Source organism: Tenericutes bacterium MZ-XQ (assembly GCA_002838205.1).
In the GTDB taxonomy this organism is placed as follows: domain Bacteria; phylum Bacillota_I; class Bacilli_A; order Acholeplasmatales; family Acholeplasmataceae; genus Mariniplasma.
In genome coordinates this window covers 1,326,440-1,441,782 of record CP017950.1, presented here as the reverse complement: position 1 = coordinate 1,441,782, position 115,343 = coordinate 1,326,440, and the positions used below count along the sequence as shown (strand labels likewise).

Here is a 115,343-nt window from a genome sequence, read left to right as displayed (position 1 = left end):
AAGCACAGTCAACAACTCCAGTTCGAATTCGTCAACAAGCAACACAAACAATATCACAATCAATACGACATCTTCGACATTCGATATAGACTCCATCAATAGAGCTTTAGGAGGTAATGTGATTTGATTAGGCAATTTTATATAGAAAACAAATATGGTGACACTTACTACTTTAACTATAAAAATCAAACACACATCTCTCAAGTAAGTGGATTAGGGTTTGCTCTCGATTCCAAGTATTTAGAATATCATAACCTTTTTTCAAGGTCAGAATATAAGATTCCACTTTCAGAAATAACGACAACACTTGTATTCTTAAAAGGTTATATAGGATATAAAGCCTTTGTTGATTTCATTAGTAAAAGTGGTGACGACCTAAAGTTATATTATCAAACAGATGCATTTAAGGCATATTGTTTTGTTGATGTAGCAAGCCTAACGAAAGCAGAACTCATTTCGGGCACATTACAAAGTACTATTGTTTTCAAAAAGTTATCACTATGGCTAAGAGAAAAGACTTATGAAATCATAGCAAATGGAACTGCAACCGGCAAAGTATATCCTTATATTTATCCATATCACTATTCAAGTTCATATGAGGGAAAAACATTTATCATTAATGATGGATTGGATGATGCACCTGTCGTCATAGAAATGCTTGGAGATGTAATTGATCCTGAAGTTATAGTCAAGAAGAGCGGAGAGATTGTGGCAACTCTAAGGTTATACATAACTGCTGATAATGCTTCTATTGTAGTAAACGCTATTCCAAGTAAACAGTTAATGACAAAAGAAGAATCAGGTATTGTTACAGACATATATGGATTACAAGATTTTGAAACGGATAATTTTATCTTTCTGGGTCATGGTAATTACGAGTTTGAGTTTAAACCAGGCGTTGCAACTGAAACGATATGTAAAGTAACTGTGCTTGAAGGATATTTAGGGATTTAATATGAAACTATTGTTCTTAGATCGAAGTACTTTGCAGTATAAAGATAATGCATATGTCAGTAAGCAATATGAGATCATTTTAGACATGGTTTTAATTAAGCGATCAACGTTTCAAGTGAACAAGACAGAGATTAACTGTGAAATCGGGGATATTGTCATCCTGAAACATGACACATTCTCATATATAGGTATTCTTGAAAGTATTGAACGATTAGATGATTATACAACGAGTATTAAATCTCTCGATTTTAGGGAGATTTTTAATTTGGATATCATTGCACCAAGTTTTAGTGGTGATTTAGCGGATTATTTATATCAAATCATTTCGAGCTATTTCAAGAATAATTCAGACACAAGACAAAATTTGTCATATTTAAATATCAGTAAAGAAACAAGTGCATCCGGAAGTTTGAATTTTGAAACAGACAACATCATTAATATGTCAAAGATATTTGAACTCGTATCTAAGGGATATGGTATTAGTTTTAAAACAGAAGTCATCTACATTAGAGGAAGAATTACGGGTATTAAATTTAGAATTGTTGGTGTCAATCAAGGGACGACCATCAAAAGTGATTTTTCATCAATCATGCAGATAGAAACCAATGATTCAACAAGTCAACTCGTTAATAAGGTCATTTTCTATCCGAGAAGTGAAAACCAAACCTATCTAAATGTTAGAACGTTTTATCTACTAACAACTGGAGATATCACAGAAGATAGCTCGTCTGATCTAAGATATACAAGTGTGATGTCAAAGAGCTATTTTTATACAGATAACGAATACTTATCTCTTGAAACAAAAGCAAGAAGTGAAATGGTCACGTCAAAACTAGATCACAACATTACTTTTATGATTGATATGAACAATAACATTTTTGTACCGTTCAAAAACATTAATTTAGGTGATTATGTATCGTTTATTCATAAAGGTAAAACCTATGATTCAGTTATAACTGGAATTGAATTTAGAGATTCAATGAAACATGCAACGATAACGTTAGGAGAATATAGAGTGAAACTCACAGAAAAAATACAACTGCTCAGTAAAAATACTGGCAGTACTTCGACAAGTAATATCACAATTACAAATTCAAATATTGATGGAGGTGAGTTCTGATGGGACTGCAAAAAATCACCTTTGAAGGTGGCAATGTTACAGCTAAGATTGATTCAGATTTGTATCATTTTCTTTTTTCAAGCGATGTTGGCATTTTAAAAGGTTTAAAGAGCGAATGTAGTTTTACTTTAGCAAACAACACCATTACATTTAGTGATGGTTATGCATCAATATTTGGACGTTTGGTATACATCGAAAACCAAACAATGATCGGTGTTACACCAGACTCTAGTAAAAGTGGCTATGTAGTCTTGGGTGTAAACTCAGCAGATGATAGCGTAAGCTTATACTTAAAAGAGCAGGTTGGAGGGTATCCTTCATTAACAACAACCAATTTATTAACTACTGATGGTCTTTATGAGTTGGTACTATGTGCATATACAAAAACGACATCATCGGTGACTTTAACTAGTTATTCACGAAAGATGATTAGTAACGATAAAGGGCGAGTCGATACATTAGATGATGAAATATTTAACCACTACTTACCAATCAGGAAACAATTAACGCTAGTCTCAGCTGGAACTTATCGTTTCTCAGGAACTAATTCAACTGAACTAAGCCAAGCAATCTTATATGTTGTGATCAATGGATCTACAGTTGTTACGTTTCCAGGTGAGTTGCTATTCATTATCGTTGGGTCAAATACAGCAGTTTCATATCGATATGCTTCTAGTGATTACTCATTAAGTATCTCATATGAGAATGGGGTTGTGACATTAACTACAACAAACTCAACGCATAAAATCACAAGTTTATTTATGAAAAAATAGGAGGAATTTAAATGGCCACAATTCAAATTAAAAGAAGAACTACAGCAGGAACAGGTCCTCTTGTTGGGACAACAGGATCAGTAAAAGCTGGTGAACCACTAGTTGATTTTAGTGGTGAGCATCTATATATTGCAAAAGCAGATAAGGTTGCTAGTGTATCAGTTCCACTAGCAGAATCAGACTATTTAAAAATACCTGGAGTTGCTAAAGTAAACACTCAAATTGACACAAAAATTACTGCACTTGGATTAGGAACTGCAGCAACCAAAAATACTGGAACCGGAAATGGGAATGTACCTGTTCTCGATGCGAATGGCAAACTAGCAGACAGTGTTGTACCAAAGATTGCGATGACAAATACATTTGTAGTCGCAAGTCAAACTGCGATGCTTGGTTTGTCTACAGCTCAAGAAGGTGACGTTGCGGTTAGAACCGACTTAAACAAATCATTTATTCTTAAAGCATCACCTTATTCAACGCTAGCTAACTGGCAAGAGCTCTTAACACCAACAGATGCAGTCACAAGTGTTAATGGATCAACCGGAGCGGTATCAATTACCCTTGCAGGATTAGGTGGTGTAGCTGCATCAACATATAACACGCATGTCGCCAGTAATTTACATTTAACTGAAGATCAAAGAACAGTCTTAAGTAACGTTAAAAATGTATACATAAGTGATGCTGATGGAATTGCAGTTGCTGGAACAGAGGCTGATTATACCAATGGAGTAATTATCGATGGACTCATTTATACAGCGGTTGTCGACTCAAATTACACACCAACTAGAGTTTCCTATAAATTAGGTATTGATAAAACTAAGGTCCTTATGCCGACCTCAATCATAGATGGTGGGACTTATTAATGGCTATCATCAGAGTTAAAAGAGGTACTGCAAAACCAACAACTGCACAATTAAACTATTTAGGTGAACTTGCATTTGATTATAACGAGAATGCTTTATACGCTAGAACGCCTTCATCGGTTGTCAAAATTGGTGGAGAGATGGAACTTGTTTATAGTTATGAAGGCTATGCGTATACACATACTCTGAATTATTCATTTGATTCAAATTTCATCTATAAAATCCATATTGTTTCATCAACTTATGGTACATCAACAGATGTCTCAGATACTTATTTTTATTATCGAACTGCCGCATCATCAACTCTAACGGGTAGTTACTTAAATTATTATGCAAGTACAGAAAGTAGCGTCTATCAAACAAGAAGTTCAAAAAACACAACGGTTCAATATATCGAAGATAGTTATGAAACAGGACCAACTATCACAAGTGGTATATCGAAAATCATCTCTTTTGAATTATCCCCAATGTTTAGGTCATCACTCAGCGATATCGTGCAATGGGTTGCATACGGTAAAAGTGTAACAACTTTATCTGGTCAAGGTGACTCAACTATTAAGTCATGTGATTTTGTGCATACAGTAAATGGTAATCTTGGACAACTTTATATCAATACTGGATTAAATCTCGGTTCACCAGATACTTTATCAATTACGATTTACCGTGTGAAAAGAAAGTGAGGACAATATGGCAATTATTAAGGCTTTAGATACGAAGTTTGGCGTTCAAGCTTCATACCATAGAATATCAGCGTTTAGCATTAACTATAAAGATAAAAGGATCATACTTTGTGTATCAACTTATCTATCAAAAGAAGCAAGAATAAATCAAAGTGATCCTATTGAGGAGATTGACATCGAAATACCTCAATTAGATTATCCAACATTTTTGAATACAAATCCGATTGAACATGGATATCTTTGGTTAAAACAAAATGTGATTGGTTTTGATGATTCATTGGATGATTTAGAAGTGGTTGATCCAATACCTGAACACGTTGAGGAATCTCAAGATGAATGAAATATATAACATGATAAAAGAAGTGTTTCCAAACACAAAAATATTACTCATTTATTATGGGGGTTCTAAGGCTTATGGTTTAGATGATGAAAATAGCGATATTGATTTAACTGTTGTATTAGACGGTTTTAAAGGGATACTGCATTTATTTATTGGAAATTATGATCTTTTTGTTTTCTCGAAAGAAGATTTTATAAAAAGACAGCAATTTGACGATTCGATCATTGCTTACCACAGACAAGCAGCCGATAATATCATGGGCATAGATTCAAATGAATATTATCTTAGTCCTGAATTTTCTAATGAACTAAATGAACTTATTAAATCTGTTGATCGAAGTTTCATCTACCATTTTATTGATGCTGTTTTAGTCTATGCCATAAGTAAATTTGAAATCAATCCAACCTCAAAGACACATTACCATTTGTTTCGACTTAGGGGTATGCTCGATCACTATGATGAGACTGGACAGTTTAATTTAAAGGTTTCGGAACCTTGGTATAGTCTAATGCTTGAGTATAAGGCAAATTACAAAACTCATGATGCAACAAAGTATGTTGATAAAATTATAGAACAAATTGATTACTTGAGTAATTACAGAAAAGAGATGAAAAATCATGGACTGGGATAATCTATTAAGTCTATTTAGAATGGAAAACTTAATCTATTGGATCGTGACAATGGTTGTAGTGATATTAACCACGATTAAACAATTCAATAGGCAAGAAAAAAACAATAAGTCAAAGAATGATGAAATCATGGTTAACCTACAAAAAATAGAAAAGCAAAATGTGAAAATGATTAACTTGCTTGAACTTCATTCTCAAGATATAAAATCGCTTAAAAAAGATGTGAATGTGTTAGAACATCGTGTGTCAAGATTAGAAGATTCACAAGTTAATATCTATAAACATTTAGGAGGAAAAGAAAATGACAACACTTGAAATTTTATTACTAATAATTTCGCTGTTACTACTAGCTCTGTATGTGACATCAAAAATGGGTAAAAATCAATCTCTTAATGAGATAATCAAAGAGGTCAAACAAGATCTTAAAGAAACAGCTGAAAATGTATATGACTTGGTCAGCAAAGCAAAAGATGTTATCTTCGATGAAAGCATCCAAAAAACGATCAAAGAATTTATTATGATTGTAGAAGAAAAAAATCAGTTAGCTAAAACTAAAGGCGAGACATATCTTAATGGCGATGATAAAAAGTTAGCTGTTATTTCTCGTTTAAGTGAATGGGTAAGTAACATTACGGGATCTACAGAGAAAGCAGTTGAATTTGTCGAAACAAATCAATCTAAGATTGAAGCGATCATTAATGACTACGTATCATTCAGCAACAAGATGCAAGGAAAAGAAACCTTATCTGAAGCAGAAAAAATTATCAAAGAACAATTAAATAAATAATCACAGACCTCATGAACAGGAAATTATCCTCAACATGAGGTTTTTTTTATTTTTTACCGGCAAAACGGACCTTACCTCGCCATTTAACTAGTGAAGGAGGTTGATCTTATGAGTGATGATGTAAAAAATAGGATAAACGAGTTGAAAGAAAAAGGATATGGATACAAAAGAATTGCGAAAGAGTTATCCATGACTGCGAGTGCAGTAAGGTATACACTTGCAAAAATATCAGAAGAAGATTTACTTCTCGGCACATGCAAATATTGCGGAATCACCATGAAATCTGTCAAGGGAAAGAAGAAAAAAGTATTCTGTTCTGATCATTGCAGGTATCAGTTTTGGAATCAACATCGAAAAGAGAAAAAACACCATGAAACGATCTAATCTTGAAAAGTATCTTTTATCCATAACTCCCTTAAAAACAATGTTTGAAAAAGGCATCATGACAAAGCAAGATTATCAAAAAGCAGAGTCACATTTAGCAGATAAGTATTGTATCAAAAAAGGTAATCTATACCGACTTATTGACTTGACTATACCTTTAAAAAGAGTGATATATAGTGTGTCGGAAGAGGAGGTAAATCATGACAAAGAAAACAGTAACAAAAGTAAACGCGTTACCCAAGTTAGCGAGTAAGATGAGGGTTGCAGCCTACGCTAGAGTTTCAAGTGGTAAAGATGCTATGCTTCACTCGCTTTCTGCTCAAGTTAACCATTATAAGAAACTGATCCATGATAATAGTGAGTGGTCATTTGCTGGTGTATATGCAGATGAAGCGTTAACTGGTACTAAAGATTCACGATTGGAGTTTCAAAATTTACTTGAGGATAGTAGAGCGGGGAAGATAGATATGATCATCACCAAATCGATATCAAGATTTGCTCGAAACACAGTCATTTTATTAGAAACCGTTAGAGAATTGAAGTCATTAGGTATTGATGTGTTCTTTGAGGAACAGAACGTGCATACCTTGAGCGGTGAAGGTGAAATGATTCTAACGTTCCTTGCGACATTTGCTCAAGAGGAATCCAGAAGCACATCGGAGAACATGAAATGGAGAATCAAGAAAGACTTTGAGCAAGGTATTCTATGGGGCGGCAAACCATGTTTAGGATATGCACTTGAAGACAAACGTTTCATCGTAATACCAGATGAAGCTAAGATCGTACAACAGATTTATCAATTATACATTGCTGGATATGGTGCCGATACAATCGGCAAAATCCTTGATGAACGAGGTATCATTCCGAAGAATTCAGCAAAATGGAATAGATCAAGCATCATGACCATATTATCCAACTATAACTACACAGGCGATCTGATACTTCAAAAGACATTTAGAGAGAATCACTTATCTAAAAGAAAAATCATCAATTCAGGTGAGCTTGACCAGTATGCAGTTAAAAAGAATCATGAGGCGATTATTAGCAAGGATCTATTTGATAAAGTTCAAGAAATAAGAAAACAACGAGCTGAAAGAATCAAACCAAGAATAAATAAAAAACCTCAAGCTTTCAAGGGCATGATAAAGTGTGGGATTTGTGGTAAAGCATATACTCATAAAACCACACCACATAACGAAATATGGAAATGTTCACTTTCAGTAACGAAAGGAATAGAAGCTTGCCCATCTAAACAAGTACCAGACAGAGAAATTAAAAAAGCTGCTAAAACAATATTGAAAATTAGATCCTTTGATGAAGAAGTATTAAAATCAAAAGTTAAGCAGGTACTCGTGATGCCCGAAAACAAACTTATTTTTCAATTTAAAGATGAAACAAGTGTTGAACAGTCTTGGAACAAAAGCTCAAGAAGTGAAGCTTGGACGCCTGAAATGAGGGAGAAGGCAAAACAAAGAGCATTGAAACAACATCAGGGAGGTGTTCATCATGGCTAAGGTTACTGTCATTCCATCTACGATTCACCCATTAACACAAATGCCACTTAATCAAATGGCAGTTAAGAAAGTCGCAGCCTATGCAAGAGTTTCTACCAACTCAGACGAACAATATACTAGCTATGAAGCTCAAGTCACCTATTACAAGAAGTTTATAGAAGATAAGCCAGATTGGGAGTATATAAACGTTTATGCAGATGAAGGTATCTCTGGGACTAATACAAAAAGACGTGTAGGCTTTAATAAAATGATCGCAGACGCATTAAATGGAAAGATAAATCTAATCATTACTAAGTCCATATCAAGATTCGCAAGAAATACATTAGACACCATATCTTATGTTAGAAAACTAAAAGATAACGGTGTTGAGGTGTTCTTCGAAAAAGAAAATCTCTGGACGCTAGATCCCAAAAGTGAACTCATATTAACGATCATGGCATCAATCGCTCAAGAAGAATCACGTTCAATCAGTCAAAACGTGACATGGGGTAAGAGAGTCGGCTTTCAACAGGGTAAAGTTTCATTTGCTTATAAATCGTTTCTAGGCTATAAGAAAGAAGATGAAAAGATTGTGATTGATGAAGATCAAGCAGAGATTGTCAAAATGATTTATAAGATGTTTTTGGTTGAAGGAAAGACTGCAACAGGCATAGCAAACTATTTGAAATCAAAGCAAGTAAAAACCCCCACTGGTAAAACGAATTGGACCAAAAATAATGTGAATTCAATTCTTACCAATGAGAAGTATAAAGGTGATGCACTCCTTCAAAAGACTTATACTGAAAACTATCTTGATCATAAAATGGTTAAGAATAACGGACAAATTCCTCAGTACTATGTTGAAAATAGTCATCCAGCGATCATTGACAGAGATATGTGGGAACAGGTTCAAATTGAACTTAAACGAAGAGAAAGAATTGGTGCTAAATACTCATCATCTGATGTATTTGCATCAAAACTGATATGTGAGGACTGTGGAGGATTCTATGGCAAAAAGAAATGGCATTCCAATAGCAAATACTCAAGATTTGTATATCAATGCAATAATAAGTTTCATAAACATAAAGAAAAGTGTCTAACACCTAATCTTAAAGAAGAGGATATTAAACTCAAGTTCCTCAAGGCTTATAATCTCGTTATGGAAGATAAGAGAAGGATCATTCAAGACTCAGAAGAAATCATCGAATTACTGACTGATATGACAAAGATTGATGATGAAATCAGAGATTTAGATGATGAACTATTCATAACTTCAGAGTTGGTAAGCAAGCTGGTAAATGAAAACTCTAAAACAAGTGATAGCATAGAAAATTACAACAAGAAGTATGAAGAGTTATCAAATCGTTACGATAAGTTGCAAGCCAAACGAGAAGAACTTCTTAAACAAAGAAATGACAGACAAGGACAAGCACTTAAAATGCAAGCTTTTATTGCAAGCCTATCTAAATCAGAAGATGAACTTAGCGACTGGAATGAGAGAATTTGGATGCTCTTAGTAGATGGGGCAACGGTACATAGAGATTCAAGTATCACTTTTATGTTTCACAACGGAGTTGAATCAAAAATAAGATAAAAAGAGAGCTAACATAGTATCTGGAGGTTTGATTTTATTTTTATGAAAAAAATCTTATTGTGAAAACTTGTATTTTCATGTTACAAACGTTAAAAGTGTTGCAAATGTAACATGTGAATGATATAATGCTAATAGAAACTTTACTTACTACAGTAGAGTTTCTGAAGATAAGATTATAATAGGAGAATTTAAAAATGATAGAAGTGAAAAATCTAACAAAAGATTTTGGATTTAATAGAGGTGTTTTTGATATATCATTTGAAGTTAAAAAAGGCGAAGTATATGGTTTTCTTGGACCAAATGGAGCTGGGAAGACAACCACTATAAGAATGCTCATGGGTTTTTCTCAACCCGGCAAGGGTATTGCAACAATCAATAATCACGATTGCTGGAAGAATTACTATGATATTTTAGATGAAGTTGGATATATTCCTGGAGAAGTTGCTTTGCCTGAGGGATTGAGTGGATTAGAGTTCATAGAAATGATGAAAAAAATGAAACATGCAGATGATTCTCGAATCAGTTATTTACTTGATATGTTTGAATTAAACCCGGATCAAAGTATGAGGAAAATGTCGATTGGCGACAAACGTAAATTAGCCATTGTTTCAGCGTTTATGTCAGATCCTAACATTTTAATCCTGGATGAGCCCACAAGTGGGTTGGATCCAATCATGCAGAATAAGTTTATAGAATTAATTAAGAGTGAAAAACAAAGAGGGAAAACAATTTTACTATCAACGCATATATTTGAAGAAGTTGACGCATGTTGTGATCGATTATCAATTATCAAAGATGGAAAAATCATTTCAACGATTGATACTGATACGATAAGAAATAACGAAAACAAGGTTTATAAAATTGAATTTTTGCAAGATGAAGATTTTAATCAATTTATGAAATCAAATAGGAATATAGTTTACAGTAATAAAACCAAAAGAAAAGTAAGGGTTGCAATTAATGACAAAGAAATAAATCGGTTAATCAAGACTATTTCGGCATATCAAATTAAATATTTCTCTGAATCACAATTTACCCTGGAAGACTATTTTCTAAAATACTATAAAGATAGAGAGGGTGAACAATCATTATGAGTATCATTGAAATTCAGAATTTGACGAAAGATTATGGATTATCGAGAGGTATTTTTAACATTAATCTTGAAGTAAAACAAGGTGAAATATTTGGCTTTGTTGGGACAAATGGGAGTGGAAAAACAACAACAATCAGAAACTTGATGGGTTTTATCAGGCCCAATGCTGGAAGTGTATATATTTTAGACCAAGAAGTGAACTACAACACAACACAAATTATGAAACATATAGGCTATGTTCCTGGAGAGATATCATTCCCTGATATTGGTGATGGTGATGCATTTATAAAAAGTCAGGCTGAAATGATTGGGTTAAAAAATTTGGATTATGCCAATTATTTGATCAAGAAATTCGGATTAGACACAACAGCAAACTTAAAGCATATGAGTAAGGGTATGAAACAAAAAACGGCCATTGTATCTGCGTTTATGGCTAAACCGGATATTTTAATTCTTGATGAACCGTCTACAGGGCTTGACCCTCTAATGAGAGATATATTTGTTGATGTGTTAATTGAGGCAAAACAAAGAGGAGCGACCATATTTATGAGTAGTCACGTATTCGAAGAGGTAGAAAAAACATGTGATCGTGTAGCACTTTTACAAAATGGTAGAATTGTTGATGTCGTTGACATGAAAAAGATCCGCCACAACGAGTTAAAGACATATAAAATAGGATTTGAAAATGAAATAGATTATCAAAAATACATGAATGAGAATATCTATTTGACTTCTAAAAATGATAAATATTTACAAACAACAGTTGACATTAAAGATGAACAAATTAACAAATTTATGGAAGAATTATCTCAATATAAAGTGAAATATATCAAAGAGGTCAAATACACGCTAAAAAAATATTTTTTGAAAAAAATAAGTGAGGATAACAAAAATGATTAGTATACCATTATTAAAACAAACAGTAAAATCAAATTGGGGTCTTTGGCTAGCCACAACGCTTACTTTAATCTTGCTTTACATTGTTATTAAATTTGCTATGGGAATGATAACCGTTTCAGGTGACACTGATCCAAATGTATTAATTCCATATATAATGGCTTTAGAATCTGCGGGGTTGACACTAGATGGACTTTTTGTTGCGATTGGAATCAATCCAGATATTTTAACTGGATTTGCATCAATGGATTCAAATGTTTTGATTAGTTTTATTTTTTATCCAGTTGTATCGGTGTTGATGCCTCTAGTATATACAGTTATTGTTGGAAATAAATTGTTTGCAAATCAAATTGATAGAGGATCTATGGCGTTTGTTTTATCCACTTCGATTAAAAGATCAAAGATAGCTTTGACACAAATGTTCTTTTTGGTTATGTCATTGGTACTAATGTTTTTCTTTACTGCAGTTGTTGATGTTATATTAGCATTAACCATTGAAAATTCTTTAGCCATTAATCAAGTTTTATTACTCAATGTGGGCTTATTATTATTCTCGGTTGCGATGGGGGCTATCACGTTTATGTTTTCTGCAATATTCAACTATACCAAACATTCCATATCTTTAGGAGGCGGAGTAGCTTTAATTTTCTTTATCTCAAAAATATTGGGGTTGTTTGGTTCTGATTTGTTCATGAATATGGGAATTGGAATTGAACCGATGGGGTATTTTAATAATATCACGATGATAACACTGTTTAACACGCAATCAATTCTTGATGGATCAACATCTTATTTGATACAATTTGCAATATTGCTAATTATTTCAATAACCTGTTTCACAGTTGGTTCTATTTGGTTCACAAAGAAAGATATTCCAGTTTAATTTTCTCTTGATTACTAGATTACATAAAAGAAGAAGGTAAAAAATGAAAAAAATAGTTATTTTTGATTTAGATGGAACATTGAGTAATAACGTAAATCAATCTGAAATTATATACCAACGAATTTCTGAACGCTATAATATGAAGAAACTATCAAAAGAAGAGATTCGCGAACTCAAAACAAACCCAGGATTAAAAAGATTGTTTGAGCTGGGAATTCCAATTCATAAGCTACCTAAAATGTACAAGGAATCACGTGAAATAGCTTCTGACTTTGTCGATGAATGCAGCCTAATTCCTGGCATGAAGGAACTTTTAATTAATCTAAATGATAAAAAAATCAAATTAGCAATCGTTTCTTCAAATAGCGTTTCAAATATCAATAAAATTCTGGCTAATAATGAGATCAGCATATTTTCCTTCATAGAGGGGAAAGCTAAAATGAAAGGTAAAAAACGCAAGATAAAGAAGTTGTTAAAGAAGAGTGGGTATAAAACAAATGACGCCATCTACATCGGTGATGAAGTCCGCGATGTGTTAGCTTGTCAATCCATCCCCTTAGAAGTAGCAGCAGTAACATGGGGATTCGAAACAAAAACGAAATTAGAAGAATCAAATCCAAATTATATTGTAGAATCTATAGATGAACTTTCTCAGTTGCTTTTGAATTAATGTCTAAAGTTGCAAAAATAAAATAAAGATGATATTAGAAAGGTTGATAAAGTATGGAAAAAAGAATCGTAATTGATACATCAACTGGAGGATTAGATTATTATCCAGTTGAACATGGAATTGAAATATTACGCATCAAAATTTATATTGATGGGGAAGAGTATGAAGATGGTTCGACACTTAAAGCTGATCAATTCTACGATATGTTAAAAAACGATAAAGATTTATTGCCTAAGACTAGTCAACCATCTGTTGGCGAAGTGATGGCATTATTTCAAAAATACTTAGATGAGGGTGTTGAAGAAATCTTTGTGGTTACGATTTCAGCAAAGATGAGCGGAACATACAATTCCTGCATCATGGCAGCTCAAGAATTTGAAGATAAGTTAAAAATTAAGGTGTTTGACACAAAGACAGTTTGTTTTTCAGAAGGTATTTTTGCTTTGGAAGCAAAAAGAATGATTGATGAGGGATTTTCACTTGAAGCAGTTGAAAACAGGCTCAATAATATGATACGCACCAACACAATCTATTTTGCTGTAAACTCTTTGAGCTATCTCGTTAAAAATGGTCGTTTGAGCAATGCGAAGGGATATATTGGCAAGCTCTTAGACATCAAGCCTGTTCTGCAAGTAAAAGAATCTGGAGAAATCGTTTCAATTGGAAATAGACGAACAATTAAGTCGGTTCTGTTATCAATAACAACATTGGTAAAGGAGTATGTGAATAATCAGCCTTATCAAGCCTATTTAATTTATACAGGAAATCCTAATTTGAAACAGTATTTTGTGAGCATTATTAAAGATAATCTAGGATTAGAAAATTTATATGAGTCACCATCTACTCCAGTTGTAGGTGCACATGTAGGTCCAGATGTAATTGGAATTGGTATTTTTCTTAATGACGATGAGAATTTAAATATAAATGGGAGAAACGTATGAAAGAAAATATTCAAGTCACTAGAAGCAAAGAATGGATATATAATGCATTGATATACTTGCTAAAAAAAAATACATTCAGAAAGATTTCAATCGAAGATATTACAAAAAGAGCTGGCGTCGCAAGACCAACATTTTATCGTAACTTCGGTTCAAAAGAAGATATTTTGATTGATCAAGGACGAAAGATATATGAGAGATTGATGACTGATCTAGAAACAGGCATGAATGAAGGTAACGTTACTTATAATTCAATTAATAAAATAGTCAGAGTTTTCGATGAGTACTCTGAGTTATTCGAAGTGCTCATAAAGAACAATTTGGAATTTCTTATCTTTCAATCTTTTGAAGTCGAGATTTCTCATTTGCTAAAAAAAGTATTTGGTATTGACAAAGAGGATAAATATAAAGCTAAATTTTTTGAAGGTGCACTTTTTTCCATCGTGGTTGAATGGATTAAAAACTCAAAGGCAGAATCAGTTGAGGTGATGACTGAAATCATATATAATCTCGTCACATTCAATAAATAGTTCATAGAATTAAATCATGTGATAAGTTTTGAAAATGTTATATGGGATTGAATCACTGAAAAAAAGCGCGATCTTGGCTTACCCAAATTATATCGTTCATACATGATCAACAATATCATCATTCTCGATTAGTGTAGCAAATACATTGTTACAACTACCAGTTTCATAGAGACATTGATGTGAATTTAGGAGTATTCTAATTTAACTACTTGTCATAATAATCTTATACATATTTAGAGTACTTCGTAGACATATAATAAAAAAATTCGTAGGATGGTAAATCCGAGGTTTCTGAAAGGATATTATTATGAAAAAAATTGGAATTTGTTTATCGGGAGGCGGCGCAAGAGGTGCATATCAAATTGGAGCTCTTAAAGCGCTAGAAGAATTAGGTATATTGCAAAAAGCGAGTGCATTTTCTGGAACTTCAATTGGAGCGGTCAATGTTATTTTTATTGCAACAGGTGCAATGGATGTTGCTAAAGAGATATGGTTTAATGTTCCAGAAAACCCTTTAGGTGATAATCCATCAATTGTTAAGACGCTAAGAGATCAAAAGCTAAAGGTAATTGACAGTGGATTGTTTTCAATTAAGAAATTGAATCAATTATTAGATGAAAATATTGATTTTGAATTGTTAAAAAATCAGGATGTTTTCATTGCAATAGCAGACACCGGAGACTCTGACAAAGGAATAATTGATTTATTAAAATCTACTTTTTCTCATTATATTCAAAAAGATTCTCAAGTCCAATATATTCCACTTAAAGAATTAAATAAGGATTTACAAATTGATACGGTGGTTGCGTCCTGTTCAATTCCGATTGTTTTCCCTCCGGTAGTAATAAATAGCAGAAAGTATCGTGATGGAGGGTATTTTGATAACACACCCATTAAACCATTAATTGATTTTGGTTGCGACGAGATTATATGTATTACAATTTCAATGCTGTCATCAATACGATCTATAAAACAGAAATACAAAAACGTTAAGATTCATGAAATTAAAGCTACTAGAAGATTAGGGAAAGTACTTGATTTTTCATCAGAGCATTCAAAAAGAATTTATGAGTATGGATATGATGATGTAATGCACTATTTTAGAGATGGAAAATCTTGAATTACATCTTAATATGTGGTTTTAATTTACTCTTAAAAACCATTCAAAATGACAACTTTAAACATGTAAAAGAAGGTGAATAAAGGTGAATATGGAAAAAAGATTAGTGATTGGTATTTTTACAGATGTGTTTTTCCGATGATTGATGGGGTCGTTAATGTGGTAGACAATTATGCAAGAAAAATGTCTACGACTGCTGAAGTTTATGTTTTTGCACCAGACTACGGGAAAATAGAAAATATTGATGAATTCCCATATAAAATTATAAGAACAAAGTCGATTAAAATTCCTAAATTAGATTATCGGATATCGTTTCCTGTTTTTGATGCGTTTTTCGAAAAGAATATTAAACGCATAAGATTTGATATCATTCATGTTCATAGTCCATTTGCTGTAGGTAATTATGGAATTCATTATGCTAAGAAGAATAATATTCCACTCATTGCAACATTGCATAGCCAATATAAAAAAGATTTCATAGAACATAGTAAAAACAAATTTATCAGTGACATTGCAATAAGTGAGTTGATGAGAAGATTAAACAAATGTGATCGACTCATAGCGGTAAATGAAGAAGTTGCAAAAGTGTTTCATGAATACGGTGCAAACAGAATGCCTGTTGTCATCCGTAATGCAACAGATTTATTACCTTTAGAAGACGAAACATTGACTAATAATTTGAGAGAAAAATATCAAATTCAATATGAACAAAAAGTTCTTTTATATGTTGGTCGTTTAGATAAAATCAAAAATATTGATTTCTTAATTGATTCTTTGATTATTCTTAAGAAAAAAGAGTTCAAATTCAAAATGATTTTTATTGGATCGGGACCATATGAAGTATTTATGAAGAAAAAAATTAGTGCAAACAATCTGCATGATGACACAATATTTACAGGACGAATTATAAATAGACTGGAATTGTCTGCATACTACAAATTGTCCGATCTTTTCTTATTTCCGTCACTATATGATACTTCATCTCTTGTTCAAGTTGAAGCTGCTAGCCAACATACACCCACTTTGTTTCTTGAAAAAGCGATCACAGCAAGTACGATTAATGATGGTGTCAACGGATATATTTCGAACGATTCACCTTTCACGTATGCTGAAACGATAATTGATATTTTTAATGATACAAATAGATATGAACAAATATGTGATAATGCATTTAAAGATCTATACTTGACTTGGGATTTAATAGTCTCTGAGCTGAAAGTGCACTATCAAGATTTGATTGAAAATAATCCAGAATAGGTTTTGAGTGGCAAAGTTAAAATGTTATGGTACAACTTCATCATTTTTACTACTGAAAGCATTTAATCTTACGCGTTTCATTCATCAAAGTAGTTCATTTTATGTACATGATTCATACTTAATAACACCTAATTCTAAACCCAATTTAATAAAAATATGCCATCAGAAAACCTTTATAGGAGTAGATTATATTAAGATATTATTAGACATAATGTGTTACATGTGTTTATTAACATCTATTTGTTTGCGTAAAGATTAAGCAAATTAATTTACCTAATCTTGATTTTCTATATCAACTGAAATAAATATTATCCATGCAAGGATGTTTAAGGGTATATATGAATAAAATCTCCGAGAAGTCCATACAACTCAAACAGAAAAACAAAACATTAATATATCACACACAGGAACTGGAAGAATTAATTCCATTTATATGCGTCCTATGAGTTTATATGAAAGTGGAGAATCTAAAGGTACTGTATCATTATTTGATTTATTTGAAGGCAAAAAAATTAATGTGACAAAATCTCAAACAAGTATCAACGATATAGCACACTACATTTGCCGAGGTGGATGGCCAGGTATTTTAGAATTGCCATTAAAAGAACAACTTGCTGTACCAAAAGATTTGCTTGAAAGTATTATATCAAAAGATGTAGATGAAGTAGATGGTACAAAGAAAGATAAAGAAAAAATAAGAAAGCTGATACGTAGTTATGCAAGAAATATTTCGACATTAGCGACCAGTAAAACGATTTATAAAGATCAAGAAAACGAAGGAATTTCCATTGATTACAAGACTTATGAATCTTATACTAATGCACTTCAAAGATTATATATTATAGAAAATATCAAAGCTTGGTCTCCGGCCATTAGAAGTGCTAGTACGATTAGAACATCAGATAAAAAGCAATTTGTCGATCCAAGTATTGCTGTAGCTGCTTTGGGTTTGTCAGTAGATAAATTAAAACAAGACTTTGAAACATTTGGATTCTTTTTTGAATCTATTTGTTCTAGAGATGTTAGAGTATATGCACAATCTTTGGATGGCGAAGTATATCATTACAATGATTCATCTGGATTAGAAGTGGATTTAGTTATTGAGTTGAGGGACGGCAGATGGGCTGGAATCGAAGTTAAATTAGGGGAAAACGAAGTTGAGAAAGCAGCATCAAATCTTCTAAAAATTGCCAACATCCATAAAACTAAGAAACCATCCTTTTTAATGATACTTACAAATACCGAACTTTGTTATCAAAGAACTGATGGTATTTATGTTATTCCTTTAGGGCTACTTAAACATTGATGTTTTTAAAATTTGATAGATGTTTGGATAATGTTTGTTTTGATTTCATATTAATGATTGTGAGGTTTAATTAAAATGAAGATTCAATACATTGATTTAGATGCAGATAATAAAACGAATTTTGATATACTCAAGAGTGATCAATCGATAAATCGATATATACATGTAGATGATATAAAAATATATGTTGATTACTTGCTTAAAACACCTAATGTTAAATACAAGTTTATTTTCCATAATGGTTTTTTAGTTGGAGCATTACATATCGAAACTGCTGATAATGTTGGAACTTTCTCTATAGAAATTTTAAGTAAATTTCAACAACAAGGTATTGGTTATCAAATACTAACTGATTTAAAACAAAATAAATTTGAACTAGATATAAATGCTTATATTGTGTATATAGAATCTGACAACGTAAATTCAATTAAATTATTTGAAAAGTCTGAATTTATTCTAGATGGTATTCAAGATAACTTGAGTAAATACGTATATATTATGAGATGATTGATATCAGACACGCTCAAAAATACTCAAATAAAGCCAACAACTTTTTTAATTTTTTTATAGGGGTGCGTAAATTTTGACAAGGGTGCGTAAAATCATAACAGGGGTGCGTAATTGTATTAAAATAGGTCATACAGCCCATTATACGAGCATTGGTCTGATACGATTATGTATCAGACTTTTTTTGTCTTAATAGAGCCATTTTGAAATTTTTTCATGTGCTAAAGTGTTTAACTAAATAGATATAGAATAATTGATTTTGATACAAAATAAGAATGCCTTTACACGATTATAATTTGAAATACACGATTTGAGTGATTATTACACGATTTCATAGTTTTTCTACATGATTAACAATTCAACATATTAATAGGGCATGTTTATTCATTTAGTGAAAGGATTTTTAATATGTCAGAAAAGCTCTTTATATAAACCTACAAGAATGCTATAATTATATAAATCAGCATTTTTAGAATGTGATAGCCTTTAGATTATAAATAGACTAAAACACATCCAGTATTTTAAGAAAAAAAGGCTTAGCCATTATACAGAATATACACAATGTTGGGAAAAAATGATTTCCACCGTAAAGTAGACAAAATCAACCACTTAAGGGGTTTGAAACATATCTCTTTAGGAATAGAATTTAAGTAAGAGGTGATATGCATGAATAACTCAAGCAATACAGGAGAGTTTTTAAAATCTTTAAGAATTTCAAAAGGATTAACACAAATGGAGTTAGCAGAATATTTGAATGTTTCCAACAAAACAGTTAGCAAATGGGAAAACGGTATAGGTATTCCTGAAGTTTCTACTTTGATCATATTAGCAGACTTTTATGAAGTTTCAGTTGATGATATTTTAAGGGGAACAAAAAGAACTTCGAAGAATATTGAAAAGGAAGCTAGTATTTCAAGTTATGTTGTTTCAAGAATCAAGAACAATTACATTAATTATCTAATCGTTTCTATCGGTCTCTGGCTTTTAAGCAACGTAGCAATAATTGTTTTAGGTGAGATCACAACTAACTCATCCTTAGGAATGGGTGTTGGTATAATAATTATAGTTATTAGCTTGGTAATACAAGGGATTAATATTAACTACTTAAGACTACAAGTCAAAGACATTGATATAAATGAAAAATATAAATTATTAAGTTTGGTTTTCCATAGCAGCTTTATATTTTTATATTTAAGCATCTCTACAGTTATATTTGCTGGATTTTATAATGTTGGATCAAGCAGGGTATTGAAATTAGATTTTGTCTTCTATAGATTTATCTATTCATATTCATTAACAGCAGTCAGAGCAATCTTCACGTATTATATTATAAGAATTTTTAAGATTTCTTTCTTGAATAAGCTCAATGTAAGATGGCATATCTTAAATGGCACCTTATTAATAGTTTTATTGACGCCATTTCTAATAATTACAATATCTGATTCATATGATTTGGCAATCAAAACAGATAATTCATATGTTTCTTATTCAACATATGATAAAGAAGAAGACACAGATAGATATTATCAGTTGAAGTATCTATCACTCTTAGGAAGTCTGCAAAATACAGATGATAATTTGGTATATGATGAAGATACTTATGAATTTATTTATACATTTGATGATGACTATGAACTGGTCATGTCAAATGAAACATATTCATTCATAACAACATTAGATTATGTTAAATTTGAGTTTGATGACAATCAAGCAATAGGATACAGAATTGATCTATCAAAAACAGAAATGGGTATTATCTTATATTCAAATTTTACCGCGCCTTTGTTTTCAATTTATGTTTTTGGATGTTTAGTGTATTACTTTGTTTGGAAGGGAAGAAAACATGGACACAATAAGTAGTGAATATAATTCTATTTATCTTAACTGCTATTTTGACAATATGAATTCTTTAAAGTAAAAAGGCATTAACAAAGCCATAATATTGGGGTGCGTAACTTTTAGCAGGGGTGCGTAAAAATCACTAGGGGTGCGTAAATTCTGCAAAGGGTGCGTAATTGTATTAAAATAGGTAGTCTCACACACAAAAATTTAGAGGTTTGATACAATTTGCACTTGTCAAGTATAAGTAGACATGTATCAGACCTTTTTTTCATGCAGAAAGGGAGATTTTTCCCTATAATACAAATTTTATGTGTTCTTTAGAGGTTTGAGGACTTTTACTGAGTATATTTGATTTCTTCATTCAACCTTTTAACGATTACTCAACAATTTACACAATTACGGAATTACGTACAATAAATATTGCATAAATATAGATAAGGTGATAAGATATAGTTAGAAATTAAGAAAATAGGAAAATAGGAAAGAGGTAGATTCGATGATTATAGAATTAAGAAAAAAATCACAGATTACGATACCCAAAGAAATCATTAATGAGTTAAATCTTCAAGAAAAAGATCAACTTGATATTTCTATAAAAAATGGAGTCATTGTGATAGAACCCGTCGCAATATATTCAAAATCATACATCCAAAAATTAGAGGAAACTGTGATGAGAATTAACGAAGACCCTTCAAAGTACAATGCTGGACCTTTTAAATCTGTAGAGGAAGCTATAAACTACTTGGAAGATTCTGATGAAGATGATGAGAAAGACTAAGAATCAAAATAATGACTTATGAAATATTGTTTTCGACAAGATTTAAGAAGTCTTTTTCTAAGTTGCAAAATCATGAAAAGAGATTATCGTGAAGACGATTTATATAGCCATGTAGAGAAATATTTTAGGCTTATACACTATTCAGAAAAGATCTTGAAACCACATCAATCAATTTCCGATGTTAACATCGCTCAAAATGTGAAAGATTTAATTATATAGATTAATCATTCATTAATCAATAAAAGAATTTCATTGAGTAAAGATGATATTGAGCTTTGGATATATCATCCGACTTTTGATGATTGGTTTGATACAATAAAGCGATTTATTCATCGCCCTAATATCAAACCTCTTTTTTGTTATTATATGAAAGATCTAATAAAGAGAGATAACTTTTCATTTGATCATAAATATCTTGGCCAAATTCTTCATTGACCAATTTAAGAAAATAATCTAGTTGGTCTTTCTTCTTAGTAGAATAGATATGAGCAAACATGTATGTTAACTCTTTTAAAGCACTTACTTGTTTGCCTAAATTGAATAAAGTATATGCTAACAAGTAATACAAACGTGGAAGTGCTTTATATTGATTATGTTTTAAACTGAAAGATATACCTTTTTCTGCAATCGCATATGATTCATGAAATAATTTTAATCTACTGTAAAAAATTGAGACATTTACATATAGATTTGAAATCACATGTTCATTGTTCTTAATAAGATATAGTTTTTTCGGATTCAATAGAAGTTCATTTAGGATATTTAAATGGGTAACTATATGATGATTAACCTCAATATCAGATATTTTTTCTAGTATGATAACATCATTAAAAGATGCTGTATTTAAACTTCCTGGAAGCAAATTAATTAAATTTTGTATATACTCATCTTCATATATCTTTTTTATTTGATATAGGTAAGTATTGCTTATAAAAGAATAAAGTGTTTTATTCGATGGATAAAAGAATGCTATATTCTGATTTTTATCGATGAAATCACTGATGATTTTCCATTCTTTTTTTTGCATTGCATAGTATAGATTATATATTTTTTTGTATTCAATAGATGTCTTTGACATTGTATTAGATAGAAATTCATCTAGGTCAAGCCCTAATTTATCACAAAACATTTTGATTTTATAAATGGGTATGTCTTTATTACCAGTTTTGTATCTTCTATAGGTACTATCATCGCAAATACCCTCGCATAATTCATGGACAGTGAGACCTTTACTTATTCTTAAATCATCGATATGCAAAGCGTAATGAGTTGTAGTATTCATAAATATCCTTTCAAAACGTGCTAAAAATGCACGCATATAATTTGCAATATTATGTTATCATATTATTAATTAGTATTCTATAGAAAATAAGTATACAAGATTAACAACATTACAAGGATGTGATGATCATTCAAAAGAAAAAGTTTGCAATTAGCAAATCCGCACTTATATTTGTCGCTGTGTTTTCCATTTTAGTAGGACTTATTTTTCCTGCAGAGCGAGGTGAATCTGGTGAGTTTTTTACACAAGATCTCATGATTAAGGCATTGATTATTTCAGTGGTTGGTGGAAGTATCGTTACTATAATCTCATATTGGCAATATAAGAAGAACGATAGCGAAAAGATAAGGTAGTACTATGAAAAAGAATATAACATTCAAAGATGTATTGGTGTGGCCAATCAAAATCATCTTATATCCGATTGCTTTTGTACTTATTTCAATTTACGAGTTTTTAAAATGGTTTTTTAAGTTACTTGAAAAAGGTATAAATTGGATTGCAGATCAATTAATAAGGATCATTAACAAAATTATTATAATTTTAGAAGTTATAGGCAGATTTCTAAAGCGCATATTTGGGAAATTATATACCTTTATTAAGAATATATTTACTAGACTTATGAGTATTTTAAAACCTATATTAAAACCTTTTTATCGAATCATAGAATTCATTGGTCGATGGATTTATAGAGTAATTAGCTGGATTTTTAAATACATAGGTATTTTTGTAAGATGGGTTGGTAATATTTTACATAAATTGTTCTCACCAGTTTATCGTTTTATAAAAAATATATTTATGCAGGTTAGAAAAATTATCCGCTTTATCTTAGATTATTTTTGGAAAGTCGTGATATGGATTTGGCGATTATTGAAAAAAATCTTTCATCCTGTTTACATAATTATTAAAACTATATTTTTATTATCTAGAAAAGTTGTTTTCAGGATAGGAAATTCGATCAAATACATCAGCATTTTTCTATATGAAAAAGTATTTAGATATCCATGGTCATTGATAAAAATGATAACTGTATCAATTTATTATTTTGGTAGAAGAATTCTTAGTCAAATCAGATCTATTTTTCATAAAAAAGAGTAATTGTTAGGGGTGTGATTAATGGTACTAAAAAGAGTTTTTATGCAAAACACATTATATTATTTACTGATATTGTTGTTATCATCTTGGTTAGTAAATGATGAAAATAATGCATCAGTTTTAGCGTTTTGGTTTTTACCAATGCTATATTTTATATATTTGACCACACAGCTTAATCACACAAGAAATGATTCCATGATATTAAAAATTATCCATCATCTTTTGTTTTTAGTCAAATTCGCATTAATATATGTAACTGCAGGTTTATTGCAATCAGTATCTTTGGAATTGGCACTAATTATTTTTTGGAGTGTCGTTTTGATAATAAGTGTCTTTGAGTATTTTTTATTAAAAGGAAAGACACAAGTCATTCGATACAAGGATTTATGGGTGAATAGCATGGAACAAGTGATGACTGATATTGATCAGGCTAAAGAGAAGACAAAATATAGAAACGAAACAGGCTTATCAATATTTACTCTAGGGTTTTTGATTGGAAGTATACATTATTTGGAAATACCTAAACTTGAGTTTCACGACATTTTTATAAACGGATTAGTTACAATTCTAGCTATATATCTCTATAAGAGATTTCAAATTTCAAATAAAAAGACCTTTAACAGGATCTTAGAACATCAATTGATGAGAGAAAAAAAACTCATTAAAATATATGTATTTGGACAAATACTTTTGCATCTCTCATTCCTAGCTACGATTGGCATCAAAGCAATTGAACCAGAAGATTCAATCACATTATTGATGCTTATACCTATATTAATGAATTATCCTTTGATATATTTAAATAGGGTTCTTGGTAAAGGATTATTGACAGAGGAAGAAAAAGAGATTTTGAATATTGATTGAAATCATAGTTTAAGAAAAAACCAAAAATGTCCAAACCCAATTTAACAAAAAATAATAAAAATGTCCAAACTAAGCCGCTTTTCTAGGGGTGCGTAAAAATTGGCTAGGGGTGCGTAGATTTTGACAAGGGTGCGTAAAATCACATCAGGGGTGCGTAATTGTATTAAAATAGGTTACACAACCCATTAAACGAGCATTGGTCTGATACGATTATGTATCAGGCTTTTTTTCTTAATAAAGCCATTTATATATTTTTGTATAGTACTATAAAAGGCAAGATGAAAGATATAGAATAACCGATTTTGATGCAAAATAAGAATGTCTTTACACGATTTGAGTGATTATTACACGATTTCATAGTTTTTCTACGCGATTAATAATTCAACATATTAATATGGTATGTTTATTTATTTAGTGAAAGGATTTTTAACGGTATTAATATCTAGTTTTGTTAATGACTTAGATTGAATTGATGATTTTTATTATTTCAGAAAAGCTCTTAATATAAACTTAGAAAAATGCTATAATTATATAAATTAACATTTTTTGAATGTGATAGCTTTTGGATTACAAATAGACTAAAACACATCCAGCATTTTAAGAAAAAAAGGCTTAGCCATAATACAGAATATAGACTATGTTGAGAAAAAGTAATTTCCACTTAAAAGTAGACAGAATCAACCACTTAAGGGGTTTGAAACATATCTCTTTAAGAATAGAATTTATGTAAGAGGTGATATGCATGAATAACTCAAGCAATACAGGAGAGTTTTTAAAATCTTTAAGAATTTCAAAAGGATTAACACAAATGGAGTTAGCAGAATATTTGAATGTTTCAAACAAAACTGTTAGCAAATGGGAAAACGGTATAGGCATACCCGAAGTTGCTACTTTGATCATATTAGCAGACTTTTATGAAGTTTCAGTTGATGATATTTTAAGGGGAACAAAAAGAACTTCAAAAAATATTGAAAAGGAAGCTGGTATTTCAAGTTATGTTGTTTCAAGAATCAAGAACAATTACATTAATTATCTGATTGTTTCCATAGGTCTTTGGCTTTTAAGTAATGCAGCAATAATTGTTTTAGGTGAGATAACAACTAACTCATCCTTAGGAATGGGTGTTGGTATAATAATTATAGTTATTGGCTTGGTAATACAAGGCATTAATGTTAACTACTTAAGACTACAAGTTAAAGACATTAATATAAATGAAAAAAACAAATTATTAAATTTAGGTTTCCATAGCAGCTTTTTTCTTTTATATTTAAACATCTCTACCATTATATTTGCTGGATTTTATAATGTTGGATCAAGCATGGTATTGAAATTAGATTTTGTCTTTTATAGATTTATCTATTCATATTCATTAACAGCGGTTAGAGCAATCTTGACGTATTATATTATAAGAATTTTTAAGATTTCTTTCTTGAATAAGTTAAATGTAAGATGGCAAATCTTCAATGGTACCTTATTAGTAGTTTTATTTATACCATTCCTAATAATCACAATATCCGATTCATATGATTTGGCAATCAAAACAGATAATTCTTTTGTTTCTTATTCAGTATACGATAAAGAAGAAGCCACAGATAGATATTACCAGTTGAAGTATCTATCACTATTAGAAAGTCAGCAAAATACAGATGATAATTTGGTATATAATGAAGATACTTATGAATTTATTTATACATTTGATGATGACTATGAACTGGTCATGTCAAATGAAACATATTCATTCATAACAAAATTAGATTATGTTAAATTTGAGTTTGATGACAATCAAGCAATAGGATACAGAATTGATCTATCAAAAACAGAAATGGGTATTATCTTATATTCAAATTTTACTGCGCCTTTGCTTTCACTTTATATTTTTGGATGTTTAGTGTATTACTTTGTTTGGAAGGGAAGAAAACATGAACACAATTAGTAATGAATATAATTCTATTTATCTTAGCTACTATTTTGACATTATGAATTCTTTTATGTAAAAAGGTTTTAACAAAGACATAATATTGAGGTGCGTAAAAAAGAGTGTAGGGTGCGTGAATTCTCACTTGGGGTGCGTAATTGTATTAAAATAGGTCATACAACCCATTAGACGAGAATTGGTCTGATACGATTTGTATCGGACTTTTTTTGTCTTTGTTAAGCCATTTATACTTCTAGACATGTGCTAAAGTGTTTAACCTAATAGATAGCGAATTACCCATTTTGATATAAAAATAAATTCCATGTATTATAAATATCTATACAATATTCATGTTGACATTAAGTAAACTGAATGGTAGAATAATTTTAAATTTAAAAACAAAATCATGGGGGCCTTATGAAAAGATCATTAGTTAGAACTTCAGCAGTCATTATTGTTGTCTTTTTAGTATTTATGGGTGTTTCTTTTATCAGAGGAAATAGTTTAAAACCTCTAGAAAGAGTTGTTGATGTTAATTTATTAGCCAATCAGCAATCAGGGAAAGAATATTTAGAATTTTTTGATAATTCTAAATTAAATAATGATGTAGATAAGATTACGTTTATTGGACATAGATATGTAAAGGACTTTTACTCGGTTGAGTATTTATCAGAAACCAACGATGATTTATCCGATTATCTAATATCTTTCGAAGTGCTTTATATAAAATCGCTTGATTTATTATATATAGATGTCCGTTTGATTGATACGCAGAATATTGTTGTAGATACAATGACACTCAATGGCTATGCATTCGAGGACATTGATGGAAATAGAAATATAAAATTTGATTTATATGGGTATTCGTTTTATTCAACTGATTTATTATCTAATGAGAACATTGATGAAGTTGCAATAAACAGTAACTTTTATTTAGCAATCATGATTGATGGCGGTGGGGGTAGTGGTGGTATTGTATATCCTATTGTCAATGTCAGTAATTCAATTGTAGGTATCGATGATGCCATAGACAATGCAGAAGAATATCTTAATCCACCTGACATTTGGTATGATGGACCCATGAAATATTTTATGTGGAAAGTAAAGTTAGAAATAGCTAGAGATGATTTCTTGCATAATTCTGCATTAGAAACAGAAGCTATAAACAACAATCAATTAGTTGGATTTAATGGTTATATTGGAAATCAAAATAATCCATTAGGGGACTCATGGAAGTATGGAGCATCAAATTTGGGTGATGCTGGATGCGGTATTTTTGCAATGTTTAACTTTTTAAAAAACACTGGATATAATCCGCATTTATCAACATTGATTGCATTAACACAATTAATGAATGCTGATGTTGCTTTTGGCCTGTTTGGAACAAACGCATATCCTGAAGACATGGTATTTATGGAGACAACAGTCTTTGATTCAATCATCCAAAACTATATTATCCCGATTGCAATAGATATTATTCCCGGGATTGCAGCTACCTTGATTAATGCACAGTTCGAAAATGCTAGTGACTGGTGGTTAAGATGGTTTGGGTGGACTTATGATGTCCAAGTTGTTGCTACAACTGCAATTGTTGAAACCGCATTTTTTGCACTTTTTGTAACTGCTGATGCTTTAGTAGAATGGTATTGGAGTTCGACTAGTAGCGTAACTGAAGTACTATCACTTTATGGAATTACTGATATGTCAAATACAACAAACCTAGATACCTTTATTACAAATTCTGAAGAATCACAGTATTTCATAATTACTTTTTGGCATGATATTGAATCTTCTACTAATACAATCGATTTTACTGGTGGAGCACATACAGTATTTGTTAGAAGACTCAGCACAGGAAAATTTAGAGCATATAACTTTAATCCCAAATCAGTATATAATAGCTCTTTGAATATATATGAAGACTCTAGAATGTATAAGGATTTTGATATTTTATGGGAAATTTTTGACGCAACAACACCAACTTTGGCTGAGGCAAGAATAAAAATCCTATCAGGAATTATGGCGGTGTAAGTATGAAGAGGTTATTATTATTTTATGTACTATTCTCAGTAGTTGTATTATCTTCCTGTGTTGGTAATAATTCAATATCTTTAAGAAAAAAATATGTTAAATGGACATCTCAAGACGATGTGCTCCAGTTTGATATTCAAGGACCTTTTAATGAGGAAAATGGATATGGAACATTAAGGATTAATGACGAGTATATAATTGTTAAAACCTATTTAAATTTAGGTGTAGGACCACTTATCTTGACAATATATGAATTTGAAGATCAAAATATGCTACTAGAGTTTGAAGTTGATTATGTGAATAAGACAACACTAAACTTAACGGTACAAATAAATGAAACTAATCTAGAAACCTTTGATAACTTACAACTTACAATCACTAGAACCGATATAAGTAAAGAGGACTTAGATGCCAAAAAATTCCTTTATGCTAATTTTTCTAATGAGGAATATGGATTAGATATAAATGGTGGATACTTAACTGCATTTTCTCGAAATGGAGAAATAGAATATGATAATCAAGAATTGAATATTAGAATTGACTATTTAAGTGATAGCAAGTTTGAGATTTACGATAACAGTAACAATGCATTGCTTTTTAGCGGACAATATATATCTACAAAAGAATATATAGAGCTAATACTGGATTCAAATGATTTTTATCCAAGTAGTTTGAGTTCAATTAAATTAGACATTCTCCAACCCGGTCTATGAAAAAAGCATTTTTAGGAACATTCACAGGAATAGCCATATTGACTGTATCACTTGTTACTCTAGTACTGGTTGATCACTTTAAGTCTCCCAAAGAAATTTTCAATAAAAATATTCAAAGCATTGTAGAAGTTATATCAACTACAAATGAATTTGAATCATTTGGGACAGCTGTCGTGATCAATAATCAAGGAGAACTCATCACTAATTATCATGTCGTTAGTTATACACAAAATAATGAGAAATACATCCATGAAGTCATACTAATTAGACTGTCAACACAAGAGACTTATATTGAAGTAGAAGTGACCAAATTTGATAAGTATAATGATTTAGCTATTATAAAGATTATAGATTCAGAACAGTATAGTGAATTTGAATCAATTGAACTTGGGAATTCTGATGATTTGTCAATTGGGGATATATGCTATGCAATTGGAAATGCAGGTAATCTAAGCATCAGCATGAGTCAAGGTATTATTGGGAGTCCTAGTATAAAACTAGTTGTTGATGGAGAAGAAAAAACATATATTCAATCTGATATAAGTATTACGAGTGGCTCAAGTGGTGGTGCTTTAGTTGATGAATGGGGTAGATTAATAGGTATCACGACGCTAAGATTAAAAGATAATACTGGTGCAGTTATCTATGGATATGGGTATTCGATACCCATTAATCAAATGAAGCAATTTTTAGAATCATAACATAAAAAAGGATTAATACTATCATATTCAAATTACTATTTAGAAAAGAATAATTTGTCTGATATAAACGAATTACTATTGGAGTGTATAGGGTAAATACAATAGTCATTTTCGAAAAACTAGGTTATCAAAATAAAGGTCTTTACTGAGATATAATTGAGGGGTGCGTAAAACTTTGCTAAGGGTGCGTAGATTTCTCTAAGGGCGCATAATTGTATCAAAATAGGTCAGGCAACACATATAGAAAACATAGGTTTGATACATAAGCGAATTAGTAGTTCGCCCTAGTATCAAGCCTTTTTTCATGCAGAAAGGGAGATTTTCTCCTATCTGCAAATGTCCAGGTCTGTATTTTGAACTGAAATTGGAGGTTTTACAGGTCAAAAATTTTGTCAATGTCTAACCTTTTAACAATTACCTAACAATTTACACGATCACTTAACGATTTAACGATTACAGAATTAAGTATAATTAATATTGCAAAAATATCGATAAAGTGATACAATATAGTTAGAAATTAAGAAAATAGGAAAATAGGAAAGAGGTAGATTCGATGATTATAGAACTGAGAAAAAAATCTCAAATTACGATACCCAAAGAAATCATTAATGAGTTAAATCTTCAAGAAAAAGACCAACTTGAGATTTCTATAAAAAAAGGAGTCATTGTGATTGAACCAGTCGCAATATATTCAAAATCATACATCCAAAAATTAGAAGAAACTGTGATGAGAATAAATGAAGACCCTTCAAAGTACAATGTTGGACCTTTTAAATCTGTAGAGGAAGCTATAAACTACTTAGAAGATTCAGATGAAGATGATGAGAAAGACAAAGAATCAAAAAAATGACATATGAAATATTATTTTCGACCAGATTTAAGAAGTCTTTTTCTAAGTTGCAAAATCAAGAAAGGAGATTATTCTACAATAAGTTATCCTTATTTATCGAGAATCACAGACACCCAAGTCTTAGAACAAAAAAGATCAAAGGTAGTGAGATTCTATTTGAGTCTAGCATCAATATGTCAATCAGAGTGATTTGGACATATCAAAATGAGAATTTGATATTGATGATAGACATTGGTCACCATGACATTTTAAACAAACTATAGTATTTATTTTCATATATAATTAAGAACCATGTAAGTTGATCTGAACAGTCGTTTTCATAGGATCATTTTTAAAAAGAACCATCTTTACACATGTCAATAATGCTGCAGGTGCAAATTTGTAATAAATTAGGTAGCATCATACGCTAATTTAGATAGCACAAATATGTAACTTAGTAAAAGTAACAACTAAAAATAGAAAGTAACAACAATATATTGTTTTATTAGGCTATAATGTTGTCAAAGAAGGGGATTTTATGATGAGATTTAAAGATAAAATTAAGGAACTTAGGGAGGAAAAAAGTCTCTCTCAACAAGCGGTAGCTGACAGTATTTATGTTAGTCGTAGTGCTGTTGCTAAATGGGAAAACGGATTAGGTCTTCCAAGCAAAGAGTCACTAAGACTTTTATCTGAATTTTATAATGTTGAAGAAAAAGATCTTCTCAAAGAACAAATTTATGAAAAAGAATTAGTTTCAAAAAATATTTAAATCAATAGAATGAAATTATCGATATTCTTAAGTTGTGGAATAATTGGGGTATTAGTTTTATCGATGGTTATATTAGGTTTTACCAATAAAGTAGCAGGAAATAATCATTTACTTTATAACAGTATTCCAGTTGTGACTATAAATAATGAAGAAATAACATATTCTGAAATTGGTTCTGAATATAAAATTGATAATAATGATGATTTAAGAAGATATGATTATGTAATGGATTTTCCTGGAATTGAAACATACGAAAATATGAACTTAATCGATGTGAATGATACGTATCAAATTAATGTGGAAAATACTTCGAATATTATCGGTGAATATTACTATTTAAATGAAGATTATAGTTTTGCAGAAGAAACAAGCGGATGGACATTGATTCAATTACATGATCTAGATATTGACAATGAGGGAGTATTTAATTTTGAAGATACAAGTTTCCCTTTTATAGTAATAGTGTTATATACTGAACTTCCTGATTTGAGTGTTAACTATTATTTCGTGATTGGCTTAAGATAGTACACAAATCTAATTTTGCAGAAGGGAATTCATTACAAATAATTATCCGATAACGATTTTAAATAACTATGTATGAAACGACTGAAAATCTTTGTGTCAGGATGCCCAAAATGTAAACTAGGCATAAATACATAGTAAAGCACTCTATTTAAGTAGTAAAAACATAATGAACTTAATAATGACAAGAAACAATATTCCAAGGGTGCGTAAATTTTACAAGGGTGCGTAGTTGTATTAAAATAGGTCATGCAACCCATATAATAATGAAATGACTCCAAAAAGTTGGAGAGAAGGTACAATAATCATACCCGATCTTAAACAAAGGAGTCTTTTTTATTTTGAAAGTGATATTCCCATAATTTTCAAAAAGCGAAAAGACAAATAAAGAAGTGTATATAATTATTCATTTTAATAATAATTACGTAAAAAGAGGAATGTGTTAAAATTTTCTTTGTAAATTGATACAAAAGTGTTATGATATTTCTATAAATATTGAGGTGGATTAAATGAAAACTAATATCATGGTGCACTGTGGAAACTCACCAAAAATAGATCGAGTTATTGATTTAACTGTTGCAATGGCAAGCAAGGATATTGATCAAATTAGAATGCATGTTCGAGATGACTTTAAATGGACCATCATTGGCGATGAAGAAGATATCTCAATAGAAAACATGGATAAAGCATTAAATGAACGACCTATGGTGGTTGAAATTGAAGTTAAAATTGCATTAAGCCATGGAATTAGTTCAATATGTGAAGGTATACTTATTTTAGATAATGGCAAAAAACTAAATTTTTGTAATGTTGTTAGATTTGCTAGTGTAAAAAAAGATGCATTAATCAAAGAAGCTCATACATATATTATTTAGTCGATGACTAAATATTACAGTAATAAACCACACTTTTACTATAAAGATGAGCAGATCATTGATATAGGTTGCAATTTTATTAAAAAGGAAATTTGTCCCATATAATAATCATTGGTTTGACACAAAAGTATTAAGATTATTTTTGATAAATAGCGTGCTTTTAAAATTATAAACTAAATTTTTGACTACATGTTTTATCAAAAATGTGATTGACAATTATTTATTTGTTTAGTAAAATGACTATAGATTCAAATTGTTAGGAGTGATGTATATGACAGAAAATCAAAGAAAAGTGAGAAAAACTTAATCAGATACATCTAATGCCAACAAATAAACCTTATATTTATTTCTGTTTTAAGGATCGATTTGGGTCCTTTTTGTTTGCTTCCGATGTATCTATCTTAAAAGAAAGGAGAAAGAACATTGGAAAATAAAACAACAGATTCAACATTATTCATTGGACAAATTATTGCTGTTTACAAAGAACGCTATTTAATAGCCCATGACGAGAAGAAAATCATGGCAGAAGTAAGTGGCAGATTTAAATTCACACATTATTTGAAAAGCGATTATCCACAAATTGGAGACTATGTCCATTTTAGAGTTGCAAACTATGATTTAGCTATAATAGAACGCATTGGAGAAAGAAAGAGCATTTTGGAAAGACAAGATGTTGGCACCATCATGGAAAGACATATTTTAGCTACTAACATAGATGTCACCTATATTTGTATGTCTTTAAACGAAGATTTCAACATAACAAAACTTAGAAATTTTTTAAGTCTTACCTATAATACTTCATTTGATACAGTCATTTTATTAACTAAATCAGATATATGCAATGATGTGGATGATTACATATCAAAGGTAAGAGTAGTGACTGACAATGAAGTCAAAGCAATTTCTGCTTATAACAAAAATGACATCCTTATGATCAAAAATGATTTAAAAAATAAAACAGCAGTTTTTATCGGTAGTAGTGGTGTTGGTAAATCGACATTGATTAATACATTGATTGGCGAGGAATATCTCAAGACTAAGGATATTAGAATATCTGATGCGCAAGGCAGACATACGACTGTTAATAGAGAATTAATCGAGCTTGACAATAACACAAAAGTCATTGATACACCAGGTATTAGAATCGTATCATCTTATTTTGTTTCAGAAAATGAGTTTGAGGATATTTTAGCGCTCAGTGAAGGATGCCGGTTTAAAAACTGTTCACATGAAAATGAACCAGGTTGCATGGTGCAACAAGCACTTGATACTGGTGTACTAAGCATAGATCGTTGGCAACAATATCAAAAAGTTTTACGTTTAAACAAATTCAATAAACGCAGAGAAAAAGAACGCGAGAGAATATTAACAAAACGCATTAAAAAAATGTATTAATTAAGTAATACATTAAATTCTTTACAACATGAGACTTTAAATGCACTTAGGTCGCTTATATCTTATAATCGTCTTTAACATTATTTGGGATGATGTATAAAATGAAAGTTACTTTTTCCTTAATATTCTAGCATAAGAAGGATTCTTACTCTTTGTGTCTACTAAACTATATTAGCAGCATCAATAAAAACTTTGATATAAGAGGTAAACGCTATGAACAATCTTGATAGAAGCATTAGGTATTATGAGATATTACTCAATATAGATGTATCAAATATCCTATCTATACCTCTGCCAACAGGTTATCATTTTGAGTTTTATAAAGATGGTGATCAAGACGCGTGGATAAAAATAGAGTTAAGTGCTAGAGAATTTCTAACTTTTGATGAAGGCATCAAAGCTTGGGATTATTACTTTAAAAGATATGAACATCTATTACCACATAGAATGGTTTTTTTAGTGGATTCAAAGACTAATGAGAAAATAGGAACTGCAAGCGCATTCTTTAATAATTGGAAGGATGACATAAGTGATGGATATTTGCATTGGGTAGCTATTAAAAAGACTTATCAAGGTAAGGGATTGGCAAAAGCTTTGATTTTACATACTTTGAATTTATCCAGAAGTCTTGGATATAAAAAAGTTAAAATTCCTACACAAACAACAAGTCCGGTAGCCTGCAAAATCTATTTTGATCTGGGTGCATATCCGGCAAACTTAAAAAAATCATATGTGGGGTATCAAATTTTAAAGACTCTATTTAACCAAATTCAACTCGATGTGCCACCTATCTCAATTTCATCAATCTATAACGATATATATGTACAAATTGAAAAAATATTAAAACAAAAGTTTCCTATGCTATATGATTTTGATATCAATGAAGAATATAGAGAAATACACATGGTAGTAAACGATGAGTTCAGCATAATCAACTATGATGTTGTAAATCATCAAGTAGTTATAGAGTTTCAAAAAAAGAAAGAAGTATAATAAATATCAGATAGGTTAATGCAAACGATAAAGATTCTTAGATGAAGTTAGATCATCATTTAAATGATAGCAAATTTATGAATTAAGTTAATTTGAAAACTGGTTACATTATTATTTTATCGGTAGCAAGCATATGAAGATTGTGGTTCATGATCATAGATATGATAAAGTATGCTCAACCAATGAAGTTGCTTTAGTTGAGAAAATATAAAATTAGTTTAAAGAAAAGAACAGAAAAAATAACGACAACAATTGAAACACTAAAAAACTATGAAGATAAGTTTTTTCAAGAAAAGTATCGACAGTATTATCAAGATTTAGGCATTTTCGATTTCAAGCACTGGATAAAATCTTTGTTGATATGGCAAAAGAAGAAAATTTTCAGTCTTATTTATTGTTGGAAAAGGAGAATATCATAGGATTTATCATGTGCAAAAAATAAAAACTTACACATTGATTTTTTAAGCAAAAATGTGGGTTTATACGTGAAATTTGGATTGTGAATATAAATGCTAATATAAGAATACCCAATAGTGTGCAGATAAGAATCCCGATTTCTAATCACTAAAAGGTATTCTTATCTGATACAATAATCCTTTAGCTTCATCAAAAAAAAGACATATTAGAATTAAATCTTGTATGTCTTTTTTGATTGATGAAAAAAGTATTTCTTCATTTATACATTTAAGTTTTTATCTGTTGATATGAAATTAATAAATTGATCTAAAGATTCAAAGCCTTTTAGTGATTTTCTTAGACTTACCCCTTTTTCAGCAGTTAATATATCCATATGAGGTAAGGCTAATAAATCAATAGCAGTCGCAGTATTTATATCGATTTTATAAACAGACATTTTATCATCCCATGGAACTGGCTTAATATATTGGTTAGTTGTTATCCAAATACTCTGATATAATCCATTTTTTAACATTTCGGGGTTTTCTATTATTTTTGAAAGTGTTTCCTTCCTAAAAGTTCTAACAGACATCAAAGCTTCTTTAAATGCGTCAGGGTTGCCTTGTTTACCAGTAAGATATAGGTTTTCAAACTTAGATATATACGCCTCATCGACTGTTGCAAAATGAGTGATCCTTAAAAAAAGTTCAAATATTTTTTCCTTTTCATTTGGAAAAGCATTTGCGTATGTCATGACGAAATCAACCATTAATGTCTCTTTTGTCAAATCTATTTTTGACAAAGCAAAAAGAATTTTTAGATAATGATTTGAGATTGCATCTAGAGCAGCTTTTTGTGTACCAAAAGGTTGATAGAATAGTTCATCTTGGTATTGATTTTTAAAAAATTCATCTTTATAAAAGTAATAGAAGAAACTCGCAATTACACCTTCTGATGCCATCATTTGCGAACCATTTTTGATGTGTTCAGGTGTAAAACAACTAGATGTTATATGTGCCATATGTAGCTCAGCATATGTTTTATAGGTATCAATTTTAGGATGTGCAGTAAGATAAATGAAACGATTGTTTTTAACTGCGTGCATCCTTAAAGCACTATCACGATAGCTTAACCAAGACTCAATATCAAATCCGGAATCAAAAGGTAAATTGTTTTCTTGATGATGGGATAAGTCGCTGGATACTATTTCTAAATGTTCAGCAAACCCTTCGCTAAATGCCATAAAAGGATCAGTGATAGCTGTAATGGTATGAAACTTATTTGATGGACTCAACTCAAAATCATACCCTAGATTATAAAGCCATAAATGAGAAAACTCATGTGAGAATATTTTTTCTATACCAGAGTTTTCAAGATCATTCCAATCAGTATAAAATGCAAGGAATCCTAGATCTGGGTATACTATATCATCTTTACCATCTTCAAGTAAAAGACCAACCATTTCTGTAGGATCAGTCCAATCAGTAACAAAAACTAAGGGTTTATCTTTATTGATATAATGATTTAACATGATACCCAACTCATAAAAAAAGGAAATTTCCTTCTTTTTAAATAAGTCTATGATTTTAATATATTTTTCATTAGATTGATCAAGTCTTCTTGCGTGTAAGAGTTGTTTTTCGTTGACTTCTTTGAAGCCTATAGCTTCAGCTATGATGATTTTCATGATGTACCCCTTTGTTTGTATGCTACTCTTATTTTACTTTATCTAAGTTCTTAATACAATAATTACTGTATATAATTTACAATATTTCTAAATAAATATCTATATTATAATCTTGAAATTGGAAGATAAATTATTTTTAATTATTGGTCGTTTTTTACATTGAGACTGTAATGACTTTATAAACGTCATTATTTTTAGTATAATGCAAGAAAAGAACACATTATTTTTAGTGGTAAATGCATGAGGCTCATGATGAAAAAAACAATCATTTTTACTATAATTATTTTATGGATACTCGCAGGATGTTCAAATGTATCTGAAGAAAATGATTTAAAGAAATCTATGGAGAATCAGATTTTGATACCAAGTATGATCAGTAATCAACTAGACTTGCCCCAATCGATTATGATGGGTAACGATTCATATGAGATTATTTGGGAATCATCAGATACTGATATAATAGATGCAACAGGGTTAGTAAAGCAGACTGATGAGGATATAAGCGTTACACTTAAAGCAACAGTTCATACACAAAATGCTACACATACAATGATATTTGAGGTGACCGTCATGAAAAAAGAAAAAGTAAATCATTTCATAAAACCACATCAAATTTTAGTGTATGCTGATAGGATAGATAAAGCAAAACTAAATGATTTGAAACTTGTTGATCATAAGCTAGAACTTGAAGATAATATGTTAGAGGCTACGTATGAATCAGATCCTATTGAAACCCCTAGTTTTACGAAAATGGTAGGGTCATGGTCAGCAATATCATCTTTGGATGCAACCGTTGAACTTCAAGTGAAAGTTATGGTTGACGGGATTTGGAGCAAATATTTATCTTATCGAGCATGGGGGTTGGGGCGAAACAACTTCAGTCTTGATGCATCCGATCATATCGCAAAGATATCTACAGATGAAATCATGATCTTAAACGATAAAAAGGCTCAACAAATTCAATATAAAATGATTTTAAAAAGAAAAGATATAAGTATATCAAGTCCTAAATTAGAACTGGTATCTTTTGCTTTAACGATACCCAACTATACATATACACCAAGCACAGATCATTTACCTAGTTTTCTAGATTATGAAGTGCCTATGCTTAACCAACAAGAAGTTATCGATATAGGAAGTAGTATATGCAGCCCTACATCAGCAGCGATGTTACTACTTTATAAAGGGCATGATTTATCTATAGAAGATGAACTTCCACATCGTTTTACAGCACGTCTTTTTAGAGATTATGGTGCAAATATCTATGGGAACTGGGTATTTAATACTGTTGGTATGTCAAGTTATAATGAAACGGCTTATGTAGGTGTGATGTATTCATTTGAAGAGCTCATGATACATTTGGCTCAAGTTGGACCGGTTGCTGCTAGTGTTAGTGGGGATATGGGGTTGTATCATACAAACGGTCATTTAATTGTTGTTAGAGGCTATAGGATTACTGATTTTGGTGATGTTTATGTCTTAGTCAATGATCCTAATATCAACGCTAGATTTGGAAATGACGCCAATGGAGATCCACTATATGTTTATTATGAATTTCCACTCGAAACTTTTATGAAAACTTGGAAAGGTATTGCTTATGTTATCGAATAAGCAATCCATGGTGATGATATGATGACAAGAAAAGAAATTATTGATATTGCATATAAACAACTTAGTATCGATTATCATAGCGATATCAATGATTTTTACAGTGAAAAAAATGTATTAACAAAAAGAAAAATGCACCCTAATCAAAGAAAAGACTTATGGCAATCATGTGTTTTTAATATGATGTCAATCCAGGGTAAATCAGTTGTATCTTCAAAGAAGGAGCTGTTTTCTTGGATAGAAAAAGAAATATTGCCTAAGCAAGCAAATTGGATTTTTGATTTTTATATGCTTAGAAAAATTGATCAAAAACTAAAATCCATAGATTATGAAATTGATCAAGTTCTGTTACATTACTTACCAGATCCAGAGCGTTTGAAACTTGATAGTACAAAACAAGTGACATGGTTTGATGAACAGGAAATTCAACAGTTTAAAGGTGATTCTCGATTTGATGAAGCGTTTTGTTTTGACCCTGATGCACCAGATGTGCTTGGTGTTGCATATCTTAATCAAAATGAAATTGTTGGTATGGCTGGAGTTAGTCGTGATTCTAATTATTTATATCAAATGGGGGTAAATATAGATGAAAAATATCGACATCAAGGGATTGGAACTATGCTGGTTTCACAACTAACGTCTAGACTTTTAAACATGGGCATCGTACCATTTTATAAAACTTCAATTTCTCATGTAAACTCTAGTAATGTTGCAATAAAATCAGGATTTTTTCTTGCGTGGGTTGAGGTAACATCTAAAAAAATAAAATAATTTTTTGGTTTTTTGTATGCTCATAGACTTTCTTAGTCATTTTATCTAACAGTTCCAACATGTTATAATAAAGATATAAAACATCTATTTTATGATTGGAGTAATCATATGAGCCATAAATTATATCACATGTCGTTTTCAAAGCTTTATCCACTTTATGTGGCAAAAGCAGAAAAGAAACAAAGAACACAAGAAGAAGTTAATCTAATTATTTGTTGGTTAACAGGGTATGCAAAAGAAAAACTAATGGAACTCATCAATAGTGATATTGATGTTGAATCTTTTTTTAATGAAGCACCGATGATACATCCAAATGCACAATCCATTAAAGGTAAAATATGTGGAGTGACTATTGAAGATATTGAAGACCCATTGATGAAAAAGATTAGATATCTTGATAAATTGATTGATGAACTTTCTAAAGGTAAAGCAATGGATAAAATACTTAGATAGGTCTTATCCTAAATCTACACTACATATTATACGAGGGAGTGAAAAGATGAATGAACAGAAAAAAAATAGTATCACATTAATTGGAGCTATCGGATTAGGGACAGGCGTCATGATTAGTGCAGGCATCTTTGCATTGCTTGGTCAAATTGCTGAGTTATCCAATCAATGGATTTTTTTGATTTTTTTAGTCGGAGCTGTCGTCACAGGATTTAGTGCATACTCATACATTAAGTTCAGCCAAAATTATCCAAGTGCTGGTGGTATTGGTATGTATTTAGTCAAAGCTTACGGAAAAGGTGTTTTTTCTAGTGTTGGGGCATTAATGATGATTTTATCTATGGTCATCAACCAAAGTTTGGTTGCAAAAACATTTGGATCGTATACTATGCAAATCTTTAACGGCTCATCTGATACCTGGGTTATATCTGTTCTAGGGGTAGGACTACTCATATTTGCATTAATTATCAATTTATTGAGAAACTCATTTATACAAACATTCACATCGATCATGTCAGTGATAAAGATATTAGGATTAGTTTTATTTGCTGCGGGAGGACTTTTTGCTGCACGCTTTGCACTCAAGCTTCCTGAAGTATCAGAAGCAGCTGAATCGCTTAGTTTCGCACATTATATTGCTGCTACAGCACTAGCTGTCATCGCATTTAAAGGTTTCACAACCATTACAAATAATGGAGATGAAATCATAAAACCTAAAGTTAATGTTGGAAGAGCGATTATGTTCTCAATCATTATCAGTTTAGTTGTCTATATTGTTGTTACTTTTGGTGTAACAGCAAATCTATCTGTCTCAGAAATTATTGCATCTAAAGACTATGCACTTGCTGAAGCTGCTAGACCTGTTTTTTCAGGTTTAGGATTATGGTTTACAGTCATTTTAGCAATACTTGCTACTATCACTGGGATTATTGCAAGTGTGTTTGCCGTCTCAAGACTTATTGCAATGCTAGCAAATATGCAAATGATTCCACATAAAAAAATATCAGAAAATATTAAAACACAGCAACAAACGATTTTCTATACGGTTGGGTTAGCAATCGTTTTAACGATATTGTTCGATTTAACAAGAATTGCATCTTTGGGGGTATTTTTATATTTAGTGATGGATATGATGATTCATTATGGGTTGGTTGTTAAAATGAAAGATGAGATAAAAGTGAATCGTTGGATTGTTTGGTCAGCTTTTATATTAGATTTTGTGATTCTTTTAGGATTCTTGTATATAAAAATTTCTACAGATTTACTTGTGGTGATCGTTGCAGCTGCAATCATCATTGCATTGTTTATCATCCAAAAACTGTTTTTCAAGCTTAAAGAAAAAACAGTAACATAATCATTATTAAATAAAACAAATCTTACTAAATAAAGCGAGGAAGAACATGAATAGAAAACGTGTTATTGTTGAAAACTATAATCCAGTATGGAGTGATGCTTTTTTAAGCATCAAAAAAGATCTAGAATCGGTATTAAAAGATGATGTATTAGCTATCGAACATGTAGGGAGTACATCTGTTGTTGGACTTAAAGCAAAACCAATTATAGATATCGATGTCATCATTGATGATCAATCTAAGTTTGATTTGGTCAAAGATAGACTAAAAACGATAGGCTATATTCATGAAGGAAACCAGGGCATTGAAGGTAGAGAAGCTTTCGGATATGAAAATAAGGCGCATTTAATGAGACATCATTTATATGTATGTCAGAAAGACAACTTTCATTTAAAAAGACATTTAGCTTTAAGAGATCATTTAAGAAAGCATCCTAAGGATGTAGAAGCTTATGGGCTGTTAAAAGAAGAGTTATCAAAAAAATATCCAAATGATATTGATCGATATATTGAAGGTAAGAGTGACCTTATTTTAAGTATTTATAAGATATACGGATTGGAGAAAGAAAATGATTGATCCTAGGAGTTATCTGATATGATTCTACTCATTCACGGACCAACACATACAGGTAAAACATATGTTGCCCAAAAAGTTTTAGAAACATTCAAATATCCTTATTTATCCATCGATCACTTAAAGATGGGACTCATAAGAAGTAAATATACTCACTTAAAACCTAGTGATAGCATTTATGATCTTACAAATGAAATTTGGCCAATTCTTAGAGAAATCATAAAAACAGCGATTGAAAATCAGCAAAACCTAGTCGTTGAAGGATGCTATTTACCTTTTGATTTTGCTAAGGATTTTGATGTTAAATACTTAAAACATATATCCTATTTATGCTTGTTGTTTCAGGATACTTATATCAAAAATCATTATCAAGACATCATTAACCATCAAAGCGTAGTTGAAAAAAGAATCAGTGAAGATTTGACCATGCAAAATCTGATCAAGGAAAATGATTATTTTACTAAGCAAGTAAACATACATGCATTAAATCATTTCATTATCAAAGATTTATATGATATTGACGAAATTCTTAAAAAAATAAAGAGCGATGTCGCTCTTTAAGATTTACAGTTAAAATAAATTTCATAACCATCATCAAATGATTTCATTAACCCATATATTTTTGAGAAATTAATCTTTAATCCCTGTTCCTTAAGATAGGATTCATAGGTTTTATTATATTTTCCTTCAAGTAAGTCATTATAATCTTCTTTCGGACAATAAACTTTTAAAAACAAATCACTATTTAGCTCAACCAATTGCACTTGTTTACTTATACTTACTTTTTCAGAAACAGCTGCATAAGCTACATGTAGTGATTTTTTCATACTCCCTTGAGTGATGACTAACTCAAAAGTGAATCTATCTAATGGAACCGTATGAGTTTCATCTAAATAGTCATCCATTAATATTATAGCTTGTTCCTTGCTTTCACCCATAACACTCAGCAAATACTTGAAACCTACATGCACTAACTCAAATTGATTTATCATAAAGAACCTCGTTTTAATTTTATATTAGCGCAATCTATATTGACTGTCAATATCTAAAAAGATTGCGTTTTACTTGTTCTATATCAAAAAAAAAATTATGATGTAGATAAAGGAGTATAACATGGACCAATCCATATATAAAAAAATGAGACTCAAAGTAAATACTGTTGGTAGATATATAGATGCACCAAGGGCATACAGAGATTTTGCAGACCAACAACACTACATCGATTTTAGTGGTCTAGAACCTAATTTTTATCATGTTTTTTTATACTCTGTTCAAGATTTCATGGATCATATAAAAGAATTATTACCTTTGATAAACGAAAACACGAAATTATGGATATCTTATCAAAAAAAGAAAAAATATGACAAAGAAGATCTAAATAGAGATAAAACGTTCGAGCTGGGAAAAGTTTTCAATTTAATACCATATGCAAATGTCTCATTGGATGAAACATGGAGTTGTGTTGCGCTTAAACTAATGAAAAAGGAGCATGAGCATGAGTGAAATAGTTAGTCAAATAAAAACAAGATTTCAAAAAAATATGCATCGCCATCAAGATGTAAATTGGGATGATGTAAAATCCAAATTAAATGATAGTACGATTAAAATCATCGAACACATGGAAACATATGGTGGTGAACCAGATGTGATATCGTATCATAACAAACTTTATATAGTTGATTTTTCAAAAGAAACACCAAAGCCTAGAACGAGTGTTTGTTATGACGAAGAAGCTCGATTATCAAGGAAAAAATTTCCACCAGAATCATCTGCATTAGCTTTATGTAAAATCATTGGCATAGAACTCATGGATGAAGCATTATATCGATACATTCAAAGCTTAGAACCTATTGATCTAAAAACGTCAAGTTGGTTAAAAACTCCAGATGACATCAGATCATTAGGTGGAGCAATATTTGGTGATAACAGGTATCAAAAAACGTTCATTTATCATAATGGAGCAGACTCGTATTACGGCTCTAGAGGATTTAGAGGATATATCATTTTAGACTGATCTTACCTATGTAAGGCCTTTTTTTAATTTCTAAAGCTAATATATGATATGATGAAATAAAAAGATGATAAAGGTATTTATGATGGAACAAATAAAGTATAAAACATTTTTAAAAGATGTCCTTATTTGCTCACTTGGAGCTTATGGTGGACCGGAAGCACATTATGGTGTTTTCACAGATCAGATGGTCGTAAAAAAACAGTATCTCTCAGAAGATGAGATGGTTGAATTGATTGCGTTAACAGGTATCTTACCAGGCCCAAGTAGTACACAAACAATCATATCTATTGGCTATAAGATTGGTGGTCCTGTCTTAGCCTTTTTAACCCTTTTAGTATGGGCTTTGCCAGCTATAGTCATTATGACTTTATTTTCATTCCTTTATTTTATACTTGCTAGAAATCAAATTGATTCGAATATTTTAAGATACATCGGTCCCATGGCAGTTGGGTTTATAGCTGTAGCTGCTTATAAACTAGGGCGTAAAGTCATTAAAAATCCGTTAACACTGGTTTTGTTTATATCATCTATGGTCATCACATATTTTTTTACACAAGCATATATATATCCTTTAGTACTTATTTTGGGAGGATTCATATATACGCTTTTTTCTAGAGAAAAAGGACTTTGGCATAAAATAGAAGTTAGCCCTCCGTGGCGATACTTTATCGTGTTTGCAAGTATAGCTATTGGCTTTATTCTATTAAACTTAGTATTTGATAATCGTATCCTTTTCTTATTTGAAAGGTTTTATCGATTTGGCTATTTGGTGATTGGTGGTGGACAGGTTGTCATTCCTTATATGGTGACTGAACTTGTAGAAGTGCATCAGTATATGACGATTGATGAGTTTTTAACAGGTTTTGGACTTGTCCAAGGCATCCCTGGGCCAATGTTTAGTTTCAGTGCATACGCTGGGGGTATGGCATCAAGGGATTTATCTACATTTGGTCAAATAACTTGTGCATTATTTTCAAGTCTAGGTATTTTTTTACCTGGTACCTTACTCATTTTCTTTGTATACCCTATTTGGGAACAATTAAAGGCGATGAAAGGCATCAAAGTTGCTTTAACAGGGATTGTTTCAGTTGCAGGTGGTTTGATTGCGATTGCAGCATTTAAACTGATGCAAGATAGCGGGTTCAGATGGGATAATTTTATTGTGATGATTGTTACTGTAGCTTTATTATTAACCAAAAAAATACCTGCTCCAATCATTGTTATTTTAGCAGTTTTATTTGGTGTACTATTGTAGGTACTTTAATGTTTTCTTGGTTTTACAGATTTTGTTTTCTTTTATATCAATGATATAATTTTTATAAAGAGAACGGAGAGCATATATGAAAAAACTAAATGAAATGACATTAGAAGAACTCTGGAAACTTTTTCCAATTGAATTAGTAGATCATGATCCATCATGGAAAGTTCAATATGAAAATGAAAAAAATAGGCTTATCAAATGTTTTAAAGAGCATAAACCGATTAGAATTGAGCATATAGGAAGTACAGCAATCCCCCATATCAAAGCTAAAGCGATTGTAGATATTTTAATTGAAACGAAAGTAGAAGATTTCCAAAGATTTAAAGAGATAATTAATGACTGCGGTTATATACTGATGAGTCAATCAGACGATCGAATATCTTTCAATAAAGGGTATACAGAACAAGGATATGCAGATCAAGTATTTCATCTGCATTTAAGAAAAGAAAATGATCATGAGAAACTGTTTGCTAAATATGGACAGTAATTAAAAAAGGCTAGGAAGAGTTGACATTCTCAATTGTAGAGGTGTCAACTCTTTTATTATTTTACTTTGTCTATCTTCATTGTAATATGTGATGTAAGAATCGACAAGTGTTTTCATTTGTTTTATTGTGATTTGATGATGAAGATGCATACATTCACTTTTAAATTGACTGAAGAAAGATTCTATTGGACAATTATCTACGCAGCTGCCTTTTGCTGATACACTATGTTTTATCCAATGTCTTTTCAACCACCTATGGTAAGTTTGTCCAACAAATGCGGTACCTTGATCAGAATGCAGTATTAATCCTTTGCGATAATTTCTGGGTACGGTTCTTGTTGCTTGTTTTAAAGTATCCATGACTAGTTTCAAATCATTTCTTTCGGAAACTTTGTAACTGACAATATATTTATCATAGAGATCTTTTATCGCACACAAATAGATGGTTCCTTGTGTTGTGGGCAAATAAGAAACATCTATACTCCACTTTTGATTTGACATTTTTGTGGTAAAATCTCTTTGAAGGAGATTAGGAATGCGATGATGGTTGACCTTGCTATATCTTTTTCTCTTTCGTCTGATAATAGACTGAATACCATTCAGTTTCATGTATCGATACACGGTGCTCTTCGTGGTAAAGACGCCGTGTATTTTCTTTAATTTCATTTGAATTGTTTCTATGCCCCATCTTTTATCTTTATGGTAGAGACTAACAATCTGATGGTTAAGCAATTCATTGAACGCTTTATATTTTGGCCTACCTAAGCGAATCCATTCATAGTAACCGCTTCTTGAACATGACATCCTCATGCAGAGATAGATGATAGAATAACGATCCTTTAATTGGTCTATGACTTGGTATTTTTCTCGCGCGTTCTTAGGTAGGCTACCGCTTTTTTTATGTCTTCACCACTTTTGATATATTTTAACAGTTCTTCTTTACTCATGATGTCCAAGTTAAGCTTCTTAGGTCTACCTTTGTTTGGTATATCTTTTTTCGTACCTTTTCCTCTACGATCTACACAAGTGCCATGCTTTCGATACTGTTTTACCCATAAATCTAATTGACTATGAACAATATCAAAACTTCTAAGTATTTGACGCTGTGTTTTCTCTTTGCTTAAATACAGTTCTACAATCTTGTTTTTCTCATCAATTGTATACGATGGATGCTTTCTTGTTTTTCTTTCATTCATTCTAACGACTCCTTTATATTCATTCTAACAAAAAAAGCTAGAACACTATACTATGTCCTAGCCTTTTTTTAAGTTGTCCGTTTTAATCAAATAGTTTCGATGAGATTTATTTTAAAAATCATTTGATTAAACATATTGAAGATGCAAAAACATATGAAATACTCAAAATAGAGTTATCTAAGCAATACAGAACCAATCGAGACGAATATACAAGACAAAAGACTGAATGTGTTAAGAGATTTACACAAAAAGGTAAACTTGAACATAAACTAGATATTTTAAAGCATATTGCTGAAAGATTAAATGAAAAAAACATCATATGGAATTTAGGTGCATCCGCTATGCTTTATCTAAGAGGCATTGTTGATGATTTTTCTGATATAGATTTATTTGTAAGACAAAAAGACATAAAAATAGCAAAAGAAATCTTAGAAACACTTGGGAAAATGAAACCTCAACATAGGCATAAAACATACAAAACTGAAGTCTTTTGTGAATATGTGATTGATGATGTCGATATTGATTTAATCTCAGGATTTAAGATTATAAAAGACCAAAAGTTATATGATCTATCTTTTGATGAAAATGAAGTATTTGATACACATGAGATAGATCATATAGTAGTATATATGGATTCTATTCATAATTGGCTTAAATATTATGAGATTATGGGAAGAGAAAGCAAAGTAAATATGTTAAAAAAATACATACATAGGAGTGTTGAATCATGCAACAAAAACTAAAAAAAGGACCGTTATTAAATCAGCAAGGTGAATTAATAGAGGCTGGTTATCACACATCATTAATTAAAACATATGATAAAAAATTGGTGAGAAACAGCAGAATGAGACTTAAAGAATGGGATTATTATTACGTAGGTAATGATGATTATGGTATTGCACTTACTGTTGCTGATAACGGATATATGTGGTTGTTAAGTGCTACACTTTTTGATTTTAATTTAAGAAAAGAAATATCAAAATCAAAAATGGGATGGATACCATTCAAGCGTTTTAATATGCCTGAAACAAGCGAGAAAGACAATGTTATGGTGCATAAAGGCCAGTGGAAAATAAACTATAAGATTGAAAAAGATAAGAGACACATTGAAGCTGAAATTCCTAATTTTAATAAAGGAGAAGCTTTAATTGTTGATCTATATCTCGATGCCATGATTGATGATTCCATGGTGATTGCAACGCCTTTTGCAAATCGGAAACGTTTTTATTATAATCAAAAAATAAATTTATTAAAATCTTCGGGAAGAGTTATTTTAGGAGATGAGATTTTTGATTTTAATGGGGCATATGGTGTGCTTGACTGGGGAAGAGGTGCATGGACATACCATAATATCTGGTATTGGTCTAGTTTGAGCGGTGAGCAAAACGGGCATAAGATAGGATTTAATCTCGGGTATGGATTTGGTGATACCTCAAAAGCAAGCGAAAATATGTTGTTTTATGATGATCAAACCTATAAACTTGACGATGTAGAGTTCATCATACCAAAAGATGGTATTCACTATGATTATTTGAGTACATGGATGTTTAAATCAAAAGATGGAAAGATAGATTTAACCTTTGAACCAATCATTGATAGAAACTCAAGTACAAATATCATTATTTTAAAATCCGTCCAACACCAGGTCTTCGGTAGATTCTCAGGAACATTCAAGGTTGAAAATAAAGAGATTATCATCAAAGATATGCTTGGGTTTGCTGAACGTGTTGAAAATAAATGGTAAATCTTTTGTTTTAGAAGTATAATCTAGGTATATGATAAAAAGGGAGTATAAACCATGAGATATTATATTAAGCAAAAGGTTTTTTCTATCAAAGATAGATTTAAAGTGACTGATGAAAGCCAAAATGAGCTTTATGAAGTTAAAGGTAGATTTATGAGTTTATCTAACAAACTTGAGTTAAAAGACATGAACGGAAATGTTTTGTATCATGCAAAGAAAAAAATCTTATCGCTTATGGCAAAGTATACTTTGTTTGATGATCATGGAAAAGAAGTGGCACACATTAAGAGGAAGTTTAGTTTAAGACCAAATTTCGATTTAGACATCTTAGGACAAAATTTATCAGTAGAAGGTAGTTTATACGGGCATGCTTTCGATATTATAGATCATGAAAATCATATCGCTTCCATTAACAAGAAGTATTTGTCTTGGGGCGATACTTATGAGATAGATATTCATGAATCAGACAACAAAGAGTTATATCTTTTTGTTGTGATCATTATTGATCAAGTGATTCATGAAAAAAAACATAGACAACATCATTAACGATGATGATGTCCATGTGATGCATCAAAAATCAGTTATAAAATCTCTTTTTTTCAATGTGATTATGTCTACGATATGGTTTGTTAAAAAATCTGAAATACACCTATATATAGCGCAACATTGTGAAATGAATATACCTCAAATACATAGTTCTGATATCTTAAGTACATTTCGCATAGAAATTATTTAAAAAAATGTTATAATAATAACAACATTTGAGGTGGTTTTATGAAACTATCAACCGGTATGCATGTACCAATTCACAGTTATAAGCATAACAAACGCCTTCATAGAATTTGGAAAAAAACAACCATATTATCTGAAGATCAGCATTGTTTAGTAACTGGCCATCATCGCACAAGAGTCATTGAGCATGATGGAAGAAGTTGGCATACAAAAGAACCAGCAATTTGTTATTTTTATAACGATTTATGGTTCAATATCATAGGTATGCTTAAGAAAGACGGGGTTTACTTTTATTGCAATTTATCAAGTCCATATTTATTTGATGGAGAAGCTGTTAAATACATCGATTATGATTTAGATGTTAAAGTTTTTCCAGATGGAAACTATATCATTTTAGATGAAAAAGAATATAATGTTCATTCAGATAAAATGTGTTATTCTGATGAAATTGATGAGATTGTCAAAGCTCAGCTTGATATCTTGCTTAAAAAAATCAAAAACAAAGAAAAACCTTTTGACTTGTCGGATATACATTTATATTACGATCAATATAAACGTATGCATAAAAGGTAAATTATATGAGAATTGTACATACGACAATTAAAATGACACTTGTCACGCTCGTTGCAGGACTTATTTCAAGATGGATTGGTTTAGAATACTGGCTGACTGGTGGAATACTCGCATTACTTTCTATACAACTTACAAAAAAAGACTCGATGATCATCGCAGCAAAACGCATCTTGGATGTATTTTATGCGATGTTTTTATCGATTTTTTTGTTTTGGCTATTTGGCTATGAGTTTTGGGTTTTTATCGTATTAGTCTTTATTCTAGTCTTATCTTCTTTCTATTTTAAAATCCAAGAAGGTATAGTCCCAGCTTTAGTTGTTGTAACACATTTTTTGGTAAAAGGAAGCTTTTCTTTTGAGTTTTTGATTGAGGAGTCATTGCTTGTCATTGTATCAATCGGGATTGCGATGATTTTTAATACTTTTTATCCAACTGGTGGTGAAAAAGTATTAATAAAATATATTGAAACCATTGATGGCTATATGAAAGATCATTTAATGATGTTATCATTTTTAGTTAAAGATCCTGAATATCATGAGACTTATTCAAGTTATTATAATCAGCTTGAACAAAAACTAAAGTCTATTATTCAACAAGTTGAAATCACAGATAAAAACATTCTTTTTCAAAATGATCAGAGTTACTTAGCTTATGTATATATGAGAAGCACACAAGCCAGATATTTAAACCATATGTTTGAGCAGGCTGTTAAAGTGAAATGTATACATCCTTATGCAGAAGAGATTGCTATTTTTATAAAAAAACTCTGCTTTGCTATTGGGCATTATGATGAAGGACAAAAACACTTAAATACCATTCATGAAATGCTATCAAAGTATAGATTATCTGATTTACCAAAAACAAGAGATGAGTTTGAATCAAGGGCAATTCTTTATCAAATTTTGTTAGAGCTTGAATCATTCATTCAAGTGAAATTAGAGTTCTATAAGACGTATCCAAAGTTTAATGTAAGCAAATAATTTAATATGTTAGTTGCTCCTTGTTATAATTGAATTATAAGAAAAAAAGGAGAATTACATATGAAGTTTATAAAAAGATTTTCATCGATATTTAATCAGCAAGTACGTACCATTATTTTAGTTGCTATATTAGCTTATGTCGTATTCCAAAGATTAGGAAACACAAGTGGATTTTTAAATGCATTAGAGGTTTATACACCTTTAGCATTTGTCGTTATTGGTCTTTTATATCTAGCAATTAAAGGAAAAGGATTTGCTGCTCATCTCGCTACATTAGCTGCCTTTTTCTTATCTACAGGTAGTAGTTTTGTTAACTCGCTTTTGTCATTTAGATTTGATCCGTTCGGATTTGCAAATCCTCTTGATTTTGGTTCGATTATTGATTTAGTAGCATTCTTATATTTATTACTTATGTCAATATCATTGTTCTTAAACAAAGATGCTAAAGCGAAAAATGAACGTAAAGATTTACTTTTAACTGCGATAATTGCTGGACTGTTTTTCTATTTTAGAGGTGGATTCGATCTTGTGATTGATAAGCTGATGTTACCTGTTATATCATTATTATTTGGTGCACCACTTTCAACAATTTTGTTCTTAGCTGCAGGTGTCATTGATGTTCCATTTAATTTTGTAGATACAATACTCAATACGCCTTTATTATCTATACCGATATCTTATTGGTTGTTCTCATTATTTGCATTTTATTTAATTTTTGGAGCGATTAAAGGTATACTAGGAGAACTTAAAAAATAAAGTCAAAAGCCTAATTCGAATGAATTAGGTTTTTTTATTGTTTTTTACGTGATAAAATAAAGAAGAAACCATTCATAAGGAGTTAAGTTATGTTATATATAAAATCATTTATGCATAAAATATCATTTAAAAAACAAACACTTTTTCTATTTCTATTTATCTTATTTAAACTTATGGATGTGATATTATCTACATATGATTTTTTTGATGGATTGATTTATATATTTCCAGTAGTGTTCATTGGTTTAGCTGTGATGTATTTACAGTTTGATCAAAAACCATTAGGAGCACATGTGCTGATGTTATTTGGTTTATTCGGTCAATATTTATATGCTTTTACATCTGATATATTTAGCTTTAATTTTGGAACGATGTCTTTTATGTCTACAATCAATCATATCGATGCGATTGGCTCAGTACTTAGTATATATCTTATAATATTTGTGATTTCTGCTTTAATGAATGAGAGATTTAGTGGATATAAAATGGCATATGATCCATTGGTTGTTTTATTTGCCATCTATTTGTATATTCGATTTGGGTTTGAATATGCAGTACTAAATGTTTCGATTGCGTGCTTCCTGATGTTCATTCGTTCAAAAGTAGCGTTTTATTTATGGGTCATTAGTTTTGTCATAAGTATGCCATTTTTCTTAATTGATCTGATTATAGAGCAAGCTGGATATGAAATTTTATCTTATTGGGTTTATGAAATTTTAGGGCTTATCTTGCTTGTTTTTGGTTTTATTAAATTGATTAAAGCCCTCAACGAAAAAGAAGCATAAAAAAAGCTATGCTTTTGCATAGCTTATTCAATGCTTATGGAGCGGGCGAGGGGAATCGGACCCCCATTTCATGCTTGGCAAGCACGTGTAATAACCATTATACGACGCCCACTTGTTCGTGCTATTTAATGATAGCAAAATTTTTATATACTGTCAAGCGTTTTTGATTGTTTTTTTGCATAATTTTTTAAAAAAATGACAAGGAGTTCATGATGAAAAAATATGGTATCTTATACTTTTTAATTGCTTCATTTTTCATTGGTGTTTTTTTTACGCTCCTTGTTTATGTAGGTATATGGAAACAACTTGTTTTAGGTTTATCGACTGTTCAATGGTGGTTATGGCCTGTTTATTTAGTGTTAGCGTTCTATGTTACATTGACATTACATGAGCTAGGTCATTTTATAGCGTTTGCAGTTCAAAAGGTGAAATTACGTGCAATCTATTTAACCATGTTTGTTTTTTATAAATCTAAAAAAGGGTGGCGATTTAAAATAATGCCCAAGTTATGGGTGTTGTTAGGTGGTTTGGTTGTACCTGATTTAGATTTAATTGGAGATGAAGAAACCTATAATGAAGTCACTAAAAAATTTGCAAATGCTTTAATTTCGGCACCGATTGTAACTATCAGTTTTATGGGATTAACAAATATCATCTTTATCATAAGTATGATTTGGTCAACACAATATGGTTGGATTGGATTTATATCTGTATTTAATTTGTTTACAACCATGCTTAGTGTTTTATATATTTATACGTTTAGACTGCATACCCAATCCATATACGGTGATTTTATAGCATATAAAAAACTAAAAGAAGATGCATTATTCAGATATATTCAAATAAGTCAATATGTTGGCTTTAGATTGAATCAAGATCAAACATTTTCTATGTTTTTATGGGAAAAATCAAAATCACTCATAAAAGAACATAAGATGAAGACAGATATATTTCACACCACATTGTTAATCAATTACATTGAAGGTATCATTTATGAATCTCAGCCCATAGATGAAGACATTGATCATATGATCCAAAAACTACCTGTCACAAATTATTTAAGAACTGAACATGGATTAATGATGGCATATGATATTGTCATTTATCATTATTTTAATCATCGTGTTGAAAAAGCTTATCAATTATTAGAAAAAATTGAAAAAAGACAAAATCATAAAATCAATGAAAAACAACGAATTTACTTAAATAAAAAAGCTAAGCATGTGACACATATAGCATATAATGATGCCTTTTTGGCAAACAAAGAAAACTTCCCAACAGAACAATCATGGATATTCGAACCTATTTTAGATTATTATAAAAATATGGAGATTTTACATAAAAAATTACCATTTCATATTTATGAATGTCCCGTAGATTTAGAAGAGAAAATATAAAAAAAACACCTTATGGTGTCATAATTAAATGGTGCACCTTTTAGGTATGAAATCGAACTTTTTAATTCATCCATACCTATGGTGACTTTGTTTTCTTTAAAAAAGTTAATAAATATCGTAACTGATTCATCATCATAGATGACATTTGTTAAAAAAGCATCTAAAACATATTCGTTAATCTCATTTATATCCATAGACTCTAAATGTTTATTAATCATATAGAATAACCTACGATCATCAATTCTTTGAGGTTTTAGAAGATTTTCTTTATATATTTCATCTTGTAATATTTCAACTTCATTCTCAAGTTTAGATAGTTCTTGCAAAAGTGTTTTAGAAGACAAGCCATCTTTTATTGACTCGATGATATTGGTGATTTGTTTTTTTGTACGTTTGAGATTTTGTTCTAAAGACTTGATTTTACTATCATCATCAATGTTTTTATTGTATGACTCAATGCTATCTTTAATTAATTCATTGAAATGCTTATCTGTAAAAATATTATTAATAATCTTATTGGCTATAAGAGTCTCTATTTGCATCTTAGATATTCTATTAGTGCTACATTTTTGTTGAATCGATCTATTTTTGTTACATGAATAATAATGATATATTTTGTCAGACTTATTAGTAGAGTCAGCAATCATTGGTCTTCCACATTTTGAACAAAACATTTTTCCTGTAAGGTGATAAGGTACTCGTGCCTTTTTAGCTGCAGGAGCTTTTTTATTTTTACTCATTAATGATTGTACTTTATAAAAAGATTTATCATCAACTATTCTCGGATATATATTTGAATAAACTACTCCGGAATGTTCATACACCCCTATGTATTTTGTGTTTTTTAACATTCTATAGACTCTATTCATATTTAGATTATGACCAAGCATGTTAATTTCAGATACAATTTCTTTAGCGGTTTTCCCATTAATATATAATTCGAATATTTTCCTTACAATAATAGCTTCAGATTCATTTACTATGTGTTTATGATTAGCAGTGGAGTAGCCATAAACCTTATGTCCACCTATAGATTTCCCATTAAGTAGATTTTCTTTAATTCCTCTACGAACTTTTTGCTCAAGTTCTAATGAGTAATATTCAGCCATACCTTCAAGTATAGACTCCATGAGAATTCCTTCAGGACCTTCAGTAATATTTTCCATAGCTGATAATCTTTTTATCCCATTTTTCTTTAAGGTATGATTGTGAACAGCTGAATCGTATTTATTTCTAGAAAATCTATCCAGTTTGTATATGATTATATAATCGAATAAATCTTTGCCTGAATCTCTCATCATCTTTGAGAACTCTATTCGATCATCATATTTACCAGATTGAGCACGATCTATATAGATTCCTACTACATTAAGTTTGTTCTTTTTAGCATAGTCTTTACATACTCTTAATTGACTTTCAATTGATTGTTCATTTTGTTTATCAGAACTATATCTTGCATAAATAACAGCTCTATTCAAATATCTCACCCTTTCCAAAAAGCATATTAATAAGATAGAATCCTATCTTATTTTTTTTTATCATCATCACTAGTGAACTTATAAGAAGTTAGTAAATCATTCAAATAGAGTTCCATTCTTTCTTTGCCTTCATCATTTAGGATATTGTACTTCATTACAAAATCATCACCAATTTGATTGATGTGATTCAATGTAACTATCTCTCCTTTTGCTAAAGCATTTATATCAATACTTAAGCAGTTGCAAATATTTTTTATAGTGTTAATTCCAGCTCTATCGATTCCTCTATTTATGACGCTAACAACAGTTGTATATGGAATATCGCATTTAATAGAGAAGTCTCTCAAACTCTTATAATTATTCAATATAAAATCTTTTAACTTATTTTCAGTGGTCATTTTGTACACCTCACTTTATTCACATTTTACCACTTATTTATGATAAAAACAATAAAAAATACGCTGTATCGTATAAAAAGCATATAAAAACACATAAAATTTACGCTATAAGGTTGACAATGGACGATACTGAGTTTATAATAGCATTAAAATACGCAGTTGCGTAAACATAAAGGAGGGAAATCATGCTTTATAGAAATCTAGAAGCTGAGTTGAAAAGAAAAGGCATTACACGAAGAAAACTCGCTAACTTACTTGGAATTAATATTATGACAGTTTCTTCTAAACTTAACGGCAAAACAGAGTTAAAGTTTGATGAAGCAAAAAAGATTGCAGCAGAGTTAGACAATCAAGATTTAAATTATTTATTCGAGAAGTAGAAATCAATTTCAAAGAGCAAAGGAGTATCCCATGAAGTTTCAATTAACAGAGTACCAAAAAATTAGATTAGTTGAACTGGGGTTAAAAGTAAGCAGTAGAGACCCAGAAGATTTCGCAGATTTTTGCGAAAAGTTTGAACAAGAGCAAAGGAGAAAAACTATGTTAAAAAACAAGAACAAAACCAATGAGGGGGACAACCAAAAAGCAGTGGATCTGATAGAAACTACTCAGAGACAATTAAAAGAGATCCATTTATTTTATGGAGTGCTAAGAGATACTGAACAAATAAAAAGTATAAAGAATACTGAAATCAATCAGTTAATCCAAAGTGTTGAAAAGACATTAAGAGATAAACACCATTATTCAGAAGAACAAATCAAAGGGATCAATTGGGACATAGATCCAAAAGAACATGAAAGATTTAGAGAATGGTGTGCACGTACCGGAAATGACTTCCATCGTTACGAAACACTAGACAAATATCTTAACTTATGAATTTAAAGATCCTAAGAAGAAAGAAAGGATATCGACAATCTGATTTAGCAATAGCATTAAACACAAGCACAATGATTCTAAGCTTACTTGAAAACTATGATGTCATACCAACACCTAAAATGATGGATGATATTGAAGAAGTTTTAGAATCAGATCGACTTGAGATTTATAACAAAAAAGATATCCAACTAATTAAACGAAAGAATACTAAGTTCAATGTCCCAGATGATTATGAGTACTATCATGTACACGTTAGACTTCCAAAAGCCTATAAAGAACTTCTTACAAAAGAAAACTTTAGAAAAGCTGGCTATGGAAGTCTGACTCATTGGTTGCATCACAAGATTAAGAATTTTCAAAGACAATTAAAACACATTGATGATTATTACCAAAAGAAAGCTAAAAAGAAAAGACACCTTAACAAATAGTTAAGATGTCAAGCAGTTAAGCCCGAGCAAAGGAAAACTGCAATATTATTATACTTTAAATCAACAGAAAGGACAATAACATATGGAAAACTATGCTGTTATTTATCCTATTAAACCTGAATATACAAGAAAAATAGAAGCATCACTAAAGACTAAAGAAGTACGTACTAGACTTCCTAAATTAAAAATGCCTTATACAGCCTTTGTTTATGAGACAAAAGCAAAGCCAGATGGACAAGGAAAAATAGTTGGATGGTTTCGTGTAAGTGAAACATCAACAATGAAATATGAACATTTTGAATCCTGTGATGATGAAACAATCCAGGAACTTTTAAATGATTTAGCAATAGATAAAGAAACCCTGGTTAAATATCTAAAAGGCAAAGATCTAAAGATGCTTCATATTAACAATTATTTCTCAATCAATCCAGTTAGCTTAAATGCAATTGGAATACATTATCATCCACAATCATACATTTATATTACTGCAGATCAAGCATCAAGTATTGTTCATTTTGGTAGTCTACCATTCTAATATGGATGTTAAGAAGATAAAAGAGTTTGCGAACACTCTTTATGATTTACTCAAAAAAGACAAACTACCTAGAAGAAACATCAAAAGAATACTTTATGATCGTGGAAACAAGTTAGGCATCAACGAAAACACACTTGATGTCATATGGAATGCGTTTATGGAAGATATGTATAATCCATATGGAAAGAATTTCACATTAAACAAAAAATCAAAGGAGAAATCTATCATGAAAGGTAAAAGAAGACCTATATTAGTTATTAATAAAACCACTGGGAAAATTAAAGAGTGTAAAACTCAAACTGAAGCTGCAAAGTATGTTAAAACAACACAAGCTACATTATGCAATATCTTAAAGGAACGTAAAGACTATAAAAACTTTAGTTTCCAATATGCAGATCCAAGTGGTATCACAACAATCAAGAAAGCAAAAGAAATCAAAGAAGATCCATTATCATCAAAAGCCATTATCAAAGAAGCTAAGAAAGTTGAAGATGATGTTAAAAAGAGAAGTTCATTTGAAAGAGCTGGAGATCCATCTAAAGATAATCCAATCATATCAGATATGAATCCAGCTGATGAACCACCTCAAATATTCAATAGAATAAATCATGTTTATGATGTTGATAAAGATAGACAAACTTACATCGAAGCATTATTAGATAAGGCACAAAAACTTATTCTTAAATATGGTATTGCTTTAGAAGAGCAAGAGAAGAAACTCTTTGAGGATATCTTAAAATGAAGTACGTTAGAGCGATGTTTTTTATCCTATTAGTCGCATTAATATCTGTAGGGGGATTCTTAACATATGTGTTTTTCAAAAGTGTTGAAATGGAGTTTATTCATCTAGTATTAATACTTGCATTTCTTTGCATCTTCTATGTTGAGTTGCTAATGATATCCATCATGATTGATGGCGATTGCAACAGTGAACTTAAACGAGTAGAAAGAAGACATGCAACAGCAGATGAAAGAAGAGTCGCAACAAAAGATGACTTTGCTAAGTTATAAGATGGTGTGTCATGGCTAAGACACTAAAGAATGACCATGATAGAAAACTCTTTATTGATAATCCTGGTAATTGGGAAATCATTAGAGATCATGGACTTATAAGAATACTGCAGCTTAATAAAACTAGAATTGCTAAAGTTCAAATTAAGACAGCAGATAGTGAAAGATTACATGTTGGTTATCAAGATATAGCATTTAGAGAAATCATTGGTATAGATAATGATGAAATTATGATTAGTCCATTTCCATTAGAAGAACGTGCTATCATTCTCTATTTAAAGCATATTAAGTTCTAATGTGCTTATGGCTATGTTATATCAAGAAAACTATTCAAATAGTTTTAAACTTAAATATTGAGGTGATACAGTGGCTAGAAGAATTAAGTTCTTTGATGGTCAAAAGGAAACAAAACCAATTAAAGATCCAAAAGACATTGAAAGATTGATGTATTACTTACTATCAGAACGTGAACACGCTAAGACAGAAGTAAAAAGATACCAAGCAGACCGCAACTGGATGATGTGTCTACTTGGTATCAATACAGCATTCAGAGCCGAAGATCTTTTACAGCTCAGAGTATTTGATGTTATTAAAGGTTATGTTCAAATCAAAGAAAACAAAACTGGGAAGATGCAAAACTTTAAAATGAATAAAAATCTTCACCAGGATATTAAAGAATATGTCGAAAGAAATGGTCTATCAGAATATGATTACATGTTCATGGGCCAAAAGAAGAAACAAGATGGAAAGAACTACTCTAATCCAATAACAAGACAAAGAGCACATGCAGTTATCACAAATTCTTGTGAAGCTGTAGGGATCTATTTCGTAGTTGGTATGCATGGATTAAGAAAAACCTTTGGATATCATTTCATGCTTAATGGTGGTAGACCAGAAACACTCATGAAGATGTATAATCATGATTCATATGATGTCACCAAGAGATATGTCATGTGGGGTATCGATGATGCTGAGAAGTCTAGAACTGATACATACATTGGTGGTGCACATAAAAAATAGTTAGTCATAATATGTTATAAAAGTTCATTAATAAAATCATCAACACCAAATAATAAATTGAGTTTAGCAACAAACAATTGAAACTCAACAACTATTTCATTAAATATATCATATAGATCCATTATAGCAAGAATATGAAAATTATATTTCTCTATGATCGGTTCTTCACTACTATTTATATCTCTATCTAAAACACTATTATTTACATAGTTTTTGAAAACTTGATTATACTTTTCTTCATTTAACTTCTTATATTCATCTATAAGATTACTACATTTTATCAAGAAATCATCGCATAAATTTCTAATTTTTGGTCTTATATATTGCTGGTTTAGCGTTATGAAATCATCGCTTTTTGTAATAGAAATTTCACATTTTTTGAGTTTGTTGTCTAATTGACTAAATTTATTAAGGTCTTTCAAATCATTCAAATGGTTAATATTATCATTAAAAATTTCTATTATTTTATCATTTATCAAAAATTGCTTTTCTATTATTATTTTACTAGCTTCAATTTTAACTGCTTGTGGATAACTATCTGAAGTTAGTTTCTTTTTGAGCCTAAGTTGAGCTGCAGCAATATAAACTGTTACAAATAAAGTTATAATCTGTAATACATTACTCAATAAAAAAGTTGAAACGACATCAAAAAAATAACTGATGTAATCACCTAAGGTAAATGATAAATATAAAAAGACATTTGATTCGTTTAAAAAAATGGTAAACATGTTATACCTCCTAAATTTTAATAAGTGGGAAATTAAGATATATAATCACGATTCATATAATGTCACCATGAGATATGTCATGTGTGGTATCGATGATGCAGAAAAGTCTAGAACTGATACATAAATTGGTGGGGCTCATAAGAAGTTATAATGTGTTGTCAGCAATAAATAGATTAATGTCTTCTGTGATATCAGATGTTAAATCATACATTGATCTTGATAGATATGAAAACTGATAAACATATTCAGGGTCATCCTCATCTTCATGATAATCAAAAGTTACTTCTATGATTTTGAGAATCTTTGGGTTAATGTTGTTACCGACATGAATGTACTTTTCCAACATTTCACTTATTTTCATTTTTTTATTATATTTATATTTAAAATGAATTGACTCAGTAAAAAAATTAATGATGGTCCTATACGCTAAACATTTCTCAATAAGTTCTTCAGGAAAATAGATTATATGATCCCAAATAAACGCATCTAACTCGTTTGATAGTTTGTTTATTTCTGATAATTTATCACTGACTAGCGTTGGAAGTTCTGAACTTTGTTGAATCTCAGTTTGATAAGAAATGACTAATGCTTGACAGTGTTCTATTTTTCTAATTATAGAAACAACACCTTCATATACAGTAAGTTTTTTACTAAATAATATTTTACTGTTTTCTGACTTCGTTTTGTTTATTGTTTCATAATCATTTACTTTTTTATAAAGAAAAAATTGAGAAACGGCAATACCCAAAGTAATCACTAAATTAATAATGCTTAAAGTTAAATCCATAGTATACCTCCTAAATTTGTTTGAAAGGACAGATAAATGAAAAAAATCATTATATTGATAATGCTATTAATAGTTGTATCTATCATATTCTATGTTATTAATTATGATCCAGGATTTGTTGTAGGAATTATTTGTGGATCAGTAATTGTATATATTCTAGAAATAATTTTGTTTATTCTACTTAAGAATAGATGGAAATAGTTTATTTTAAATAAGACCTAATTGATGTGTTTAATTTTTCTTGCTGTACTATTAAATCATCTGTATATTTAGAAAATCCTGACATTGATATTCTCTTATTTCCAATTTTAATGTTCTCATTTAAGTAAGTTACCAATTTTTCAGAAATAAGGTTTAACTCATAGATATCAGCTAATATGGTTTTGTTAGTAACTTTAATTTTTGCACTAGAACAAACTTTCATATAATCATCTAAAGCATTGCGTACCACACCTAGATACATGAGAGGTGAGTAAACAGTTCTTGAATCAATTCTTTCTTTATCTGGATAATTACCTTCAGATATTTCAGCACAATAGCAAGATTTTCTATAAAACTCATTTGAAAGAATGCATAGTTCCGATAAAACCTCTTCAGATCGTTCTCTTCTAAGTTTTTTCTTATTAGCAAAATAATCAAAGATTTTAGATGCATACAAACCTAAGTTAGTTAGCACACCACCAGCAATAGCAATAGCTGCACCAATTAAAGCAGCTTGCATGGTTTCAGTCATAAATCCACCCCTTGTTTTTGTTTTCATTATACACTAAAAAGTACGAGTTTTACGAGAAAATCTATTACGGTAAAATATTTTTATAAGTTTTTGCACATATCAGCACAACAAAGAGCAAATCACAAACATAAAAAAATTGACAGTTTCAGTGGTTATGTAACATTTTTCAAACCAAAAAAGAAAGGAGGAAATTTCAAGTTGAATAGAGAAAAAATGATAGCCTTCTTGATTGGATATGGCTACAAATCAGAAGAGGTACAAATACTATCTGATGACAAGTTGAAAAAAATAATAGAACAGCTTCACAAAAAATTAAAATAAAAAAATCCGAGCAAAGGAAGGAACGTTTTATGTATTTAGAAAAATTAAAGAGGCTTGCTAAAGGAGCAGCTTCAAGACCTATATTACAAGGTCTATGTTACAGAGATGATGAGATCCTATATACAAATTCATATGTTCTTATCATAGAAAAGAATTCAAGAAAAGTCGATGAAGAATTTGTTGTCAGTTTAATGAATGGAAAGATACTTTCAGGTAACTATCCAGATTTGAAATCAATCAAACCAAGTCAAGATAAACTTGAAAAGGTAACTGACATTAGATTTGAAATCAAACCGTTTAAAAACCCATATTATATTGCTAATGGCATTTATTTTAACAAGAAAGAAATGGAAACTGCATTCTCATGTATTGGATTAAAACCATTTGATCTTGAGGTTGTAGATAAGATTTATGTTGCAAAAGAAAAGCGAATGCTTGTTTATGATAACCAGGATAAAGGACAGTATGTTCTTGTCTTGGGTGTAAGAATAGAGTGAGGAAAAACAAATGGTAGAAAACATAAGCAGTAAAATGGTAAAAGCAAGAAAAAAATATCGTTGTATGTTTAGTGGGAAAACCATAAACATTGGTGACGAACATATTTGTCAAGTAAATAAAGATGGTGGTGAAATATACACATTTAGAATACATAAAGAAGCAGAATATTTAGCAGAGGAACTTGATTTATATGGTAAAGGAACTTACAATGATGGGTTTCAAGATGATGATTATGAGCAATTATTACAAGACTACATATATGATAATGACTTATTTGATGAATATGATAATTTTGATGGAAGCAGTCACGACTTTGTTTATAAGCACTATACGTCAAAAGCTAAAGAGGTAGAAAAATGAAAAAACCAAATAATCAAATATTAAAAGAAATCAACAATGAAATTGAAAGCGGAGTCACACTTGAGAGACTTAAGGAGTTAAGAAAAAAACTCAATAGAATCGATTTAAGTGATGAATTTGGATGGTCAGAAAATAAAAGCTTAAAAACTTGGTTGAAAGTTTGCATAGATGAAATGATTTTAGAAGCTGGAGATGATTTCGGTGGTCTAACGAAAGTTGAGGTTCAAAAATGAATAAGATAGAAAAAATTAAAGAACTAATTAATCAAACTAATATAATCTCTAAAGATACATTTGAACAATTAGATTTTATTATACCTAAAGTGATAATGACAAAAGAATTAAAAGATAAGATGAACGATACAACAGATCATACTGATGTTAGTAATTTCCTAGAAATAGTAGAAAAGATTTTAGGTAAAATCCATGTATACATGCTACTGAGTGATGACTACCATAGAAACGGAAAGCTATCACAACAAGATATGATTCAGTATGAAAAAACTGAAGAAGAGATTAACAATATTCTTGAGATGTTGCTAGCTGAAGAGCATGATTATATATTTGACCCACCAATTGATATCAGAACTTGTAAAGAATGTGGATGCACTGATATACATGCTTGTCCTGGTGGATGCCATTGGGTAACTGATGATCTTTGCAGCAATTGTGTATATAAAGTAATTGTCGAAAAGGGATTTAAGGCAAATGCTGGTACTTATTATCAAGAAGTTAAAACTGTCATTGCTGAAGAAGTAATATCATTAGAAGAAGTTGAAGCTATGATTTACGGATATGCTTCAGCATTGGGTTATGAGCATTGGTATGATGGAGAATGGAACGATGACATTGAAGACATAAATAAAGGCACAGAAGTTCTAAGATTTGACATCAATAAAGGAGAGGAAACTCAGCATGTTTATTTTTATAAAAAACAGTGATTTTACGAGAATTGACTGTACGGTAACATTTTTTAAAAGGTATTAAAAGATTAAGAGTTACAAAATAACGTTACATGGCTGTTAAGTAGGTTTTAAGCATTATTATAAAAAAATTGACAGTTTTTACGGTGTTATGTAACATTTTTCAAGAGAAAACGAAAGGATGGAAAAATCCATGAAAAAAGAGATTAAGTTAAAAAGATTTGTATTGCTAGATAACAATGAAATTATAGATACAAATAATAAGTATGAAGAGTGCCCTGAAAAATGGGAAATGCCTGATAATTATGTTTGTTATCTTGATTATCCTAAAGAAAATGCTTTGATTGGTGGTTTAATATGCACTCTATCAATTGATATGAATAGAGTGAAAAAAACCAGCGATAATATTTTAGACTTACTAGAAGTTGGAGATCTGGCTGGAACTTTATTCACAATTGGAAAAGAAACTGAATTAAGAGTTCAGCAAGTTATGAATCTAAATAAGCCAGATAGGATTCATTTTCACGGTGGAGAAGTATTTAAAAGAGACATTGTATGTATCTACAAACTTAAAAAAAATGGTGACTACACTAGATATGAGGTGATTGATGATGGAAAATAAAGAGAAAACTGTGATCGTTGCTAGCGGACCATCACAAGCTGATTATAAAAAAGCACTAGAAATAAACAAATCCATGAAACTAGACATCCAAAATGAAAATAACGAAAAATCTGAGAAAGCATTTCAAACAAGAAAAGTAGGAGTTCCAGTTATTAAAGACATATCAACACTAAAAGAAATGCCTGAATATAAACCACTTGACTTTCCTGGATTCAAGTATGCGACTTTAATTCATGGTGTACCTGTTGTTGTTCATGAAAATGGGCAAATGTTTATTATTCAAAACACTACTCATAAAAAACGTGATTTAGTCATGAAACATATTAATCAAGCAGTAAAAGAAGGTTATGTAGAAATCCGAGAACTTGACAAAGAGATCCATTTCATTGATAACCAAGTGGTTTGTGACATCAAGAAAATGCTAAAGGAGCAAAAATAATGGCTAGATCTATGTTTAACGATCAAATTACAGATAGTGATGCATTTCTTGATATGCCTCTATCAACACAAGCACTATATTTTCATTTTATAAGTTCTGCAGATAATGATGGATTTGTAAACAATTGGAGATCTATCATAAAGAAAACTGGTGCTGCAAATAATGACTTTACTTTACTAATTGACAAGAAGTTTTTATATCATTTTGAATCAGGTGTCATTGTAATAAAACATTGGAGAATTCACAATCTTCTTCGCTATGATCGATATAAACCTACTGTATATCAAGATGAATTAGCAATGCTTGATTTACAGGATAACAAGGCTTACACAATGAAATTAATAGAAACAGATGAAGCTAAAGATTTGTTTGATTATGGTGATGGTTTACCAAATGGCAACCAACGGTTGACACAAGTAAAGATAAGTAAAGTAAAGATAAGTAAAGTAAAGATAAGTAAAGATATAGAAGAGCCTAAACAAGAAATCATCATTAATAAAAATTTAGATTCTTCAAAAAAAGATAAAAAATTCATACCACCAAAACTTCAGGATGTCATTGATTACTGTACAGCAAGAAAAAATAAAGTAGATCCAAAAAAGTTCTACGATTTCTTCACTGAAGGTAAGTGGAAAGATAGTTTTGGTAAACCAGTATATAACTGGAAACAAAAGATTATTACATGGGAAGGTAGAAACAATAACAAGGAGGTATCTACTAATGCAAAATCTCAAGAAACAATTACACCATATGTCAGAAGAGAAGACCGATAGTTTTAAATCATTTGTTGAACGTGTATTATCTGATCCTGAAACAGCTGATATTGATGTTACAAACAAAAGTAATGTTATGCTCGCTATTAACTATCTAAATTTAAGAGATGAAGAGCATCCAGGGATTACAATAAAACTTCGTAAAGAACCATATCTTGAAATAGTTTATGTTGATACCAAAGAAAAGCAGCTTGAAATCCAAAGACAAAACTCTATTAAACTCTTTGGTGATGACTCCAGGGATTTAAAAGCATCTTTATCAGATTTTAAGTTAGATACACTAAATCGCAAAAAGGCTTATAAACTAGCAACTGGAATTGTCGATGGTAAGAGTGATAAAAATCGTGGGTTATACATTCACTCAAAACAATTTCAAGTTGGAAAAACATATCTTGCTAATGCAATCACAAATGAACTGATTGATAGAGGCATTAAAGGAGCATTCTTATTTGCTCCTAGCTTTGCAAGAGTAGCAAAGGACTTCGATAACCTAGAAACTAGAATACAAGTACTTAATAACTCTCATTTACTTGTCATAGATGATCTTGGAGCTGAGTATAACTCCGAGTGGTTCTTCACAGAAGTTTTAATGCCAATCTTGCAGTATCGATTAACTCATAGGCATCTAACGATAATCACATCAAACTATAGCATCATAGAACTTGGTGAGAAATATCAACAAAAGATATCTGATAAGAAATATGTTGAAAGATTACTCTCAAGGATCTATGAGCTCACTGATGAGGTGAATCTTGATGAATAAGAAGATAGAGCTTCATGAGCAAACTATAAGAATACAGTATGAAAATGGACTAACTCCTAAACAAATAGCTGAAAGACATTATGTGAGTATTCCAGCTATTTATGAAAAACTCAGAGAACTAAAAATCAAGATTGAACATCCATTTTTGAGACAAGGAAATTATACAAAACTAAAGAAAATGTATGTTGATAAAAAATACTCTATTCGTGAAATATCAAGAAAATGTAATGTATCCCAACAGTTAGTCAGTAAAGCATTAAAAAAGTTTGAAATAAAAAGATTAAATCCGAGCAAAGGAAAAGGTGTTAAACATGAATGAACAAGAAATGATGACAAATGCAATGATGAAGGAAAACTACATCGATGCAATTAAGAGCTATGTAGAAAATAAATCTAAAAATGATGAACAACTCTTAAAAGCTCTAGATAATGAAAAAAAGACATATGAAAAATGTTGGTCATATATCATGAGAAAAGCTAAAGATCATTTAAATAATAAATCAGGACATATTATGCCATCAATAGTATTTGGATGGGCGATTCATTATTTTATTGAAGATGAATCAGTCTTAGAAAAAGAAGTAGGTAAATCAATTGATAATGAAACAACAGTTAAACCAAAATCCCAAAAAGAAGTTAAAGTGCAAAAAGAAGAGAAGAAAAACAAGAGTTTTGAAACTTTATCAATATTTGATTTTGGAGTAGATGAATAGTGATTTTAACCTTAGATAAAATTAGGAAAACTTTTATTGGATTAACTGAAAATAGAATAAAATTGCTTTATAAACATTATCAAGAAAACCCAAAACATTTTTACCCACATAGTAGACATTGGAAAGACATTGTAGATGATAGAGATAAATATATGATGTATGATGTCAACGAATTGGTTGATAGTTTACCAAATTACAATGTTCATAATGGAGTTATTCAAGTAAAATATGTATTTATAGGCGAAACAAAGTATTTTATGGTAAGGAATTCTCATACAATAGCACTATTTGATTTATCAGATAATGCATGCCATGTATATCATAAGGCTGAATGGAAAAACACAAGAGTCTATGTATGGTTTAACATAAATAACGGATATGGTTGGAATGGACATCCGACTAATTCGCTTTATAGAAATGATTATAGACCTACTAAACATGATATAGAACAGATACATCAAATGGATGAGTTTAAATACATTGATTTTACAAAGTTAGAGTATGTTAACTTATATCCATTGATGAACAATCGACTGAATAAAGATCATCTATGGCAAATAGAAATGCTTATTAAAACAGGATATATAAGACTTGCAACTGAATTAGCTTCAAGTTATCAAAACATAGATTTCAAAGTTTTTAAAGAATATCAAGATTTTTTCAAGTTAAGAGGTAAAGGTCTATGGCACTATAATCAAATAATGAAACTTAGAGAAAAAGGATTTTATAATCCTGAGTTTATGTTTCTGGATACTTACGAAAGTTACTATCATGCGTTTTGGATACCTTTTTTGGAAGAACATCGAGAAATTAAAAGACACAAGTTTATTAAGTATATTAAAGGTAGAAAATCAACACAAACAATATTTGACATTGATTTTTTATCGATATATAAGTTGTATTTAAAGTACATTGAAAAACTAGGACTTGATTTTTCAAGAGATAAGTATGTTTTTCCTGAAAATCTAGAAGAAGAGTTTAAAGAAGTACTGCTTGTTATTGATTTTACTCAATATCCACCACAAGATTATAAGACTGCATTGTTAAGATGGCAATCAAAGTTAAAAGTCAATGAAATGGATCCTAGATACGTTGCGGAAGTTATAAACTTCGGAATACAAAGACAAAGAGATGAAGAAGAGAAAAAACAGATCATAGAAATACAACGCAAAGCTGAAGAAGAGAAAAAGAGAATATTGAAAATCATATTTGAAACTAATAAGCACTTTAATTTAGAACTAGATGATGACTTTGTATTAGTCGCACCTAAATCATCTGATGATTTGTATATTGAAGGTAAAACATTAAATCATTGTGTTTTTCAATACTTGGATTCTATCGCTAAGAAGGATAAAGCTATCTTTTTTGTCAGAAAAAAGAAATACATTGAGAAACCATTCTATACAGTTGAAGTTAGGAATGGTCATGTAGTACAGTGTAGAAGCACTAATAATTTAGATCCGGCTAACAAAGCAGCATATTTTACCCATTGGATAAACAGTCATATTGATGATATTAAAGGAAAGACTGAAATGGCAATAGTATAAAAGAAGGTTAATGCCTTCTTTTTTTAGCATCATTACGTAGTAATGGGTGCACAATATTTTATTTAAAAGCAAAAATGGGATTGACACGTTACATGGATATCTTTAATTTGAAGGTGAGGACAAGTGTAGTTTTTATTTGAGGTTCTAGGACAGTCTTTCCATCCTTTGCACTGATCTCTAGAGCCTGAAATAAGAACTAAATATAGTAGAAACTGCGGTTATTTATTTTTTTTCAAAATATTAGATAACCGTTTAATCCTATATGGGGTATGAACTTACGCAACAAAAACGAAGGTGATTATATGGCAGACTCTAAATGGCAACAAGTTAAAATCCGAATACCTGAGATAAAGAATTGGATTATTCACACCAATGCTACAGAGACACAAATATACACTCGATTAGGTATATCCAAAAACACATGGATTAAATACAAGAGAGAATATGGTATCTTATCTGCAGCATTGTTTGAAGCAAGAAAATATAGAGGTCAAGTATTAGTACCTGAGTTGTATGATGCAATGCTCAAGCTAGCATTAGGATATGAAGAGAAAGAAGCAGAAGTTACTGAGAATGAAGTACTTAATGAAAAGAACGAGATAAAGGTTACTAGAAAGATAGTACATAAGAAATATCCACCTTCTGAGAGTGCTGCATGGAAACTTCTTAAGCATTATACAAAGGATACTAAAGATCCTGTCACTGATAATCCAATGGACCATCAACTCAAGGTTAAGAAGCTAGAACTAGAGAAGAAGGCACACAAACTAAAAGAGGATAATGATTGGTAATGCCAGGACATAAGTTTTATACAAGTAGAACATGGAGATCATTTAGAGAAGTAGTCATCATAGAGAATGGTGGTGTATGTAATAGATGCCATAAGGTATTCACAGATACATCACAGTTAGAAGTGCATCATATCAAACACTTAAAAGGTAGTGATTATGATGATTATTCCAAATCACTTAATAAAGATAATGTAGAGGTCATCTGTCATAAGTGCCATAATGAAGAGCATGGAAGATTTATTACACATAAAGAAGTGATCCTAGTGTTTGGTCCACCTTTAAGCGGTAAGACAACATATGTCAAAGAGAACAAGGGATACAGTGATATAGTAGTAGATCTTGACAAGCTTCAAGAAGCAATCACATTAATGCCAACATATCAAGAAGTGCCAGCAGTTAAAAGAAATCTCTTCAGTGTAAGGGATTTGTTACTTGACCACATCAAGACAAGATATGGTAAATGGAAGACAGCTTGGATCATTAGTGGTTATCCAAATACATTTGATAGAGATAGAATCATCAATGACTTACAAGTAGATGCAGTAATCCTTATGGATGCAACACAAGAAGAATGTTTAAACCGTTTAGAAAATGTTAATGACTATAGAAAGCAATACAAAGTAGAATGGCAAGAATACATTAATAGATGGTTCTCACAGTATACCCCCCCTGTTGATGAAGAAAATGGGTAGTGCTGTTAGCCCCCCAGCAAGGTAACTTTCCTCGCAACCGAAATTTTGAAAAAAAATATTTTTGAAAAATGACTCCAATCAAAAAAAGGTGTTATGGTTCAAAAAGTTAAGCAAAGGAGATCATATGGAATTAAAAGATTATAAAGGTCTATTTGAATCTAGAGATATGAAAGATGTCTATGAATTAAATAAAGATTTTATATTAGATTTAATTGATACGAAAAAACACATTGATAAACTAAATGATTTACCGTTAGTCATTGTACATCCTACAGATAAAACTAAACAAAGGATTTCTGAAGCAGCTAAAGTTATTACTAAACTAAAACAAGTGTATGCAAATCAGATAGTAGTACTAAATAAAATCATGGGTAATGAAACTAGTGGTGAACAATCAGGTGATCCAATAGAAGCCTTTAAGAAAAGAAAAAGGATAGACAATGAATAAGGTCAATCTTGAAAACACAACCATTAATGGAGTCTTTAGTTATTTCCTTGACTACTACAAGATGGTATTCGAAAAAGGTTGGTTTGTTGGCCAAGAGATGAAACAAGTACTACACAACTGTTATAAAGATTTAAAACATTATGAGTATGATCCAACTGATGCTCATATCAGAATAGAGTTTACTGAAACACTATGTAAACAATCTAAGAATAGATTTTATGGAAAACCATTAAAGCTGATGAAGTGGGAGAAAGCATTACTCGAAGTCATCTATAGCTTTAAAAAATCTAGTGGTATTAGAAAGTACAAACAAATTTTATTATTAATCGCACGTAAGAATGGAAAAACAACACTTGCGGCATCTGATTGTAATACTGACTTGTTTATAGGCAGTGGTGGTCAAGATATATGTTGTTCATCAAATGATGATGCACAAGCAGATCTAGTCTTCCAGGAGATTGATAGTATGAGAGAAGCTATCGATCCTGATGGTAAGCATACACATAGAAACAAAAAAGGACTCAAAAACATTAAGAACAGATCGAGAGTCTTTAAGATTTCAGAAAGACAGAAAAACAAAGAAGGTCGTAACATCACAAAAGCAGTCATCGATGAGGTTCATGAGATGCGTGAAAATACAATCTTCATGAGTATATGGCAATCAGCTTCAGTTGTTGAAGATCCAATCATCATTGAAATTACTACTGAAGGTATTGTCGATGATGGATATTTAGATAAGCGTTTAGCTTATGCAAGAAAAGTCTTAAAAAGAGAAATTGATGATGAATCATTGCTTCCCTGGTTATATACCCAAGATAACGAAAATGAAATATGGACTGATAGAAACTCATGGTGGAAGTCAAATCCTTCAATGGGAGTTATCAAACAATGGGAGTACTTAGAAGATAACGTTGAGAAAGCAAGATCATCTAATGAAGACAGAGCATTCATTTTATGCAAAGACTTCAATATGAAGCAAAACAAAGCTATCTCATGGTTATTACACAATGAGATAGAAAATGATGAATCATTTGATTTAGAAGATTTTAGAGAAAGTTTCTATGTAGGTGGCATCGACTTGTCAGAAACTACAGACCTTACAGCCGCATCAATACTCATTCAAAAAGGCAGGAAGAAGTTTTTCTCAGTCATGTATTTCATACCAGAATCAAAAGCCAATAGTGAGAATAGAACAAACCTTGAAAGAAAAGACTATCACAGTCTAGCTCAAAAAGGATTAGTTAGAATTCTTCCTGGTAATGAAGTTACATATGAAGCAATCACAGCATGGTATTGGGAGTTATATGAAAAATATAAACTCAAACCATTCAAGTTTGGATATGACCAATGGAACGCAAAAGGTCTTATTAAAGATTTAGAGTACAAGTTTGGTCAAGGTGTTACAGAAAAGATAAGAATGGATTATTCAGTTTTAAGTAATCCGATGAGATCCTTAGGAGCTGACTTTAAAGATCATTATGTGAATTATCAAAACAACGAACTCACAAAATGGAATTTAATGAATGTAGCTGTTAAAACAAATAATTCAGGGTTGATAATGCCTGTAAAAGTACAGTCATCAACAACAAGAATAGATGGAGCGGTGAGTATGATGATTGCATATGCAGTGAAATCAATGTATCAAGCAGATTTTGAAACGCTAATGGATATGGGTGGTGATTAAAAATGGGATTTTTAGATTATTTAAAATCAGTATTTAGAAGTAAGACAGAACCTCATGCATATAGTTATAAAAATTATTTATCTTCATCACCAAATATTAATGTGTACGAGGCATCAGTTGTTAGAGCTTGTATCCATACGATAGCTGAAGAGTCATCAAAAATGATTCTTAAATCAGTGAAAGTTAAAAATGGTTTAGTCACTCCTAACAAAGATGACATAAATAAACTGTTTATGGGTAAACCAAATCAGCTAATGACTTTAAAAGATATGCTTTACTGGACAGCTTATAGGTTGGAAGTTAAAGAAAATGCATATTGGTTTCCAGAATACAAACAATATGAGTTTGGTGATGGCAGTGTAACAACTAAATTAGAATCAATCTTTCCAATCAATTCTGAGTCAGAAGATATGATATACGATGAAAAAACGAATAGTTATATGATCGTATTCAAAATCGTAAATGGTGGAATCTATAGCGTAGCCTATAATGATGTCATTCATTTTAGAAAACACTATGGGGATGATTACTATTTTGGAAAAGAGAATAGAGCCGATCTTCTCAAGAAATTAAAAATCTATGACCAGGTTACAACTCTTATGCCAAAAGCATTAGAAACATCGATGCAACTTAAAGGTGTTCTAAGTGCTAAGTCACAAATGGGTAAAGAAGCACTGGATCAGTTTAAAGAAGAGTTTATTCAAAACTTGAATACAGGTAACGGTGCATTTGCAACTCTTGGAGTAGATGGCAAGTTTGAGCCTATGAATATATCATCACAAGTTGTTGATGAGAAAGTCTTAGAGCATCTTGAGAAAACCGCTTTAATGAACTTTGGTGTATCAATGAAGATTTTAACTGGTGATGCGACAGAGAACGAATGGCAAACACTGTATCAGAAGAATATAGAACCATTCAAGATTGCGATTGAACAAGCTGCAACTTATGTTTTATTCAAACATATTGATAGACAGCATGATAATCAAATAAAAGTTTATGACAAATTGGTGAATCATTTGTCTATGAAAACAAAATTAGAAATCATCAAGCTCATGGGTCCACAAAATTACATCTCCAGGGATGAACAAAGAGAACTCATAGGATATGAACCTGATGGTGGAGAAGATAGAGTTTCATTAAACTTTGTTAGTAAAGACATTATTGATGCATATCAGTTAAAAAATAAAGTTAGTAATAACGAGGAGGATAACGATGAAACTGGACAATGAAATAAGAGCTCAAAGAGCTTTCAATCTAGTTGATATTAATGTAGAAGAAAATACCGATGATGGTACTGCAACAATAGAAGGTTATGCAGTAGTATTTGAGTCAGAAACTGTTATTGGTAATGATTGGTGGATTGAATCCATTGCTAGAGATGCCATTAAAGATGAGGCATTAGAAGATGTTGTTCTTTTAGTTAATCATGATGATACTAAACTTGCATTAGCAAGATCTAGAAGAAACAATGAAAACTCAACCCTACAACTTACCGTTGATGATAAGGGCTTGAAAGTTATTGCAAAGCTTGATATTGCAAATAACACAGAAGCCAAAAATCTTCATTCAGCTGTAAAGCGTGGAGATGTTGATGGTATGTCATTTATGTTTCAAGTTGCTGCTCATGAGTGGAGCGACTTAGAAGCAGATGTGCCAAGAAGAAAAATCACCGAGATTTCAAGAGTCTTTGAAGTAAGTGCTGTGAACTTCCCAGCCTACAGAGACACTGAAATATATGCTAGACAAGAATCTGATACGTTGGAGAACGAAAAGAAAGCACTGGAGAGTGCTCGATCAGCATTGTTGGTGAACAGTGAAGAACTTGAAATAGCAAAAAGAAAAGCATTGTTCAAAATTAAAAATCTAGGAGGAAATATAAAATGACAATTTTAGAACAAATTAATGCAAAAGAAAAAAGAATGAATGAAATTGCTGCAGAAATTGAAACTGCAGAAAATGTAGAACAAATCAATACTCTTACAACAGAGTATGGCACTTTGAATGAAGAAAGAACAGCTCTTCAAAAAGCATTAGCTACAATACCAGTAAAGATTACTGATGTATCTAACTTCAATCAAAGAAGTGCATCTGGTTTGAATGGTGAAGATGATTTAGATCCAAGAGCTACAAAAGAATACCGTAAGGCATTCATGGCATATGTTAGAAATGGTGGAACTGTACCTGCAGAATTAAGAGCAGATGCAACAACCACTACAACTGATGTATCAGCGTTAGTTCCTACTACAATCATGAATAGAGTGATTGAAGAACTTGAAACATATGGTAATGTATTCCAAAGAATTACTCGTGCTAATGTTACAGGTGGAGTAAGAATTGCAATTAGTTCATTAAAACCAGAAGCTGCATGGGTCGGTGAAGGTGCGGTTTCTGAGAAGAAAAAACTTCAAGCGGATACTTATGTATCATTTGGTTATTACAAGCTTCAAGTTCGCATTGCAACTTCATTAGAAGCTAGCGTTGCAACACTTGATGCATTTGAACAAATGATTGCTAGAGCAATCACAAGAGCAATCATTAAAGCTGTTGAAGCATCAGTATTTAGTGGTACTGGTGTTGGGCAACCTTTAGGTATCTTAAATGATCCTAGAATAGTTGCTGGTCAAAAATATGTATTTGGTACAGCAGATGCAACATATAATGGCTGGATGAAGAAATTCATATCAAAAATCAAGAATGCTTATTCTCAACAAGCTGGAAATGCAATTTATGTATCTAAAGCAACTTGGGATAGCTATATGGCTGGTATGGTTGATTCAACTGGTCAACCAGTAGCACGTGTAACAATGGGTATCGGTGGCAAACAAGATCGTACATTCTTAGGATATCCTGTTGAGATTGTTGATTATCTACCAAATCTAGAAGGTGCTGCAGTAAACACAGTATGGTTAGTATTTGGTGATTTATCAGAATGGATTTTAAATTCAAATCTTCAGTTAACATATAGAAAATACTATGATGAAGCAACTGATGAATGGATTGAAAAATCAACATTAATCGCAGATGGTAAAGTAGCAGATGCTTCAGGATTTGTTTTCTTAAAGACTGCGGCTGTCTAAATAATATTTGATAAAGGGTGATTATTATGACAAAAGACCAATTTATGATTGATAACAAAGCAAAAATAACATATGCAGTTGGGTTTGATACTTCTGATGAAGATACAAATGCACGTATTGAAATGCTTATTGAAGCTGGTATTGCTGATCTTCAGCAAGCTGGTGTAAAAGATGAAGTTATTTTTACGAATAAACTGTCAGTAGTTGCCCTAGTTCAATTTGTCATGGACAATTTAAAAATGGTACCTGGAGAGTTTCAAACCTCTCCAGTGTATTTGTCCAATGTACAAAAACTGAGATATGTGGTGATTCCTGATGCAATCTAATGCAACTATTTATCTATTTGATATCGAAACTATACAAGATCCAATTAATGGTGAACGTATAAAATCGGTTAAATCATATAAAAAAATTATTGGTGAAGTATCTGAAGTTGGTGCTAATACATTTTGGAATGCACATTCAAACAATGTCAACCTGGTCGCAACCGTACAAATCTTTAAACAAGCATATAAAAATAATAAGTTTATCTACATAAAATCAAGAAATATGTCTGAAGTTTATGAGGTTAATAACATTGCAAAAGGTGAATCATTTGAGAAGGTTAGATTAAACCTAACTGTTGCAACCGATGAAGAACTAAAGGAGTTGATTGAAAATGCCATATCCTGATACAAAACTTTGGGAATTATTGAAACCATTAGCATCTACAACTCTTAAGATTTATAAAGAACACCAGGATGAAGATAACGATAAGAAACCATCTAAGTATATTGTTATTCAAGAAGAAGTATATGATGAGTCAATTTCATTTGGCGATGGTACACCAATCCTTAGAGAAGCCACATTTGAAATCTATATTAACAGTAAAAAAAGCAGTGAAGTTAAAGAAATCTATAACAACATTGCTTCAATATTAATCAGTAATGGAATTAATTATAATCTCGTTGGTAATATCTATGACACACAAAGTAAGTATTTCACTAGAACAATCGAAGGAGATCTTACTTATCATGTCTGATAGCATTGAAAAACAACTTGAAGATATTTTGAAAGAATTTAAAGACAAGACATTAAGACCACAAATTGAAAAAGGTCTTGATGCTTCAGCTGAAGTTCTTAGAAGAAACCTATCTCAAGCTGTTGGAAAAGGTGATTCAGTTCCACATTTTAGTGATTCATGGTTTATCAAAAAAGATTATAAAGGTGTAAGGTACGTTAAGAACTCCAAAAAAGTTGGAGGATCAGATAAGAAAGGTAATAGCAAATCAGTTCCGCTTGCATCATACCTTGAACATGCTGTTTCTTCACCATACAAAGGGTTTATTAAACGTACAGCAAGAAAAAGCAAGCCTGCAATGATTGAGGCTTTCAAAAGAGAATTTAAAAAAGGAGCGTAATTATGCCAAAAACAAAAGAAATTGAATTTAGTATTAAAAATGTTAAATACGCAGTTCGTAATTCTGATGGTAGTTATGGTGCAGTTCAAGATTTAGCATATGCTGAAGGTATTGCACTTGAATCAACTTACTCTTCAACTCATGTTTATGGTGATGGCCAAATCATTTGTGAAATCACAAGTGATAAAGGTTTAACAGGAAATCTTATTCTTGTTCAAATGCCACAACAATATGAGATTGACATGAAGAGAAAGATGTTAATCGATGGTGGTGTTGTTGCAGATATCACTCAAAGAGACAGTGTTGAACATGCTATTTATTTTGAAGTATCAAAACTGTTAGATGGTGTTGTTCAAACTAAGAAAGTTTGGATCTTAAATGTTACTTCTGGAAAAGCTTCAGAAACTCATACACAAAGTAAAGATTCAGTTAATTTAAATAACATTGAAATTCCATTAACTATTCTTGGTGAAAAGATGATGGACAATCTAGGTGCAGCTGTTTATAAAGATACAAATGGTAATGATTTAAACGTTACTAAAATGTCAGTAGTCCCTGGTGATGCTGATTATGCAACATTTGAAGCAGCAGTTCCAGTACCTAAGATGGCAGCGTAGTAGGAGGATAATATGATTGCGATAAAAATACCAACAGCTACATATGAATATGAAGGTGAAAAGCTTGTAAGTAAAAAAGATGAATTAATTGTTAATGTTGATACCTCTTTTAAAGCACATCTTAATTGGGAAAAACACTTTCAAGAACTTAAAAATGGTGTTGATTTATCATCTATGGTTGCTGTTGTAAGTGACTGGATTAAAGATGAGAAAACAGCATCTAAACACTTAACAGATTTACTCAGAGTGTTATATTGCTTTATCAATTCTCCTAAGTTACCAAGTTTTGATGATTTTGTGGGAATTCTTGATTCTACGAATATCGAAACTGTTGTGAATAAGATATCTGCAGTCATTCAGGAAGTAGGTACTTTTGCCTCAAAAAACGAATAGCACGGGCTCAAATATTAAACAGTCTCTATGATGAACTCATCGGAAAGAGTGAACAGAATGGGTCCGTGCCTTCTGTTTTAAAAGTAGTAAAAAGAGCAAATGATTACAGTATTCCTTATGGCTTAATGGAAACTCTCAATTATTCAGATCTTCAATCGATGATTATTGAATATGATATCGAAGCTTTAGAGCAAATGAAGAAGGATAAAGAAAGAGAAAGACTTGATAAATTAGGAATAGATCGAAGAAAAGCAACAGTTGAAGATTGGAATAAATTATAAGAAGGTGAAATTATGGCAAAAGGTGGATCATCCATTGAAGTATTAATCAGTGCGAATACAAAAAAATATGATGCTGAGACTAAAAGACTGGTTAAAGATTCTAAAAACCTTCAAAAAGCATTAGAGTTAAAATTTGATGGTAAGACATATGCTGAAGCACAACGTATGATGAGAGAAGCCATTGAACGAACTGACAGTAAAGCAGTAGCTCTTAAGAACAAATTAAAAGATTTAGAAACTGCAGGTAAAGTTGACAGTACTGAATATCAAAATCTTAATTCACAACTTATTAAAACTGAAGCTGAAGCAGTTCAATTAAAACAAAAACTTCAAGAAATCAATCAAATGAAGATTGATAATCTTGTTAATGGATTTAAAAATGTAGGCGACTCAATCACAAAAGCAGGACAAGCATTGATGCCTTTCAGTGCAGCAGCTGCATCTGTGATTGCTGGTCTAACTGCAATAGGAGCTTCATCTGTCAAAGCTGGAGATTATATTGGTACAACAGCACAACAACTTAACATATCGGCAGAAGCACTTCAAAAATGGTTATATATTGCAGATCAGACTGATGTTGAAGCACAGCAATTTGTTAATGCAGTCACTAAAATGCAAGGTGCATTAGCACATTTAGCACAAGGTGAAGAAGATATTACAGCAACTGCTTTAAAGGAACTTGATATAACTGCTGAAGAAGCATCACTTGGTATGGAAGCAAACTTTGAAAAAATTGTAAATTCACTTGCGAATGTGTCAGATGCAACTAGACAAGCTTATTTAGCAAATGAAATATTTGGTACACGTATGGGATCTAAAATCATTCCATTATTAAATGATGGTGGTGAGGGTCTTAAAGCTTTAGGTGAACAATTTCAATCATTAGGTTATTTATCTGAAGATACTGTAAATGATCTTGATGCATTTGAAGATACGATGGATAGAATCAAGTATCAATTTGGATTGGTTAAAAATGAGATTGGCGCATCTTTCCTTCCACTCATGGAAGCTATGGCTAATGTCATTGAAACTAAAGTGGTACCAGTATTTCAAAGATTAAGAGATTTCTTTCAAGGGTTAACTATGGACCAACAAAAATTAATATTAGGTATCTTAACATTTACTGCAGCACTAGCTCCTGTTTTACTTATTATTGGAAAGCTTACTTCAGGTGTTGGATCTATGATTGGTGTTATTGCAAAACTTGGAGCATCTCTAGGAGGACTTGGAGTATCGTTAGGTCCTATAGCAGCAATAGCAGCTGTATTTGCATTACTCTATTCAACCAATGAAAACTTTAGAAATTCAATTAATAGTCTTGTATCAACATTAGGCAGTGCTTTAATGCCTATCTTATCAGTTATTGGAAACTTATTTGAAACAGTCTTAAAGGCAGTAATGCCACTGATAGATGTCTTAGGAAATCAACTTGCATTGCAAATACAATTCTTAGTTACAGCACTATCACCATTCATCCAAGTTTTAACGAATGTATTGGTGCCTGTATTAAACGTTGTATTAGGCGTTTTACAAACAGTACTAGGATTTATACTCGGACCACTTTCAAAAGGTTTTAAATTCATGTCAGACCTATATATAAATATATTCAAAGGTATTCAAACATTCATTCAAAAGATTATGGACTTTGTAGGTATGGCAGTAAATAAAGCAATTGACTTCATTAACAAGATTATTCAAAACATAAACAAGATTGGAGACAAGCTTGGATTTACTATTTCAGAGATAGAAAATGTTAAGCTTCAGCTTGAGACTGGACAATTACCAGAAACACAAGCAGCTATCAATAACTCGAATAACATCCCAGTGAATCAAGCAATCAACAATAGCACAAGTCAGCAAGTCACTAATAACAATGTTCAAACCACTAATGATTATTCAACAAAAGAGATCACATTTAACTTAACAGTTGAGAACTATGGTGGAGAGCTAGATTATGATGATATATATGAAAAAATAAACACTATGCTAGTGGAGGGTTACTAACATGAGAGAACTTAAGATATTAAATAAGAACTATGAAGTTGCAAACCTTTATACAGTTGTGTATGAAGGTTATACGATTAAAGAAATCATAGAAGATGCACCAGTTTATAGTGTTACACCTCCACAACATTATTTAGATTACTGGCAAAAGATTTATGACTATTTTAAAACTGGTACAAAAGTACCTGGATATACTTATTTACCACAAGGTCAATCAAAGTATGATGTTGCATATACGAATAAGACTATTGATGATCCGATTGCTGAACTGAATGGGCATACGTTAAGAGAAGTGTTTGAAGAGGGGAACATTTTAACAAACCCTTATTTCGAAGAAAATGTTTCTGGTTGGAGTAATTATTTGCAATTTCTTTTATCTCATGATAGCGTTAATAAACATTTATTAGCAACTGTGCAAGGAGGAACTATTGCAACATTTGGACAAGTGACTTCTGAACCATTGATTGCTGGAGATAAGTATTTTCATAGGTCTAGAGTAAAATCCAGTGAAAATGTTAGTTATTTGATTGCATATTACAACGGGAGCAACAATCAAGCAACTTCTTATGTGAGAAATATATATTCAACAAATGGTATTCATCAGGCGAACACTTGGTTCGAAAGAAGTCTTATTTTTACAGCAACTAATGTAAATGGAAACACGGGAAATTTAAGATTTGGTTTTGGCTTTTATTACACAACAGCACAATCTCAAGTATTTACTGCAGATTACTCAGAACTCATAAATATATCTCGCCTAGGCATTGATAATCTATCTCAAGCACAATTAGAAGAATACTACTCATTATACGTTGCACGCAAGAACATCACAAAGAAAGTGCTGACTTATGCTGATATATTTGAAGAATTTCAGTTATTAACCAATCCAGATTTTAATGATGGCACTAATGGGTGGACTACATTTGCTTCAACATTAAGCGAATTAAATAATAACTTACTAATTACAGGCGATGGAGCAAATGCAACTGTTAGGACATATAATGATAGTTTTGAAGCATTGAGCGGAGAAAAGATTTATTATAATGCAAAAGCAAAAATAACTACTGCACAAGCACCATCTTCGTATTATATTCAATTCACAAGTGGTCCATTCACTGCTGAGTATAGATTTAATTTTAGTTATCTTCAAAATGTTTATAATACAATAAGTGGTGTATTTACAGCATCGTACAATTTAACAACTATGGCTTTACATCATCAATACGTAGATAGTGCAACAGCAAACGGCAAAGTTATGGAAGTCGATTACGCATACGCTTTAAACATCAAACACTTCGATGAACTCATCACAAAAGAACAACTTGACACGATGTTAGCTCACTATCTCTTAGTTAAAAACATTGTCATATACCCTGAAATCTACGTACCTACAGATCCTACAGGCTTCGGCAATCGTTATGCATTCCTAGAAATCAACAAAAAAGTATATGGCCATGAGCTAGACTTTGAGAACATGAATGTAAATTTACTCTTTGGAGTTTATAAAAATGCTTATGATTCATATAATCAACTCATGAACTTCATCATTGGTAATGAAGGCATTATATCTTATGACTATGGCAAAGGTGTTAGATATTCTGATATAAGACTTATCAAGTCACCTAAAACAGAGTTAGATGATGGAAGATATCTAAAAGAAAAGTTTGATTTCAAAAGATTAACACCCTTTTACACATTAGAACAAGGATCTTCACTCACAATTAAAAACACTCATGATTGGGATTTAAAGTTGGTTGTATCTGGAACTGTTAATACAAACATTGTATATATAGAAGCTGAAGAAACTACATCAGGATTAACAAAGACAGTTAAGTTTGATTTCACAGCAGTTACTAAACCATTTAACTTCTATTACAACTCAGAAACAAAACAGATCTTAATTAATGGTATCAACAATGGATATCAATACATTGATTTTATTCAAGGAATATCATTTATCTCTCTTCCAAAAGACACAGAGCATCTTATATGGACTACAGGAATCACAAGTCCATCAATCACTGTTAAGAAATGGGTGATTGATTAATGTATGTAACACTTTATAAAAACAATCCTAATACCATCTTTACACCACCTGCAGCAACTCCAAGTTTAAGTAACTACAACACAACAGCTGAAGGTAGTAGAGGTAGTATATGGAAATGTTTAAGATATCAAGATAATGTTGGTGATGGTGAATGGGTTGGAAGTCAACAAAACCCAGGAGGTATACTACGAACTTGCTCAACTAGTCCACCTGTAGGAACTTGTACCATTGGTGAACAATGTATTGATATAGATCCAATACTAGGAACTATCTACTACACTTGTGAACAAGAAGCTCCAACTTATACTTATTATTGGGATTTACTTGTTGATGGTATGCCTGAAATCATCTATGGTGGCATCATTAGAAACGCTAAAGAAGATATTACAAGAAGAGTCTACGATAAAGACACATCAAAGTTCGAAGGTTTATCTGATGAACTACTAGATGAACCATTAGTCTTTGTTGCTAAAGAAGATGATGACACATACATATATTCAGGCTATGTTAATTCATGGTCACAAAATGATAAATTAGTGACATTTAAAGGTATTGATTTTAAAAGTATCTTTGACACAGAAATTAAGCTAGATTTCTATGCTGATATGATAAGCGTTAATCTCCAGGTAACTACAATCTTAAACAAAGTTTTTAATAACTTTAGCAACAATTATCCTGGGTTAAACTTCACAATTCCAACGATCACAACAGATACAGCATACATATCTAATCTATTAGGGCAGGTGTTTACTACGAACGCACTTAAATTCTTAAAAGTCTATCTTGTAACATTTGGACTATTCATTATTCCAGTATTTAACGAAATCACAAAAGAGATCGATGTATCTATAGAAACTAATAATCATAGCGAAACCATAAGACTTGATGACTTTATCTTTGAATCAACGAAAACAGATACAAAGATTAATAAATGTATTGCGACTATAGCTGATAAACAAGAAGAAGAATATACAGATGAAATAGTATGGTTGAGATCTAATGCAGCATACTATAATTCATTACCTGCAGATAAAAAAATGACAGGAGCAGGGAAGAACGATAACTTTAGTTCAAGTGACTTCTTTAATCCTACATCATCTCATAATATTGGATCACTCATGATAGGTATTAAGCAATACAATGTTTTAAACATATATTTAACATCAACAGCAAAGACACTTTTATCAAACGAAGAAAAAGCAATTCTATTCATTCCGTATCACGAATACTTTGACTTTAAGAAATCCTTTATGTCATTTGATTATATCAGTACAGGGCAATACTATACAGCAAGATTAGATACAAACTCAGTACCTTCAGAGTACATCAAAATGAATCATCTTGGCGACAAAGTACCATTCACTGATTTTGGTCAGGGATGGATAGCTTTAGATGTTACTAAACTATATACAGACAAAGGATTTCCTGATTATATATCTTTTGGAATTGTTATCAAAGAAGATATTACAACAACACAAGTCAATGGAATGGCAGATGTCTATAAAGATTCATTTAAACTTGCTAAGGAAAAGCTACAAGATGAAGTAGAGATTTACCTATTTGATACACCAAAAGTAGAACATCCCTGGTATATGAAGCCTACAGATAAACCGACATATGAAGGTAATGTACCACCATTTGGATTTGGTTATAGATCATATGATGGTACTAATTATTATTATTGGCAAATAGGACAAGTCCCTAGAGAACCCAAAAACATCCCAGAAAAAGCATTCTATTTAGGTAAAGATAATCAAGTCTATGAGGAATATATTGCTCCAGCAAATCAGATCTATCCTGTTCAAACTAAGATATATGCTGAAGAGTTCTTCTATAAGGCTCAATTTAACGCTATATATGAGCTTGTAAATAGTAGATACAATGAGAATGTCATTATTCCAGATAACAAGGTTTTAAACCCAATTGAATTAGCAAATCTAGGATTAAATGCTCAAGTCACTGTATATGACAAGATGAACAATATTGCAACTCTTCCTATCAGTGAGATTCAAATTAAAAATGGGGAGAAGAAAGTTAAGCTAGGATTTAAGAAAACAAGATTTACGGAGGTCATTAAATCATGAAAGAAATACATATAAAATGCTTTGATGGTGGGTATGCAACATTAACTCAAGAATCATTCACAGTTGATAATGAGAATAATGCAACTAAGTTATACATCGATTACTCTGAGACCATCCATAAAGATAATAATAAATGGGTGGATCTTATTATGGCAGATGGCACTTCCCTTAGATACGATCTTGGGCTTGAACAAATCCCAACATTAGACTTAACATATGCAATGACTATTCCTGGATACATGATAATATCACCACTCATCTATGATGGTGATATCAAAGAAAAATATGTCACTAATTTCAAAGTTAGAGTTCATGAACAACCTGAAGCAGGATCTAGTGAGTCCATAAATCGTGATGACTTCATCTTCAGCTTAAAACAGCAAGTAGATACTTGGGATGCAAAACATAAATATATCACTCAATTACTAGAAGGAGAAACCATCGACTACAGTTTAATCTCAAACAATCCTATAGTTGTATTTCAAGTTAGAGATGTCACTACAGGAAGAACTGAAGTGATGCAATATTTCATCAGAACTGAGATTAATTCCATGTTTATTGAAAGAGAAATTGAGAGATCTCCATTAAAACTTGCAAAGATAGAACTGACAAACAATGTTATTACATTTGATGTAGTCAATGAACTGGGTTTATCAGATAGAATAGGAGCTGTCCTTGATATATATACAATCTACCTAAGAGAGGAACTATAGTATGAAAAAGATTAAAGTATTGATTCAACGCTACAACGCTGAAATTGAGCTTGCTACATCGATTGATGTAAAAGTAGGACAACATGTAGTCATTCATGCTCCTGAAGGCTATGAAGCTAATGGAAAGTATATGACAGCTGAAGTTATTGCTGTAAGCGATGATGTAGGTGTTATGGAGGAAAAGTTTGTCCAAAAGATTGAGACTAACTATTATGATCAGATGCAATTGGCCAAAGCAGAACAAATAAGAATGAGAGCTGTCATGGATAAGTTCTGGAATGAAAAGACAGATGAGCAAAAACTAGCAATTCTAGAAACAACAGAACCACCAATTGAAGAGACTGTAGATCCAGTAGAAGAACCTATTACTGAACCTGTTGTAGAAGAACCAGTAGTAGATGAAACTACACCTACAGATGAGGTAACACCATAATGGACCAGGTACCAATTCAACCACCAAAAATCCACGATAGATTTGCTTATCGTTTAGGAGCAAAACTTCCTAAAGTTTTAAGAATTATGTATTACATCGTTTTATTCATGACATTTATTTACTTCATCTATAGATTCTTTGAATGGTTTCTAAAGACTTTTCAGAAGATAGGAGCATTTGCCTTTGATCCTAGAAATTATTGGGCAGGAGTCATGGCATTTGGCATTCTCCTAATAGGTGGGTTTATATTCGCACAATTCATCTTAGGGTTAGATCCAGTAGGAAAAACAATTGACTGGATAGAAAACTCAATAAAACTACTGGAAATGAGGTACTTGTGATGTGATTAAGTTTTTTAAAGAGTTTTGGGGATTGATAGGTGGAGTCTTTATGGCAACACTCTCAAAGTTCATTGATAGTATTGAACTATTGATGCTGCAAAAAGTATTCTACATATCATCAATCATTTTGATTTGGATAGGCACATATCAAGCTTTGACTCATCGTAAGAAGAAAAAAGAAGTCATAAACAAGATATTGCAGATTGAAAAGACCAATAATACGGTCAATTTAGTGAAAGATCCACAGAAAAAAGGTGAATCTATTCTGAAACTTATAGACATTGTTATCATAGGAGGAAAAACAATGAAAGATTATTTGAAAACATTAACGAAGAAACAATGGTTTTCATTGGTTGCAACGTTGCTGTTAGTGATTCTTGGGATTGCTTCAGCATTTATGCCAGAGTTAGAAGTCATTGGTGAAAACCTTGAATATTACTTCTTATTGATGGGTATTGTCTCATCACCTGGTATCTTCTCGAAAGGTAAAGAAGTTGGCGATCAAGCAAAACGAAAGTTAGAAGCCAAAAATAAGATTAGAGAAAATAACGCAAAAATCAAGCAAGCCAAAAAAGAACTTGATTTAATTGAAAAAGACAATGCTTATCTATTACCTATACTAGCAAGACAAAAAGAATATGGTGGTAAACTTACCCCAGATCAGGAACTTGCCAAGAGCAACTACGAAACGCAAAAAGCATCTGTTAATGAACGCATTAAGTTACTTGAAGATGAGAACTTAAAGTTGATGGAGGTATTGAAATGAGAATATATGGTCAAATCAAAAACATCCAGGACTTACAAAAACTTCAAGAAGAAGCTAAGTTAAATGGTGTAGTTGCTGTTGGTGTTGCATCAGCAACAAGTGCTTATCGATATGATGATGAGAAAAAAACTGCTGTTCAGTTAAAACCTGAAGAAGTTAAAATCATCTTAAACATTAATGATGAGCAATATGAAAACCTTATGTCAAGTATTGGCCAAGCTGAACTTGAAGAAATCAAAGAGGAAGCAGATGAACCAATTGAAGAAATTGTTATTACTGCAGATCCTGAAGAAGATGAGATTGAAGATCCCGTAGAGGAAGAACAAGAAGAAACTTCATTTCAGGAAGAAAGTGTTCAACCAGTTGATCTATCAGGAGAAGTTAGACCTTCAGAAGAAGAACCAGTTCAAGAACCTGAAGAAGTTCGTGAAGAGCCTCAAGAGGATCCTAGAGTTGCTGAACTGGAAGCAGAAAACAAAACTCTAAGAGAAAGAAATCAAAGGTTAGAACACACCATTGAAGAAATCAAGTTGTTAATCGAAAACAACATCATCTAATTAAACCAAAAGCAAAGTCATATAGAAACTTTGCTTTTTTTTGTTTTTAGATTATAATTAAAGAAAAACTATATGGGGGTTTATATGTCATTTTCACAAATATTTGGATCTATTGCTATTGTTATGATTTTTTCAGTATGGATGTTTCCGCTTAAACTGCTATACTTTAATGAAAAAATTCAGAAAGATGAGTACAAGATAAAAAGGAGAATTGGACTTGGTTTAGTTATTGCTCTTTTTATTGTTTATGTGGTTTTAATAATCACAGAAGTTCCACAAAAATATGTAATTACATCAGCTTTTCTATCATTTTTTGCAATCATTTCTTACGATATAATGCTTAATCAAAAAGCTAAAGAACTACTTGATGATAAAAGCAAAATTAACGGCGAATTATTGATTACAGTATCTTTCGTGCCTTTTTTATTACTTATTGTTGTTATGATCGAAATGGTATTAGCATATATGGATCCTACTGAAATATTTAACTTACTAGGAATGTTTGACTTTTCTGCAGATAAGAACATTGCTTTTGTTATGTTTCTGAGAATTGTTGGGATTGCTTATGTTGCACTGATAACTTACATGTATTTTATTTATGAACTTGCTAGAGATAAGTATAATAAATCCAATGAAAATAAGATTGAAGCAGCAAACAGTTATTTAAACAAACATATCCATTGGAAAAGAATAATATTGGTTTTATTAATTGGTGTAATGTTCTCATTTTTCCACTTAGCAGAATTAGACTTTAGAACAACAATTGATGAACCATTTCATATGAAATTCAATGCTACACGAGATGTTTTCCATCTGATTGCTACTGCTATTTTCATACCATTGTTCTTTGATTTAATTAGAAATAAAGATGGTGGTGAGAAAAAATGAAAGTATACGATCAATTATCAAAAAGAGACAAAATAATATTTCATCTTTCTATATGGATATTCATCATAGTCTTTTCCCTTTTATTTGATGAAAATAGCGAAACTGCTGGTAACACAATAGTAGCATTCTTAATGACTGGTTTATTTACTCTTGAAATGGTTTTTGTGATTAGATATTTTATCAAGAAATCAAAAAACAAAAAACAAGTTCACTCAACTGAAAAAAATTACAGTTATGAAAATGAGCAGCATGTTAATAGAAGAGAGGAAAAAAAGGTATTTGATTTTTCTCACTATGGTGATCCAACGGTTGCAAATGGAAAATGGATTAGAAAATTTAGATATAAGAGAGATTTTAAACTACCAGATAATCTAAATGTAACCAATATAGAATATCAAATTCACTATGAGATAAAAGATGATAAAGTTTTCTTTATAGCTAATCCTGATAAGGATAATGAATTCATTTTTGAAGTGACTGATCCTGAAGTTGCAGCAAGCATAAAAGAATATGCTAACGTAGAAGATATCGACATTCACATTGGATTTATAAATGCAAATATTGAAAACAAATTTGCTAAGATAAAAATTGCATTTTATCGAAGTATTGATATAGAAAATAGTGAGTATGTTACAAGTGTTGATGCAAAATTAGTAAATGTTGATAAGTTTGATGATGAAACATATAGACAAGATAGAATTAGCTATTTAAAAGTTGGTGACGTTCTATATCTAAAAGAAGATGAAGAATATAAAACAGGATTTGGAGTTACAGATCAACAAGGTTATACAGTTGGAGAGTTAGCAAAGAGAACGGTTCTTAAAATAGAGGATTTTGTCGATTCTCAAGTATGTATTGCTAAAGTAAAAGAAGTATTAAATGAAGAGAATGGTTTAAGTACAATTATTACTACTCTTAATTTTATAGATCCACGTTTCGATAGATAATAAAAAAACAACCAGCCTGGGGGGGGGAGTTAGCTGATTGTTTTTTTATCAAAATACGAATCTATAAATAATATATCCTTTGTATATCATATAGTTCGATTTATCATCTAATGGTGCCCCCAACGAGAATCGAACTTGTATTTCAGCATTACCATTGCTGCGTTTTGCCATTAAACTATGGGGGCATAAATGAACATGCAATAAAATTATAAATGAATAAAAATGAAATGTCAATGCTTAAGGCATAGACATTAAACTGAAAGAGTATTTATGATATAATAACGAAATGAAAGGAAAGATAAATTTATGCCAAGAAGAAGATTTTCTAAGAAAAATACGCTTTTTAGAGTTATTAGCGCAGTTATTATATTACTTATAACTTATTTTTTCTATAATGAACTTAGTTTAGAACCAGAAATGAATTATGGTGCAAACCAAAATGAAGATGGTTATTATTATTATACATATGTGAGTGATAACGACTATTATGATGGTGCAAATGATTTGATTAATGAAGCACTAAAACAAAAACTTCATGATATCTTAAATGATAATATCACAAGAACGAGTTACGCAGAAGCTAAGAATTTCTTAGCAAATAGCGATGTATCGCTTGATGATGATACTAAAGTATACAATGTTTATGATGGTGTACTAGCTCCAAGAACTTGGGATTCAACATCTTGGCATCGTGAACATGTTTGGCCAAATTCTAGACTAGGTGTTGATAGAGTTACTGAAAGTGAAAGAAGTATTGCATCTGATCTTCATAACTTAAGAGCAGTTACACCAAGAGTTAATAGCAGTCGTTCTGATCGTTTCTATTTAGAAGGTAGTGGAGAAGCAGATATAACAGAAGGTGGCGGGTTTTATCCTGGTGATGATCATAAGGGTGATGTCGCAAGAATCATCTTTTACATGGCTGTGATGTATAATGAGTTAACACTTACTAACAACTTAGAACTATTACTTGATGAATCAGAGCATTACACACCGGAAGGTGCGAGAATGGGACAATTATCAGTTTTACTTAAATGGCACAAAGAAGATCCAGTAGATGCCTTTGAAAGAAATAGAAATAACGTCATTTATGATTATCAAGGCAATAGAAATCCGTTTATTGATAAACCTGAATATGTCCATTTGATTTGGGAAAACATGGCGATAGATGATTTGATTGAACCTGAAGAAGAAGTTGTAAGTTATAAACCATCTTTATTTATAACAATGATCAAGGAGAATCGTGATGACATATACATTATCTAAAGGAACATATTTTATAGGTGATCCAGCATATATTATTAGAAAAACAGAAAAAGGCGATCAATTCATCAAAAAGTTATGGCATATATTTTATGAAGATATGAATGAATTTCACAAAATCGAGCTTGATGATGTCCTATTATACTTAATGCGTACTGAAGGTGGAGACGGTATTTTTGATGGTGTAGGTACAGATACGGGAGTCTTTATGATTATTGAGATGTCTCAATTAAATGATGAAGATATCTTTAAGCAAAGTATTGAACCAAGAGGTTGTAAAATCATCACGTTAGATGAAGAAAAAACAGTTGAAGTTATTAATTTCAATTTAGAAATCAAAGGTGTACTAAGCATTGAAACACATTAACGTGTGTTTTTCTTTTTCTGGTTTTTATTTTTGTACAAGCTATGTTATATTATAATGATGGAAGGTAGAATAGAATGAAGATCATACTCAACTTATTGAAGCCATTTAAATATAAACTTACCTTTAGTCTAACTTTAAAGTCAATTGCTGCATTAGCAGACTTATTTTTACCATGGATCATTGCCTATATGATTGATGTCATTATCCCGGATTTAAGAGAAGCTTCTAATCCAACATTAATGCCACTTTATCTAGCTGGAATTTTAATGGTTGTGATTGCTTTTGTTGGACTTTTTTTTAACGTGATTGCAAATAGACAAGCTGAATATATTGCTGCAGTTGCTACCAAAGACTTAAGGCATGATTTGTTTAAGAAAATAGAAAATTTATCTGCTAATCAAGTGGATCAATTAACCAGACCATCTTTGATTTCTAGAATGACGACTGACACCTATAATGTTTATAGAGCTACAGCAGTCATGCAAAGACTAGGTGTTAGAGCACCGGTTCTATTAATTGGTGGCATTTTACTTGCTCTATCACTTGATGCTGTTTTAACATTAGTCATGATATCAATGCTACCTTTAATTTTGGTCATTGTTTATTTTACTTCAAAAAAAGGTATACCTTTATATAAAAAGACACAGAAAAAAGTAGATGTCTTAGTAAGAACTTTAAGAGAATATATTACAGGAGCTAGGGTAGTTCGTGCACTTTCTATGAATCAACATGAAATGGATCGTTTTGATCATGCGAATCAAGAAACAGTTGATGCGGAGTTACATGCAACAACAACGATGGCTAGAATCAACCCAATGATGAGAGCCGTCATGAATTTAGGTTTAGTTATTGTGCTTGTTTTTGGTGCCTTTAGAGTAAATATCGGTATGACTGAAAAAGGGCAAATCATTGCATTTGTAACATACTTTACCATCATACTAAACGCGATGATGAGTATAACTAGAGTATTTGTTTTATCTTCAAGAGCAACTGCTTCAGGAGAACGTATTTATGAAGTTATCCATATGCCAGAAGATTTAAAAGATGGCTATGATGAAGTTAAGGAAGATTTAAATGTTCCTCACATTGAGTTTGATGATGTAAGCTTTTCATATAATCAAAAAGAAGCAAACTTAGAAGATGTTTCATTTAAACTCAATAAAGGTCAAACACTGGGCATCATCGGTGCAACCGGATCAGGGAAAACCACAATCATTAATCTTTTGATGAGATTTTATGATGTCGATAGGGGAAGTATTAGAATCTATGGTAAGGATGTAAGAGATTTAAAACAAAACGATTTAAGAAAAAGAATTGGCGTTGTTTTCCAAAATGATTTGATTTTTGCAGATAGCATATATGGAAACATTCAGTTTAATCGTAATAAAATAGGTGATGAAGATATAGAGCTTGCAACAAGAGTTGCTCAAGCTGATTTCATTTATGAAAAAGAAGAAAAACATTTGACGAAAATGGCTCAAAAAGGCATGAACTTATCAGGGGGTCAAAAACAAAGAGTTTTAATTGCCAGAGCTGTTGCAGGTCATCCAGATATTATGATATTAGATGATGCATCCTCTGCTCTTGATTATCAAACTGATTTAAAGATGAGAAAATCACTAAAAAAAGAACTTATAGATACAACCATGATCATTATTGCCCAAAGAATCAGTAGCTTAAAAGATTCTGATTTAATTCTTTTGATTGATGAAGGTAGAATTGTTGCTAAAGGCACACATGAAGAACTTATGAAATCGTCCAAACTTTATCAAGAAATCGCAACATATCAGCTAGGTGGTGAAACATCATGATGTATGCAGGAAAAGTATCTAGAGGAAGAAATGATGGTTCTGATAAAGCAAGAAACAAAAAATATGTTTTAAGAAGACTTTGGGATTATCTATATTATTATAAAGCAAAACTGTTTTTAGCAATCTTCTTAACGATTGTTGCAAACGTATTATCACTTGTTGGTCCATATTTAACTGGACGTACTGTAGATGCGATGACAGATGGTGTTGATTTTGATAAAGTCTTTCTCTTTGCAGGACTAATGATTATCTTTTACGGAATCTCCGCATTGCTCAATTACATATTAGCAGTAGCAATGGTTAAGATTTCTCAATCTGTCGTCTATAAAATGAGAAAAGATTTATTTGCGAAGTTAAATCGAGTTAAGATCTCTTATTTTGATCAAAATCAAACAGGAGATATTATTTCAAAAATGAGTTATGATATTGACACGATTAATACATCACTTGCAACAGATGTTGTCAATATTTTTACAAGTTCTATAACCGTGATTATCTCTTTCGTTATGATGATTATCATGTCACCAATTTTGGTATTAGTATTTGCGATTACACTCCCAATATCTATTGTGATTACGCGAGTATTATCAAAAATTGTAAAAAAACAATTTAGATATCGAAATCAAAAACTAGGCGAACTTAATGGGTTTGCAGAAGAAATGATTACTGGCCAAAGAACGATTCAATCTTATGTTCAAGAAGAAACAGTTTTGGAAAAATTCGATGAAATCAATGATGAAGCTACCCAAGCAGCTTATCGTGCTGGTTATTATGCATCATCAGTTGGGCCTTCTATCGGATTTGTATCTAACTTATCAGTTGCACTAGTTGGTGTTTTTGGTGGTATACTTTACTTCATGGGCAGTCTATCTTTGGGAAATCTAACAAGCTTCACACTATATTCGAGACGTTTTTCAGGTCCAATCAATCAGATGAGTAACATTTTAGCAGATATTCAAAGTGCACTTGCAGCTGCAGAAAGAGTATTCAGAGTGATTGATGAAGACGAAGAATTAAAAGATCTAGATGATGCAGTTCATTATCAAAATGTAAAAGGAGATATCAAACTCGATCATGTCTCATTCGGTTATCTTGAAAATCAAATAGTTTTAAAAGATGTTTCACTACATGCCAATCAAGGACAAGTCGTCGCAATTGTTGGACCAACTGGTGCAGGAAAAACAACGCTTGTAAATCTTTTAATGAGATTTTATGAAATTGAACAAGGTGATATCTTACTCGATGACATTAATATAAGAAAACTTACAAGAGCAAGTCTTAGACGATCATTTTCTATGGTTTTACAAGATACTTGGATTTTCCATGGTACTGTCTTCGAAAATATAGCTTATGGCAACGGTGATGTTTCTAGATTAGAAGTAGAAGAAGCTGCTAAAAAAGCCAGAATTCATTCATTTATTAAACATTTGCCACAAGGATATGATACAGTTTTAACCGATGAAGGGTTAAATATATCTAAAGGACAAAAGCAACTTTTAGTCATTGCAAGAGCTATGTTATCAAAAACTAAAATGCTCATTTTAGATGAAGCAACATCAAATGTTGATACGCATACAGAAGTTCAAATCCAACAAGCGATGCTAAATCTGATGAAAGACAAAACAACTTTCGTGATTGCCCATCGTCTTTCTACAATACAAAATGCAAATATCATCTTAGTTGTCCATGATGGAAATATTGTCGAACAAGGAAGTCACCTAGAACTACTAGAGCAAAAAGGCTTTTATTTTGAACTTTATCAAAGCCAATTCGCATAAATCATATAAAACGTATATTATAATGACTTAAAATGCTTCATTTTGTTGTCTATTCTTGTTTTTTCGTGTATAATAAAAACGGCAAAAAAACCGAATAAGGAGTTATTTATTATGATCAGTACAAACGAATTTAAAACTGGACAAACCATTATGTTTGATGGCAATATCTTTCAAGTGATTGAGTTTATGCATGTTAAACCTGGAAAAGGTAGTGCATTTGTTAGAACAAAACTAAGAAACTTAAGATCTGGAGCAGTCATTGACTATACATTTAACGCAGGCACAAAAGTAGAAAGAGCACAAATTGACAAAAACCAAATGCAATACTTATATGCAAATGGTGATATGCATGTGTTTATGAACACTGAAACATATGAGCAAATTGAAATCCCTGGTAATCAAATTGAGTATGAACTTAAGTTTATCTATGAAGGGATGATGGTTGACGTTAACTTTTATAACAACCAAGAGATTTTAGGAGTCACACTTCCTGATAAAGTTGTTTTAGAGGTTACTGAAACAGTTCCAGGAGTCAAAGGTGATACAAAAACCAATGCCTTAAAAGATGCGATTATGCAAACAGGATTATTAGTAAAAGTACCAATGTTCATTGAACAAGGTGAAAAAATTATTGTGAGTACATATGATGGTTCATATGTGTCAAGAGATAAATAAAGGGGCAACCCTTTTTTTATTTATAAAATGTAAAAAACGTTTCGAAATTGATACGAATCTATGCTATAATAAAACAGGTGATAGATATTGGAAAGATTACAAAAAGTTCTCGCGCAAGCAAACATAGCTTCTAGAAGAAAATCAGAAGAAATGATTCTAGAAGGTAGAGTCAAAGTCAATGGTAAGGTTATAACAGAGTTAGGCTTTAAAGTGAATAAAACAGATGATATAGAAGTAGATGGCAAACCAATCAAATTGGCTGAACATCTTTATTTTTTGTTAAACAAACCAACAGGTTTTTTATCAACAGTAAAAGATGATAAAGGCAGAAGAACGATTATGGATCTATTAGAACCTGCACATCAAGATATAAGACTTTATCCAGTTGGAAGACTTGATTATGATACTGCTGGCTTATTACTCTTAACAAATGATGGTGATTTTACCAATCATATGACTCATCCTTCTTACCATATTGAAAAAGAATACTTGGTTAGAGTCAAAGGTATTGTGATTAGAAAAAAAATAGTTGAACTCAGAAAAGGTGTCACTATTGATAATAATTATCACGCAAGACCAAAAGCTGTAAGATTAATTGAACTGAATAAAGATCATCAATCGACCTTATTATCAATGACTTTAATTGAAGGAAAGAATAAACAAGTTAGAAAGATGATAGAAGCTTTAGGTTATGAAGTGAAGAACCTTACTCGGGTAAGATATGATTTTTTAACACTAGATGGTGTTGAAAGAGGGACGTATCGACCTTTAAAGATTCATGAAGTTAAAAAACTTTATGCACACAGTATTGCAAAAAGAATGAATTAAATGCTATTAAAATGGCTTAAAATATGATATAATGAGGATTGTATGGAGGAACTTTATGTCTGGATTTAAACTCGCAATCGATGGACCAGCAGGATCAGGCAAAAGCACAATCAGTGCACGTATTGCAAAAAAACTAAATTGGACACATATTGATACAGGCGCAATGTATAGGGCTGTAACCTTAAAAGCGATTGAATTAGGTGTTGATTTAGAAACTGAATCTTCTTACCGTTTTTTAGAATCAGTGAATATCCATTATGATTTTGATAAAATATACGTAGACGATTTAGATGTTACAGAAGCAATTCGCTCTGAAAAAGTAACGAATAACGTATCACTGGTATCTAGTTTTCCATATGTGAGAAAAAAACTTGTTGATTTACAAAAGAAAGCTGCACAAAAAGGCAATATCGTTATGGATGGTAGAGATATTGGAACAGTGGTATTACCTCATGCAGATTTGAAAATCTTCTTGACTGCAAACGTTGAAGAGAGAGCAAAAAGAAGATATAAAGAAAATAAAGAAAAAGGTAAAGATCTCAACATCTCAAAAGTGATTGAAGATATTGTAGTTAGAGATCAAAAAGATTCTACTCGAAAAGAATCACCTTTAAGAAAAGCTGATGATGCAATCATCATTGACACAACGTATTTAACCATTGATGAAGTGGTTGATAAAATTATAGAATTAACCGACAAAAAGGAGAATAAACATGGAGTTTAAGATGTTAAAGGTAGGCCAAATCGTAGAAGGTACGGTCATCAAAGTAGAAGAAAATACTATTTATTTAGATGTGCAATATACCACAGAAGGTAAGATACATTTAGATAATTATGATAAACCTGCACCAGATACTTTTATTGGTTTTATAAAAGAAGGACAAAAAGTAAAAGCAAAAGTACAAAAAATCACTGATGATCCTGCACAAATTCTCTTATCTCGACTACCTCTTTTAATTGAAGAAAAATTTGATGAAATCGCTGCTCTAGTTGAGACAGGTGAAACTGTAAAAGCTAAAGTTAAAAAAATATTAGATAAAGGCCTTATTTTAAATTATGGTGGACATGAGGTATTTTTACCATATAGTCTACTAGATTACGATCTATTAGAAAATAAAGATGCTCTCAAGAATAAGACTTTGGAAATCCAAATCATTGAAGCTACTCGAAAAGGACGTTCTAAACGTATTGTAGGATCAAGAAAAGTTGTATTTGAAAGAGAAAGACAAGAAGCATACGAACAAAGATTAAAAGATCGTCAAAATGAGTTAGAAGATATTAATACAGGTGATGTATTAAAAGGTACAGTTGATAAAATTGAAAAACATGCTGCAACAGTCCGTTTTGATCATGTTGTTGGATTACTACGTATTTCACAAGTAAGCCATCACCGTATTGAAAAAATCGAAGATGTTTTATCTTTGGGTCAAGAAATTGAAGTTAAAGTAATCAAAAAAGAAGGTAATCGTTTAGATTTATCAATGAAAGCTTTAGAACCAACACCATATGAAAGCTTCTATGAAGCACATAAAGTTGGAGATACTGTTACAGGTACTGTATTCCAAAAACTACCATTTGGTATTATTGTAGAAGTTGCTAAAGATGTACGTGGATTATTACATAAAAATGAGTTTTCTTGGAATCCAAATGACAATTTTGAATCATTTGTTAAAATTGGTGATGAAGTTACATTGAGTATTATTCAAATGGATCCTAAAAAAGAACGTATTGCTTTATCTAAAAAAGCATTAGAAGATAATCCTTGGAAGAATTTCACAGCTAAACGTGGTGATGTTGTATCAGCTAAAGTAACAAGTGTAACTAAAGATGGTATTGAAGTTGAGGTTCAAGGCGCAACAGGATTTATTCACGTATCAGAATTATCAAATGAACGCATTGGTAAACCAGAAGATTATTTTGCAGTTGGTGATGAAGTTAAAGCAGTAATTACTGATGCAAATAGAGATCAATGGCAATTAAAATTATCCATCAAGCGTATTTTAGAACAACAAGAACGTGCATCATATGAACAATATTTAGAAGATGATCAAGAAGCAGAAACAACCACTATTGGGGACTTATTTGCGGACGATTTAAAGAAATAGTAAAGTAGGTTTTAATATGCCTTTTAAAGTAGCAATCGTTGGCCGTCCAAATGTAGGGAAATCGAGTTTGTTTAACCGAATCGTCGGTGAAAGACTTTCGATTACAGATGACGTGGCTGGTGTCACAAGGGATCGCCTATATGCTCGAGCACAATGGTTAACTAAAAACTTTAGAGTCATTGACACAGGTGGCATCGACATTGGCGATGCTCCTTTTTTAAACCAAATCAAGGCTCAAGCACAAATCGCAATGGATGAAGCCGATGTGATTCTTTTTGTCGTAGACGGAAAAGTAGGCTTAACAGATAGTGATTATTATATTGCAAAACTCCTTTATAAAACTGAAAAACCTGTTATTCTATCAGTAAACAAAATTGATGATATCAATCAAGCTCAAAACATTTATGAGTTTTACGCATTAGGTTTTTCAGATCCGATTGCCACATCAGCTCAGCATGGTATTGGTATTGGAGATTTACTTGATAAAGTAGTTTCACACATGTCTGAAGATGAAGTTGAATATGACGATGATATCATTCGTTTTTGTATTGTAGGAAGACCTAATGTTGGAAAATCTTCATTGACAAACGCAATTTTAGGTGAAGAACGTGTCATTGTATCAGAAATATCAGGTACAACAAGAGATGCGATTGATACACAGTTTAGAAAAGATCGTAAAGATTACGTTGTTATTGATACAGCAGGTATTAAAAAACGTGGTAAGATCTATGAAAACACTGATAAATATAGTGTTTTAAGAGCTTTATCAGCACTAGATCGATCTGATGTTGCTTTATTAGTTGTTGATGGAGAAGAAGGCATTATTGAGCAAGATAAACATGTTGCTGGATATGTTGCTGATGCGTTTAAAGCAGTTGTCATCGTTGTAAACAAATGGGATGCTGTTTTAAAAGATGAAAAAACCATGAAAAAAATGGAAAACAATATCAGAGATGAATTTAAATTTATCGATTATGCAGAAATCGTTTTTGTCTCTGCAAAGGATAACAATAGAATTCACACGATATTTCCAGCGATCAATAAGGCATATGAAAATTATCAAAAAGAAGTTCAAACTTCAATTCTAAACGATTTAATGCACGATGCAGTTGCAATGAATCCAACACCAATATTTAATCACGGAAAAGCACAATTCAATTATGCAACACAAGTTGCTATTAAGCCACCGACATTCGTTATGTTTGTCAATAATCCTGATTTTGTACATTTTTCTTATGAAAGATATTTGCAAAATCAATTAAGAGAGGCAATAGATTTTACAGGTACACCAATTAAACTGATCTTAAGAAAGAAGGCGTAGATATGAAGTTATCTATTATTGGTGGAGGTGCATGGGGAACAACACTTGCCCAAGTACTAATCGATAATGGTCATCAAGTGATGATTTATGATATTAATAATGAAAATGTTGATAAGATAAACCATAAGAAACATCCATTCTTTGATACTAAACTTCCTGATCAAATCTTAGCTACTACAGATTTGGATCAAGTGATTCAGTTTTCAAATTATTATATACTATCAGTTCCGACTAAAGTGATGAGAGATGTTTTAATAACACTCAATCAAAAAATAGTTCAACCATCAGTTTTTATAAACGTTTCTAAAGGTATTGAACCAGTGACATTAAAACGGGTTAGTGAAATTGTTTTAGAAGAAATTGAGACATCTAAATATAAAGGATTTGTTGCATTAACAGGTCCATCACATGCAGAAGAAGTTATACTCAGACATTTAACATTGTTGGTTGCAGCAAGCACTGATGAAAAGCTTGCCAAGAAAATTCAAAAAACATTCTCAAATGATACATATTTAAGAGTATATACATCCAATGACTTAATTGGGTCAGAAGTCGGTGGTGCTGTAAAAAATGCCATCGCTGTGATTTCCGGTGCTTGTACAGGTCTTGGACTTGGAGAAAACGCTAGAGCAGCAGTCATTACAAGGGGTATTGTAGAAATCGTTCGTGTTGTTGAACTTATGGGCGGTAAAAAAGAAACTGCATTTGGTCTTACAGGTATTGGAGATCTCATTGTTACAGCTTCTTCAGAACACTCAAGAAATTTTACTGCAGGAAAAAAAATAGGTTTAGGTATATCTTTAGATGAGATCTATAAAGAGCAAAAACAGACGATAGAAGGTATCAGAACCATAGAGGCTATGCATGGCTTATCTATCAAATATAATGTCGAATTACCGATGATTAATACAGCATTTGATATCATTTATAATCAATTACCAGTAGAAAAAGGATTACAAAAACTATTGTCAAGAGACCTAAAATCTGAAGATTTTTGACAAAAATGCTTCATTAAGCGAATAATTAGGGGATAAAAAACATAAATATTTGCAAAAATACGATTTATTTGATAAAATAAAGACAATTTATAGGAGGTATTTAAATGAATAAGACTGAATTGATTTCTGTTATTGCTAACAGAGCAGATGTGACTCAAAAAGTTGCAGAAGAAGTATTGAAAGCTTTTACTGATACAGTTGCTGAAACTTTAGGTAGAAGAGGAGAAAAAGTTGTTGTTACAGGTTTTGGCACGTTTGAAGTTAGAAATCGCGCACAAAGAACTGGTAAAAACCCACGTACAGGTGAATTGATTACTGTTCCTGCACAAAAATCTCCAGCATTTAGAGCAGGAAAATTACTAAAAGAAGCAGTTAAATAAGAGATAAAAAAAGATTGTCTATCCCAGCGATAGACATTTTTTTTAATAAAAATGTAAGAATTTAATAGTTTTAGGTTAAAATAAGGGTAGAAGGTGGTGATTTCATGAATGTATTTATCAAAGCTGCTCAAAATGATTTAGATTACGTCAAACTTAATATGACTCATTTGGAAATGATAGATGAAAAAAAGAAAAGCTTGTTGCATTACGCTGTGACAGGAAGTGCAATGGATGTTATTCATTATCTTTTAAGCATGGATATCAATGTGAACATGATTGATCAACACGGTGAAACTCCACTCTTTGATGCTGCTAGAAAAGGTAAGTTGCAAATTGCCAAGCTACTTATTGCTAAATTTGCACAAGTCAATGTTGAAAACAGAGTAGGTGAGATGCCTATTCATTTGGCTTGTTTTAAAGGGGAATTTGACGTTATCAGATTGCTTATAGAATCAGGTGCATATTTAAATAAAAAGACGCAAGAAGATAAATATCCTGTCCATTACGCGATATTAGGTGGTAAGCATGAAGTTATAGACTACATACTTAAAGAAAGTAAACAAAACTATTATCTTAAAGATATATATAATAACACCCTACTACATTATGCAACAAAAACGAATAATGTTATGATGATTGACATGTTGCTCAATCAAAATTTAAATCCTAATGCTTTAAATGATCACTTTGAAACACCGATTTTTAATGCAGTAAGATTCGGAACTATCGATACGGTAAGATTATTACTTGCAAGTGATGCTTATATAGATATCAAAAACAGAAGATATGAATCACCTATTGATACAGCAATGATCTTTGATAAAAAAGATATACTCAATTATTTAAGTGAATATATGCAATCACCGAAGTACGAAAGACTAAGAGAAAAACAGGCTTTATCCATCGCTGTTTTAAATAGAGATCACATTTATCTAAGAAAACTTATTGATAATAGGGTACCTATGAAAAAGGATCGTTTGAATAAGACTGCTTTAGACTATGCAAAAGAATACCATTTAAATTTATTTGTAGGCTTACTAAAAGAAGTAGATATTTAAGGATAAAAAAAATAGTTCATTTGTGATGAACTATTTTTTTTATGTCGTTATTTAGAAAAGCAAAATACTACCAATAACACTAATTAAGTTGACCAATATATGAACAGCTATTGGGGCAATAATATTTCTATTATTTTTGATGTATATATATCCAAATACAAGGCCCATTGCAAAATAGCTAATGCCGTTAATCAATGCCTCAGCAATCGATGCTTCAGCTGTTAAGTGGATCGCTCCGAAAATAATAGATGAAACAGCAATTGCAATTGTATTGTTTTTAATTAAGCCAAATATAGATTTTCTAAATACAAGTTCTTCAACAATCGGACCGATTAATACAGCTGATAAAACGATGAAAACGACACCATTTGAGTTAAGCATTCTAACAATGGTCATCTGATTGACAGACTCTGAAACTGGTATATTCAAACTACTACTCAAAAGGTTAGATAAGAAGCTAGATAAATAATTAGCTAAAATAACATATAAATAACCTGTAGCGAGTATAACAAACCATTGATTTTTTACTGTTTTAAATTGATTGAAATCATATACGATATCATTTTTCATAAACACTAATATCGAAGCTAATAAGATCGCATATAGAGCAAATTGATATAATGCACTATAAAAACTTGTAATTCCAGTAGCCTCATTTTCAATCATATTGATGTCAGTAGTCACTAAAAAATCAGGTAGAGATTGTTCATTGTGCTGATATCTATTTATTTCTAATGTTGATTCTTGATCCCAGTAATTAATTTGATTTTCTGTACCATCATAAATACTTAAGAAAACCTGCTCATTAATGCCTATAACATTGTTTTGGTTATCTTTAACGAGTAGTAAATCTTCTATATAAGGATTAGATGTGTTATAAATTATTTCGTATCCTTGATAGGTATATAAAGCATCAACATATCCAGAATAATTTTGATCATATGTATCAAACATGATTGGAGTCATGAGGCCTACACCTGAAGTGTCTGCAGCAATATTTTCCAATATGAGCTCATCCTTAGTATAAGTCTTATTTGCTTCTGGGATACCTTGAATCATCAAAAAAATAACACCACCGAGCAAAAACATAATGACAGTATATGTAATGATTGTATTGATATATTTCATTATATTATCAGGTTTTGGCGGCTCATTTCTTTTTTCAATTTCTTCTTTAAACAAATCTTCAAATTCTATTATATCTTTCTTATTGTCCATTTTCATCACCCAAAATCATTATAACTTAAAATGGCTTTATTTCATACGTTAATGACAAAAAATGTGATAATATAGTATTAAAGAGATGAATAGGGGTGAATGCTATTAAAATTTTATTAGCCAGTCAAAATGAACACAAAATAAAAGAGTTTAAAACGATTTTTGAAGATACTCCAATAACATTGATCTCACTTAAAGATTTAAAAGATGATGATGAAGTTGAAGAAACTGAGTTAACATTTGTAAAAAATGCATTAATCAAAGCAAAATATTTTGCAAAAAAATATCATATGCCAGCGATTTCTGATGATTCTGGGTTATGTGTAGATGCACTCGATGGAAAGCCAGGTGTCCATTCAAAAAGATATGCAAATGGCAAAGATTATGATAATAACATCAAATTACTTAATGCATTAAAAGGTGTAGAAGATCGACGTGCTTATTTCTATGCAGCAATCGTTATTTATTTTCCAGATTGTACATATAAGGTTTATGAAGGAAAAGTCCATGGAACCATTGGGCATGAACTTAAAGAGATAGAAGCATTTGGTTATGATCCAATATTTTATCCAGATGGATATCATCAAACATTTGCTGAATTAGGTCCAAAGATTAAAAATGAAATTTCGCATAGAGGTCTAGCACTTAAAAAAGTAAAGGGGGATCTTTTTGAAATTATTAATCACAAGTGATATACACGGAAACATAGAACGATTAGATGGAGTTGCAAAAAAACATAAAGATGTTGATTATCATATTAATGCAGGAGATTTGTGTTTAGATAGTCATATCTATGAAAGATATCATATGATTACAGTTAAAGGGAATAATGATTTCTTTTCGAAAGAACCATATGAAAGAATACTAGATTTAAAAGGTTTAAAAATTCTATTAACACATGGACATAAAGAACATGTGAAGTTTGGGTTAGATCGTTTAATGATTAAAGCTCAATATCATGAAGTCGATATGGTTATATTTGGCCATACGCATCAGAAGTATTTAAATCAAGACTCACAAATAACTATATTGAATCCAGGAGCGTTAGGTGACTATCATAAAAGCTATGCAATTTATGATGAGGGTCAAGTCACATTTTATGAACTATGAAAGATGAACATGCAAAACTCATACAAGAAAGAGCTGCAAAAGCATTTCATGTATCTGAAGAAGAAGTCATTATAAAACACAGACTTTTAGGTGGCATGAGCCATTTGACTTATGTGATTGAAATCAAAGGAGAATTATATACATATCGTGTTATTGGTAAGGATGGTAATTTATTTGTCAATAGACACTTTGAACATGAAAATATCAAAAAGGTTGAACCACTACATTTGAATAACGAAACTGTATATTTTGATGAATCCACCGGTGAAAAAGCAGCTAAATATGTTGAAGGTACTGTGCTTTCTTCAGTTGACTATCACCCATATTTAAAAGATGTTGCTAAAATGTTAAAAAAACTACATCACTCAGGTATTGAACCAGCATCAGATTATGGTCTTTTAGAGCGATTAGAGCTTTATGAGACATATACAGAAAATCGTTCTGAATTATATTTAGATTTAAAGAAAAAGTGGGTGGATATGTATCTTAATGAAAGACTACATATGCCTAAAGTATTTTGTCATAATGATGCTCAAAGATCCAATATTGTTATCGGTAAAGATCAACTCTATTTATTGGATTGGGAGTATGCGGGACTCAATGAGTTTTACTACGATATAGCAAGTTTTGGTAATGTTAAATTTGAAGATGCATTGGAACTTTTAGATGTTTACTTAGAGAAAAAAGCAACCAAAAAAGAACAAGATATGGTGAGATTTTATCGCATGTTTCAAGCTTTACAGTGGCACCAAGTAGCCTTAAGAAAACAAATGATTGGACTTTCTGAAGTTCTTCACTTTGATTTTGAAGAGCTTGCTAAAAAATATCTAAACTTAGCAAATACACTATACGATCAAATCATAAAGGGATGATAAAGTGCGTTTAAACGATGTATTAAAACTTCCAAAACAACCACACAGCTTATCGATCATCAAGGATTTTTTGAATCAATCACTTTCACATCTTGATTATCAAGCTGCATACAATTACTATTTTGAGATTGCAATTGAGCTATCTCTTTTTGACATTGTTTATGATGAAGCTAAAGAAGTATTAAATGAAATCAAAACCCAAACTGATACGCTTTATCATGAAAAGATTCTTAAACATATGATTGATGCTTGTTTACATTTAAATCATTTAGATGAAGCAAAAAAATACATCCAAGAACGCAAAGAAATTCTACCAGTCATTAAGCAATATTTAGGACTATTAGATGATGTTGAGCTTAAAAAAACATTACATGAACCATATTTAGAAGATTTACTAAAAATTATGAGTGATATGATTCCAGATGATATTAAGATTTATTGCTTAGAAGAAATCTTTACTATCTATAAAAATGATCATCAGCATCAAATGGCATTAAACACATTATATGATTTATATAATTATGATCTAAAAAGTAAATATTTTATCGATGAATTATCATTACTCATAGAACTTAAAAAATTTGAAGAAGCGAAAAACAAGGCATTCGATGCACACAAAAAGCAACCTCAAGATCTTGAGATTGTATTAAAACTATTAGAAATATACATAAAACTTGAAGATTATCATAAAGCATCTATTTTAGAAGCTGAGTATGAAAGTTATATAGATGAACAAAGCGATAGCTATAGACTAAAAGCATACGAACTCATCATCTTTTTATATAAACAATTAGACAACAAGTTGTCTTTAGATTTATATCAAACTAAACTCAAAAAGATTAATAAAACTATTGATAAAAAGATAAAGACAGAATCTAAACAAAAAGAAGATATCGAAAAAGATATCGTTGTTATTGAAAAAAAAGAGTCTTCCAAACCACAATCTACACAAATATTAAAATATATCGAGATGAGTTTTGACTTAATCCAATACGCACATATGATTGATGAAAAACTAAAATTAAGAGAGTTTTTTAGATTGTTTTTCATGCATCTAGATCAATATGTAACATCAAAAGAATATGTGATATATCTGGAAGGTGAATCGCCTAATTTCTTCCATTATAAAAAAGAGAGATTATACGATAAAACTATTTCTAAACAAGATACTTTAGACACTTTATGTGACCATGTACTTTATACGGGTGATGAAGTTTACGAACACACGAAAACAATAAAGTGGACAAAAAACATTGTTACACAGAAAGATTATGAGGATGATGTATCATTTATTTATGCATTTCCTATGCTTGATATGGGTGTGTTTTTAGTTCATTTAGAAGAAGAAATTAAAGATCCAGCAACTTATTACGATTTTTTTAAACTCATTAGTGCTATTTTATACACAAGATTAATTGATGAAAAGCGTATGAAGCATCTAAAACATGAAAATGACTTTTATAAACATGTTTTGGATTCACCAATCATTAGTTACAGAGAGTTAACAGATTCTAGGTCCACCTATAATAAATCTGCAATGTCATTATTTGCTATTGAAGAACACTATCATTTAGAGTTATTTATAAGAGATTTGTCTTATGAATATGTGAACACATATAAAGATATCATATCCTATCTATTTGTTCACCCAAATGAAGAAAAGCATATGGCATATACATATCAAGGGAAAAACATTTTAGAAAAACTTTATAGTATTAAAGTAAGAGATGAAGTCATTATTATGAGCTTGTTTTTTGATCAAACCAATGAGATTAAGGAAACAAAAGCTTTAGTTGAACAAGCAACTTTAGATCATGAGACAAATATTGAAAACCTTTATGCCCTAAATCAAAAAATAACAGATTATCTTGATGAAAAAGTAAGTTTGTTACTCATTGAACTCGATCATCAACTCAAGCATATTTATGGTAGTGATATGATGATGAAGTATTTTAAGGAGTTTGCACAAGTTAGTAAGAAATTCTTTAATGAAGGTTATACATATAGATTTGATTTTAATCAATTATTTGTTGTAGTTCCCTTTAATGACATAAGAACAACCACTAAAGTGATTAAAGACTATTTTAAACATCTTGAGAATTACCAGTCTAAAGTATTGCCATACGAAAAATTTAACGCTTTTATGGGTGTCATTAGATATCCTGTTGTAACTGTCGAAAAAGATCCACAAAAATTGTATAAGTTTTTAGATATTGCGCTTGAAAAAGCGAAAAGAGAAGATGATGAGAAGTTTAGATATTTCGTTTATCGTGATTATGAAGATGAGTTGTTTGAACAACAGGTTATTGATCATTTAAATGTTGCGATTGAAACCAAAAATATCGGCTTGATCTTTAATCAAATGATTGATATTGAAAAGAATATCGTATGGCAATATGAAAGTGAAATTATACTAACAAACCTAGCAATTGATGGTAAATATTTACTTAAAGTTGCAGAGAAAAGAAATAGACTAGTAGATTTAGAGCATTTTCACATTGAGCAAGTTTGTGATTTCTTAGTGAGTTTAGAAAAAAACACACAAAGATTAATCAAAATAACAATCCCTATTTCCAAACAAACATTCCTTGATTCCAAGTTTAATTCATTCCTTCTAGGAACACTTAAACAGCACCAAATACCTTATGAGTTTGTAAGGCTTAAATGTGATATGGAATTACGACCTAGTCACTATGCAACACAAATTCAAGAGCTTATCGACCATGGCATTAGTTTAGATACCACTTCGGTAAATATGGCACTTAACTATCCATTTCATGCACTTCATCTAGAGATGAAAAGAGATAGTATTAAATGGCAAAGTTATATTAGTCAAATGAAACAACTTTTAGAGTCTTATCACATGGCTTTAGTGATTAGAAATGTTAAATCAAAAGATCAAAAAGAAATGTTAGAAAGACTTGGCATAAAATATATCGAAGGACTTCTTTATAAAGAGTTACCTGCTCCAGTACTACTTAGAAAGATTAAGGATTCTATATGAGTTTAGAAGCATTAAGAAAATATATCGATCAATTAGATAAAGATCATCAAAATAGTCACACTTATCGAGCGATAAGTTCTTTTGATATGATTGAGAATATCGATCTCATGATTAAACGCTATCTTGATCAACCACAAGAAGAAAAAGGTGCAGTTTTGCTTGATGTGTTTGGTCTTTTACAAGGATTGTTTGTAGCTATTGATGCATTATATGATCTTGCAATTGGACTTACTCAATATAAATATCATATAAATATTAACTCTAATCCAATACTTCACGAATTAAAGTACATTAGAAATGACATTGTTGGACATCCTACACATCGTACTTATCATCAAGGCGGTATGGGATTTTCTATATTAATAGCAGATAAGATGAGTAAAGAGAAAATTGTCTATCAAACATTTATCTATCAAAAAAACAATATAGAAGTTAAAGAAAAAGAAGTCGTTTTTAAGCCTTTATTAGACCATTTTACAAAAGAGAAACAACAAATATTGACTGAAATCTATCAATACTTAGTTCATGAAGAAACAACGACTGACATTCCAGAAAAACTTTTTACACTCTATGAAACGTTAAATGAAGATTTATTAGCTGAAATTGTAGAAGATTTCAGAAAAACATATGAACTAGATGAATCATCTAAACATCGATTTTTTTGGAGAGCTGATTTATTAAAAACACTCATCAACTGGCATGAACAAGATGATGATTTTAACGAACTCATCTATTATATGTCCAAAACTCAAGTATCAAAAATGTATGAAATGGCACTTGACATGGAGCATAGAAAAGGGCAAGATTTGTATACTGAAATCCCGTCAATACTCTATAGATTCTATAAATTCATGAGAAGATATGAAAAAGATGGGTTGAAACTGTTATCATATGTCCATGATAAGAGTCATCCGCTTCATCAGGGAGATGTTTTAGCATTGATGACTATGAATCCACCAAAAGATGTTTATAAATTGTTAATGTTTTTAAAACAACAAACAAGTGAAGAGAAAGTTTTCTTAATCGGATCTGCGATGCGTGCTTATCGTCCTAAAAATAGATAATAATTCGAAAACTTATGTTATAATAAATGAGTGAGAGGTGAATATTATGGCTTGGAGTAATGAAACATTTTTAATCGGTGAAAAAGTAAAAGTTGAAGGTGAAAAAGGTTTTGGCGTCATTACAAGAATTGATGTTGAACGTGGACTTGTTTATGTCTTATTTAAACGTATGAGAGAAGAAGCATATCCATATCCTGAAGCGATTGAACAACATATATTAAAAACTGATTTACATCAAAAATAAGCACACGAGTGTTTATTTTTTTATAGATAAATGAAAAAAATTATTATTTTTTGGAAAACCTTTTTCATTATGGTTTGGGAAGTTGCACGAACCATGAAGACTTTAAGAGGATTGTTATCCCTTTTTATTTCATATATGATCTTTCACGGATGGGCAGTACTTTTTTTCGTCATTGGTACGATCTCTGGAAATGGATGGTTGATTGCAATCGGTAGTGCAGTCATTATTTTTTGGTTTGGACCTGGAACACCTGTCATACCGCTTATTTTAATTGTTGCTTTAATCATTCAAAGATACATCTTCTTTGAATCTACACATCAGATAAGCATTAAAGAGAAGTGGGTGGAACTTAATCAAAAATATGAAGACAAACATAAATGAAATTGAATTTTGTTAAATAAAAATTCATGTTAGAATAGAGTTATATTAGATATGTGGAGGACATTATGTTATATCAACCAATCAAAATTAGAAATTTAAACTTAAAAAATAGAATTGTCATGGCACCGATGTGTATGTATCAAAGTGATGCATCTGGAGAAGTAAAAGATTTTCACATTACACATTACGCAACTAGAGCAATGGGTGGTGTTGGACTAATTATTCAAGAAGCAACCGCAATTGATCCAAATGGCGTCATCTCTAAAGAAGACTTAGGTATTTGGAATGATCAACATGTTGAAGGACTAAAAAAGATAGTTCACGCGATTCATGTTCATGGCGCTAAGGCTGGGATCCAAATCAATCACGCAGGAAGAAAAGCGAGAGTTGAACATCCAGTCGCACCAAGTGCGGTTCCATTTAATGGTGAGTTATCATTACCAAGAGAAATGACATTAGAAGATATTAAAAAAGTGATTTCTGATTTTCAAGCAGCAGCTAGAAGAGCACTTGAAGCTGGATATGATTTATTAGAATTACATGCAGCACATGGATACCTATTATTCCAATTCTTATCTCCTAATTCCAATAAAAGAACTGATGCCTATCAAGATAGAAAAAAAATACTTGTAGATGTCATCAAAGCTGTTAGAGAAGTTTGGCCAGAAGAAAAAACATTAGCGATTAGATTTAGTGCCACTGAATATGTTGAAGAAGGCGTTGATCCTTTTTGGTTAAGTAACGTCATCAATGAAATTAAAGATTTAGGTGTAGACATAATAGATGTTTCTAGTGGTGGAAATGTTGTATCACAATCAATTAGACTTTATCCAGGATATCAACTTAATCTTGCCAAAATCATCAAAGAACAAACTGGATTAGTAACTATTGGTGGCGGACTCATCGAAGATGTTAATTTAGGTGATTATGCGATTTCAAGTGGTTCATGTGATATGGTTTTTTATGGTAGATTGCTATTAAGAGATCCTTATCATTTTATCAACCATGCATCAGATATTCGTGAAGAAATTGAATATCCAAAACCCTATCTAAGAGGTAGGAAATAGACTATAATCATAAAAAAGAATGAGGTTGGTATTCATTCTTTTTATCATAAATAAAGGAAGACTATATGCTAAAGATTAAAAATTTAAAAGAGGATATTGAAGATGCCAAAAACATCTTATCTTTTTGGGGCTTTCCTGAAAGTTCTAAAGAACGATTGCATTTTTGGAGATCTTCTGCAACACAAATTTACCAGTTTAAGGATCAATCACAGATATACTATCTTAGACTAATACCTATAGATGAATATAAAGAAGAAAAGTTTATACAAGAAATCTCATTTACTGAGTATTTACTAGCATCTAAGTTTAAAACCCCAAAAATCATCTATACAACCAACCATGAAGCATTTGTCAATCATGGGAAATATATAGGTGTAGTTTTTGAACAGGCACTAGGAAACCCTGTCGAGGATTGTCCTTTAAATGATGATTTGATTGCTAAGATTGGTGATACTTTAGGAAGGCTGCATAAGCTATCATCAAATTATAAATCAAAGCCTAGAAGATATACATATGAAAACGAACTACTTCAATCTATAATTTTAGAAAGTAGTGTACAAGATGAAATGAGCGCTTTAATAAAGGCTTTTTCGAAATTAGATCTTAAGCAGGGATTAATTCATGGAGATTATGAATCTGACAATATGTTTTATGATGATCATTTAAAACATGTTACAGTTATTGATTTTAATGATAGTTATTATGGCTATTATATGCAAGATATCGTAACATTTTTTGAGGATTTAAAAGATACTTTTTCCGTAGAAAATGATACATTATCTAACTATCAAAAAATTTTCTTAGAAGCTTATCACATGCACATGCCAGAACATTTATATCATAAAGATGTATATCAGTTGTTTGTTAGATTAAATCATTTATTGAAATACATTAATATAAAAAATGCATTATCAGATATTCCTAATGATAAAGAGGATTGGATGGATAATCTAATAGCGTATTTAAAGCAAAAAGAAATGCAATACTTGATATCGATAAATAATGATCATTAATCTTGATATATCTATTTAGATTATTAGTAATACATGAACCTTATTGAGTTCATGTTTTTTATTTTATTAGATACTATCATTCATCTGAACTAAATAACTCATACCATAGAGCTCTCATTTTTTTATTAGGGTTATATCATATGCAGACAACCATTTTTCTTTTTCATAAAATCATGATAAAATAGCCATGCATTGGAGATGGTATGATGGATTTGAGTAACCCTAAAGTAATGTCTAAACTTAATACTAAGAAAGCATTGATGTTTGTTGTACATAGAAAACTCAAAGAAAAGAAAATTTTTGGCAAAATAAAAAAATTTACTGGATATCAAAATATTGGAATGATCAAAATCAATGATCTTCAAAACCTTCACATCAAAATTGAAGTTTATGATGGACGAGTAGCACTTGTAGCTATCCAAAAAAAGCAGTTAAAAATACTTGCAGAAAACCAAATAGATAGTCATGTAACTCTACCCTTTTCAAAAGGCTGGGTAAGACTTAGGTTAATCGGAGATCACACTAGTTTGAATTTCGAAATTAAGAAAACATAAAAATTACAAAAATATTTACTATTTGCAGTTAATTTTGCTATAATGAAAAAGGGCATAAGGAGTGACTATGGAATATATCGCACATCGAGGAAAAACTAAAGAAGCATTAGAAAATACCCTTGAAGCATTTATAGAAGCAGGAAAGGATCAACATTATGTTGGTATAGAATGTGATATGCATTCAACTTTAGATGGTGTTTTTATTGTGCATCATGATGATACATTAAAAAGACTGGCAAACGATGAAAGAAAAATTACTGAAGTTAATTATGAAGATATAAAAGATGTTGAACTTAGTGATGGACAAAAAGCATATGCATTGCCAACGCTAGAAGCATTTTTAGATATTTGCAAGACATACAAGAAAGCACCCATGTTAGAAATTAAAAAAGTCTCTGATATTGAACATCTAAATAAATTGCTGACCTTGTTAGAACTCTATCCTGAGTTAAAACCAATCATCATTTCCTTTAATATGAATTATCTAAAGTATCTGAGAGCTATATCGAATTTTGATCTATATTTTTTGACTACAGAAATCACAGATCAAAATATGTATGATTGTAGAGTTAATGAAATTAATTATTATATCAATAAAGAATCACTTGATAAACAAACAATTAAGACATTAAAAAGCAAAGGATTTAAAATTGGTGTGTTCACAGTAAACGATAATGACACAAAAGAAGAAGAAAAAAACCTCAACATAGATTATTTAACAACAGACATTTTATAAACTTAGCATTCGCTAAGTTTTTTTGTTTATTGGGAAATTCTATTTTCACCTTTTTTCAATGAATAAGTAATGGTAAAATAAGAGTATATAAACATTTCAGGAGGCATCTTGTGAAATTTAATCGATGGAATTTATGGACAATGTTTGTGCTATTTGCACTTGTTATATTTTCACCTTTTTATCATATTATTGCTGCAGAAGATACTTATCATGATGCAGTTTATTTTGCATCTAAATTTTGTAGTTCTTGTCAAAAATTAGAAGATGAAGGTGTTATCGACCAGTTGATACAAGAAGGTTATGACATTGAAACTATTTATTTAGAAGATGATTCAGCGTATACTAAGCTATTATATGATTATCAATATACATATGATGTTGATTTCTTTGGAACAAGCCTAACACCTGTGATTTTTGCAGGAGATCGTTATTTTGTTGGTTATGAAGATATCAAAAATGCTGTTGATCAAGGTACTATACAGCAAATCATGAATGAACAATCTATGTTAGAAATAGAGAGTGCACCTGATGCTGACTTTTCATTGATAACTTTTGTTTTATTGGGGTTTGTTGATGGAGTCAATCCGTGTGCAATTGCCATGCTTTTACTTTTTATTTCGATGTTAAGTTTTTCTGATCAATCCAAAACCTTATTGAAAATCAGTTTTATTTTTATTTCAGCAATCTATATATCATATTTTTTATTTGGAACTCTGCTTTATCAAACATTATCTAGTTTATCCGGAATAGCCCCGATTTTAGAGATTGTCCCCTGGGTTATTGTAAGTATTTCCATTATTGTTGTGATATTAAATTTATATGATTTTATCGTAACAACATTAAAAAAATATGACAAGGTAAAAAACCAGTTACCAAGTAAAATTCAAAAATTCAATCGTAGGCTTATGGAAACCTTCACGAAAAAATTAGAAGAAGGTAGCTTAATGATTTATGTCATTGCATTTTTCATTGGTGTGGTCATTTCATTTACAGAGTTCTTATGTACAGGACAAGCGTATTTTACCGCAATCTTGCATCTTATTCATTTTTCAAGTCACGTTGGCAGAGGATTGTTGTTACTAGCGATTTATAACCTGATTTTTGTTTTACCACTTATTGTTATTGCACTTGTCGCAGTTAAAACTAAATCAGTGATCCGTGTTTCAAGTTTCATGAGAAAAAATTTGCACTGGATTAAACTATTTAACGTTATTGTGTTTTTAGCGATCATCATTTATTACGTCATATTTGTACTGTGAGGTTTATATGAAATATACCATTTTAATTAAGAAAAACCAGGACATTTTATATGAAGGACATCCTTTAGATTTGCCAATAAAACAAGATAAACTTATTGAAAAATCCATCGAGATGTTTGATGATAAGAATCCTTGTATCATTCACCAAACCTATGTGATTGAATCTTTTGTTGATGCATTGATTTCCAGATTTAAGAAAAACTTGAACCAAGATATTGAGTTATCCAAAGATATTAAAGAGATCGAATTTATTGATATAGAAAATATTGATTCATGTATGATTCAAGTAAGGAGAAAATAAGATGAAAGAATTTTATTTGGATTATGCATCAACGACACCACTTGATGAAGATGTTAGAAAATATATTGAGCCTTATTTATGCAAAAATTTCCACAATCCATCATCTTTGCATTTGCACGCCATTGAAAACAGAAAAGCAATCAACCAAGCAAGAAAAAAAATTGCAGATGCAATCGGTGCTCAATCTGAAGAGATTTTTTTCACTTCAGGTGGAACAGAATCTACAAATTGGGCAATTAAAGGGTATGCTGATAAGCATCCCAAATTAAAAGAGATTATCACATCAAAAGTAGAACACAAAGCTACTTTAAACACGTGCCATTATCTAGAAACAAAAGGGTATAAGGTCCACTATTTAGATGTTGATGAGTTTGGTTTAATCGATTTAAAACAACTCGATCAAACCATTAATGAAAATACATTGATGGTATCTATTATTTATGCGAATAATGAAATTGGAACGATTCAAGATGTATTCTCTATTTCAAAAATATGTAGAAGACATCACACGAAATTACACTTAGATGCTGTGCAAGCATTAGGTCAACAATTTATTGATGTGAAAGAGCTTGATGTTGATTTCATGTCCTTTTCAAGCCATAAATTTTATGGGCCAAAAGGTGTTGGTGCATTATAT

140 protein-coding genes and 2 tRNA genes (2 of these 142 running past the window's edge) are annotated in these 115,343 nt (G+C 31.0%); 129 read left to right on the top strand and 13 right to left on the bottom strand.

Translation table 11 applies throughout. The features are described 5' to 3' along the window. The 26 genes from BK011_07185 to BK011_07060 form a co-directional block, all read left to right on the top strand. Positions 1-127 carry the 3' end of a hypothetical protein gene (locus tag BK011_07185; protein AUD65486.1) on the top strand. Its footprint begins 1,613 nt before the window's first position, so 127 of the gene's 1,740 nt are visible here — the last part of the coding sequence; the start codon falls outside the window, past its left edge; its stop codon occupies positions 125-127. Beyond that, positions 124-954 carry a hypothetical protein gene (locus BK011_07180; GenBank protein AUD65485.1) on the top strand — a complete coding sequence of 277 codons (831 nt, stop codon included), beginning with the start codon at positions 124-126 and terminating at the stop codon, positions 952-954. The genes BK011_07185 and BK011_07180 overlap by 4 nt, the downstream gene beginning before the upstream one ends. 1 nt (position 955) lies before the next feature. Next, positions 956-2,074, top strand: coding sequence for a hypothetical protein (locus BK011_07175; GenBank protein AUD65484.1), 1,119 nt, complete (start codon positions 956-958; stop codon positions 2,072-2,074). Continuing rightward, on the top strand, positions 2,074-2,847 hold the full coding sequence (locus BK011_07170; GenBank protein AUD65483.1) for a hypothetical protein: 774 nt from the start codon (positions 2,074-2,076) through the stop codon (positions 2,845-2,847). The genes BK011_07175 and BK011_07170 overlap by 1 nt, the downstream gene beginning before the upstream one ends. An 11-nt stretch (positions 2,848-2,858) precedes the next feature. Beyond that, positions 2,859-3,710, top strand: a complete 852-nt coding sequence (locus tag BK011_07165; protein ID AUD65482.1) for a hypothetical protein — start codon at positions 2,859-2,861, stop codon at positions 3,708-3,710. Beyond that, entirely contained in the window at positions 3,710-4,390 is a 681-nt protein-coding gene (locus BK011_07160; protein AUD65481.1) for a hypothetical protein, read from the top strand. Before BK011_07165 ends, BK011_07160 begins: the two co-directional genes overlap by 1 nt. A 7-nt stretch (positions 4,391-4,397) precedes the next feature. Next, on the top strand, positions 4,398-4,730 hold the full coding sequence (locus tag BK011_07155; protein AUD65480.1) for a hypothetical protein: 333 nt from the start codon (positions 4,398-4,400) through the stop codon (positions 4,728-4,730). Next, entirely contained in the window at positions 4,723-5,361 is a 639-nt protein-coding gene (locus BK011_07150) for a hypothetical protein (GenBank protein ID AUD65479.1), read from the top strand. Before BK011_07155 ends, BK011_07150 begins: the two co-directional genes overlap by 8 nt. Beyond that, positions 5,348-5,674, top strand: coding sequence for a hypothetical protein (locus BK011_07145; protein ID AUD65478.1), 327 nt, complete (start codon positions 5,348-5,350; stop codon positions 5,672-5,674). The genes BK011_07150 and BK011_07145 overlap by 14 nt, the downstream gene beginning before the upstream one ends. Further along, on the top strand, positions 5,661-6,146 hold the full coding sequence (locus BK011_07140; protein AUD65477.1) for a hypothetical protein: 486 nt from the start codon (positions 5,661-5,663) through the stop codon (positions 6,144-6,146). Before BK011_07145 ends, BK011_07140 begins: the two co-directional genes overlap by 14 nt. A gap of 108 nt (positions 6,147-6,254) precedes the next feature. Then, entirely contained in the window at positions 6,255-6,530 is a 276-nt protein-coding gene (locus BK011_07135; GenBank protein ID AUD65476.1) for a hypothetical protein, read from the top strand. After that, positions 6,517-6,783, top strand: coding sequence for a hypothetical protein (locus BK011_07130; GenBank protein ID AUD65475.1), 267 nt, complete (start codon positions 6,517-6,519; stop codon positions 6,781-6,783). Before BK011_07135 ends, BK011_07130 begins: the two co-directional genes overlap by 14 nt. Further along, a complete protein-coding gene (locus BK011_07125) occupies positions 6,731-8,044 on the top strand; it encodes a hypothetical protein (GenBank protein ID AUD65474.1) in 1,314 nt (437 codons plus the stop codon). Before BK011_07130 ends, BK011_07125 begins: the two co-directional genes overlap by 53 nt. Then, a complete protein-coding gene (locus BK011_07120) occupies positions 8,037-9,617 on the top strand; it encodes a hypothetical protein (GenBank protein AUD65473.1) in 1,581 nt (526 codons plus the stop codon). The genes BK011_07125 and BK011_07120 overlap by 8 nt, the downstream gene beginning before the upstream one ends. A 194-nt stretch (positions 9,618-9,811) precedes the next feature. Beyond that, positions 9,812-10,711 carry an ABC transporter ATP-binding protein gene (locus BK011_07115; GenBank protein ID AUD65472.1) on the top strand — a complete coding sequence of 300 codons (900 nt, stop codon included), beginning with the start codon at positions 9,812-9,814 and terminating at the stop codon, positions 10,709-10,711. Beyond that, positions 10,708-11,610: an ABC transporter ATP-binding protein gene (locus BK011_07110; GenBank protein AUD65471.1), complete on the top strand. Its 903-nt coding sequence runs from the start codon at positions 10,708-10,710 to the stop codon at positions 11,608-11,610. Before BK011_07115 ends, BK011_07110 begins: the two co-directional genes overlap by 4 nt. After that, the gene (locus BK011_07105; GenBank protein AUD65470.1) at positions 11,603-12,490 is read left to right on the top strand and encodes a hypothetical protein; all 888 of its coding nucleotides are present in this window, start codon (positions 11,603-11,605) and stop codon (positions 12,488-12,490) included. Before BK011_07110 ends, BK011_07105 begins: the two co-directional genes overlap by 8 nt. A gap of 43 nt (positions 12,491-12,533) precedes the next feature. After that, on the top strand, positions 12,534-13,160 hold the full coding sequence (locus BK011_07100; GenBank protein AUD65469.1) for a hypothetical protein: 627 nt from the start codon (positions 12,534-12,536) through the stop codon (positions 13,158-13,160). Positions 13,161-13,213: 53 nt separating this feature from the next. Next, the gene (locus tag BK011_07095) at positions 13,214-14,101 is read left to right on the top strand and encodes a hypothetical protein (GenBank protein AUD65468.1); all 888 of its coding nucleotides are present in this window, start codon (positions 13,214-13,216) and stop codon (positions 14,099-14,101) included. Continuing rightward, complete coding sequence (locus tag BK011_07090; protein AUD65467.1) at positions 14,098-14,628, top strand: hypothetical protein; 531 nt, start codon at positions 14,098-14,100, stop codon at positions 14,626-14,628. Before BK011_07095 ends, BK011_07090 begins: the two co-directional genes overlap by 4 nt. Before the next feature lie 307 nt (positions 14,629-14,935). Next, a complete protein-coding gene (locus BK011_07085; GenBank protein ID AUD65466.1) occupies positions 14,936-15,748 on the top strand; it encodes a hypothetical protein in 813 nt (270 codons plus the stop codon). 138 nt (positions 15,749-15,886) lie between these two features. Further along, positions 15,887-17,005, top strand: coding sequence for a hypothetical protein (locus BK011_07080; GenBank protein AUD65465.1), 1,119 nt, complete (start codon positions 15,887-15,889; stop codon positions 17,003-17,005). A 433-nt stretch (positions 17,006-17,438) separates the two neighbouring features. Further along, positions 17,439-18,311 carry a hypothetical protein gene (locus BK011_07075; protein ID AUD65464.1) on the top strand — a complete coding sequence of 291 codons (873 nt, stop codon included), beginning with the start codon at positions 17,439-17,441 and terminating at the stop codon, positions 18,309-18,311. Positions 18,312-18,386: 75 nt separating this feature from the next. Continuing rightward, a complete protein-coding gene (locus BK011_07070) occupies positions 18,387-18,818 on the top strand; it encodes a hypothetical protein (GenBank protein ID AUD65463.1) in 432 nt (143 codons plus the stop codon). Positions 18,819-19,484: 666 nt separating this feature from the next. After that, the gene (locus tag BK011_07065) at positions 19,485-20,678 is read left to right on the top strand and encodes a hypothetical protein (GenBank protein AUD65462.1); all 1,194 of its coding nucleotides are present in this window, start codon (positions 19,485-19,487) and stop codon (positions 20,676-20,678) included. A 478-nt stretch (positions 20,679-21,156) separates the two neighbouring features. Then, on the top strand, positions 21,157-21,438 hold the full coding sequence (locus BK011_07060; protein ID AUD65461.1) for a hypothetical protein: 282 nt from the start codon (positions 21,157-21,159) through the stop codon (positions 21,436-21,438). Positions 21,439-21,781: 343 nt separating this feature from the next. On the opposite strand, the gene BK011_07055 is transcribed toward BK011_07060, so the two are convergent. Further along, the gene (locus BK011_07055) at positions 21,782-22,720 is read right to left on the bottom strand and encodes a hypothetical protein (GenBank protein AUD65460.1); all 939 of its coding nucleotides are present in this window, start codon (positions 22,718-22,720) and stop codon (positions 21,782-21,784) included. A 122-nt stretch (positions 22,721-22,842) separates the two neighbouring features. Between BK011_07055 and BK011_07050 the strand changes: the two genes are divergently transcribed. From BK011_07050 to BK011_06985, 14 genes are all read left to right on the top strand, one after another. Continuing rightward, complete coding sequence (locus BK011_07050; protein ID AUD65459.1) at positions 22,843-23,073, top strand: hypothetical protein; 231 nt, start codon at positions 22,843-22,845, stop codon at positions 23,071-23,073. A gap of 4 nt (positions 23,074-23,077) precedes the next feature. Further along, a complete protein-coding gene (locus BK011_07045) occupies positions 23,078-23,815 on the top strand; it encodes a hypothetical protein (GenBank protein ID AUD65458.1) in 738 nt (245 codons plus the stop codon). A gap of 18 nt (positions 23,816-23,833) precedes the next feature. Continuing rightward, positions 23,834-24,676: a hypothetical protein gene (locus tag BK011_07040; GenBank protein AUD65457.1), complete on the top strand. Its 843-nt coding sequence runs from the start codon at positions 23,834-23,836 to the stop codon at positions 24,674-24,676. A gap of 742 nt (positions 24,677-25,418) precedes the next feature. Then, positions 25,419-26,609 carry a hypothetical protein gene (locus BK011_07035; protein ID AUD65456.1) on the top strand — a complete coding sequence of 397 codons (1,191 nt, stop codon included), beginning with the start codon at positions 25,419-25,421 and terminating at the stop codon, positions 26,607-26,609. Positions 26,610-27,008: 399 nt separating this feature from the next. After that, positions 27,009-28,622 (top strand): hypothetical protein, encoded by a 1,614-nt coding sequence (locus BK011_07030; protein ID AUD65455.1) that lies wholly within the window; start codon positions 27,009-27,011, stop codon positions 28,620-28,622. A gap of 2 nt (positions 28,623-28,624) precedes the next feature. Then, positions 28,625-29,335 (top strand): hypothetical protein, encoded by a 711-nt coding sequence (locus tag BK011_07025; GenBank protein AUD65454.1) that lies wholly within the window; start codon positions 28,625-28,627, stop codon positions 29,333-29,335. Then, positions 29,332-30,036: a hypothetical protein gene (locus BK011_07020; GenBank protein ID AUD65453.1), complete on the top strand. Its 705-nt coding sequence runs from the start codon at positions 29,332-29,334 to the stop codon at positions 30,034-30,036. The genes BK011_07025 and BK011_07020 overlap by 4 nt, the downstream gene beginning before the upstream one ends. Before the next feature lie 553 nt (positions 30,037-30,589). Next, positions 30,590-30,886: a hypothetical protein gene (locus tag BK011_07015; protein ID AUD65452.1), complete on the top strand. Its 297-nt coding sequence runs from the start codon at positions 30,590-30,592 to the stop codon at positions 30,884-30,886. Then, positions 30,883-31,149: a cytotoxin gene (locus BK011_07010; protein ID AUD65451.1), complete on the top strand. Its 267-nt coding sequence runs from the start codon at positions 30,883-30,885 to the stop codon at positions 31,147-31,149. The genes BK011_07015 and BK011_07010 overlap by 4 nt, the downstream gene beginning before the upstream one ends. Positions 31,150-31,406: 257 nt before the next feature. After that, positions 31,407-31,637, top strand: a complete 231-nt coding sequence (locus BK011_07005; protein ID AUD65450.1) for a hypothetical protein — start codon at positions 31,407-31,409, stop codon at positions 31,635-31,637. A 63-nt stretch (positions 31,638-31,700) separates the two neighbouring features. Next, entirely contained in the window at positions 31,701-32,162 is a 462-nt protein-coding gene (locus tag BK011_07000) for a hypothetical protein (protein ID AUD65449.1), read from the top strand. Positions 32,163-32,668: 506 nt separating this feature from the next. Beyond that, positions 32,669-33,034 carry a hypothetical protein gene (locus BK011_06995; protein AUD65448.1) on the top strand — a complete coding sequence of 122 codons (366 nt, stop codon included), beginning with the start codon at positions 32,669-32,671 and terminating at the stop codon, positions 33,032-33,034. A 423-nt stretch (positions 33,035-33,457) separates the two neighbouring features. Further along, complete coding sequence (locus BK011_06990; GenBank protein AUD65447.1) at positions 33,458-34,429, top strand: ribosome small subunit-dependent GTPase A; 972 nt, start codon at positions 33,458-33,460, stop codon at positions 34,427-34,429. A gap of 213 nt (positions 34,430-34,642) precedes the next feature. Further along, positions 34,643-35,422: a hypothetical protein gene (locus tag BK011_06985; protein ID AUD65446.1), complete on the top strand. Its 780-nt coding sequence runs from the start codon at positions 34,643-34,645 to the stop codon at positions 35,420-35,422. A gap of 676 nt (positions 35,423-36,098) precedes the next feature. On the opposite strand, the gene BK011_06980 is transcribed toward BK011_06985, so the two are convergent. Further along, positions 36,099-37,505, bottom strand: coding sequence for a hypothetical protein (locus BK011_06980; protein AUD65445.1), 1,407 nt, complete (start codon positions 37,503-37,505; stop codon positions 36,099-36,101). Between the two features lie 252 nt (positions 37,506-37,757). Here BK011_06980 and BK011_06975 point away from each other — a divergent pair, with 252 nt between their 5' ends. The 6 genes from BK011_06975 (at position 37,758) to BK011_06950 (ending at position 42,820) form a co-directional block, all read left to right on the top strand. After that, positions 37,758-39,116 (top strand): hypothetical protein, encoded by a 1,359-nt coding sequence (locus BK011_06975; protein ID AUD65444.1) that lies wholly within the window; start codon positions 37,758-37,760, stop codon positions 39,114-39,116. Between the two features lie 21 nt (positions 39,117-39,137). Further along, positions 39,138-39,884: a hypothetical protein gene (locus BK011_06970; GenBank protein ID AUD65443.1), complete on the top strand. Its 747-nt coding sequence runs from the start codon at positions 39,138-39,140 to the stop codon at positions 39,882-39,884. A gap of 108 nt (positions 39,885-39,992) precedes the next feature. Beyond that, the gene (locus tag BK011_06965) at positions 39,993-40,337 is read left to right on the top strand and encodes a hypothetical protein (protein ID AUD65442.1); all 345 of its coding nucleotides are present in this window, start codon (positions 39,993-39,995) and stop codon (positions 40,335-40,337) included. Positions 40,338-40,383: 46 nt separating this feature from the next. Next, positions 40,384-41,688, top strand: coding sequence for an amino acid permease (locus tag BK011_06960; protein AUD65441.1), 1,305 nt, complete (start codon positions 40,384-40,386; stop codon positions 41,686-41,688). Positions 41,689-41,734: 46 nt separating this feature from the next. Further along, positions 41,735-42,262 (top strand): hypothetical protein, encoded by a 528-nt coding sequence (locus BK011_06955; protein ID AUD65440.1) that lies wholly within the window; start codon positions 41,735-41,737, stop codon positions 42,260-42,262. An 18-nt stretch (positions 42,263-42,280) separates the two neighbouring features. Next, positions 42,281-42,820 carry an adenylate kinase gene (locus tag BK011_06950; GenBank protein ID AUD65439.1) on the top strand — a complete coding sequence of 180 codons (540 nt, stop codon included), beginning with the start codon at positions 42,281-42,283 and terminating at the stop codon, positions 42,818-42,820. Here BK011_06950 and BK011_06945 read toward each other — a convergent pair. Further along, on the bottom strand, positions 42,817-43,251 hold the full coding sequence (locus BK011_06945; protein ID AUD65438.1) for a hypothetical protein: 435 nt from the start codon (positions 43,249-43,251) through the stop codon (positions 42,817-42,819). The two genes, BK011_06950 and BK011_06945, sit on opposite strands and share 4 nt — an antisense overlap. A gap of 121 nt (positions 43,252-43,372) precedes the next feature. On the opposite strand from BK011_06945, the gene BK011_06940 reads away from it, so the two are divergent. The 4 genes from BK011_06940 to BK011_06925 all read left to right on the top strand — a co-directional run bounded on the left by BK011_06940 (position 43,373) and on the right by BK011_06925 (position 46,021). Beyond that, positions 43,373-43,762 carry a hypothetical protein gene (locus tag BK011_06940; GenBank protein ID AUD65437.1) on the top strand — a complete coding sequence of 130 codons (390 nt, stop codon included), beginning with the start codon at positions 43,373-43,375 and terminating at the stop codon, positions 43,760-43,762. Next, positions 43,749-44,273, top strand: a complete 525-nt coding sequence (locus BK011_06935; GenBank protein ID AUD65436.1) for a hypothetical protein — start codon at positions 43,749-43,751, stop codon at positions 44,271-44,273. Before BK011_06940 ends, BK011_06935 begins: the two co-directional genes overlap by 14 nt. A gap of 79 nt (positions 44,274-44,352) precedes the next feature. Next, positions 44,353-45,528 carry a chromate transporter gene (locus BK011_06930; protein ID AUD66162.1) on the top strand — a complete coding sequence of 392 codons (1,176 nt, stop codon included), beginning with the start codon at positions 44,353-44,355 and terminating at the stop codon, positions 45,526-45,528. Positions 45,529-45,613: 85 nt separating this feature from the next. Next, complete coding sequence (locus BK011_06925; protein AUD65435.1) at positions 45,614-46,021, top strand: hypothetical protein; 408 nt, start codon at positions 45,614-45,616, stop codon at positions 46,019-46,021. On the opposite strand, the gene BK011_06920 is transcribed toward BK011_06925, so the two are convergent. Then, the gene (locus BK011_06920; protein ID AUD65434.1) at positions 46,022-46,873 is read right to left on the bottom strand and encodes a hypothetical protein; all 852 of its coding nucleotides are present in this window, start codon (positions 46,871-46,873) and stop codon (positions 46,022-46,024) included. It lies immediately after the preceding gene. Continuing rightward, complete coding sequence (locus BK011_06915; GenBank protein AUD65433.1) at positions 46,870-47,217, bottom strand: hypothetical protein; 348 nt, start codon at positions 47,215-47,217, stop codon at positions 46,870-46,872. Before BK011_06915 ends, BK011_06920 begins: the two co-directional genes overlap by 4 nt. Before the next feature lie 122 nt (positions 47,218-47,339). On the opposite strand from BK011_06915, the gene BK011_06910 reads away from it, so the two are divergent. The 8 genes from BK011_06910 (at position 47,340) to BK011_06875 (ending at position 52,787) form a co-directional block, all read left to right on the top strand. Then, entirely contained in the window at positions 47,340-47,960 is a 621-nt protein-coding gene (locus tag BK011_06910; GenBank protein ID AUD65432.1) for a hypothetical protein, read from the top strand. Beyond that, on the top strand, positions 47,945-48,961 hold the full coding sequence (locus BK011_06905) for a hypothetical protein (GenBank protein ID AUD65431.1): 1,017 nt from the start codon (positions 47,945-47,947) through the stop codon (positions 48,959-48,961). The genes BK011_06910 and BK011_06905 overlap by 16 nt, the downstream gene beginning before the upstream one ends. 54 nt (positions 48,962-49,015) lie before the next feature. Continuing rightward, positions 49,016-49,507, top strand: coding sequence for a hypothetical protein (locus BK011_06900; GenBank protein AUD65430.1), 492 nt, complete (start codon positions 49,016-49,018; stop codon positions 49,505-49,507). Next, complete coding sequence (locus BK011_06895; GenBank protein AUD65429.1) at positions 49,479-49,697, top strand: hypothetical protein; 219 nt, start codon at positions 49,479-49,481, stop codon at positions 49,695-49,697. Before BK011_06900 ends, BK011_06895 begins: the two co-directional genes overlap by 29 nt. Before the next feature lie 56 nt (positions 49,698-49,753). Beyond that, positions 49,754-50,266, top strand: a complete 513-nt coding sequence (locus BK011_06890) for a hypothetical protein (GenBank protein ID AUD66161.1) — start codon at positions 49,754-49,756, stop codon at positions 50,264-50,266. 5 nt (positions 50,267-50,271) lie between these two features. Next, on the top strand, positions 50,272-51,246 hold the full coding sequence (locus BK011_06885; GenBank protein ID AUD65428.1) for a hypothetical protein: 975 nt from the start codon (positions 50,272-50,274) through the stop codon (positions 51,244-51,246). A gap of 60 nt (positions 51,247-51,306) precedes the next feature. Beyond that, positions 51,307-52,002: a hypothetical protein gene (locus tag BK011_06880; GenBank protein ID AUD65427.1), complete on the top strand. Its 696-nt coding sequence runs from the start codon at positions 51,307-51,309 to the stop codon at positions 52,000-52,002. Positions 52,003-52,091: 89 nt separating this feature from the next. Further along, positions 52,092-52,787: a hypothetical protein gene (locus BK011_06875; GenBank protein ID AUD65426.1), complete on the top strand. Its 696-nt coding sequence runs from the start codon at positions 52,092-52,094 to the stop codon at positions 52,785-52,787. Positions 52,788-52,824: 37 nt separating this feature from the next. Here BK011_06875 and BK011_06870 read toward each other — a convergent pair. Then, positions 52,825-52,899: transfer RNA gene (locus tag BK011_06870), tRNA-Gly, on the bottom strand. A gap of 100 nt (positions 52,900-52,999) precedes the next feature. Between BK011_06870 and BK011_06865 the strand changes: the two genes are divergently transcribed. Beyond that, positions 53,000-54,184, top strand: coding sequence for a hypothetical protein (locus BK011_06865; GenBank protein AUD65425.1), 1,185 nt, complete (start codon positions 53,000-53,002; stop codon positions 54,182-54,184). Here BK011_06865 and BK011_06860 read toward each other — a convergent pair. Beyond that, on the bottom strand, positions 54,148-55,662 hold the full coding sequence (locus BK011_06860) for a hypothetical protein (GenBank protein ID AUD65424.1): 1,515 nt from the start codon (positions 55,660-55,662) through the stop codon (positions 54,148-54,150). The genes BK011_06865 and BK011_06860 overlap by 37 nt on opposite strands. Before the next feature lie 47 nt (positions 55,663-55,709). Then, positions 55,710-56,060, bottom strand: coding sequence for a hypothetical protein (locus tag BK011_06855; GenBank protein ID AUD65423.1), 351 nt, complete (start codon positions 56,058-56,060; stop codon positions 55,710-55,712). 185 nt (positions 56,061-56,245) lie between these two features. Between BK011_06855 and BK011_06850 the strand changes: the two genes are divergently transcribed. From BK011_06850 to BK011_06815, 8 genes are all read left to right on the top strand, one after another. Beyond that, complete coding sequence (locus BK011_06850) at positions 56,246-56,440, top strand: hypothetical protein (protein ID AUD65422.1); 195 nt, start codon at positions 56,246-56,248, stop codon at positions 56,438-56,440. A gap of 31 nt (positions 56,441-56,471) precedes the next feature. Continuing rightward, positions 56,472-56,936, top strand: a complete 465-nt coding sequence (locus BK011_06845; protein AUD65421.1) for a hypothetical protein — start codon at positions 56,472-56,474, stop codon at positions 56,934-56,936. Further along, positions 56,933-57,364 carry a hypothetical protein gene (locus tag BK011_06840; protein AUD65420.1) on the top strand — a complete coding sequence of 144 codons (432 nt, stop codon included), beginning with the start codon at positions 56,933-56,935 and terminating at the stop codon, positions 57,362-57,364. Before BK011_06845 ends, BK011_06840 begins: the two co-directional genes overlap by 4 nt. 82 nt (positions 57,365-57,446) lie before the next feature. After that, a complete protein-coding gene (locus BK011_06835; GenBank protein ID AUD65419.1) occupies positions 57,447-57,899 on the top strand; it encodes a hypothetical protein in 453 nt (150 codons plus the stop codon). 1 nt (position 57,900) lies between these two features. Continuing rightward, entirely contained in the window at positions 57,901-58,641 is a 741-nt protein-coding gene (locus BK011_06830) for a hypothetical protein (protein AUD65418.1), read from the top strand. Continuing rightward, complete coding sequence (locus BK011_06825) at positions 58,638-58,910, top strand: hypothetical protein (GenBank protein ID AUD65417.1); 273 nt, start codon at positions 58,638-58,640, stop codon at positions 58,908-58,910. Before BK011_06830 ends, BK011_06825 begins: the two co-directional genes overlap by 4 nt. An 11-nt stretch (positions 58,911-58,921) precedes the next feature. Beyond that, positions 58,922-59,206, top strand: coding sequence for a hypothetical protein (locus tag BK011_06820; protein AUD65416.1), 285 nt, complete (start codon positions 58,922-58,924; stop codon positions 59,204-59,206). 70 nt (positions 59,207-59,276) lie between these two features. Beyond that, on the top strand, positions 59,277-59,930 hold the full coding sequence (locus BK011_06815) for a hypothetical protein (GenBank protein ID AUD65415.1): 654 nt from the start codon (positions 59,277-59,279) through the stop codon (positions 59,928-59,930). A gap of 14 nt (positions 59,931-59,944) precedes the next feature. On the opposite strand, the gene BK011_06810 is transcribed toward BK011_06815, so the two are convergent. From BK011_06810 to BK011_06800, 3 genes are all read right to left on the bottom strand, one after another. Continuing rightward, positions 59,945-60,658 carry a hypothetical protein gene (locus BK011_06810; protein ID AUD65414.1) on the bottom strand — a complete coding sequence of 238 codons (714 nt, stop codon included), beginning with the start codon at positions 60,656-60,658 and terminating at the stop codon, positions 59,945-59,947. A gap of 145 nt (positions 60,659-60,803) precedes the next feature. Beyond that, positions 60,804-61,445: a hypothetical protein gene (locus BK011_06805; protein AUD65413.1), complete on the bottom strand. Its 642-nt coding sequence runs from the start codon at positions 61,443-61,445 to the stop codon at positions 60,804-60,806. Positions 61,446-61,647: 202 nt separating this feature from the next. After that, a complete protein-coding gene (locus tag BK011_06800) occupies positions 61,648-62,178 on the bottom strand; it encodes a hypothetical protein (protein AUD65412.1) in 531 nt (176 codons plus the stop codon). 90 nt (positions 62,179-62,268) lie between these two features. Between BK011_06800 and BK011_06795 the strand changes: the two genes are divergently transcribed. The 36 genes from BK011_06795 (at position 62,269) to BK011_06620 (ending at position 89,299) form a co-directional block, all read left to right on the top strand. Then, on the top strand, positions 62,269-62,499 hold the full coding sequence (locus BK011_06795; protein ID AUD65411.1) for a hypothetical protein: 231 nt from the start codon (positions 62,269-62,271) through the stop codon (positions 62,497-62,499). 29 nt (positions 62,500-62,528) lie between these two features. Further along, complete coding sequence (locus tag BK011_06790; protein AUD65410.1) at positions 62,529-62,996, top strand: hypothetical protein; 468 nt, start codon at positions 62,529-62,531, stop codon at positions 62,994-62,996. A 10-nt stretch (positions 62,997-63,006) separates the two neighbouring features. Beyond that, positions 63,007-63,357 (top strand): hypothetical protein, encoded by a 351-nt coding sequence (locus BK011_06785; protein ID AUD65409.1) that lies wholly within the window; start codon positions 63,007-63,009, stop codon positions 63,355-63,357. Continuing rightward, positions 63,354-63,590 carry a hypothetical protein gene (locus tag BK011_06780; protein ID AUD65408.1) on the top strand — a complete coding sequence of 79 codons (237 nt, stop codon included), beginning with the start codon at positions 63,354-63,356 and terminating at the stop codon, positions 63,588-63,590. The genes BK011_06785 and BK011_06780 overlap by 4 nt, the downstream gene beginning before the upstream one ends. Further along, a complete protein-coding gene (locus BK011_06775; GenBank protein AUD65407.1) occupies positions 63,587-64,297 on the top strand; it encodes a hypothetical protein in 711 nt (236 codons plus the stop codon). Before BK011_06780 ends, BK011_06775 begins: the two co-directional genes overlap by 4 nt. 175 nt (positions 64,298-64,472) lie before the next feature. Further along, entirely contained in the window at positions 64,473-64,901 is a 429-nt protein-coding gene (locus BK011_06770; GenBank protein AUD65406.1) for a hypothetical protein, read from the top strand. After that, the gene (locus tag BK011_06765; protein ID AUD65405.1) at positions 64,891-65,340 is read left to right on the top strand and encodes a hypothetical protein; all 450 of its coding nucleotides are present in this window, start codon (positions 64,891-64,893) and stop codon (positions 65,338-65,340) included. Before BK011_06770 ends, BK011_06765 begins: the two co-directional genes overlap by 11 nt. Continuing rightward, a complete protein-coding gene (locus tag BK011_06760) occupies positions 65,340-66,113 on the top strand; it encodes a hypothetical protein (GenBank protein AUD65404.1) in 774 nt (257 codons plus the stop codon). The genes BK011_06765 and BK011_06760 overlap by 1 nt, the downstream gene beginning before the upstream one ends. Further along, the gene (locus tag BK011_06755) at positions 66,061-66,876 is read left to right on the top strand and encodes a hypothetical protein (GenBank protein AUD65403.1); all 816 of its coding nucleotides are present in this window, start codon (positions 66,061-66,063) and stop codon (positions 66,874-66,876) included. Before BK011_06760 ends, BK011_06755 begins: the two co-directional genes overlap by 53 nt. Further along, positions 66,869-67,195, top strand: coding sequence for a hypothetical protein (locus BK011_06750; protein AUD65402.1), 327 nt, complete (start codon positions 66,869-66,871; stop codon positions 67,193-67,195). Before BK011_06755 ends, BK011_06750 begins: the two co-directional genes overlap by 8 nt. Continuing rightward, a complete protein-coding gene (locus tag BK011_06745; GenBank protein ID AUD65401.1) occupies positions 67,188-67,589 on the top strand; it encodes a hypothetical protein in 402 nt (133 codons plus the stop codon). The genes BK011_06750 and BK011_06745 overlap by 8 nt, the downstream gene beginning before the upstream one ends. Continuing rightward, entirely contained in the window at positions 67,589-69,136 is a 1,548-nt protein-coding gene (locus BK011_06740) for a hypothetical protein (GenBank protein AUD65400.1), read from the top strand. Before BK011_06745 ends, BK011_06740 begins: the two co-directional genes overlap by 1 nt. A 302-nt stretch (positions 69,137-69,438) precedes the next feature. Continuing rightward, positions 69,439-69,927, top strand: coding sequence for a hypothetical protein (locus BK011_06735; GenBank protein AUD65399.1), 489 nt, complete (start codon positions 69,439-69,441; stop codon positions 69,925-69,927). Beyond that, positions 69,927-70,619 (top strand): hypothetical protein, encoded by a 693-nt coding sequence (locus tag BK011_06730; GenBank protein AUD65398.1) that lies wholly within the window; start codon positions 69,927-69,929, stop codon positions 70,617-70,619. The genes BK011_06735 and BK011_06730 overlap by 1 nt, the downstream gene beginning before the upstream one ends. Positions 70,620-70,743: 124 nt before the next feature. Further along, a complete protein-coding gene (locus BK011_06725) occupies positions 70,744-71,067 on the top strand; it encodes a hypothetical protein (protein ID AUD65397.1) in 324 nt (107 codons plus the stop codon). Further along, positions 71,060-72,751: a hypothetical protein gene (locus BK011_06720; protein ID AUD65396.1), complete on the top strand. Its 1,692-nt coding sequence runs from the start codon at positions 71,060-71,062 to the stop codon at positions 72,749-72,751. The genes BK011_06725 and BK011_06720 overlap by 8 nt, the downstream gene beginning before the upstream one ends. A 2-nt stretch (positions 72,752-72,753) precedes the next feature. Next, entirely contained in the window at positions 72,754-73,980 is a 1,227-nt protein-coding gene (locus BK011_06715; protein ID AUD65395.1) for a hypothetical protein, read from the top strand. Beyond that, positions 73,964-74,635, top strand: coding sequence for a hypothetical protein (locus BK011_06710; protein AUD65394.1), 672 nt, complete (start codon positions 73,964-73,966; stop codon positions 74,633-74,635). The genes BK011_06715 and BK011_06710 overlap by 17 nt, the downstream gene beginning before the upstream one ends. Continuing rightward, positions 74,632-75,828, top strand: a complete 1,197-nt coding sequence (locus tag BK011_06705) for a hypothetical protein (protein AUD65393.1) — start codon at positions 74,632-74,634, stop codon at positions 75,826-75,828. Before BK011_06710 ends, BK011_06705 begins: the two co-directional genes overlap by 4 nt. A gap of 26 nt (positions 75,829-75,854) precedes the next feature. Further along, complete coding sequence (locus BK011_06700) at positions 75,855-76,154, top strand: hypothetical protein (GenBank protein ID AUD65392.1); 300 nt, start codon at positions 75,855-75,857, stop codon at positions 76,152-76,154. After that, the gene (locus BK011_06695) at positions 76,144-76,500 is read left to right on the top strand and encodes a hypothetical protein (protein ID AUD65391.1); all 357 of its coding nucleotides are present in this window, start codon (positions 76,144-76,146) and stop codon (positions 76,498-76,500) included. The genes BK011_06700 and BK011_06695 overlap by 11 nt, the downstream gene beginning before the upstream one ends. Continuing rightward, on the top strand, positions 76,487-76,849 hold the full coding sequence (locus tag BK011_06690) for a hypothetical protein (protein AUD65390.1): 363 nt from the start codon (positions 76,487-76,489) through the stop codon (positions 76,847-76,849). The genes BK011_06695 and BK011_06690 overlap by 14 nt, the downstream gene beginning before the upstream one ends. Further along, a complete protein-coding gene (locus BK011_06685; GenBank protein ID AUD65389.1) occupies positions 76,842-77,228 on the top strand; it encodes a hypothetical protein in 387 nt (128 codons plus the stop codon). The genes BK011_06690 and BK011_06685 overlap by 8 nt, the downstream gene beginning before the upstream one ends. Before the next feature lie 2 nt (positions 77,229-77,230). Continuing rightward, positions 77,231-77,845, top strand: a complete 615-nt coding sequence (locus tag BK011_06680) for a hypothetical protein (protein ID AUD65388.1) — start codon at positions 77,231-77,233, stop codon at positions 77,843-77,845. Positions 77,846-77,857: 12 nt separating this feature from the next. Beyond that, positions 77,858-78,238 (top strand): hypothetical protein, encoded by a 381-nt coding sequence (locus BK011_06675; protein AUD65387.1) that lies wholly within the window; start codon positions 77,858-77,860, stop codon positions 78,236-78,238. Between the two features lie 65 nt (positions 78,239-78,303). Then, positions 78,304-78,519 carry a hypothetical protein gene (locus BK011_06670; GenBank protein AUD65386.1) on the top strand — a complete coding sequence of 72 codons (216 nt, stop codon included), beginning with the start codon at positions 78,304-78,306 and terminating at the stop codon, positions 78,517-78,519. A gap of 12 nt (positions 78,520-78,531) precedes the next feature. Next, positions 78,532-80,523 (top strand): hypothetical protein, encoded by a 1,992-nt coding sequence (locus BK011_06665; protein AUD65385.1) that lies wholly within the window; start codon positions 78,532-78,534, stop codon positions 80,521-80,523. A 1-nt stretch (position 80,524) separates the two neighbouring features. Then, positions 80,525-82,570 carry a hypothetical protein gene (locus tag BK011_06660; GenBank protein AUD65384.1) on the top strand — a complete coding sequence of 682 codons (2,046 nt, stop codon included), beginning with the start codon at positions 80,525-80,527 and terminating at the stop codon, positions 82,568-82,570. Then, entirely contained in the window at positions 82,570-84,654 is a 2,085-nt protein-coding gene (locus tag BK011_06655; GenBank protein ID AUD65383.1) for a hypothetical protein, read from the top strand. Before BK011_06660 ends, BK011_06655 begins: the two co-directional genes overlap by 1 nt. Beyond that, positions 84,651-85,367: a hypothetical protein gene (locus BK011_06650; protein AUD65382.1), complete on the top strand. Its 717-nt coding sequence runs from the start codon at positions 84,651-84,653 to the stop codon at positions 85,365-85,367. The genes BK011_06655 and BK011_06650 overlap by 4 nt, the downstream gene beginning before the upstream one ends. A gap of 1 nt (position 85,368) precedes the next feature. Beyond that, entirely contained in the window at positions 85,369-85,800 is a 432-nt protein-coding gene (locus tag BK011_06645) for a hypothetical protein (protein AUD65381.1), read from the top strand. Beyond that, a complete protein-coding gene (locus tag BK011_06640) occupies positions 85,800-86,141 on the top strand; it encodes a hypothetical protein (protein AUD65380.1) in 342 nt (113 codons plus the stop codon). The genes BK011_06645 and BK011_06640 overlap by 1 nt, the downstream gene beginning before the upstream one ends. Before the next feature lie 49 nt (positions 86,142-86,190). Next, the gene (locus tag BK011_06635; protein AUD65379.1) at positions 86,191-86,907 is read left to right on the top strand and encodes a hypothetical protein; all 717 of its coding nucleotides are present in this window, start codon (positions 86,191-86,193) and stop codon (positions 86,905-86,907) included. Continuing rightward, the gene (locus tag BK011_06630; GenBank protein ID AUD65378.1) at positions 86,904-87,464 is read left to right on the top strand and encodes a hypothetical protein; all 561 of its coding nucleotides are present in this window, start codon (positions 86,904-86,906) and stop codon (positions 87,462-87,464) included. Before BK011_06635 ends, BK011_06630 begins: the two co-directional genes overlap by 4 nt. 84 nt (positions 87,465-87,548) lie before the next feature. Continuing rightward, entirely contained in the window at positions 87,549-88,352 is an 804-nt protein-coding gene (locus BK011_06625) for a hypothetical protein (GenBank protein ID AUD65377.1), read from the top strand. After that, positions 88,349-89,299, top strand: coding sequence for a hypothetical protein (locus BK011_06620; GenBank protein AUD65376.1), 951 nt, complete (start codon positions 88,349-88,351; stop codon positions 89,297-89,299). The genes BK011_06625 and BK011_06620 overlap by 4 nt, the downstream gene beginning before the upstream one ends. Before the next feature lie 111 nt (positions 89,300-89,410). On the opposite strand, the gene BK011_06615 is transcribed toward BK011_06620, so the two are convergent. Further along, positions 89,411-89,484: transfer RNA gene (locus BK011_06615), tRNA-Thr, on the bottom strand. A gap of 121 nt (positions 89,485-89,605) precedes the next feature. On the opposite strand from BK011_06615, the gene BK011_06610 reads away from it, so the two are divergent. The 12 genes from BK011_06610 (at position 89,606) to BK011_06555 (ending at position 101,883) form a co-directional block, all read left to right on the top strand. Further along, on the top strand, positions 89,606-90,565 hold the full coding sequence (locus BK011_06610) for a hypothetical protein (protein AUD65375.1): 960 nt from the start codon (positions 89,606-89,608) through the stop codon (positions 90,563-90,565). Then, entirely contained in the window at positions 90,546-90,929 is a 384-nt protein-coding gene (locus BK011_06605; protein ID AUD65374.1) for a hypothetical protein, read from the top strand. Before BK011_06610 ends, BK011_06605 begins: the two co-directional genes overlap by 20 nt. Positions 90,930-91,003: 74 nt before the next feature. After that, positions 91,004-92,740 carry an ABC transporter gene (locus BK011_06600; protein AUD65373.1) on the top strand — a complete coding sequence of 579 codons (1,737 nt, stop codon included), beginning with the start codon at positions 91,004-91,006 and terminating at the stop codon, positions 92,738-92,740. Beyond that, entirely contained in the window at positions 92,737-94,518 is a 1,782-nt protein-coding gene (locus BK011_06595) for an ABC transporter (protein AUD65372.1), read from the top strand. Before BK011_06600 ends, BK011_06595 begins: the two co-directional genes overlap by 4 nt. Positions 94,519-94,629: 111 nt before the next feature. Next, positions 94,630-95,193 carry an elongation factor P gene (locus tag BK011_06590; protein AUD65371.1) on the top strand — a complete coding sequence of 188 codons (564 nt, stop codon included), beginning with the start codon at positions 94,630-94,632 and terminating at the stop codon, positions 95,191-95,193. 87 nt (positions 95,194-95,280) lie between these two features. After that, positions 95,281-96,021, top strand: a complete 741-nt coding sequence (locus BK011_06585; GenBank protein AUD65370.1) for a hypothetical protein — start codon at positions 95,281-95,283, stop codon at positions 96,019-96,021. A gap of 55 nt (positions 96,022-96,076) precedes the next feature. Further along, a complete protein-coding gene (locus tag BK011_06580; GenBank protein ID AUD65369.1) occupies positions 96,077-96,745 on the top strand; it encodes a cytidylate kinase in 669 nt (222 codons plus the stop codon). Further along, the gene (locus BK011_06575) at positions 96,735-98,126 is read left to right on the top strand and encodes a hypothetical protein (GenBank protein AUD65368.1); all 1,392 of its coding nucleotides are present in this window, start codon (positions 96,735-96,737) and stop codon (positions 98,124-98,126) included. Before BK011_06580 ends, BK011_06575 begins: the two co-directional genes overlap by 11 nt. A 16-nt stretch (positions 98,127-98,142) precedes the next feature. Then, positions 98,143-99,447: a ribosome biogenesis GTPase Der gene (locus BK011_06570; GenBank protein AUD65367.1), complete on the top strand. Its 1,305-nt coding sequence runs from the start codon at positions 98,143-98,145 to the stop codon at positions 99,445-99,447. A gap of 2 nt (positions 99,448-99,449) precedes the next feature. Further along, positions 99,450-100,445 carry a hypothetical protein gene (locus tag BK011_06565; protein ID AUD65366.1) on the top strand — a complete coding sequence of 332 codons (996 nt, stop codon included), beginning with the start codon at positions 99,450-99,452 and terminating at the stop codon, positions 100,443-100,445. A gap of 104 nt (positions 100,446-100,549) precedes the next feature. Then, on the top strand, positions 100,550-100,825 hold the full coding sequence (locus BK011_06560) for an integration host factor subunit alpha (protein ID AUD65365.1): 276 nt from the start codon (positions 100,550-100,552) through the stop codon (positions 100,823-100,825). A 104-nt stretch (positions 100,826-100,929) separates the two neighbouring features. Continuing rightward, positions 100,930-101,883, top strand: a complete 954-nt coding sequence (locus tag BK011_06555; protein AUD65364.1) for a hypothetical protein — start codon at positions 100,930-100,932, stop codon at positions 101,881-101,883. Between the two features lie 51 nt (positions 101,884-101,934). Here BK011_06555 and BK011_06550 read toward each other — a convergent pair whose 3' ends face one another. After that, positions 101,935-103,101: a hypothetical protein gene (locus tag BK011_06550; GenBank protein AUD65363.1), complete on the bottom strand. Its 1,167-nt coding sequence runs from the start codon at positions 103,099-103,101 to the stop codon at positions 101,935-101,937. Positions 103,102-103,205: 104 nt separating this feature from the next. Here BK011_06550 and BK011_06545 point away from each other — a divergent pair, with 104 nt between their 5' ends. The 14 genes from BK011_06545 to BK011_06480 form a co-directional block, all read left to right on the top strand. Continuing rightward, entirely contained in the window at positions 103,206-103,793 is a 588-nt protein-coding gene (locus BK011_06545) for a non-canonical purine NTP pyrophosphatase, RdgB/HAM1 family (protein ID AUD66160.1), read from the top strand. Continuing rightward, complete coding sequence (locus BK011_06540) at positions 103,771-104,211, top strand: hypothetical protein (protein ID AUD65362.1); 441 nt, start codon at positions 103,771-103,773, stop codon at positions 104,209-104,211. Before BK011_06545 ends, BK011_06540 begins: the two co-directional genes overlap by 23 nt. Next, entirely contained in the window at positions 104,208-105,083 is an 876-nt protein-coding gene (locus BK011_06535; protein ID AUD65361.1) for a hypothetical protein, read from the top strand. Before BK011_06540 ends, BK011_06535 begins: the two co-directional genes overlap by 4 nt. A 4-nt stretch (positions 105,084-105,087) precedes the next feature. Then, positions 105,088-108,087: a hypothetical protein gene (locus BK011_06530; GenBank protein ID AUD65360.1), complete on the top strand. Its 3,000-nt coding sequence runs from the start codon at positions 105,088-105,090 to the stop codon at positions 108,085-108,087. Continuing rightward, positions 108,084-109,151: a hypothetical protein gene (locus tag BK011_06525; protein ID AUD65359.1), complete on the top strand. Its 1,068-nt coding sequence runs from the start codon at positions 108,084-108,086 to the stop codon at positions 109,149-109,151. The genes BK011_06530 and BK011_06525 overlap by 4 nt, the downstream gene beginning before the upstream one ends. 46 nt (positions 109,152-109,197) lie before the next feature. Continuing rightward, positions 109,198-109,395 carry a hypothetical protein gene (locus BK011_06520; GenBank protein ID AUD65358.1) on the top strand — a complete coding sequence of 66 codons (198 nt, stop codon included), beginning with the start codon at positions 109,198-109,200 and terminating at the stop codon, positions 109,393-109,395. 30 nt (positions 109,396-109,425) lie between these two features. Continuing rightward, entirely contained in the window at positions 109,426-109,776 is a 351-nt protein-coding gene (locus BK011_06515; protein ID AUD65357.1) for a hypothetical protein, read from the top strand. A gap of 65 nt (positions 109,777-109,841) precedes the next feature. After that, a complete protein-coding gene (locus BK011_06510; protein ID AUD65356.1) occupies positions 109,842-110,843 on the top strand; it encodes a hypothetical protein in 1,002 nt (333 codons plus the stop codon). A gap of 65 nt (positions 110,844-110,908) precedes the next feature. Then, positions 110,909-111,856 (top strand): hypothetical protein, encoded by a 948-nt coding sequence (locus BK011_06505; GenBank protein AUD65355.1) that lies wholly within the window; start codon positions 110,909-110,911, stop codon positions 111,854-111,856. Between the two features lie 206 nt (positions 111,857-112,062). Further along, complete coding sequence (locus BK011_06500) at positions 112,063-112,410, top strand: hypothetical protein (protein ID AUD65354.1); 348 nt, start codon at positions 112,063-112,065, stop codon at positions 112,408-112,410. Positions 112,411-112,477: 67 nt separating this feature from the next. Next, on the top strand, positions 112,478-113,146 hold the full coding sequence (locus BK011_06495) for a hypothetical protein (GenBank protein AUD65353.1): 669 nt from the start codon (positions 112,478-112,480) through the stop codon (positions 113,144-113,146). A 110-nt stretch (positions 113,147-113,256) separates the two neighbouring features. After that, entirely contained in the window at positions 113,257-114,405 is a 1,149-nt protein-coding gene (locus tag BK011_06490; protein AUD65352.1) for a hypothetical protein, read from the top strand. A 7-nt stretch (positions 114,406-114,412) separates the two neighbouring features. Next, positions 114,413-114,706 (top strand): hypothetical protein, encoded by a 294-nt coding sequence (locus BK011_06485; protein AUD65351.1) that lies wholly within the window; start codon positions 114,413-114,415, stop codon positions 114,704-114,706. A 1-nt stretch (position 114,707) separates the two neighbouring features. Beyond that, positions 114,708-115,343, top strand: the 5' portion of a protein-coding gene (locus BK011_06480; GenBank protein AUD65350.1) for a hypothetical protein. 507 nt of this gene lie beyond the right edge of the window; only the first 636 of its 1,143 coding nucleotides appear in the window; its start codon is at positions 114,708-114,710; its stop codon lies beyond the right edge, outside the window.

Bases quoted from the DNA above. Each gene is read 5' to 3' on its own strand.
- BK011_06890 (AUD66161.1), top strand. From the start codon at position 49,754: ATGCATGTACCAATTCACAGTTATAAGCATAACAAACGCCTTCATAGA.
- BK011_06675 (AUD65387.1), top strand. From the start codon at position 77,858: ATGATTGCGATAAAAATACCAACAGCTACATATGAATATGAAGGTGAA.
- BK011_07085 (AUD65466.1), top strand. From the start codon at position 14,936: ATGAAAAAAATTGGAATTTGTTTATCGGGAGGCGGCGCAAGAGGTGCA.
- BK011_07135 (AUD65476.1), top strand. From the start codon at position 6,255: ATGAGTGATGATGTAAAAAATAGGATAAACGAGTTGAAAGAAAAAGGA.
- BK011_07045 (AUD65458.1), top strand. From the start codon at position 23,078: ATGAAAAAGAATATAACATTCAAAGATGTATTGGTGTGGCCAATCAAA.
- BK011_06855 (AUD65423.1), bottom strand. From the start codon at position 56,060: ATGACCACTGAAAATAAGTTAAAAGATTTTATATTGAATAATTATAAG.
- BK011_06570 (AUD65367.1), top strand. From the start codon at position 98,143: ATGCCTTTTAAAGTAGCAATCGTTGGCCGTCCAAATGTAGGGAAATCG.
- BK011_07020 (AUD65453.1), top strand. From the start codon at position 29,332: ATGAAAAAAGCATTTTTAGGAACATTCACAGGAATAGCCATATTGACT.
- BK011_06660 (AUD65384.1), top strand. From the start codon at position 80,525: ATGAGAGAACTTAAGATATTAAATAAGAACTATGAAGTTGCAAACCTT.
- BK011_07060 (AUD65461.1), top strand. From the start codon at position 21,157: ATGATTATAGAATTAAGAAAAAAATCACAGATTACGATACCCAAAGAA.
- BK011_07090 (AUD65467.1), top strand. From the start codon at position 14,098: ATGAAAGAAAATATTCAAGTCACTAGAAGCAAAGAATGGATATATAAT.
- BK011_06720 (AUD65396.1), top strand. From the start codon at position 71,060: ATGAATAAGGTCAATCTTGAAAACACAACCATTAATGGAGTCTTTAGT.
- BK011_06960 (AUD65441.1), top strand. From the start codon at position 40,384: ATGAATGAACAGAAAAAAAATAGTATCACATTAATTGGAGCTATCGGA.
- BK011_06955 (AUD65440.1), top strand. From the start codon at position 41,735: ATGAATAGAAAACGTGTTATTGTTGAAAACTATAATCCAGTATGGAGT.
- BK011_06635 (AUD65379.1), top strand. From the start codon at position 86,191: ATGGCAACACTCTCAAAGTTCATTGATAGTATTGAACTATTGATGCTG.
- BK011_06650 (AUD65382.1), top strand. From the start codon at position 84,651: ATGAAAGAAATACATATAAAATGCTTTGATGGTGGGTATGCAACATTA.
- BK011_06825 (AUD65417.1), top strand. From the start codon at position 58,638: ATGAAGTACGTTAGAGCGATGTTTTTTATCCTATTAGTCGCATTAATA.
- BK011_06770 (AUD65406.1), top strand. From the start codon at position 64,473: ATGAAAAAAGAGATTAAGTTAAAAAGATTTGTATTGCTAGATAACAAT.
- BK011_06685 (AUD65389.1), top strand. From the start codon at position 76,842: ATGTCTGATAGCATTGAAAAACAACTTGAAGATATTTTGAAAGAATTT.
- BK011_07015 (AUD65452.1), top strand. From the start codon at position 30,590: ATGATTATAGAACTGAGAAAAAAATCTCAAATTACGATACCCAAAGAA.
- BK011_06800 (AUD65412.1), bottom strand. From the start codon at position 62,178: ATGACTGAAACCATGCAAGCTGCTTTAATTGGTGCAGCTATTGCTATT.
- BK011_06555 (AUD65364.1), top strand. From the start codon at position 100,930: ATGAATGTATTTATCAAAGCTGCTCAAAATGATTTAGATTACGTCAAA.
- BK011_06900 (AUD65430.1), top strand. From the start codon at position 49,016: ATGAGATATTATATTAAGCAAAAGGTTTTTTCTATCAAAGATAGATTT.
- BK011_06560 (AUD65365.1), top strand. From the start codon at position 100,550: ATGAATAAGACTGAATTGATTTCTGTTATTGCTAACAGAGCAGATGTG.
- BK011_06980 (AUD65445.1), bottom strand. From the start codon at position 37,505: ATGAAAATCATCATAGCTGAAGCTATAGGCTTCAAAGAAGTCAACGAA.
- BK011_07055 (AUD65460.1), bottom strand. From the start codon at position 22,720: ATGAATACTACAACTCATTACGCTTTGCATATCGATGATTTAAGAATA.
- BK011_06520 (AUD65358.1), top strand. From the start codon at position 109,198: ATGGCTTGGAGTAATGAAACATTTTTAATCGGTGAAAAAGTAAAAGTT.
- BK011_06580 (AUD65369.1), top strand. From the start codon at position 96,077: ATGTCTGGATTTAAACTCGCAATCGATGGACCAGCAGGATCAGGCAAA.
- BK011_06835 (AUD65419.1), top strand. From the start codon at position 57,447: ATGGAAAACTATGCTGTTATTTATCCTATTAAACCTGAATATACAAGA.
- BK011_06810 (AUD65414.1), bottom strand. From the start codon at position 60,658: ATGTTTACCATTTTTTTAAACGAATCAAATGTCTTTTTATATTTATCA.
- BK011_06595 (AUD65372.1), top strand. From the start codon at position 92,737: ATGATGTATGCAGGAAAAGTATCTAGAGGAAGAAATGATGGTTCTGAT.
- BK011_06895 (AUD65429.1), top strand. From the start codon at position 49,479: ATGAAAAAAAACATAGACAACATCATTAACGATGATGATGTCCATGTG.
- BK011_06790 (AUD65410.1), top strand. From the start codon at position 62,529: ATGTATTTAGAAAAATTAAAGAGGCTTGCTAAAGGAGCAGCTTCAAGA.
- BK011_06605 (AUD65374.1), top strand. From the start codon at position 90,546: ATGACATATACATTATCTAAAGGAACATATTTTATAGGTGATCCAGCA.
- BK011_06715 (AUD65395.1), top strand. From the start codon at position 72,754: ATGGGATTTTTAGATTATTTAAAATCAGTATTTAGAAGTAAGACAGAA.
- BK011_06805 (AUD65413.1), bottom strand. From the start codon at position 61,445: ATGGATTTAACTTTAAGCATTATTAATTTAGTGATTACTTTGGGTATT.
- BK011_06505 (AUD65355.1), top strand. From the start codon at position 110,909: ATGCTAAAGATTAAAAATTTAAAAGAGGATATTGAAGATGCCAAAAAC.
- BK011_07110 (AUD65471.1), top strand. From the start codon at position 10,708: ATGAGTATCATTGAAATTCAGAATTTGACGAAAGATTATGGATTATCG.
- BK011_06945 (AUD65438.1), bottom strand. From the start codon at position 43,251: ATGATAAATCAATTTGAGTTAGTGCATGTAGGTTTCAAGTATTTGCTG.
- BK011_06630 (AUD65378.1), top strand. From the start codon at position 86,904: ATGAGAATATATGGTCAAATCAAAAACATCCAGGACTTACAAAAACTT.
- BK011_06925 (AUD65435.1), top strand. From the start codon at position 45,614: ATGAAAAAACTAAATGAAATGACATTAGAAGAACTCTGGAAACTTTTT.
- BK011_07115 (AUD65472.1), top strand. From the start codon at position 9,812: ATGATAGAAGTGAAAAATCTAACAAAAGATTTTGGATTTAATAGAGGT.
- BK011_07105 (AUD65470.1), top strand. From the start codon at position 11,603: ATGATTAGTATACCATTATTAAAACAAACAGTAAAATCAAATTGGGGT.
- BK011_06845 (AUD65421.1), top strand. From the start codon at position 56,472: ATGAAGTTTCAATTAACAGAGTACCAAAAAATTAGATTAGTTGAACTG.
- BK011_06590 (AUD65371.1), top strand. From the start codon at position 94,630: ATGATCAGTACAAACGAATTTAAAACTGGACAAACCATTATGTTTGAT.
- BK011_06905 (AUD65431.1), top strand. From the start codon at position 47,945: ATGCAACAAAAACTAAAAAAAGGACCGTTATTAAATCAGCAAGGTGAA.
- BK011_06655 (AUD65383.1), top strand. From the start codon at position 82,570: ATGTATGTAACACTTTATAAAAACAATCCTAATACCATCTTTACACCA.
- BK011_06785 (AUD65409.1), top strand. From the start codon at position 63,007: ATGGTAGAAAACATAAGCAGTAAAATGGTAAAAGCAAGAAAAAAATAT.
- BK011_06965 (AUD65442.1), top strand. From the start codon at position 39,993: ATGAGCCATAAATTATATCACATGTCGTTTTCAAAGCTTTATCCACTT.
- BK011_06730 (AUD65398.1), top strand. From the start codon at position 69,927: ATGCCAGGACATAAGTTTTATACAAGTAGAACATGGAGATCATTTAGA.
- BK011_06765 (AUD65405.1), top strand. From the start codon at position 64,891: ATGGAAAATAAAGAGAAAACTGTGATCGTTGCTAGCGGACCATCACAA.
- BK011_06850 (AUD65422.1), top strand. From the start codon at position 56,246: ATGCTTTATAGAAATCTAGAAGCTGAGTTGAAAAGAAAAGGCATTACA.
- BK011_06745 (AUD65401.1), top strand. From the start codon at position 67,188: ATGAATGAACAAGAAATGATGACAAATGCAATGATGAAGGAAAACTAC.
- BK011_06695 (AUD65391.1), top strand. From the start codon at position 76,144: ATGCAATCTAATGCAACTATTTATCTATTTGATATCGAAACTATACAA.
- BK011_06640 (AUD65380.1), top strand. From the start codon at position 85,800: ATGGACCAGGTACCAATTCAACCACCAAAAATCCACGATAGATTTGCT.
- BK011_06875 (AUD65426.1), top strand. From the start codon at position 52,092: ATGTTATATATAAAATCATTTATGCATAAAATATCATTTAAAAAACAA.
- BK011_06575 (AUD65368.1), top strand. From the start codon at position 96,735: ATGGAGTTTAAGATGTTAAAGGTAGGCCAAATCGTAGAAGGTACGGTC.
- BK011_07030 (AUD65455.1), top strand. From the start codon at position 27,009: ATGAAAAGATCATTAGTTAGAACTTCAGCAGTCATTATTGTTGTCTTT.
- BK011_06750 (AUD65402.1), top strand. From the start codon at position 66,869: ATGAATAAGAAGATAGAGCTTCATGAGCAAACTATAAGAATACAGTAT.
- BK011_06995 (AUD65448.1), top strand. From the start codon at position 32,669: ATGAAAACTAATATCATGGTGCACTGTGGAAACTCACCAAAAATAGAT.
- BK011_06820 (AUD65416.1), top strand. From the start codon at position 58,922: ATGGCTAAGACACTAAAGAATGACCATGATAGAAAACTCTTTATTGAT.
- BK011_06830 (AUD65418.1), top strand. From the start codon at position 57,901: ATGGATGTTAAGAAGATAAAAGAGTTTGCGAACACTCTTTATGATTTA.
- BK011_07125 (AUD65474.1), top strand. From the start codon at position 6,731: ATGACAAAGAAAACAGTAACAAAAGTAAACGCGTTACCCAAGTTAGCG.
- BK011_06495 (AUD65353.1), top strand. From the start codon at position 112,478: ATGGAATATATCGCACATCGAGGAAAAACTAAAGAAGCATTAGAAAAT.
- BK011_07140 (AUD65477.1), top strand. From the start codon at position 5,661: ATGACAACACTTGAAATTTTATTACTAATAATTTCGCTGTTACTACTA.
- BK011_07175 (AUD65484.1), top strand. From the start codon at position 956: ATGAAACTATTGTTCTTAGATCGAAGTACTTTGCAGTATAAAGATAAT.
- BK011_06565 (AUD65366.1), top strand. From the start codon at position 99,450: ATGAAGTTATCTATTATTGGTGGAGGTGCATGGGGAACAACACTTGCC.
- BK011_06600 (AUD65373.1), top strand. From the start codon at position 91,004: ATGAAGATCATACTCAACTTATTGAAGCCATTTAAATATAAACTTACC.
- BK011_06725 (AUD65397.1), top strand. From the start codon at position 70,744: ATGGAATTAAAAGATTATAAAGGTCTATTTGAATCTAGAGATATGAAA.
- BK011_07155 (AUD65480.1), top strand. From the start codon at position 4,398: ATGGCAATTATTAAGGCTTTAGATACGAAGTTTGGCGTTCAAGCTTCA.
- BK011_07080 (AUD65465.1), top strand. From the start codon at position 15,887: ATGATTGATGGGGTCGTTAATGTGGTAGACAATTATGCAAGAAAAATG.
- BK011_07130 (AUD65475.1), top strand. From the start codon at position 6,517: ATGAAACGATCTAATCTTGAAAAGTATCTTTTATCCATAACTCCCTTA.
- BK011_06690 (AUD65390.1), top strand. From the start codon at position 76,487: ATGCCATATCCTGATACAAAACTTTGGGAATTATTGAAACCATTAGCA.
- BK011_06710 (AUD65394.1), top strand. From the start codon at position 73,964: ATGAAACTGGACAATGAAATAAGAGCTCAAAGAGCTTTCAATCTAGTT.
- BK011_07120 (AUD65473.1), top strand. From the start codon at position 8,037: ATGGCTAAGGTTACTGTCATTCCATCTACGATTCACCCATTAACACAA.
- BK011_07035 (AUD65456.1), top strand. From the start codon at position 25,419: ATGAATAACTCAAGCAATACAGGAGAGTTTTTAAAATCTTTAAGAATT.
- BK011_06525 (AUD65359.1), top strand. From the start codon at position 108,084: ATGAGTTTAGAAGCATTAAGAAAATATATCGATCAATTAGATAAAGAT.
- BK011_06550 (AUD65363.1), bottom strand. From the start codon at position 103,101: ATGGACAATAAGAAAGATATAATAGAATTTGAAGATTTGTTTAAAGAA.
- BK011_06975 (AUD65444.1), top strand. From the start codon at position 37,758: ATGAAAAAAACAATCATTTTTACTATAATTATTTTATGGATACTCGCA.
- BK011_06935 (AUD65436.1), top strand. From the start codon at position 43,749: ATGAGCATGAGTGAAATAGTTAGTCAAATAAAAACAAGATTTCAAAAA.
- BK011_06760 (AUD65404.1), top strand. From the start codon at position 65,340: ATGGCTAGATCTATGTTTAACGATCAAATTACAGATAGTGATGCATTT.
- BK011_07075 (AUD65464.1), top strand. From the start codon at position 17,439: ATGCGTCCTATGAGTTTATATGAAAGTGGAGAATCTAAAGGTACTGTA.
- BK011_07095 (AUD65468.1), top strand. From the start codon at position 13,214: ATGGAAAAAAGAATCGTAATTGATACATCAACTGGAGGATTAGATTAT.
- BK011_06940 (AUD65437.1), top strand. From the start codon at position 43,373: ATGGACCAATCCATATATAAAAAAATGAGACTCAAAGTAAATACTGTT.
- BK011_07000 (AUD65449.1), top strand. From the start codon at position 31,701: ATGGTTATATTAGGTTTTACCAATAAAGTAGCAGGAAATAATCATTTA.
- BK011_06645 (AUD65381.1), top strand. From the start codon at position 85,369: ATGAAAAAGATTAAAGTATTGATTCAACGCTACAACGCTGAAATTGAG.
- BK011_07170 (AUD65483.1), top strand. From the start codon at position 2,074: ATGGGACTGCAAAAAATCACCTTTGAAGGTGGCAATGTTACAGCTAAG.
- BK011_07165 (AUD65482.1), top strand. From the start codon at position 2,859: ATGGCCACAATTCAAATTAAAAGAAGAACTACAGCAGGAACAGGTCCT.
- BK011_07025 (AUD65454.1), top strand. From the start codon at position 28,625: ATGAAGAGGTTATTATTATTTTATGTACTATTCTCAGTAGTTGTATTA.
- BK011_06775 (AUD65407.1), top strand. From the start codon at position 63,587: ATGAATAAGATAGAAAAAATTAAAGAACTAATTAATCAAACTAATATA.
- BK011_06500 (AUD65354.1), top strand. From the start codon at position 112,063: ATGGATTTGAGTAACCCTAAAGTAATGTCTAAACTTAATACTAAGAAA.
- BK011_07145 (AUD65478.1), top strand. From the start codon at position 5,348: ATGGACTGGGATAATCTATTAAGTCTATTTAGAATGGAAAACTTAATC.
- BK011_06515 (AUD65357.1), top strand. From the start codon at position 109,426: ATGAAAAAAATTATTATTTTTTGGAAAACCTTTTTCATTATGGTTTGG.
- BK011_06700 (AUD65392.1), top strand. From the start codon at position 75,855: ATGACAAAAGACCAATTTATGATTGATAACAAAGCAAAAATAACATAT.
- BK011_06970 (AUD65443.1), top strand. From the start codon at position 39,138: ATGACAAGAAAAGAAATTATTGATATTGCATATAAACAACTTAGTATC.
- BK011_07150 (AUD65479.1), top strand. From the start codon at position 4,723: ATGAATGAAATATATAACATGATAAAAGAAGTGTTTCCAAACACAAAA.
- BK011_06755 (AUD65403.1), top strand. From the start codon at position 66,061: ATGCAAAATCTCAAGAAACAATTACACCATATGTCAGAAGAGAAGACC.
- BK011_07005 (AUD65450.1), top strand. From the start codon at position 31,407: ATGAGATTTAAAGATAAAATTAAGGAACTTAGGGAGGAAAAAAGTCTC.
- BK011_06915 (AUD65433.1), bottom strand. From the start codon at position 47,217: ATGAATGAAAGAAAAACAAGAAAGCATCCATCGTATACAATTGATGAG.
- BK011_07100 (AUD65469.1), top strand. From the start codon at position 12,534: ATGAAAAAAATAGTTATTTTTGATTTAGATGGAACATTGAGTAATAAC.
- BK011_06620 (AUD65376.1), top strand. From the start codon at position 88,349: ATGAAAGTATACGATCAATTATCAAAAAGAGACAAAATAATATTTCAT.
- BK011_07065 (AUD65462.1), top strand. From the start codon at position 19,485: ATGAATAACTCAAGCAATACAGGAGAGTTTTTAAAATCTTTAAGAATT.
- BK011_07160 (AUD65481.1), top strand. From the start codon at position 3,710: ATGGCTATCATCAGAGTTAAAAGAGGTACTGCAAAACCAACAACTGCA.
- BK011_06680 (AUD65388.1), top strand. From the start codon at position 77,231: ATGCCAAAAACAAAAGAAATTGAATTTAGTATTAAAAATGTTAAATAC.
- BK011_06535 (AUD65361.1), top strand. From the start codon at position 104,208: ATGAAAGATGAACATGCAAAACTCATACAAGAAAGAGCTGCAAAAGCA.
- BK011_07050 (AUD65459.1), top strand. From the start codon at position 22,843: ATGATCATTCAAAAGAAAAAGTTTGCAATTAGCAAATCCGCACTTATA.
- BK011_06780 (AUD65408.1), top strand. From the start codon at position 63,354: ATGAAAAAACCAAATAATCAAATATTAAAAGAAATCAACAATGAAATT.
- BK011_07070 (AUD65463.1), top strand. From the start codon at position 18,387: ATGAAGATTCAATACATTGATTTAGATGCAGATAATAAAACGAATTTT.
- BK011_06885 (AUD65428.1), top strand. From the start codon at position 50,272: ATGAGAATTGTACATACGACAATTAAAATGACACTTGTCACGCTCGTT.
- BK011_06735 (AUD65399.1), top strand. From the start codon at position 69,439: ATGGCAGACTCTAAATGGCAACAAGTTAAAATCCGAATACCTGAGATA.
- BK011_06485 (AUD65351.1), top strand. From the start codon at position 114,413: ATGAAATATACCATTTTAATTAAGAAAAACCAGGACATTTTATATGAA.
- BK011_06865 (AUD65425.1), top strand. From the start codon at position 53,000: ATGAAAAAATATGGTATCTTATACTTTTTAATTGCTTCATTTTTCATT.
- BK011_06625 (AUD65377.1), top strand. From the start codon at position 87,549: ATGTCATTTTCACAAATATTTGGATCTATTGCTATTGTTATGATTTTT.
- BK011_06880 (AUD65427.1), top strand. From the start codon at position 51,307: ATGAAGTTTATAAAAAGATTTTCATCGATATTTAATCAGCAAGTACGT.
- BK011_06610 (AUD65375.1), top strand. From the start codon at position 89,606: ATGCCAAGAAGAAGATTTTCTAAGAAAAATACGCTTTTTAGAGTTATT.
- BK011_06705 (AUD65393.1), top strand. From the start codon at position 74,632: ATGACAATTTTAGAACAAATTAATGCAAAAGAAAAAAGAATGAATGAA.
- BK011_06985 (AUD65446.1), top strand. From the start codon at position 34,643: ATGAACAATCTTGATAGAAGCATTAGGTATTATGAGATATTACTCAAT.
- BK011_06510 (AUD65356.1), top strand. From the start codon at position 109,842: ATGTTATATCAACCAATCAAAATTAGAAATTTAAACTTAAAAAATAGA.
- BK011_06930 (AUD66162.1), top strand. From the start codon at position 44,353: ATGATGGAACAAATAAAGTATAAAACATTTTTAAAAGATGTCCTTATT.
- BK011_06665 (AUD65385.1), top strand. From the start codon at position 78,532: ATGGCAAAAGGTGGATCATCCATTGAAGTATTAATCAGTGCGAATACA.
- BK011_06840 (AUD65420.1), top strand. From the start codon at position 56,933: ATGAATTTAAAGATCCTAAGAAGAAAGAAAGGATATCGACAATCTGAT.
- BK011_07010 (AUD65451.1), top strand. From the start codon at position 30,883: ATGACATATGAAATATTATTTTCGACCAGATTTAAGAAGTCTTTTTCT.
- BK011_06950 (AUD65439.1), top strand. From the start codon at position 42,281: ATGATTCTACTCATTCACGGACCAACACATACAGGTAAAACATATGTT.
- BK011_07040 (AUD65457.1), top strand. From the start codon at position 23,834: ATGGTACTAAAAAGAGTTTTTATGCAAAACACATTATATTATTTACTG.